A 110,240-nucleotide genomic window follows, 5' to 3' on the forward strand; every position below is an offset into this window, starting at 1 on the left:
CGACACAAATTTGAGCTTTTCATCCATCTTCGTACTTTCATTCCACGGCATAGAGTGGTCCCTCCTATGCCAAAAACTGTAAAGTATGTGTCCGGTATAAAACGTAAACTATGTCTCGGGTAGGACAGGCGATATTTATAGTGACTAGTCGCTAATCAGCCTGTAAGTTATTTTCTTTAATCACATTTGACCACTTGGTTAGCTCGCCTCTAACAAAAACATTTGCTTCAGCACGTGAATTAGCTATCGTTTGTATCCCATCACGCTCCATTAATTTCTCCATACTCTCAGTGCGCATTGCTTGAGCGCTAGATGCTTGTAATTTATCAAGTATTACGACTGGAGTATTAGAAGGTGCTGCCAATACAAACCAATTAGAAGCATTAAAGCCAGGGAGCGTTTCAGATACAGTCGGGGTGTCGGGCGAAATTGGAGAGCGCTTTAAGCCAGTGGTAGCGATTAGCCTTAATTTACCTCCTTTAACAAAAGTTAATGAGGATCCTGGGTTATCAAACATTACATCTACCTGGCCACTGATAAGATCGGGAAATGCTGCACCCGCACCTTTATATGCAATGTTATTGAACTTAACGCCAGCAGTCGATGCCATCATTACAGAGGCTAGGTAATGAATTCCTGCATTTCCAGGTTGCGCAAAATTAATTTGTGAATTTGCTTTTGCCATTCTCACCATATCTCCAACAGAATTTCCTTTGAAACTATTTGAGGCAACCAAGACTAGAGGGTTGGACGCCAAAATAGAAATTGGATCTAGGTCTTTTAAAGTATCGTATGGCAGTTTTGGGTTAAAAGCAGGAGCAATTGCATATGCTGCTGAGGTGAAAAGGAGTGTATAGCCATCAGGTTTAGCACGAGCAACCTCAGTATTTCCGATTTGACCGCTTGCACTCGGCTTGTTCTCAACTATGACATTTTGCTTAAGAATCTCAGACAATTCTTTTGCAAAAGGCCTAGCAAGGGCATCAACACCACCACCAGGCGCAAATGGCACGATGATTCTTATCGGGCGATCTGGATATTGAGCCTGAGCAAGGTTAAGCCCGAATAGATCAACAATGAAGAAGGATATTAATAAAACGGTACGATTTCGTAATTTCATTTCAGCCCTTTAATCGTTCTAATCTATCATATGAATGATGTATCAATATACTGATTTTTTTGATTAAGGAGCTAGGGTGAATACTGATTTATACGAAAAAGGGCTAAAAATACGTCGTGAAGTTGTTGGTGACGCCTACGTTGATGTTGCATTAAAAAATGCCGATGAATTCAGCATGCCTATGCAAAAATTGGTGACAGAATTTTGCTGGGGTGAGGTATGGAGTCGCCCTGGAATTGATCGTAAAACACGCAGTATGTTGAATCTTTCTATGATTGCTGCTCTAAATCGTAATGAAGAGCTTAAGGCTCATGTTCGTGGAGCCATTAATAATGGTGTGAGTAAGGATGAAATTTGTGAAATATTTTTGCAAGTCGCTGTCTATTGCGGAATGCCTGCAGGATTAGGTAGTTTCAAGGCAGCTAAAGAGGTGTTTAAGGAAATGGGCATCTAATAAATGTTAAAAAAAGATAAACCTAATATTTTATTTATTGGCTTGGGGATGATGGGCCAACCAATGGCCCATCGTTTGATTCAGGCGCACTACCCATTATTTGTCCATGATACTAATCGAGAGACAGTCAAGAATTACTGTAATCAAATAGATGCGAAAGCCCTATTGCCCTCAGATGATTTGAGCTTAATTGATGTTGTTATAACGATGTTGCCTGATTCTGGGATTGTTGAGAGCGTAATTTTAGGCGTAGATAATTCCCCTGGAGTTGCCTCTAAATTAAAGCCCGGCAGCATCATCATCGATATGAGTAGTTCTGAGCCCATGCGTTCCCGAGAGTTAGGGGCAAGCTTAACAAAAATGAATTTAATTTATTTAGATGCTCCCGTGTCAGGTGGGGTAAAGAGGGCGATTGATGGTTCTCTTGCAATCATGGTTGGAGGAACTCTCGAGGCTTTTGCAGATGTGCAGCCAATCTTAGAGAACTTAGGTAAAAATATTTTTCATGTTGGCGACCCCGGTTCTGGTCACGCAATAAAAGCTCTAAATAATTACTTATCTGCCATTACAACCCTTTCTGTAGCAGAAGCTTTAATCATTGGCAAACGGTTTGGTCTTGATCCAAATAAGATGGTTGATGTATTTAATTCCTCGTCCGGTAAAAGTAACGCTACAGAAAATAAGGCAAAGCAATTTATGTTGAACGGTGCATTTAGTGCTGGCTTTACAGCTAAGCTTATGCTCAAAGACATTACTATTGCTAACCAACTTGGTTCAGCGGTTAACTCCTCGATGGAATTGGGTGAAGCTTCTTTAAATGCCTGGAGAAATGCTCTTGAATTTTTGGGTGACGATGAAGACCATACTGCTATTTACCGTTATGTAGAGCAAAACCAATCAGCTTGATCTTACAGGTCTCGGTTTTCTAGATAAATCACCATTTTTGCTAACCACGTCGACTGGTAGAAACATCAGTGCCAGATACTCGGCATTGGAAATGCTTTTTTCAGCAATGTTTCATAGAATTTATCCTGGCTAAGGCATGGGCCATGCATTCGAATCGTGCTGGGAAGGGTAGATCCTCCATTACCCTTAGTTTTACCTATGTTAGTGCTGAATTTTTGAATAAAAAGCGCAAGATAAGGCCTTAATACCCATATAGCCATCATAAATTTGCTATAAATGCAGATGTGAGTATTTTTACCAAATATATAGAAGTAAACGACTGGAGAAAACGATGAAGAACAAGTCCTTAATTAAAGCTGGCCTGATTGCTGGGCTATTCATAAGCACCATGAGCGTTCACGCTGCAAGCGCGACGATGGACAAAATTAAATCTACTGGCGCTGTCACGATGGGTGTGCGCGAATCCTCTATCCCAATGTCCTATACGACTGGCGATAGCCGCTTTGATGGTTACCATGTGGAAGTGTGCCGCATGATTTTGGGTGATATCAAAGATAAGCTTGGCCTGAGCACTTTGCGTATTAATTATCAGCCAGTGACTTCCCAAAACCGTGTGCCTTTAGTGCAAAACGGCACTGTTGATATTGAGTGTGGCTCAACTACTAATAATTCTAATCGCGCTAAGGATGTGGGCTTTGCGAACACTTTATATATAGAAGAAGTCAGGATTGCTGTGAAAGCAAATTCCGGCATTACTTCTATTTCTCAATTAGCTAACAAGAAAGTAGCTACTACTACCGGTACAACCTCTGTTCAGTTGCTCCGTAAGCATGAAAAAGCCAATGGCGTGAACTTTGATGAGGTGTTTGGTAAAGACCATGCGGATAGCTTCTTATTGCTTGAGTCTGGCCGCGCTGATGCATTCGTGATGGATGGTTCAATTTTGGCCGGCAACATTGCTAACTCGAAGAATCCAAAAGATTACAAGATCGTTGGTGAAGTATTGAGTACAGAGCCTATCGCCATCATGGTTCGTAAAGACGATCCAGAATTTAAGGCCGCTGTAAACGCAGCAATTGCAAAGATTGTTGCAAACGGCAAAATGCCTGGCTTATGGAACAAGTGGTTCTTGTCACCAATTCCACCGAAAAATATCGTAGTAGGTCTTGAGCTGTCTCCAGCAACCAAGAATGCTTGGGCAAACTTGAACGACAAACCGGCAGAAGATTACAATAAATAATTGAGATCGCAAGTTAATTAATCTGAATGCTTTAATGTTTATGCGATCGGATTTATGGATTTAGGAATCTTTTGTAAAAGTACCTTAGACGGAGAAGTAGTTGATCACTGCTTCTCCGCTTTATTAGGTATTGGTCAAAACGCTGATCCCAGTTATTTAGACTGGCTCATGAAGGCTTGGGGCTGGACACTGGCTGTCGCCGCTCTTAGTCTAGTCATCGCTATGTCACTTGGTGCTGTCATGGGCACCTTACGTACCTTACCCACAGAAACGACATTGAACCGTTTCTTGATACGCTTTTCTACCGCATGGGTAGAACTCTTTAGAAACATTCCTATTTTGGTTCAAGTATTTCTTTGGTATCACGTGATACCAGCCTTCTTTCAGCCTTTAAAAGCATTTCCATCTTATCTATTAGTCAGTATTGCTTTAGGCTTCTTTACTTCTGCACGGATTGCAGAGCAGGTTAGGGCAGGCATTCAGTCACTTCCCTCCGGTCAGAAAGCAGCAGCAACTGCTTTGGGTTTAACTACCTTTCAAAGCTATCGCTATATTATTTTGCCAATGGCATTGCGCATAGTGATTCCACCTCTTACTTCTGAGAGCATGAATCTCATCAAAAACTCATCAGTAGCGTTTGCGGTTTCGGTACCAGAACTCACACTATTTGCCATGCAGGCTCAAGAAGAAACTTCGCATGGAGTTGAAATCTATTTAGCCGTAACCTTGCTCTATGCTTTATCGGCATTCGCAGTAAATCGTGTGATGACCTATATTGAAAAGCGCTCTCGCATTCCTGGCTTCATTGTTGCTAATACAGAAGTGGCAGCACATTAAATGAATGCTATGAATCATTTCATGGTGGTTTTATGCTCAGTCTAGACCTCAGTTTTTATAACTGGGAACTCTTCACGAATTACATCCTGAAAGGCATGCTGTTTAGTGTGCAACTGACAGTCATTGCGACCGTTGGCGGGATTGTCTTTGGTACCTTCTTAGCTTTGATGCGCTTATCTGGTAGACCTAGCTTAGTCTACCCAGCAACTATTTATGTGAATACCATGCGCTCCATTCCGTTGGTGATGGTGATCTTGTGGTTCTTTTTGTTGATACCCATGTTGATTGGCAGGCCCATCGGTGCTGACTTATCTGCCACCATCACTTTCATTGCTTTTGAAGGAGCATTTTTCTCTGAAATTGTGCGCGCTGGTATTCAGTCGGTTCCTAAAGGTCAAGGATATGCTGCGGAAGCCTTAGGCATGACCTATGGTCAAAATATGCGTTTTATCGTATTGCCCCAAGCCTTCAGAAACATGATTCCCGTCTTCATGACGCAGACCATCATTCTGTTTCAGGATACTTCCTTGGTTTATGCCATCGGTGCTTATGATTTATTAAAAGGCTTTGAGATTGCCGGTAAGAACTATGGTCGTCCTATGGAGACCTATCTCTTAGCTGCCTTTACCTATTTCATTATTTGTTTCTCGCTATCGAAGATAGTCAGAGCGGTGCACTCCAAAGTGGCGATTATTCGTTAATACATTTGTAATTTATCCCTTATTTATTTAATACTGACTATTTCTAAATCCTCATGATAGAACTGCAAAACGTTTCGAAGTGGTACGGAGACTTTCAAGTCCTCACCGACTGCACTACCAATATTCAAAAAGGGGAAGTAGTTGTGATTTGCGGACCCTCAGGCTCAGGTAAATCGACCTTGATTAAAACCATGAATGCTCTAGAGCCTTTTCAGGCTGGTGAGATTACTGTGGATGGGGTGCGCTTGCATGATCCTAAAACAAATCTACCAAAGTTACGGGCCAGAGTGGGAATGGTGTTTCAGCACTTTGAGCTGTTTCCGCACCTGAGCATTACCGAGAACTTAACGCTTGCGCAAATGAAAGTGCTTGGTCGTTCTGCTGACGAGGCTAATGCGCATGGCTTAAAGTATCTCGAGCGTGTTGGCTTAACTGCTCAGAAAGATAAGTTTCCTGGGCAACTTTCAGGTGGTCAACAACAGCGTGTTGCCATTGCACGTGCCTTGAGTATGGATCCGATTGTGATGCTTTTTGATGAACCAACCTCGGCCCTAGATCCTGAAATGGTTGGTGAGGTCTTAGATGTTATGGTGAAGCTTGCAAATGAAGGAATGACCATGTGCTGCGTTACCCATGAGATGGGTTTTGCTCGTAAAGTCAGTAATCGCGTGATCTTTATGGATCAAGGGCGTATTCTGGAGGATTGCAGCAAAGATGAATTTTTCGGCAACCCAGATGCGAGATCCCATCGTGCAAAAGACTTCCTCTCAAAAATATTAGATCACTAAAGAAAACACTATTATTAATGAATGATTCATTTACCAAGTTATGCATCGCCACAACGCTTGGTATGTTGATGCTCTCAGCTTGTACTGTAGCCAAATTAGAGTCTAGGCTTGAGGCGAATCCTCAGTGTAAAGATGTCATTAATCCAAAGACTGGTGCTGTCATGCCGTGCCCAGGTACGGATAAATCTTTCTATCGCTCTGTTGGTCTGGAGCCACCTAGAGCCACGACAACTAGTTCAACTACAGCCGTTGCTGCTCCACCAACCAGTTCTAATGCAGGTACAGCAGCAACACCAATCGCAACTACTACAACAAAGTCGACCCCTACAGTTCAGGTAACACCGCAAGTCGATTGCAAACCACAGCTTCATAAAAAAACTGGCGGTATGTTACCGTGTCCATCTCCGGACTAATCTGTATCTAAAAAGAAAGCATCATGCGTAAATTGAATGTCGTTATTGCCTCAGCACTTGTTGCTATTGGTTTGCTTGCTTGTAGCAATACTCCAAAACTGGCTTCTGAACCGATGCCTAGATCAGATTTTTTGCCCAATTACTCCTTGCTCGTGCCAATGGCTACCAGCCAATCGGATACTCGGATTTGGCGATACCGGATTGCAGGCGTTAATCCTGCCAGCTATACCGCGGTTATTTTGGATCCCATTTACTTAAATCAAAGCGCTACGAGAGAGGTTAGTGCTGAGGCCATTTCTCAGGCGCAGGTTACTCTGCAAGACTCGATGGTGGCTGCTATTAATTCTCGTGGGAATATTCGTATTGTCACTAGCCCTGGGCCGGGTGTTGCCCGTATTACCGTTGGTATTACAGGCGCAGAAAATTCAGCTGATAGCCTACAACCTTGGAATTTCACTCCCATTGGCTTGGCAGTGAATGCCGCTGCCTATGCTGGTGGTGTGAACTCCAAAACTCCTGCCTTACTGGTAGAAAGTAAGATTACCGATAGTCTGTCTAAGCAATTATTAGGCGAAGGCTTGGTTACCATCCAAGGCGAGTCATTTAGAACTGGTTCTGGTTCAGTAGACTCCTTTATTGAGATGGCTAAGAAGGTAGTGCGTGTTGCCATGGAAACCTCTGCCAATCCAACCCCAACTGGGAAGTAAGACTTTTCTATGAAACGTTCTTATGTCTCCATATTTTCTTGTGTTGCTGCCTTGGCTGTCATTCCTGCATTGAGTTATGCAGACGATGCATCCCGCAATCAAGAGATTGCGCAGCGGTTTGCTAAGTGTGACATCAATCATGATGGCAAATTGACTCAGGTTGAGGCAAAAAGTTGTATGCCGCGTATCTATGATCACTTTAACTATCTTGATTCTGGCAATAAAGGCTACTTAACTGTTGCTGAGATTCAGGCAGCAGCAGATCGATAAGTATCTACACTATGAGCGTCATATTCCCAGCATTCGACCAAAAGATTATGACTGTTCCATCAGATGATGGTCCGATTGAGATTGCTTACTTAGTTGGTGGCAGTGGTCCGGCGCTATTGTTATTGCATGGCTTTCCACAAACCAAGGCAATTTGGCAGCAAGTTGCTCCTGCACTTGCTAAACATTACACAGTCATTGCCTCAGATTTGCGAGGTTATGGTGGGTCATCTGCACCACGCGGCAAGTCAGACCACTCCACATATTCAAAACGCTCCATGGCAGCGGATCAGCATGCCTTGATGAAGGCTTTAGGTCGCGAGCAGTTTTATTTGTTGGGGCATGATCGTGGCGGAAGAGTATCGCATCGCATGGCTATCGACTATCCCAGCAGTATTCAGAAGCTAATGGTCTTGGATATTTCCCCAACACTAACCATGTATGAAAACACCACTATGGAATTTGCTAAAGGGTATTGGCATTGGTTTTTCCTCATTCAACCAGAACCCGTGCCAGAAACCCTGATTGGCGCAAACCCCGAGTATTGGTTAAAAAATCACATGGGTCGCCATGCAGGTACTGGAATTTTTAGTCCAGACCGTTGGGCGGAATATTTGGCAGGAGCCAGCAACCCCCAAAGTATGCATGCCATGTGTGAAGACTATCGGGCTGCTGCCACTATTGATCTCGTTCATGATCGAGCAGACCGCGAGTCGGGCAAGAAATTACAAATGCCGATCCATGTCTTATGGGGCGAGCATGGTCTCGTAAATAAATGCTTTAAGCCTCTAGAGGATTGGCAAGAGGTCGCAGATGAAGTATCAGGCAGAGCCGTAACTTCTGGACATTACATCCCAGAAGAATTGCCTGACGAATTAATAGTCGAAGCGAAAAAATTCTTCAAAGAGTAGGGTAACTCTAGCTGTAACTAAGCCTGTAGCTAAATAAGTTACTCAAACGAATTAATAGGCTAATTTTGGTGCCTTAGTACCTAATGGTGGGCAGGGCATCACTATTTCTGGATTCACTGATAATAATTTTGCGTCTTTGCCGTGGTAATGCATTCGAGATAGAAGATCGGCGATCAGATTCAGGTGAGTTTCTTTTTTGCTATTAGCATTCACCACAGTCCAAGGTGCATCTTTCGAGCTGGTTTGCTCTAACATGAGATCTCTGGCAATGCTATAAGCCTCCCATTTCTTTTGAGCTTGCTCATCAATTGGACTGACCTTCCATTGCTTCAGTGGATCAGTCTTACGACTTTCTAACCGATCGGCCTGTTCTTTTTTATCAATATCTAAATAGTACTTCATGATTTGAATGTTAGAGCCCGTCAATAAAGACTCAAAATCATTCACTGAGCCCATAAAGTGTTTGTACTGGGCTTCAGTACAGAATCCCATTACTTTTTCAACGCCGGCACGGTTGTACCAACTACGATTAAAGATTGCAAATTCACCAGCAGAAGGTAGCTCTGCTACATAACGTTGGAAATACCATTCGCCTTCCTCGCGAGAGGAGGGTTTTCCAAGAGCAACAACGTGGGTTTCGCGAGGACTCAGATTTTCTGTGAGCCGTTTGATCGTGCCATCTTTGCCAGCGGTATCGCGACCTTCAAGAATGACTAAAAGTTTCAAACCACCTGCAATGATCTCTCGCTGAAGTTTGACTAATTCAATCTGTAAAAGTCGATAGTAACCATGATGATCACTATTGTTATCGTCCTTGCTCACCCTTTAAGCTGCAGAACTCGGTGAGGCCGGCGGAGAAGCTGAACTCTTTTTAGCTGGCGCTTTTCGTGCAGGCGTTTTCTTAGCGGCGGCTTTTTTAACGGGCGCTTTCTTGACCGGGGTTTTCTTGACGGCAGTCTTTTTTACAGGGGGTTTTTTGGTGACCTCTTTCTTTTCCAATTTATCGAGTGCTTTAGCCAACTTATCAATCAATTTTTCACGATCAGATTCGAGCTTATCGAGCTTTTTCATCAGCTGTTTTACTAATTTCTTTTGACTCATGATGTTTCCTATTAGGTGTGATTTTCACAAATGCATCACTGATCCTACGTCTTATTAGGCTCAGTTTCAAGCAATTGTGACGCTATTGGAAATAATTTCTAAAGCTATTGAATAGTGCTACATTGGCTAGATATGTTCAAAACCCTGTCTACATTACCCAAGACTGTTTGGTTAATAGGCCTCATTAGTTTTGTGAATGACTCGGCCAGTGAAATGCTCTATCCCTTGATGCCTTTGTATTTAGCTTCGGTCCTAATGGCAGGGCCTAAAGCGATTGGCATTATTGAAGGTATTGCTGAGGCCACTTCAAGCTTATTCAAACTGGTATCTGGAGTCATCGTAGACAGAACCAAGAAAACAAAACCTTGGATTGTGTTTGGCTATCTTCTCGCTGGCATTGGAAGGCCGCTCATTGCTTTTGCTAATTCATGGCTAGTGGTCCTGATGATTCGATTTACTGACCGTCTGGGTAAGGGGCTCAGAAGCTCTCCCCGGGATGCGCTTCTAGCGGAAAGTGTTCCCGCTAATCAGAGAGGCATTACCTTTGGCTTGCATCGCTCTATGGATAATGCTGGTGCGGTCGTTGGCCCGATCTTGGCAGCCTTCTTGCTTGCGCAACATGTACCACTGCGTGAGATCTTTTTCTGGGCCATTATTCCCGGGGTCGTTACCATAATGCTTGCGTTGTGCTTAAAAGAGCCTCCGAGGGTTGCTGGCGATGCCCCCTTGAAATTTACCTGGTCTATGGCAGGTCTACCCCCTGAATTTAAGCGCTATATATTGGTAGTTGGCCTTTTTGCATTGAGCAATTCTTCAGACATGTTCTTACTATTAAGGGCTAGAGAGCTTGGAGTGCCTCAAGAGCAAATACCCTTGCTTTGGGCGACGATTTCCCTGATAACGACTGTTTTTGGAACTCCGCTTTCTGCTCTATCGGATCGATTTAGTCGTCGATATTTCATAGCCATCGCTTGGGCTGCATATGCCCTGATTTATGCTGGAATGAGCTACTCCAGCCTGACAGTTGGCTGGCTTTTTGGTTTATTCGCGCTTTATGGTCTATTTAAGGCAGCAACCGAAGGGGTAGAGAAGGCTCTTGTGGCAGATTTAGCACCTAGCGGATTAACTGGGACAGCCTTTGGTTGGTTCAATTTGAGTTCTGGAATCATGCTACTTCCAGCTTCTTTGATCTTTGGTTGGCTGTATGAGTCTAGTAGCCCAACTACCGCATTCCTTTTTTCAGGAGCCTGCTCAGCTTTCGCAGTGCTCCTATTAATCTTCTGGGTATATAGGCCTATAAAAGAAAAAACCTAAATACATCAAGTATTTAGGTTTATTTCTTAAGGTGTTACTTATTCTGGATGGAAGTTATTGCTAGCCATGAAGCTGATAGTACGTTCAAAGCCAAGAATGCGGATGTAACGCCATGCAATATCGCGATATTTGCTGTCTAAGTAGCCAATAGCCACTTCAGGCGATCTTTTGGTTACATCATTTTGCTGAATAGCGCGGGCCCAACGTTTGAGTCTTGTTGACATATTTGTCACCTCCATGGCCATACAACGCATCAGAAAGAAGTCTAGATGACAGAAAATACAAAAAATTCCTAAAAAATTAGAAATTTCTTAAATAGACACGACTTTATGTGGATTGAGGATGTTTTGAGGGTCCAGAGCCCGTTTTAAGGTCTTCATCAGGTCATGGGCAACTTCACCCTTATGAGCCCGCAAACCATCTAATTTAAGCTGGCCAACCCCATGTTCAGCAGAAATAGAGCCCTGGCAGCGCTCAACTTGAGCATAGATCAACTCATGAATCGGCTTTTCATTGACCAAATTGAATGCCTTTGGGTCTGCACCTAATGGGGGAGCAATGTTGTAGTGAAGGTTGCCATCGCCTAAGTGGCCAAAATTGATAATTCTGACCCCCGGGTATTTCAAGCGCATCAAAGTATCTGTTTCCTGAATAAAGCTTTCCAAGGCTGAAAGCGGAATGGTGATGTCATGTTTGAGGTTGGCGCCTTCTTGAGCCTGAGCGAGGGTGATGTGCTCTCGCATCTGCCAGAAGGTATTGGCCTGAGCTAGACTATTTGCAATCACGGCATCGGTAATCAATCCTGCCTCAAATGCCTCTTCCAGGATAGTTTCTAGCAGTTGCCTCACATGGGCTTCACTCTCATTATCTGATAATTCAATCAAGATGGTGTAGGGTGGATTTCCCTTTAGGGGATTTGCCATTTGCGGAAAATGCTTTTCATTGAGGGCCAAGGATTCTTGGGTCATCATCTCAAAACCAGTCAAAAGGGAAGTGGCACGCTTTTGAAATAAATTTAATAGAGCAATGGTGGAGGCAACGCTATTAGCTGCCACTAAGGTTGTCCATTGAGAGATTGGCAGCGGGTATAACTTCATGACAGCGGCGGTAATAATGCCTAAAGTACCCTCAGAGCCAATAAAGAGGTCTCGTAAATCGTATCCAGTATTGTCTTTGCGTAAACCTTTTAAGCCATTCCAAATTTCACCTTGCGCGGTTACTACCTCGAGACCAAGGCACAGATCGCGGGTATTGCCATAACGCAGCACGTTAGTGCCACCAGCATTGGTAGCTAAATTACCGCCAATCATGCAGCTACCTTCTGCCCCTAAGCTCAAAGGAAATAAGAAGTCTTGCTCGGCAGCTTTTTCCTGAACCGCTTGCAAAATACAACCTGCTTCAAGAGTAATCGTTTGGTTAGCAACATCAATTTCTCGAATGGTATTCATACGCTTTAAGTTGAGCACAATCTGTTTACCAGAGTCATCTGGCGTAGCGCCCCCACAAAATCCAGTATGACCACCTTGGGGAACCACAGCAATTTGGTTGGCTGCACACAGTTGCACAATCTTGGCTACTTCTTGGGCTGTTTTAGGTAAGACCACGGCCAAGGCTCTGCCCGTGTAACGCTTGCGCCAATCAGTGAGATAAGGTGCCTTATCTTGATCTGCGGTCAGAATAAATTTCTGCTCCAGAATTTGATGGAGCTCGCCAAGGATCTGATTCATTTTTGCGCTGCTTGTAACTTTTGTTTAGCTAAGCTCTTCGCTTCTTTTTTAATGGGCTTTAAATACATTAACAGGCAAATGAAACCAATCGTTGCTAATAGAGTTTCTAAGACAGCCATCCAAAAATTGGCACCAGTTTCGAGGATGCGAACTAAGCCTTCGGTGATGTAGAGCAAGATCAACATGGAAGCCCATTGCATGGTGTAAACCTGACCTTTCCAGAGGCCTGGAATGGCAAATAGCAATGGGATGCCTTTCAGAATCAGCCAAGAGCCACCAGGTCGCAGGGGCGAGATAAACCACTCCCAAGCAACACACAAAATGAACAAATCAATAAATGCAGCGGTAGCAATTAATTGATAGGGATTTTTATCCAGAATTTTCTTATTCATCATGAATTAAGTCTTGATCAGCTTTAGTGCGGTTTGTGCGAGACGTTTACCTTGCGCTTTTGCTAAGCGTTGTTCTTCAGGACTAATCGGAGCATTCCCATCAGCATGGGCAAGATGAGTCACGCCATAGGGGCTTCCACCTGTGGCAGAGGACATTAAATCGGATTCGCTATAAGGTAAACCAAGAATCATCATGCCGTGATGAAGCAGGGGAATCATCATCGTTAACAGAGTGCTTTCTTGTCCGCCATGCATGCTGCCGGTACTGGTAAAGACGCAAGCTGGTTTACCGATGAGTGCACCACTTAACCATTGGGAAGAGCTGCCATCCCAAAAGTATTTCATGGGAGCGGCCATATTGCCAAAACGGGTAGGCGAACCGAGTGCCAATCCAATGCATTCTTGTAAATCAGAATACTCAACATAGGGGGCGCCTTCGGTTGGGATCGAAGGTTCGCTAGACTCGCAAACGGTGGAAACTGGAGGAACCGTTCTGAGACGAGCATTGACCCCAGGAATGCTTTCAATACCCTCGGCAATGAGTCGCGCTAAATCTCTGGTTGCCCCATAGCGGGAGTAGTACAAAACTAAAATATCGTGTTGGTTCATATTCTCTTATGATACGGCGATGCGCCTTTTTCGTAACCCCCAATTATGGCTCTCTCTTGCTAAAGAGATCTGGGAGGGTAATCGAGACCAAAAACTGAACCAAATCGCAGCCAGCTTGGCCTACACAACGATTCTCTCCCTAGTTCCTATGGTCACGATTGCAACCATGCTGATTGGCTATTTACCCAAGGTGATTCAGATTAAAAATGCCTTTAAGACTTGGTTATTAGATACTTATATGCCGGGCGGGATTAATCAACAGTTCTTTATTTACTTGGATCAGTTTTCTGCGCAAGCCAGGGGCTTAACTCTTTTGGGTTTAGCTGGCTTATTTATTACTGCCATCATGACTTTGTCAGTCATTGAAGGGGCATTTAATCAAATCTTCAAGGTACAAAAAAATCGCCCACTTCATAAAAAGATTGTGATTTATGGGGCTGCGACCATTTTGGGCCCCATATTATTAGGACTAGGTATTTACTTAAGTGGCGTCTTATTCAGCGCTTCTCAGGGCTGGACGGAGGCAGTCTCCATTGGTTTTCGTCTCATCGCTACCGTGACACCACTATTGTTGGCTGTCTTGGTTTATACGGTTGTTTACAAGATCCTGCCGTATTCTCAAATTTTTTGGAAAGATGCCATCTTTGGTGCCTTCTTTGCCGCCCTCAGCTTTGAAATCATGAAGTTTGGATTTGCAGTCTTTTTAACCCATACCGCTTTTTATAAAACGGTCTATGGGGCCTTTGCTATCTTCCCGCTAGCCTTACTTTGGATCTACCTAACTTGGTGGATTACCTTGGCTGGAGCCGTCCTAGTAGCGAATCTGCCGAGTATTCGAAGTGGCGTCATTAGGGTTATTCGTTACTAAAATAAACAATAAATCTTGATTCGGTGCTTGCTTGGGTCTATATTGAACTGAGATATTCATTGTTTTGGAGACGACATGAAAGTTCATGACATTCTGCGTGTGAAGGGCGGCACTTTATTTACCGTTGCTCCCGAGACTGCATTGCAAACGGCAGTGCTGATCATGAGCGAGCATGACATTGGCTCTTTGGTTGTGATGGAGTATGACAAGCTAGTTGGGATCCTCACTTTTCGTGAAGTGATTGCAGCATTAGCAAGCCATCATGGCAAATTAGATGATTTGCAAGTCAATGCAGTAATGAATCAGAAGCCTTTGACCTGCAATATGGAAACTGAAATCGACGAAGTGCGTCGCATGATGTTAGTTGATCATGCTCGTTACCTGCCAGTAGTTGATCAAAAGATGTTGATGGGTGTGATCTCTTTTTATGATGTAGCAAAATCTGTTGTAGAAGCTCAAGACTTCGAGAACTCGATGCTCAAGGCCTATATTCGCGACTGGCCAGAAGATACTGAAAAGGCCGCTAATTAAGGATTTCTAGTCGAATATTCAGGACAAATGACATAATGTGGGTATGTCAGGAAATACTTTAGGCCTTCTTTTTACTGTTACCACTTTTGGTGAATCACACGGTCCCGCGATCGGTGCTGTGGTTGATGGTTGCCCTCCCGGCATGCTTTTGAGTGAGGCTGATCTACAAACTGACCTAGATCGTCGTAGGCCTGGCACCTCTCGTCACGTCACTCAACGCAAAGAAGAAGATAGGGTTGAGATTTTGTCGGGTGTTTTTGAAGGCAAAACGACCGGTGCGCCCATTGGTCTATTGATACGCAATACCGACCAACGGAGTCAAGACTACGGCGATATATTGCAAACATTCCGACCTGGTCATGCTGACTATGCCTATCACCATAAATATGGACTGCGTGATCCACGTGGTGGCGGTCGTTCTTCAGCTCGTCTCACAGCGCCTGTAGTGGCAGCTGCAGCTATTGCAAAAAAATGGTTGCAGCAGCAATATGGTACAGAGTTTTACGGCTATATGAGCCAACTCGGCGACATCGTAATTCCGTTTGAGGATATTGCACAGATTGAACAAAATCCTTTTTTTGCTGCGAATGCCAAGATCATTCCGCAATTAGAGACTTATATGGATGAACTGCGCAAAGCAGGAGATTCTTGTGGGGCTCGAATTGAGGTGCGTGCTCGTAATGTACCTATCGGTCTTGGAGAGCCCTTGTTTGATAAGCTTGATGCAGATATTGCCCATGCCATGATGGGGATCAATGCTGTTAAGGGAGTTGAAATTGGTTCTGGCTTTCAGTCAGTGGCGCAGCGCGGCAGTGAACATGGTGATGAATTATTTCCTGATGGCTTTGCTAGCAATCATGCCGGCGGTACATTGGGTGGCATCAGCACTGGTCAAGACCTGCGAGTATCGATTGCGATCAAACCAACTTCCAGCATCATGAGCCCTAAACAATCCATTGATCTCCATGGTAAGCCCATGACTGTTCAAACTAAGGGACGTCATGATCCTTGTGTTGGTATACGAGCAACCCCAATCGCTGAAGCGATGCTGGCTTTAGTCCTTATGGATCATGCATTGCGTCATCGGGCTCAGTGTGCTGATGTCAAGCTTGAGGTATCGCCTATTCCTGCGGCACGACCTGGCTCCAAAAGCGATTAGTAAATCCCACTAAGATGACGCCTTCGCTTCGCTGGGCCTTCGGGTCCTTTTTCTTTTTATATTTTGCTTATGTTGGCTTGGTTTCACCGTATGCCAGCCTTTTCTTCTTAGATCATGGTTTTAATGTCATCGAGATTGCTGTACTGATGTCGATGCTACAAATTACCCGTATCGTTGGTCCATTTAGTTGGGGCTGGCTTTCAGATTACCTCTCTAATCGCATCGGCATCATTCGTGTTTGTGCTTGTTTGGCCGCCTTAGTCTTCGTATGCATCTTTTTTTTACATAGCTACTTCAGCTTCTTTATTTGGATGTTTGTATTACATACGATCTTGAGTAGTCAAATGCCTTTGGGCGAGACGGCAACTATTCATGCTTTATACAAAGACAATTCGTTTGATCAGCGTTATGGACGCCTGCGCTTATGGGGTTCAATCGGGTTCATCACCATGGTTTTATTTGCAGGTGAATTATTTCAGCGTAAAGGTATTGAGTTATATCCAATAGTTGGCGTCATTGTGTTATTTGTTTTGGCACTCATTACTTTTTTCTTGCACGAGCCCAAGATGGAGCGTCGCAAAATGGTGAAAGGCGAGTTACTCATTGTGCTTTTTAATCCAGACGTAAGGTGGTTTTTGATCTCTGGCTTTTTCATGATCTTCGCCCATGCTGCTTTATACGTTTTCTATTCGTTGTATTTGGCAGACCTTGGTTACGACAAATTTCAAATCGGCTTGTTTTGGGCTTTAGGAGTTGCCGCAGAAGTAATCTTCTTTTACTTCCAAAATAAATTGCTGAGCCGATTGGATGCTGAGGTGATATTACAAGGCGCATTTGGAATTGGTGTGATCCGCTTCATTCTGATTGCCTTTTTACCAATCACTTCTGTATTGATTGTTGCGCAGTTGATGCACGCCGCTACTTTTGCAGCTCACCACAGTGCTGCCACAAAATTACTGCAGCGCTGGTTTACCGGTCCTTTACAAGCAAGGGGGCAAGCCATTATGGCTACCGTTTCTTACGGTTTAGGTGGCACTATTGGTGGACTATGTGCCGGTTGGATTTGGGATCTTTCTCAACCTCGAGATGTCTTTGTGATGTCCGCTTTTGCTTGTGGAATAGCGGGGATGGCAATTCAGAAAATGAGACCTCATCACCATCCAACTGAAAAGGTTGGCAGTTAAGAAGCCAAGAGCCCTTACTCAGCAATTCTTACTGAACTTTTGCCTTCGCACGAAGTTTTTGCATCATCTCGGTAAATTTAGCTTTCTGCCAATTTTGATCAGAAGCAATCATCTGTTTCAACTCTGCCTTGAGTTCGTCAAAGCTAGGCGCCTTCATATCTCGAGAGTCAACTGTCTTAATGATGTGCCAGCCAAACTGCGATTTCACTGGTTTATCAGTCATTTGACCGTTCTTTAGTTGCACCATTGCCTTAGAGAACTCTGGAACAAGTGCTTTGTCATTTACCCAGCCAAGGTCGCCGCCGTTCGTCGCTGAACCCGGATCCTTTGATTTGACTTTAGCAATCTCTCCAAAGTTGCCGCCGGCTTTGATTTGAGCAATGATGGCTTTTGCATCAGTTTCTTTCTCAACCAAAATATGCTCGACATGGTATTCCTTGCCGGTATATTGCGTCTTAACCGATTCATAAGCAGCCTTGAGTTCAGCCTCAGTGACACCTTCTTTTTCGATATAGTCTTCAAATACAGCAGCAACCAAGATGCCCACACGCGATTGCTCTAACTGTTCGCGCACAGATTCTTTTTGAATCACACCACGCTTATCAGCCTCTTGCAGAATTAATTCTTTAGTCACCAGCATTTCACGTGCTTGATCGCGTACCTGAGGGTTGTCTCCTTGCCCTGACTTTTGCACCAATTTATCTAGCTGAGCTTTAGGGATGGACTTGCCATTCACGATGGCTGCATTTTGCGCAAAAGCTGGCGCAGAAATCAGGAGTGCGGCTAGGCTAAAAGAGATCAGGTGAAGGGTATTTAACATGGCGACTATCAAGTAAAAGTAATGGATTGCAAGAGTGTAAAGCAGGCTAGATGTTGGCTTCCTGTGGAGTCTGGGCAGTAATCGTTAAGGCATGGATTTCGCTAGGAATGTGGCGATGCAAAGCGGCATAAATTGCCCGATGACGAGCAACCAGAGTTAATCCCTGAAATTCTGGGGCAACGATGGTGACCTTAAAGTGTCCACCGCCTGAGGCTGCGCCCGCATGCCCCGCATGCAGATGACTCTCGTCTTCGATCTGTAGCCGTTGAATATCAAAAGCCTTATTTAAATCTTCTTCAAATAGGGCAATGCGTTTTTGGTTAAGGGTCATTGTTCTGGATGCTCCATATGGCGTGATAGCCAAACACCTTGGATGATGACAAAGGCTACCAGCAGTCCAGTACTGCCAAAGAGTTTGAAATTGACCCAGGTTTCCTCAGAATATTCAAATGCAATATATAAGTTGAGGGCGCCCATGAAGAAAAAGAAGGCTGACCATGCCAGATTGAGTCGATGCCATACAGAGTGGGAACTCTCAGGTTTGAGGCTAACCTGCTTACCCATTAATACTTCAATCCAATTCTTATTAAAGAACTGTGCACTGATAAGCAAAGCGCCTGAAAAGAGCCAATAGAGGGCGGTTGGCTTCAATTGAATAAAGGTCTTATCGTGCAAGAAAATGGTTAGGCTTCCAAAGACAATAATCATCACCAGGCTGACCCATTGCATCGCATCGATTTTGCGATGGCGATAATAGACCCAGAGAATCTGTCCGATGGTGGCAACCATGGCTACGATAGTCGCCGTATAAATATCACCAAATTTAAAGGCGATAAAGAACAGAATAATGGGGAAGAGGTCAAATAAAAATTTCATAGGTAGGATTATCCCGCTATTTAGCTCATAAGCCTTTTTAAGGCCTTAGTCTTTTTTACTTGCTTGGGCATTCTCACTGGGATCAAAGCTCAAAGAGGCAGAGTTGATGCAGTAACGTAGACCAGTAGGCATGGGGCCATCATCAAATACATGCCCTAAATGGGCATCACAGTTGGCACAACGTACTTCGGTACGAATCATGCCGTGAGTCGTGTCACGCACTTCCTTGATGGATGATGCCTCTTGAGGGGCGTTATAACTTGGCCATCCGCAACCAGCATCAAATTTGGTATCAGACAAGAAGAGTGGGGTGCCACAGCACACACAAGTGTATTTTCCTTGAGCCCAATGATCCCAATACTTGCCGCTAAAAGGCCTCTCAGTTGCCGCTTCACGAGTAACTCGATACTCAATATCGCTGAGGATTTTTTTATATTCTTGATCCGTTTTTTTCATCTATGCTCCGATAAGTATTATCTATTCCAAACTCTTAAGAAGAGCAACTCACAGCAACTCTTTCTAAATCTGCAGGTGGTGGCGCTGCATACTCTTCATACTCAGGCTGCTCATCATAGGGCTTGCTGAGGATATTCATTAATAGCGTGATTTCTGAAAAGTCATGTTGTTGTGCTTTATCAATAGCCGCTTGTGCTAAATGATTACGCAAAATATATTTAGGATTCACTAAGTTCATCGCCTGCATTCTTGCATCATCTTGACTAGATTCTGATGTGAGGCGCTGAAGATAATCTGTAAACCACTGGTCTATCATCACACGATCCACAAATTGATCTCTTAGCGTGATTTTCTCAATGGCTTGCTCTAATTTAACTTGGCTAAGTTGTCTAAAGAAGCTGGTGAAATCCACGCCTGAATCATGCATTGCCTGCAATAAGCGCTCTATCAATTGGATGTCGCTATCTTGAGAGGTTTGTAACCCTAATTTTTGTCTGAATATAGATTGCCATGCTTGAGCATAGGCCACAGGAAATTCTTCTAAAGCTTCACGTAATATTGATTGGGCTTGGCTTTCATCATGAGTAAGCTCAAGGAGTGGTAGGAAGGCGCTGGCTAAGCAGGCCATATTCCAATGCATGATTTGAGGTTGGCGATGGTATGCGTATCTACCTCCGTGATCACTATGGTTGCAAATATGATCTATTTCAAAATGATCTAAGAACCCAAATGGTCCGTAGTCCATCGTCAGGCCAAGTGCGCTGATATTGTCACTATTTAAGACTCCATGGCAGAAACCAACAGACTGCCATTGCGCCACTAACTTGGCATTACGCACGCTGATGTGTTTGAATAGCTCGAGATAAGGTTCAACATTGTTTTTGCATTCAGGGTAATGATCTTGAATTAATAAATCGGCTAGCTCTTTGAGTCGCACGATGCTTTGTGTAGAAGCGAAGTGCTCAAAATGACCGACTCGAATAAAGCTAGGCGATAAGCGCGCACAAACAGCAGCAGTCTCCATCGTTTCGCGGACAACTGGCAATGCTGAACCAACAACTGAAAGCGCTCTAGTTGTTGGGATGCCGAGTGCATTCATGGCCTCGCTACATAAAAATTCTCGAATAGAAGATCTGAGGACGGCTCGTCCATCACCCATACGGGAATACAGAGTTTTGCCGGCACCTTTGAGTTGAATTTCTTGGCCATTAGCCTCGCCAAGCAAAATTGCTCTGCCATCACCCAATTGACCAGCCCAGACCCCAAACTGATGGCCACTATAGACTGTTGAAATTGGCTTAGCAAAATCATGCATGCCGGTACTTAAGGAGTTTCCCGCTAGAAGCTCTAGCCATGCAGGATCAGAAGGCAGGCCATCCTGGGAAACCGCCAGCTGAATGAGATTGGCCGCAGAAGGTGAAAATGCTACCCAATAAGGATCTGGAATTGGGCTCGGAAAGGTGATCTGGCAGACGTCATCGCCGCTTAAAGTAAAGGCCATCAAGCTATTCTAGGTGTATTCCCAAAATGGTGCTCAAGCCTCTAAAATTGCCAGTATGACTAAACAAGTGCAAATTAATCCCCAAACTCAACTCGCCAATTTAGGTGAGGAGTTAAATGTTCCTTTTTTAAAACTATTGGGCGTTCGCTTTCTTAGCGCTGAGATGGGAAAAGGGGAAATCCTTTTGGCCCTAAAGCCAGAGCATACCAATACCTGGGCAGTGGCTCATGGCGGGGTGTTATTAACCTTGATGGATGTCGCGATGGCTGTTGCTGCTAGATCTGGCGATCCGAGTGATCGTAGTGTAGTCACCATTGAGCTCAAGAATAATTTTATGCAAGCTGCTAATGGAGTCTTGCGAGTGAAAGCAGATACGGTTCGTAGAACAGCGACTATGGCATTTTGTGAAGCAAAGCTCTACAACGATCAAGGGGAAGTCTGTTGCATGGCAACGGGAACATTCCAATACATTAAGCGTCTGCCAACACGCGATAGCAGCGGTGAGCGGGTAGTGAACGAAGACCTTCGTTCAAAATAAAATGAACGCGTTTTTAAACTGATAGATTTGAGCCAGGCGCGGTACTTAATGCGCCGGTGACGACATCATGGCCAACAGTACCGCTAGCATCAAAGCGACGTTCCACCATCTCAAATTGCCCATCTTTACGGACTCTTAAAACAGTGCTGGAACGTGTTCCATACGAGGGTGTTTTGATGAACGCAGGGGATAGCGCTTTTTCCCACTCTCTGCTAACACCGGTGCTGGGTAATTCATGATCACTAGCATGGTGGGTATCGGCTAATAGCTTAAGATATTGATCGGCACTTTTGAGCTGACCATGATCCATTGCCAATACTTGGGCAAAAGCGGCTACCCGATGATTGACTTTAGGCCAAGGAGTATCCAGCATCGCATTAGATAAACCATACACGCCAGGGTTAAGCGGTTGATGCGGAAAGACTTTACGAGGGCGAATATTTTGACCTACTAACATGCGATTACTGACCCAATGCATTTCTGCATTTTGTGGATCGCTTAAATCTGCCATCAATAAATTAAAGCCGTTGTATTGATTAAAGCGTTTCGAGTTTTCTCCCATGAACTCTGCCGGCTTATCTTTACTGGTGAGATACATCAAGGAAAGCTCACCACGTGTTCTAGCATCAGGATTCTTTTCGCTAGGCGCGCGCACATTCGTTAAGGCGGCAAACTTTCCCGTTTTCGTAAAGCCCAGCCAAGTACCAGGACTACCCAAGACATCGGCACGATCTCTGCCCGCTAAAACATGGGGGTGTTCTTGCCAATAGGCGATGCCTTCAGTGTCGCGCTCATAAAACTCATCACGATTCGCCGCAACTACTAAAGAGTAGTCAGGATGTGAGTTCCAGGCAAAAAGAATCAGGCACATGAAATGGGTTAGGAAGAATTAGATTTCGATTAAGGGATAAGGTAATGAGCCTATTTTTAACACAGGTCCCTGGGGGCTTCCTAGATGAATTTCCCCATGTTCGAGCGCTTCTAATTTGCACTCCACCTGAAGATCGGTTCTGCCAGGGTCTAAGGGGCTAGGGGCTGATAGAACAACCATCCCCGCTGGCTGACTAGGGTCCTGACTATGAAATAACTCAGTACCAGGCTGAGTTGAGTCTATTGGTAGGTCTTTTTCTGAAATATGTGCCAAAAATAGACGTCTTTTGATGGCGCCACGATATTGGCTACGGGCCACGATTTCTTGTCCTGGATAGCAACCTTTTTTGAAGTCGACCCCGGCAACCGATTCAAAATTAATCATTTGCGGGACAAACTGTTCTTGCGTCGCCAATACGATACGGGGAATAGCACTTAAAACTTCTAAATCATTCCATACATCAAGTGCAGCCTGATCGCATGATTCATTGACCTTCTCTTGAGCAATCAATACACGACCATAGGATTGATTGCTAGCGAGCACATCAGGCAAGCGCAATCCAATTTGAAAGTCATTAATTGCGAAAGATGAGATCGCATCACTCAAGTCAAAGTATCCAGAAATATTCCAGAGCGCCGAAACATCAGTTACCTTGACCTTAGAGCGCAATACAAACATTGCCAACCTTTTGGCAGTACTGGCAGCGATATCCTTAGAAATAAATAGCGCGAATCGGTCATCAGTGCTTGCATCTCTGGGCATTAACGCGCCCCATGCGCTGGCAAGTAATCTGCCTTTAGGGCTGCAGTATCCCAACAGTCTTGCTGATGGATAGGAATAAGCAATTTGAGGCGATATAGTGCGGTTTAGACCTAAAACAGAATTCGTGAGCTGATTTTGCAGAAAACTGGCAGCATCTGGACCCTCAACAAAGATGAGGCCCCATTTCGAGAGTGGAGTGAGCCCAAAAGAGGGGACTTGTGCTTGAATTTGCGTGTTTTGATTAGTCTGTATCATCTCCTTTTATCATAGCCTGATGCGCAGAAAAATTCAGGGAAGATCCTTTTTTAGCCAGAAAAAGACTTGGGGTCGTCGCTTACGATCCTACCTGCTCGTATTGATAGGCGCTCTGGGATTTTTTTATGGTGGGATTTTTTTATGGCCTGTTGTGCCAAGCCAGACCAATACTCAAGAGGCATTGCTTTATAAAGTCAAAATTTCTCCGCAATCTAGCTTGGGTAGTATTGCTCAACAATTGCAAGAGCAGGGTCTATCAACCCCTATGCTGCCGTTTCAAGTCAGTGCCCGCGCATTATTTGTTGGTTCAAAATTAAAGCCAGGTACTTATTTATTACCGACAGAAGCGAGCCTCGGAAAAATATTGTTACAGATTGCGCGCGGTGATCGAGTGCGGGAAAGTATCGCCATTATTCCTGGCATGACTATATGGCAACTTCGTGCTCTAGTTGATTCCCACCCAGCATTGATACATCAAACCAAAGGCATTAGCTCAAAAGCTTTATTGCAAAGCCTGAATCTAACTTATCCTGGCGATGAGGGCATCTTCTTTCCAGATACGTATGTATTTGATCCCGATGAACCCGATATCAATATCTACCGGCGCGCCTCTGTGGCAATGCAAAAACAACTTTTACAAGCTTGGGATCAAAAAGATCCCGGCTCCCCTCTCAAAACGCCTTATGAACTCTTGATTTTGTCCTCGATTATTGAGAAAGAAACAGGCCGATCTAGCGACCGAGGCTTAGTAGCAGCAGTGTTTCTGAATCGACTCAATCAAGGCATGAAGCTGCAGACTGACCCTACAGTGATTTATGGCATTGGCAAAGGTTTCGATGGCAACTTGCGTAAGGCAGACCTGCGCAAAGATAGTCCCTACAATACCTATATGAACAAAGGATTGCCACCTACGCCTATCGCTATGCCTAGTAAAGAATCGTTGATGGCAGCTGTTCGACCTGCTCAAAGCAAGGCCCTGTATTTTGTGGCCAAGGGGGATGGAACGAGTCATTTTTCACAAACCTTAGGCGAACATGAATCTGCCGTTGATCGCTATCAGCGCAAACTCGCCCCCAAATCGAAATAATATGACTGCAAATTTTCCTGGATATTTCATTAGCTTTGAAGGTATTGATGGTGCTGGTAAGAGTACGCATATCGATGCATTCTGCAAGCTGAAGCAAGAGTGCTACCCAAATCATGAAGTGGTGGTGACTCGTGAGCCAGGTGGAACCCCCTTAGGCGAGCAATTGCGTGGACTCCTATTGGATGCACCGATGAATCTAGAAACTGAGGCATTGTTAATGTTTGCAGCCCGCCGCGAGCATTTAGCTCAAGTGATTGAGCCTGCACTAGCGGCCGGAAAGATTGTGATTTCAGATCGCTTCACCGATGCAAGCTTTGCTTATCAAGGCGGCGGCCGAGGTCTTAGTATTGCGAAATTAAATGATCTGGAACGATGGGTACAAGGTCGTGAGAACGGCACATTACTTCAACCCAATTTAACCATCTTGTTTGATTTGCCCGGTGAAGTAGCAGAAGCGCGCCGCTCTAAAGTAAGGGCGCCGGATAAGTTTGAAAAAATGGATCTGAATTTCTTTGAAAAAGTACGCCAAGAATATCTGCGACGGGCTAAAGAGGATCCACAGCGCTTTCACTTAGTTGATGCGACCCAAACGCCAGAGGCTATTTGGAATGGCTTACAAGCTCTCAAGATCAACTTCTAAATGAATGACTTGATGTTTCCGGCGAAGCAACATAGTAAGGTTGCACCATGGCTGCAGCCCTTATGGGAAGGATTAGACTTTCAGCAATTTCCCAATGCGATTTTGTTACATGGTCAATCAGGTATTGGTAAATTTGCTTTTGCAGTTGAATTAGCAAAAGCTTTGCTGTGCGAATCCAGTCCAGGATCGAGCAAGCCCTGTAATCAATGTGAAGCATGCCATTGGTTTAATACTGGCAACCACCCTGACTTTATTGCTTTGGTACCGGAAACCCACCGCAAACTTTTGCCCCAAGCTGATTATGAGGCAGATGAAGTAACAAAAAAAGGCAAAGTTGCTCGCGACGATTCTGATAGTGAACCAGCCGAGAAAAAAGAAAAGAAAAATATCTCGATTGAAGAAACCCGTGGTGCGATCGAAAGTCTTTCAATAGGCTCGCATCGGGGTGGCAATCGCATCATCTTAATTTACCCACTTGAAATGCTGCGCTCTGATTCAGCTAACACTCTACTGAAATCACTGGAAGAGCCTCCAGCCAATACTATTTTTATCTTATTAGCGGATCGCGTTGATCGAGTCTTGCCAACCATACGATCACGCTGTCGATTGTTGACAGCACCTCGCCCAAATCGCAGCGAGGGCTTGGCATGGCTAAAAGATCAGCTACCTCAGATCGCAGGATTTAAAGTCATTGATGGGGATATCGAAACGATCTATGACGAGCAGGGCGGGGCACCCTATTCTGTGTTGGATTCCTTAATCGCTCGTCATCATCAAGACGATAAAGATGAGCTAACTATCGCCATTGCCGCTTCTCGTCTTTTATTGCAATCGATGACACAGGGCGGTCGGATTGCCTGGCTAGAAACAGCTGAAAAGATTCATAAAGCGCAATATTCATTTTTACTAGCTACTATGCAACGTTGGGTTTCAGATCTCCAGTTGGTTTCACAGGGTGGAAGTCCTCGTTATTACCCTAAACATCTCGCAACTTTGAAAGGCCTGGCGCAAAGCGCCAGAAGCCTCAAACTTCACCAGTTTTGGAAATCACTTGTGCAAGCTCGTCGTTCAGAAAATCATCCTCTCGCCAGCCGTATTCAACTAGAAGCATTACTTTCTCAATATCAGCAAGTCTTTGAAGGTTAGGGTTCTCAGGCAGACTAAAATGTAGGTATGTTTATCGACTCACACTGCCATCTGGATTTCCCGGAGTTTCAAGCCCGCTTGCCGGAAGTCTTAGCAAATATGAAGGCAGCTAAAGTCAGTCATGCGCTCTGTGTTTCAGTTGATTTGCCAGATTTTCCGAATGTTTTGAAGCTTGCTCAGGATCACCCGCATTTATATGCTTCCGTCGGTGTTCATCCCGACTATGAGGATACCCCCGAGCCAAGCGTCGAATTTTTGGTTGAAACAGCTAAACAGCAAGCCAAAATAATTGCCATTGGTGAAACTGGCTTGGATTACTACCGCATGGGCGAGCGTAGCTATGAATCGATGGAGTGGCAAAGAGAGCGCTTTAGAACCCACATTAGGGCCGCACTTTCAGCCAAGAAACCGTTAATTATTCATACACGTTCTGCCTCCGAAGACACCATCAATATTCTGAAGGAAGAGGGTGCTGATGGTATTGGTGGAGTGATGCATTGTTTCACCGAAAGCTTAGAGGTGGCTCGTAAAGCGATGGATATGGGCTTTTATATCTCCTTCTCGGGCATTGTCACCTTTAAGAGTGCTAAAGACCTGCAAGAGACTTGTAAACAGGTTCCATTAGAGCGCATGCTCATAGAAACAGACTCGCCTTATTTAGCTCCAATTCCTTATCGTGGCAAGACTAATGAACCTGCTTGGGTATCTAAGGTTGGTGAATTTATTGCCAACCTCAAGGGCGTCCCCATAGAGAAGCTTGCTAGCATTACGAGCAATAATTTTTATCAATGTTTTCAGATAGATAGAGTGGCTAATTAATGTCGAAGTTTACTTTTAAATCATTAGCTTTATTAGCTATTTTGAGTGCATCAATCAACTCTTATGGGCAAAGTGAAGCGCAAATTGCTAATTTCACTAAAGCAGCCAAATTTGATGACATCTCAGAGGTGAAAGCACTCATTGCAGCTGGTGTGAGTCCAAATGCAGTGGACTCTAAAGGCGATCCGATGCTCGTCATCGCCATTCGAGATAAATCCGCAAAAGTGATTGAGTTTTTACTGAAAGATAAGAAAACAGATGTAGATCTATCCAATTCTTTTGGTGAAACGCCCCTAATGCTGGCCTCTATAGAGGGTGATTTACCAGTAGTTAAGACTTTGGTGCTGCAAAACAAGGCCAAAATTGATCATATTGGCTGGACACCGTTGCACTATGCTTGTGCAAAGGGTCAATTGAATGTGGCTCAATTTTTAATCGCCAATGGAGCAATGATTGATTCTAGAGCTCCGAATGGCACCACACCATTGATGATGGCTACTCAAGCAGGCAATGAGGAGCTAATAAAATTGCTACTTGATAAAGGCGCTGACCTACGCATGCGTAATTTGAATGGTTTTTCAGCCATAGATATTGCGGAGATATACCAGAAGCCTTGGATAGCAGATGGGCTCAAATCACGCTGGCAGCGCCTCTATAAGGAGCCATATCCAGGGCCCGCTAAAGTTCGGTCAGCCGCTTTTTGATATAACATATTTGCGTATAATCATTATTATGTCAAATAAGATATTTCTGTAGGAAATTCAAACTAAACCAACATGATCAATCTATTTAACAATACCGACCTACCCAGCTTTACAACTCTTTTTGGCGAGATCAATGCTGATATGGGCAATGGTCAAATTTGGGTTATGGTTGTATCTGCCTGTTTGATGCTGGCTGTACATGCAGTAGCTGTTCTCGGCATTGCTGGAGCTTTTCACTGGATTGATGATGTCATGACAAAACGCAGAATCTTTGGCGCCAGCTTTTTGTCTTACTTCATAGCCATATTATTGGTCATCGCCATTCATCTAAGCGAAATCGTAGTTTGGGCTTATATCTGTGTAGCCTTAAAGGTATTCCCGACCAATCCCCAGACCTTTTACTTTGCAGGTGAAATGTATACAACCGTCGGTTATGGAGATTACAAATTATCTGAGCAATGGCGCATATTGCCTATCATCATCTCTTTCTCAGGGATCTTTGCCGTATCCATGTCAGGGGCAGCTTTGTACACGATGATGGGTGCCTTATTGGGACACAACGGCCAAAATCAGAGTGCAAAGCCAGGATCTAGCGATTAGAGTATTTTACCTTCTGAAATCGGGTTCTTTTGCTTAAATACCAGCTCTAATACTCGTCCATTGGCTTCCAGTGAACGAATTCTGCCGGGGAGCCACTCCAAGTCCTTTGCCAGCCATATATCTACCTGACGCTTGTAAGGGTCTTTTTCTCGTTGCATCAAGCCGTAACGCCGATTGACTGTATTTCCAAGGCTAGGGATATCAGCATTTAGAGCCTCTCCATAACTCTTAAACTGCCAATTCTCTAGGGTGTTGTAATCAATCACAGGTATGGAGCGAATGCTACCAGCTTCATCTATTTTGCTATCGCCATTTAAAAGTGAAGCCAATTGAAACATCAGGCTAAAACGATCTTGGGTGCCAGGAACAATAGTAGGGGTAAATTCAGGCTTTTCTGAGAAGTACATTTGCCCCCCTCCCTTTTCATCACGATCAAAGCGTGAATAACGCGGTGCCTTGCTTCCCCGCTGCGTCCAATAAATCGCGGGCGCAATCCCATACGCATCGACCGAACCTCTAGATTCAAAAACAAAGGGGCCAACAAAGGCATAAGGAATATTGATATAGAGTCGATAGGAGTTACCTTCCACAATCCAATCAATTTCTGCTGTTTGATATTGCTGACCATCCACATAAGCGTCGTAGTAGAGAATGCCTGATCCTGGCAATTTGAAAGCAACGCCCTGTTGGTTAGAGCCTCCACCCTGCTCTCCTGCATCTGCACTGTTGCTATCGAGCGGGCTCATTGAAGAGTTATCTTTAGCAACCTTCTTCTTCGGCGCCTTAACCATTTGAATTTTTTTGGGAGGCTCAAGCTTAAGCTCGGTATTAATGATGAGATCTTCAGCAATCTCTGGGGGGCTTCCGAATGAAATAAACGGCATACCGAAAAAAAGCAATAGATGCCCTATTAAGGAAAGCAGAATCGCAAAGAAAATAATCCGCAACGAGTGTGTGCGGATTTTTGGGCTAAAACTTTGTGACACTAAACCATGTCTCAGGAGAAGCCCTCAAGCAAGCGGCTATTTTTAGGGAGATTGGCTGCCAGAAAGTCCATTTGATCAGCCAAAATATTACGGCCTTTAAGGATCATGTCCTCATAGAGACTAGGCATATAGGGGGTATAAAGCAGACCCATGCCCGCTTGTTCTGGTGTGCGGTTACCTTTGCGTTGATTACAAGGGCGACAGGATATGACTAAATTCATCCAAGAATATTTACCACCCCGGCTATTGGGAATGATGTGCTCTGCCTCAGCGTGATTCTCATGAATTGCATCACCACAATAGGCGCATAAGCCTCGATCACGCTTAAATAATTTGTGCTTAGTAATCACTGGAACAACATCAAATAAATTAATCTTTGATGTTCCTTTGATCGCGATGATGGAGTGAAGTTCTATCACTGACTGCAAGCCGCTTGCGCGAGAAATGCCACCGCGCATTCTCATAATGGGATCACCGAGGGTCCATAAGACACTACTGTCGGCGTAATGCTTCGTTGCCTCCTCAGCGTTAACCCAACCCTGGGGAATTCCACCTGCGTCCAATTTCAAGATGCTCAGCACAAACTCTCCTTTCTAGGTCGCAGCAAGTAGCTACGACCGTTTAGATCATCTTACAGAAGAAGCTGCAAGCAATCAATAAAAGGGCTTATTTGGTGGAAATGAACTGAAGAACTTTGGGCAGGTGATCGGCATAGCCTGCAATTCCATGATCGCTACCCTCCAAAACAAGTTGCTGGGCACCTGGATAGAAGTCTACCATTTCATGCCAGTCTAAAAGCTCGTCACCCTTAGCCGCAATTAAAAAATAACGGGATGGATCAGAAATTTTCTCAACCTGTAGCGCCTTGAGTTCGTCGATATATTCTGGACGAAAATCAAAAGGTTCATCGCTATCATATGCAGTCATCATCCCTACATGTGGTGCAAGCTCACGTGCTGCATGTACCGCAGGATTCAAGGCGATCGCTTTGCAGCCATACTTCTCTGCAAGATAGTTGGCGTAAAAACCGCCCAGAGATGAACCAATCACAACAACACGATCAGCCATAGATTGATCAATGTGGGAAAGCACCATCTCCATGCTTTCCTTCGGAGAGGCTAGCAACTGGGGGCAATACCATTCATAGGGATTTGCTTTAGTGGCTAAAGCCCTCACAGCTTCGCCCGTCATCACCGCCTTACTAGATCGAGGAGAAGAGCGAAATCCGTGAAGGTAAACCAGCAGGGTTGAAGACATGCAAATTAAGACTTTTGCCCTACTTCAAAGTTTGCTAATTTCTCTAAGGCTTTGACCATCGCTGAATGATCCCAGGCTTTGCCACCATGAGCTGAACAAGCATTGAACAATTCTTGTGCAGTTGCGGTATTGGGTAAAGAAACTCCAAGGGCGCGAGCACTATTGAGCGCTAGGTTTAAATCTTTTTGATGTAACTCGATTCTGAATCCAGGGTCAAAAGTACGCTTGACCATGCGTTCGCCGTGCACTTCAAGAATCTTTGAACTCGCAAAGCCGCCCATCAATGCTTGGCGAACTTTAGCGGGATCAGCACCTGCTTTAGATGCAAACAATAGTGCCTCAGCAACAGCTTCAATATTGAGGGCAACAATGATTTGATTAGCCACCTTAGCAGTTTGACCGTCACCATTAGCGCCAACTAAGTTAATGTTTTTGCCCATTAAATCCATAATCGGCTTTACCTTATTAAATACAGACTCATCACCACCAACCATGATGGATAAAGTGGCATTCTTAGCGCCAACCTCGCCACCAGATACCGGGGCATCTAGGTAGTCACAACCCAAGGCATTAATCTTTTTAGCAAACTCTTTCGTTGCGATTGGCGAAATAGAGCTCATATCGACAACAACTTTGCCTTTGGATAATCCAGAGGCGATTCCGTTCTCACCAAATAAGACTTTCTCAACATCTGGAGTGTCGGGAACCATCGTAAAGATGATATCTGCACTCTCAGCAACCTCTTTCGGGCTTTTGCACTGAATGGCTTTAGAGCTAGCAAGATCGGCAGGAACCTTGGTGCGAGTATTAATAAATACCTGATGTCCTGCATTCACAAGATGCCCAGCCATAGGGGCACCCATAATACCTAAACCAACAAATCCTAATTTCATTTGATTGCTCATAGAGTCTCCGTTATAAATCGTTTTTTATGAATTGAGATGCTTCATCCAGCCAAGACCCGCTTCAGTATTGGTGGCAGGTTTGTATTCACAACCTATCCAACCATGATAGCCAATTCGGTCAAGGAACTTGAACAAGTATGGGTAATTGATTTCTCCAGTGCCAGGCTCATTGCGACCAGGATTGTCAGCTAATTGAATATGGCCAATTTTGGAAAGATTCTTTTCAATGGTATTTGCTAGCTCACCTTCCATGCGCTGTGCATGATAGATATCGTATTGAATGAAGAGATTATCGGCAGCAACTTCAGCCAAAATATCTGCAGCCTGTTTGGTAGTATTTAAAAAGAATCCAGGAATATCAAAGGTATTAATTGGTTCAATTAATAAACGAAGATTTGCTTTTTTGAGCTCCGCTGCAGCATAGCGAAGATTTTCTACTAAGGTTGTCTGCAGAAGTTTTGGATCGACTCCCAAAGGAGTCTTCCCAGCTAAACAATTCAGTTGTTGAACTCCTAATACTCTGGCGTATTCAATGGCTTTAGCAACACCCTGGCGGAATTCTTCTACGCGATCAGGATGACATGCAATGCCTCGCTCTCCTGCATCCCAATCTCCAGCTGGCAGGTTATGCAGCACTAATGTCAGTTGGTGTTGATCTAGTTGTTGTTTGATCTCTGCAGCAGAATAGGCGTAAGGGAAAAGGAACTCAACCGCATTAAATCCGGCTTTACTGGCTCTTTCGAAGCGCTCTAAAAATGGTGCCTCATTAAATAGCATGGTTAAGTTAGCAGCAAATTGTGGCATCGCGAACCTTTAGAAGAATGAAGAACTGATAACGAATCTTAACAAAGAAGCCAATTTTCTTCCCGAAATGCAATAGGGCTTGATTAGAGCTTAATAGGCAATGAAAGTAGGCTAATATTGAAATTAAACGCTTTTATCTCATAAGGAAAACAATGAATACTCAATTTATCCAAATCTCCCTGGCTCTTGCAGTCAGCCTTGCAGGCTTAGGCACTGCTTTTGCTCAAGCCGGTAGTTCTCCTTCATCTGCTAATCAGCCCATGGTAATCGATGCCGCAGTAGTGGATAACAGCTACCTACTCTATGAAGGTAATGTTTTAAAAGTAGACAAAAAGACGCGCACTATCACCTTCAAAAATAAAGAAGGAGAATCAAAATTTGTTGCCGGCCCTGAAATCACCAATTTTGATCAAATCAAAAAAGGGGATCGTCTCAGCGTTACATATCAATTAGCAGTAGCTATCGAATTGATTAAAACCAAGAGTGATGGCGTTCGTAGCAAAGTTGAAACTAATACAGTAACAACTTCTAAAGGCAATGAAAAGCCAACCGAAACCATTTCCAACAAAACAACCATCATTGCCGATATAGTCGAAGTCAATCGTGATAAGAAATTGGTTTCTGTTAAGGGCCCTAGCGGCAAGATCACTACCGTGATGGTCAAGAACCCCGCTCTTTTAGCTGATGTGAATGTTGGCGAGCAAGTTAAAGTCATTTATTACGATGCCATGGCTGCCTCAATTACCGCTCCAAAAAAATAAGACCTGTAGATGCAACTAACGGCAGTTTGTTTCAAGGTACTTACTACTCTTGCGCTTACCTCACTCCTCTTGGCCTGCGCTAATACCACCAGGTCAGGAGCGGTAGGTGTAAACCGATCTCAGTTCTTAGTAGTATCCGCTTCTGAAGTGGATCGTTTGTCTGCTGTTAGTTACAACGAGCAGAATCAAAAAGCCAAAGAAAAAAATATTCTGCTTACATCCGGTCCTGAATACGATAGGCTCAAGGCAATCTCCAACCGATTGATTTCTCAAACGGGAGTCTTTCGTGACGATACCCGCCAGTGGAATTGGCAATTGGTTTTAATCAATGCGCCGATTCTGAATGCTACTTGCGCACCGGGCGGAAAGATCACCTTTTATTCGGGCTTAATTGAACAACTGAATCTGACTGATGATGAGATTGCGGCCATCATGGGTCATGAAATTGCCCATGCCTTGCGTGAACATGGTCGAGAACGTTTATCACAGGCCATGGCTCAGAGCGCTGTTACTAATATTGCTATGGCTGCGGCAGGAGCTTATGGTTCAGCGATTAGCGCAGCCAATCAAGCGGCTCAATATATTTTGGTATTACCTAACTCTAGACAAAACGAATCAGAGGCGGATGCGATTGGACTGGAACTGGCTGCTAGAGCTGGCTTTAAACCACAATCTGCCATTAGTGTTTGGCAAAAGATGAATAAGGCAACTCAAGGTAAAGGTACGCCAGAGTTTTTGTCGACCCACCCTTCTGGTGAAACCAGAATTGAGCAACTCTCAGAACTCATGCCTGCAGTAGAGCCGCTTTACATAACAGCAGTAAAACCATCTACCAATTTAAATGCCGACAAATCTAAAAAATAAATGTTATTTTTTAGATTGTTGTGGCACGGTGTTATTTACTGGAGGAGTTACCGGCTTTGGCTGTGGCACAACTAATGGTGAAGGAGGTTTTGGAGCCGGTGCAGCAGATGGGTTGGCTGGACGGCCACTTTGAGCGCCACCTGGAGATGTAGGTGAAGCTTTTTCAAAAGGATTAAAACCCAAGCCGGCAGCGCCTGCAGGCAGTGTCGCAAAACTAAGAAATATGGCCAAGATCTTGTACATCCTTCGATTGTGACACATTGCAGCATAAAAGTCACCTATTTATGGCCTAGTGAGTGCCAAGAGTGATCTTCAAAGCTTATTTTGAGTTTCTTTATCTTTTGAAATGAGGTTCATTGCATTTTTCAAGCTTCTACTGGCATCGCTTAAAAGCTGAAAATTACTGTCACTTACGCGGGTTAATAATATCGCCTTATATCGCTCTCTTTGTAACCACTCAACAATTCCAACGGCAATAAAAGCTATCAAGATGTAAGAGATAAATACAAAAGAATCCTGGGGTGTTGGCATATCAAATGAGTCAAAAGGTGGAACGAAGAAAAAAAAGGCTAAGGGAATAGAAAGAATAATTGTTACGACACTTGGCAGAAAACCAAAAAAAAGTGCTATCAAGATCGTATTCAGAATAAAAAAGGTCATCGGGAGATTGGCCTGTAAAAATGTATGCAAGCTATAGCGTATGGAAAAAGCCACAAACACTCCAAATACAGCCAAAAAATAGGCTTGAGGCCCATTTCTTGCCCAACGCTTCGAATTTTGTATTTTCATGAGTAATAATGACGTTATATATATAGGTACCCGAAACACCCAATGACAGTCCCAATAGATCAGCAAGATCGTTACGAAACATTCTATCAAGGTAATTCAGGTCACGTAGTGATTCTTTTACCTGGTCTTTGTGGTTCTGAATTGGAGATGGGTGTTATTCCTAGACTCTTACGTCAATCTGACCACTCCTACGTAATCCCAAGAATACCCGGCTACTCTGCACACACTGGTTTAAAAGACTATCAAGAATGGATTGAAACGGTAGATCAGCTTGTTTATGATTTAAATTCTAGCTACAAATCAGTATCACTTGTTGGGTTAAGCATGGGGGCTACCCTTGCCCTAGCGGTTTCTGAAAGAAATGCAAATATAAAATGCCTTTCGCTGCTTTCCCCAGTCATTTTTTTTGATGGCTGGTCTGTGCCCTGGTACTACCCGTTTTTATCCTTTATATATAAATTAGGAGTTCGAAATTGGCATTACAAGGAATCTGAACCATTTGGCGTTAAAAATAAAGATTTACGCCGACACATTCGAAAAGCCGTTATGGCTAATTCTGTAAGCGAGCTAGGAGCAGCTCATCTTCCGGCAAAACACCTCTATCAGTCCTTGCAATTAGTTGCAGCTACGAAAAAAAATCTCGAAGACATTACATCAGACGTGTTAATCATCCATGCTATTGATGATGAAACTGCTTCACCTAAAAATCCTGACTTCTTAATAAGCAAAATTGCCTCTGAAACCTGTCGAGTAATCTGGTTGGGTAACTCATACCATATGATTACTGTGGATAATGAACGGGAAGTCGTAGCCAACGAAGTCATTAAATTTATTGGGCTATCTATCCAAAAGGAAGAAGCGCTTAATCATTACGATCTTGAATCCCCCAATCTCATCATTAAAAATCGACATGAAGGCTAAGCTTATTAAGATAAAATTGGTATTTGGTGGGATTTTTGTTTCAACCTGCCTTCTGTCCCATTTCTCTTATGGACAAACACTCCCTCCTTTCAAGTCATCCGATACGAACTATCAAGCTATTCCATTAAGTGCTTACCTTAGTGAACTTAATGAAAAAAATGCTTCCTTAAAAGTAAAGAAATTAAATACAGATTCTGCGTTATCCACTGCCAAACAAGCTGGAATGCCGAATTTAAGTCCTATCCTAACTTATGCACGCGGTAGTATTTATACTCAGGCGCCCTATACTGGCTATACCAATCCGTCATCGAATACTTTTGGGGCTACAGTTACTGTAGAGGGTTGGGGTAAGCGTTCTGCCCGTGAGGCTTATGCTCAAGCCGAAGCAAACCGACTGTTAGCAGAGACGGTTGTTGAAACTAGGACTCTTGAAACTCAAGCAATTTTTAACTATATCGATGCGCTAAGAACAAAATTACTATGGCAGTCCTATCAATTTGCCCTTGATAAGCTAGGCACCATAAAGTCTTCAGATATAACAGCTCAAAAAGCGGAGTTCCAAGCAGCTCAAAAAGTTCTTGCTAATGATTTGAAATACTACTCATATGGTTTATTAGGGTTACTTGGAGCGCAAGATCAGCAGTTGCCTCTTCCCTTAGGCACGCTCAACATAGCACCACAAAAATTTAAAGTTGAGGAACTCGTTGAGCAGGCACAAAACAACAGAGTAGAGATCATTTCTAATAAAGCCTTTGTTGAATCTGCTAACGCTAATTTAGAAGTTGTGAGGGCTAGCAAAAATACAGATTTCTTGCCGGGGATTTATTACACCGAAACACCCCCATACACTTCAAGTGGAGTTGGCTATGGAGCTCAAAAATCATTAAGCTTTTTACTCTCTATTCCTCTGGGTAATGGCATGTTAAATAATTCTGACGTAATCTCGGCCTCAAATAGCGTGACAGAGCAAGAAGTAAATTTAAGAGCTGCAAAATCAAAAATTGTTACTGAAATTAATCAAACTTACTTACAATATCAGTCTGCTCGGGAACGTCTTGAAACTGCGACAAGCGCCTACAATCAAGCAAAATTATTACAAAACTCAGGCCTTCAGGGATTATTAAAATTTCGCGATGTGGAATACGAATTGATAGATGCCCGCACTGTTCACGCAAAAACTCTGATACTGTTGCAAAGATTAAGTGGGAACTTTGAAAACCCCAATTTATATTAAGTCCGACTAGAGGTCACTATGAAGATCATCAAGAAATCTTTACCAGCTTTTGTATTAATCTCAACCTTACTTACGTTATCAATACCTGTTTACGCAGCGCAAACTCAAGCGCAGCAGCAAGCAACTGCAGCGGCTTCTAAAGCTGCAGCAACTGCAGCGGCTTCTAAAGCTGCAGCAACTGCAGCGGCCTCTAAAGCTGCAGCGATTACTGCATCAACTAAAGCTAATCCAACAACATCAACATTGTCTGCTTCGAAGAGCAGCAATGGTGTTACAGGTACCACACCTACTTCGAGTAAGACCTCAGCTAGCACAAGTAGTGGCGCTAGTACATCAGTCGCGAGGAGTAACGTCCTATCTTCGAATAATCAGCAAGTCATTAGTCATGCCGAAGGCAGCAAATCTTCCATTCAACCTGGTAATGCTGGAGGACCTACTGATGGTGGCAATTATCTCGGCACTTCTCCTACTAGCCAGTAATGCCCTAAACAATTATGGAAAAATAAAAAAGCCCTTTCAACAAGGGCTTTTTTAATGAATTTGGCGGAACGGACGGGACTCGAACCCGCGACCCTCTGCGTGACAGGCAGATATTCTAACCAACTGAACTACCGCTCCAAATTGCTACAAGTGAATCAAAAAAAACTACTACCAAAAAGATCTGGCGTCCCCAGGGGGATTCGAACCCCCGTACTCACCGTGAAAGGGTGATGTCCTAGGCCTCTAGACGATGGGGACCTGGACTACTACAAACTACAAATGTCTTGAATTTTTGGTGGAGATAAGCGGGATCGAACCGCTGACCTCTTGCATGCCATGCAAGCGCTCTCCCAGCTGAGCTATACCCCCGAAATCTCGCAATAAAACCACAAGACAATCAAAACAATCCAAGATTTTAGCCTATTTTTGCGTAAGCACGCAAATTGCCTACAGGACGACCTTCGAGAGCCTATTTACCGCCTCCTCTTTACCCAATACGACTAATACAGAATCAATGGCTGGAGTCTGAGTAGTTGCAAATAATGCATAACGAACAGGCATTGCTAAGGCTGGCATTTTGAGTTGGTGCTTTGCTAGGACTTGTTTGAATGCAGCGCTATAAGCTTCTTTACTTGGCTCTGCATTTTGAATAGCTTCAATCAAATCTTTTAATGCAGGAACTACAGCTTGAGGAATATTCTCTGCAATTTGTTGCGCATTGAGTTGCGGCGCTGGTAGATAAAATAACTTTGATCCTTTCGCAATCTCAATCAAGGTATTGGCGCGATCCTTTAATAAAGCAACCACTTGAATGAAGTTCGGACCACTTTCAGTATCGATACCTAATTCATGAGCAAAAGGCTTCGTTGCTAGTGCCAAGCTAGCTGGGTCTGTATTTTGAATATATTGATGGTTAAGCCAAAGGAGCTTTTCAGGGTTATGTTGAGCCGGTGAGCGACCCAAACTATCGAGATCAAACCAATTGACAAATTGCTCCTTAGTAAATACCTCTGCATCACCATGTGACCAGCCCAAACGCGCCAAGTAGTTCAAGATAGCGTCCGGCAGATACCCTGCTTTTTGATAATCCCGCACACTCATGGCGCCATTGCGTTTGCTCATCTTTTCACCAGAGTCGTTTAAGACGGTGGGTAAATGGGCATAGACGGGCGGAGTCCCACCGAGAGCTTTCATGATATTGATTTGGCGTGGCGTATTGTTCACATGATCATCACCGCGTATGACGTGAGTAATCTTCATATCCAAGTCATCCACCACTACGCAGAAGTTATAGGTGGGAGTACCATCCGATCTCGCAATGACTAGGTCATCCAACTCGTCGTTCGAAATTTCAATTTGACCTTTGACGGCATCATCCCAAATTACAGATCCACCAAGCGGGTTTTTAAAACGAATCACCGGTAGAACACCTTCCGGAATGGCCGGCAAAGTTTTGCCTGGCTCAGGCCGCCACAATCCGTTATAACGCGGCTTTTCTTTATTAGCCATCTGCTGGTCACGGAGTTTGTTGAGTTCATCCTCACTCATATAGCAGGGATATGCCAATCCAGATACCACCATTTGCTTGATCACTTCACGATAGCGATCAATACGCTGCATTTGATAGATGGGACCTTCGTCGATATCCATGCCTAACCACGCCATACCTTCAATGATGACGTCTACGGCCTCTTGCGTGGAACGCTCAACATCCGTATCTTCAATGCGAAGAATGAAATCGCCTTGATTATGGCGTGCAAAAGCCCAGGGATAGAGTGCGCTGCGAAGATTTCCCAAATGAATGAAGCCCGTGGGACTGGGGGCGAATCGTGTACGAATATGCATAGTGAGTATTATCTCAGGTCGGCCAAATGGGCACCCAAATCAAAAAACATGGATACTTTGAGCTATGAATGAATTGCTTGTATTTATGTGTGACGGTGCCCCAGTTCGCGGGGAAATTGTCTCTATCGGGACTGCCTGGCAGGCAGTTTTGGAGCGTCGTAACGACCCTCCAGCGGTACGTCGCATCCTAGGAGACTTCGTTGGTGCTGCAACACTCCTGAGTGCCAGTTTAAAGTTTGATGGCACCCTCATCATCCAGGCTCAAAGTAAGGGCCCTATTCAGTTGCTCGTGGTCGAATGTAAATCCGACCTCTCAATGCGTGCCACTGTCAAACTATCAGTTGATCCCTCCGAAATATCGGAAGGCGCAAGCTTAGGAGAGCTACTAGATGCCGGTAATTCAGGCAGGCTTGTGATCACTCTAGATCCTGCAGACCGTGAGCCTGGCCAAGCGCCTTATCAAGGCATAGTCTCACTTCAAGAGCATCAGGGTGAGGTGCTTAAGCCTGTTGCTAGCGCAGCTGAAGCAATAGCGCTATACATGCAAAATTCTGAACAGTTAGATACCCGTATTTGGTTGGCCTCGAATGAAAGTCATATTGGCGGACTTTTATTACAACGTCTTCCAAACTCTGGGGGCCATATTCACTTAGATCCTCAGGTCGCTGCAGAAGGCTGGTCACGCATCCAAACTTTAGGCGAAACAATTACTGATGAAGAACTATTAACTCTACCCCCAGAAACCATCTTGAGACGCTTATTTCTTGAAGAGTCTGCAGAGAATGGTGTCAGGAGCTTTCCTGCACGCCCTATTCGCTTTGCGTGCCGTTGTTCTCGTACAAAAGTGGCTGATATCTTGAGAATGTTGGGTGAAGAGGAAGTGCAAAGCATCTTGGCAGAACAAGGCTCTGTAGAAACCATCTGTGACTTCTGTGCAAAACCTTACCGTTTTGATGCGGTAGATTGTCTGCAAGTATTTAAAACAGATTTGTTGAGTGACGCCACCAGACCGCCCTCAAGCGGCCATTGAAATCTTATTGCTTGGTAACTTGAGTACCTGAAGACTTATCAGCAGGCAGAATTTGCACAAAAAACTCACCATCTTTAATAAGACCATGCTCAACCCGAGCGCGCTCCTCAATGGCACGGGTTCCATCTTTTAAATCTTTGACATCGCCTGCAAGCTTTGCATTACGCAAAGCCAAGAGGCTATTTTTAGCCTCTTGAAGCTCTACTTGCTTTTCCATCTCGTAAACCTTTAACCATCCACCCTTTCCCAACCAAAGTGGGTACTGAATTGCAATCAGCAATAACAGCATCGAGTAGATAACAATGCGCATAAAAACTGAATGCTTAGCGTTTCAAGTTGTAGAACACAGACTTCCCAGGGTAGCTTGCTACATCACCCAAATCTTCTTCAATGCGTAAAAGTTGGTTGTACTTAGCAATCCGGTCAGAGCGTGACAAAGAGCCCGTCTTAATCTGACCAGCATTAGTACCAACGGCGATATCGGAGATCGTGCTGTCTTCGGTCTCACCTGAACGATGAGAAATCACAGCGGTGTAATTAGCGCGCTTAGCCATCTCAATAGCAGCGAAGGTCTCAGTCAAGGTGCCAATTTGATTAATTTTGATCAAGATCGAATTAGCGATTCCCTTTTCAATACCTTCTTTGAGGATGCGGGTGTTGGTTACGAAGAGATCATCGCCTACTAACTGAATTTTTTTGCCAAACTTCTGAGTAATATCAGCCCATCCATCCCAATCACTCTCATGCATGCCATCTTCAATGGAGACAATTGGGAACTGGTCCGCTAAATTGCCTAGGTAGTCTGAGAACTCGCTTGAGCTTAGTTGCAGGCCCTCACCAGATAAATGGTATTTACCGTCTTTATAAAACTCACTAGCGGCGCAATCCAAAGCCAAGAGAACATCTTCACCAGCTTGGTAGCCGGCGCCCTCAATAGCCTTCATGATGGTTTGCAAGCACTCTTGATTGCTCTTAAAATTCGGTGCAAAGCCCCCTTCATCGCCAACTGTTGTCGGCATGCCTTGAGCGCCAATAATCTTTTTAAGCTCATGAAAAATTTCAGCGCCGCAGCGTAAGGCATCACGGAAGTTTTCTGCGCCTACCGGCATCACCATAAATTCTTGGATGTCTAAGCTGTTATTGGCGTGTGCACCACCATTCACAATGTTCATCATCGGCACGGGTAATTGCATGCCGCCAGAGCCACCAAAGTAACGATATAAAGGTAAACCTGCTTCTTCAGCAGCAGCTCTAGCTACTGCCATAGAGACAGCCAGCGTTGCATTAGCGCCAAGCCTTGCTTTGTTATGGGTACCATCCAAATCGATAAGGGTGTGATCTAAAAAGGCTTGTTCGCTAGCATCTAAACCAAGAATAGTTTCAGCAATTTCAACATTGATATTTTGAACGGCTTTAAGAACGCCTTTGCCCAAGTAACGTGACATATCGCCATCACGTAGTTCAATAGCTTCACGTGAACCCGTGGATGCTCCAGATGGAACTGCTGCACGACCCATTACTCCAGACTCGAGTAATACATCGCACTCTACTGTTGGGTTACCGCGTGAATCCAGAACTTCTCTACCTATGATGTCAACAATGGCGCTCATGCACCTTCTCCTTAAAACAATTTGAAATGGGGTGTATTAAAAATTACTTAATTACTGAAAACTGTTCTCTAAAAAAGAACCGCTAGATTTAACCACTGTATCGATTGCCACTAGTGACTCTAATAATTCTTTCATACGATTCAGTGGCACAGCGTTAGGCCCATCAGATAATGCCTTTGCAGGATCTGGATGGGTTTCCATGAAGAGACCGCTAATGCCAACGGCTATGGCGGCACGTGCCAACACGGGAACAAATTCACGCTGACCACCACTAGAATTTCCTTGGCCACCTGGTAACTGCACCGAATGAGTCGCATCAAATACCACCGGCGCATGGGACTCGCGCAGGATGGCAAGGCTACGCATATCGGAAACTAGATTGTTATAACCAAAAGAAGCGCCGCGTTCACAGACCATGAATTGGTCCGGCAGATTACTCTCTGCTGCTGCTGCTCTGGCTTTTTCAATGACATTGAGCATCTCATGGGGAGAAAGAAATTGCCCTTTTTTGAAATTCACTGGCTTACCACTTTGGGCGCAAGCGCGAATAAAGTCAGTCTGTCTACACAGGAATGCTGGTGTTTGCAAAACATCGACCACTTGAGCTACCGCTGCAATCTCAGTAGTATCGTGCACATCCGTTAGTACCGGAACGCCAACTTCCTTTTTTACCTTCGCCAATATCTCAAGACCCTTTTCCATACCTAGGCCACGGAATGAAGTTCCTGACGAGCGATTGGCTTTATCGAAGGAAGACTTGTAAATAAATGGGATCTTTAAAGTAGCAGTAATTTCTTTTAATTGACCAGCAATATCGATAGCCGATTGTTCAGACTCAATGACACACGGGCCTGCGATCAGAAAGAATCGATGCTCTAGACCAACGTCGAAACCACAAAGCTTGAATTTGCTCATCGTTTCCTCTTAGGCAACTTGTTTTAATGCAGCATCTTGATGCGCAAGCGCGGCATTGATAAACGCTGAGAACAATGGGTGACCATCTCGTGGCGTCGAGGTGAATTCTGGGTGAAATTGCACGCCAAAGAACCAGGGATGCATGGATTCTGGAAGCTCCATCATTTCTGGCAGAGACTCGTTTGGAGTACGCGCAGAAATAATCAAACCCGACTGCTCAAGTTTTGGTACATAGAGATTGTTTACTTCATAGCGGTGGCGATGACGTTCATTGACCTCCGCACCATAGATGCGATGCGCTAAGGTATCCGCCTTTACTGGACATCGTTGTGAACCAAGACGCATGGAACCACCAAGATCAGAATCGTTGGTGCGCTTCTCAACACGCCCTTCTCTATCTAGCCACTCAGTAATGAGAGCAACAACAGGGCTATCCGTATCAGGATCAAATTCAGTACTATTGGCTTTCGTAATGTTTGCCACGTGACGCGCAAACTCAATCACGGCCAATTGCATACCTAAGCAAATACCTAAATAAGGGACATGGTTTTCTCGGGCATAACGGATTGCAGCGATTTTTCCTTCTGTACCACGCTTACCAAAGCCACCTGGAACCAAAATTGCATCAAGCTTTTTAAGGCAGTCAACCCCATCTTTTTCAATTACTTCGGAGTCGATGTAATTGATGTTCACGCGAGTATGCGTATGAATACCTGCATGGCGTAAAGCCTCGATGAGAGATTTATAGGATTCAGTTAGCTCTACATATTTACCAACCATGCCGATAGTCACTTCATGCTTGGGATTGGCCAACTCATAAACCAATTTAGCCCACACAGCCAGATTGGCTGGTTTTGCATCAATTTGTAATTCACGACAAATCAAATCATCCATACCTTGGGCATGAAGCATTTCTGGAATCTTATAGATCGTGTCGACATCCCATACCGAGATCACTGCTTCTTCGCGCACATTCGAAAATAAAGAAATCTTGGCACGCTCATCATCTGGAATGGGTCGATCAGCACGGCAAAGTAATACCGTTGGCATGATGCCTATCTCACGTAATTTTTGAACCGAGTGTTGAGTGGGCTTGGTTTTTAACTCACCCGCACTGCTAATGTAGGGCACCAAAGTTAAATGCACAAATGCGCAACTATGAGTGGGCATACGCAGGCTCATCTGCCGCGCAGCCTCTAAAAAAGGAAGTGATTCAATATCACCCACAGTACCGCCAATTTCACAAATTGCAATATCCGCTTTGCCATCATGACTTGCTTTAGCGCCACGCTCTACAAAAGCTTGGATTTCATTTGTAATGTGCGGAATAACCTGAACTGTTTTGCCAAGGTATTCGCCGCGACGCTCTTTACTGATCACTGACTCATAAATCTGACCAGTAGTGAAGTTATTGCTTTTACGCATCTTTGCCGACACGAAACGCTCATAGTGACCCAAATCCAAATCAGTCTCTGCGCCATCTTCAGTCACGAAAACCTCGCCGTGCTGGAGAGGACTCATCGTGCCAGGATCAACGTTGATATAAGGGTCTAATTTTAGGAGGGTGACTTTCAGGCCGCGGGATTCAAGAATCGCGGCAAGCGAGGCAGCTGCGATTCCTTTCCCTAGAGAAGAAACCACACCACCAGTGACAAAAACGTATTTAGTCATCGCTTAAGCTCTGTTGGAAAAAGTAATTATAACGATAGCAACCCTCTTTTACAGAAATCTAAAGAAGGTTATATTGAAAAAATCTATGAAAAAACCTCTATTTTTCCTCTTTGCCGCGAGTATTTTGACCCTGGGTGTCAATGTCATCTCATCTCAGACAACAGACTCGATTTCGGGGTATTGGAAGACTTTTGACGATGACACCAATCAGCCGGCAGCTATTGTCCTCATCACCGAGAGGAATGGCCTATTTTCAGGGGTGGTTACCAAATTACTAGATCCAAGTGCGCTCCCTACCTGCGAAAAATGCACTGATTACCGTAAAGGCAAGGCAGTCATTGGGATGGAAATTCTATCTGGCCTAAAAAAGACGGGGGATTCCTATTCTGGCGGTCATATATTGGACCCAGACGATGGTGAAATTTACCGCGCTGAGATGAAGCTTAAGGAGCAAGGGGATAAATTAGATCTGCGCGCATACATTGGAATTCCCTTGCTGGGCAGAACCCAGACTTGGATTCGTGAAAGATAAGCGCCATGCGTCTTCTATTTTCGGTCCTAATGACCCTGCTATCCCTTTTTTACTTTTTGCCTTTTGCCATCGCTTTTAATAAGAAACGGGCCAACACAGGGGCCATATTTGCCTTAAACCTCTTTTTAGGATGGTCACTCATTGGTTGGGTGTTTGCTCTAGTTTGGGCTCTGAAAGAAGAGCAAGTGATCTAGTTTTGGTCAAAACGGTCGGTTTTGATGATCAATAGGGTTTAAACTCTTATATAAGACTTGAATTAGTCACTATAATTGAAAGATTCGGGTGAAAATGCCCATTTGGCCTTTCTATTGATTACTTTTACCTCATAGGAAACACAATGTTAGAAGCCTATAACGCACAAGTTGCTGAAAGAGCAGCTCTTGGGATTCCAGCTCTTCCCCTGACCAAGGATCAAACTGCTGAATTAGTAAAGTTACTCAAAAGTCCTCCTGCGGGTAAGGAAGCTGAACTATTAGAGCTTATTACCAATCGCGTTCCAGCAGGGGTTGATGATGCCGCCAAGGTCAAAGCAGAATTTTTAGATACCGTTGCTAAAGGAACAGAAAAATCTCCTTTGATTTCGCGTGTCAAAGCAACTGAATTATTGGGTACCATGCTTGGTGGCTACAACATCAAACCATTGGTTGAGCTGTTGACGGATGCCGAATGCGGTACAGCTGCCGCCCAAGCCCTCAAGAAAACACTTTTGATGTTTGATTATTTCAATGACGTGCATGAGCTAGCTGAAAAAGGTAACGCTAACGCTAAAGCAGTAATGAAAAGCTGGGCTGATGCAGAGTGGTTTACGAGTCGCCCTGCTGTTCCAGAAAGCCTGAAGCTCACAGTATTCAAAGTCACTGGTGAGACCAATACTGACGATCTCTCTCCTGCGCCTGATGCATGGAGTCGTCCAGATATCCCCTTGCATGCAACGATCATGCTAAAGAACCCACGTCCAGGTATCGAGCCTGATGAATCTGGTGTTCGCGGCCCGATGAAGCAAATCGCCACCCTCCAGAAAAAAGGCAATCAAATTGCTTATGTTGGTGATGTGGTGGGCACTGGCTCATCACGTAAGTCTGCAACTAACTCTGTTCTTTGGTGGACTGGTCAGGATATTCCATTCGTACCAAACAAGCGCTTTGGTGGCGTTTGTTTGGGTGGCAACATTGCTCCAATCTTCTTTAATACCATGGAAGATTCTGGCGCACTCCCAATCGAATTGGATGTATCGCAAATGAATATGGGTGATCAGATTGAACTCCGCCCTTACGAAGGCAAAGTATTTAAGAACGGTCAAGAGATTACTACTTTCGCCCTCAAATCCCCAGTGATTTTGGATGAAGTCCGTGCGGGTGGACGTATTCCTTTGATCGTAGGTAGAGGCTTGACGGCTAAAGCTCGCGCGGCATTGGGTTTACCAGCTTCCACTGAATTCCGCCTCCCAGTGAGTCCGCCTGATAACAACAAAGGTTTCAGCTTGGCCCAGAAGATGGTGGGTCGTGCCTGTGGCTTGCCAGAAGGTCAAGGCGTCCGTCCCGGCACCTACTGCGAACCACGCATGACCACTGTTGGCTCACAAGACACCACCGGTCCGATGACACGTGATGAATTAAAAGACTTGGCTTGCTTGGGCTTCTCTTCTGACTTGGTCATGCAGTCTTTTTGTCACACCTCCGCTTATCCAAAGCCAGTGGATATTCGTACTCAGCATGAATTACCACCATTCATGACCAATCGTGGTGGTGTTGCATTACGCCCAGGTGACGGTGTGATTCACAGTTGGTTAAACCGTTTGCTTCTTCCCGATACCTGCGGTACCGGTGGCGATAGCCACACCCGTTTCCCAATTGGCATTTCCTTTCCTGCTGGATCAGGTTTAGTTGCCTTTGCAGCTGCTACTGGCGTCATGCCATTAGATATGCCTGAGTCTGTATTGGTGCGTTTCAAAGGTAAGATGCAACCTGGTATCACCTTGCGTGACTTAGTAAATGCAATCCCTTTGTACGCAATCAAAAAGGGTTTGCTGACAGTTGAGAAGCAAGGTAAGAAGAATATTTTCTCTGGTCGCATCTTAGAAATCGAAGGCTTACCTGATCTGAAAGTTGAGCAAGCCTTTGAATTGTCTGATGCTTCTGCTGAACGCTCTGCTGGTGGCTGTACTGTTCATCTAAATAAAGAACCTATCATTGAGTATATGCAGTCCAACATCACTTTGATGAAGTGGATGATTGCCAATGGTTATGAAGACAAGCGTACTCTTGGACGTCGTATTAAAGCCATGGAAGCTTGGATTGCAAATCCACAATTACTCAAAGCTGATGCGAATGCAGACTATGCCGAGATCATCGAAATCAATATCGATGAAATCAAAGAGCCTATCCTTGCCTGCCCTAACGACCCAGATGATGTGAAAATATTGTCTGAAGTTGCTGGCGATAAGATTGATGAAGTCTTCATTGGCTCATGCATGACTAACATTGGCCACTTCCGCGCTGCTGGACAGGTATTACAAGGCAAGAAAGATATGCCAACCCGTTTATGGGTAGCACCTCCTACCAAGATGGATGCGATGATCTTGATGGAAGAAGGCTACTACGGCATGTTAGGTGCAGCGGGTGCACGTATGGAGAGCCCAGGTTGTTCATTATGTATGGGTAACCAAGCTCAGATTCGTAAGGGTTCTACAGCGGTATCGACTTCTACCCGCAACTTCCCTAATCGCTTAGGTATTGATACCCGTGTGTATTTGGCTTCTGCCGAATTAGCATCTGTAGCAGCCCTCTTGGGTCGCTTACCCACTCCTGCTGAATACTTGGAACAAGTAAAAGCGCTTGATGCTAAGGCTGGCGATGTTTATAAATATATGAGCTTTGATAAGATTAAGTCATTTAGCGACGTTGCTGATACTGTAGCGGTGTAATACTCAACATCCCAAGCTAGCAAGAAGTTGGGAAATAGAAAAGGCGATCAAGTGATCGCCTTTTTCTTTTAGATCCCGAACGACTAAATCGAGAGTTTATTTTCTTGGCGTGCATTTTCGCGACTGATACCAGTTACCCACTTATTGGTGGGTAAGCCCGTCTTTTCCATAATGAGCTTTGCACGTTTTGAAACATCCTGCCATTCGGCTTCTAACTGAGGACCTTTGAATGCGATTGCGACAACATTGCAATCATGCGATTCTGGAAACAATAAAACACGGTTATCAAAAGCCTCACAGATATTCTGAAGATTGATATCAAAACTTTGATGACGTGAGAATAGGTTCACCGTCATTACGCCAGGACTATTCAGAATGTCAAAGCAACCTTGATAAAACTCCAATGAGCTTGCGGCAGGCCCATCACATATAGCGTCATACAGATCAACCTGAACTGCGTCAAATTGATTCTTATATTGGCTCAATTGAACAAACGTCTTAGCATCAGCCTGCAAAGTCTCCAGCCTACGATCATCATTCGCCATAAAAAACATAGATCGAGCAGCTACTATGACTGCAGGATTGAGCTCAACTACCGTTGTTTTTACTGCCGGACAGTGACGATGTTGAAACTTTGCCAATGCACCCGTACCCAAACCTAATTGCGCCACCTTCATACCAGGTGTGGTCTCTAAAAATAGTAACCATGCCATCATTTGCTGGTTATATTCAAGATAGATTTCATCAGGATCTCGAATACGCATTGCCCCTTGAATGAGTTCAGTTCCAAAATGCAGATAGCGTACTCCCCCACTTTCTGAAAAGGTCACTGGCTCCATCAACATCATCTAGTGGGGTTTAATTAGCCCAGCGACGTGCATTGCGGAACAAACGCAACCAAGGGCTAGCGCCATCTGGCGTATCCAACCACTCTGGTGGGCACCAACTCATTTGTACTGCTCTGAATACCCGCTCGGGATGAGGCATCATCACTGTAAAGCGACCATCAGCAGTAGTGACTCCAGTTAAGCCCCCAGGTGATCCATTGGGATTCATTGGATAGATCTCGGTTGGATTGCCTTGGTGATCAACAAAGCGTAATGCTGCTAAGCCCTGCTGGGTAATCTGATCTAAGCTTCCCTGTTGACTGAAATTGGCAAATCCTTCGCCGTGTGCAATTGCAATTGGGAGTTGGCTACCTTCCATGCCTTGAGTAAAGATGGAAGGCGATGCGAGCACTTCTGCCATGACTAAACGGGCTTCATATTGCTCAGACTGGTTACGGGTGAACTTCGGCCAAGCCTCAGCACCAGGAATAATCCCTGCCAGATTGCTCATCATTTGGCAGCCATTGCAAACGCCTAAGGCAAAACTATCTTGGCGATTAAAGAAGCTGGAGAATTGATCTCGTAGTTTTTGATTAAATAAAATGGTTTTTGCCCAACCTTCACCGGCACCTAAAACATCACCGTAACTAAATCCCCCGCACGCGATAAGACCACGGAAATCATCCAGCTTCGCCTTACCACTGAGTAGGTCTGACATATGAACGTCGTAACTATCAAATCCAGCCCAATTGACGGCATAAGCCATTTCTACATGGGAGTTAACGCCTTGCTCACGCAAAATCGCCACTTTTGGTCTCGCATTTTTTGCGATGAATGGCGCGGCAATATCCTCTGCAGCATCAAACGTAAGCTTTGGCGACATGCCAGGATCAGATAAGTTATCTAAGAGCGCAAATTCAGAGTCCGCACAGGCTGGGTTATCGCGTAAACGGGCTATTTGATGGCTCGTATTGCTCCACATCTTTTGCAATACTTCACGCGGTTCTGCAAAGATATTCTTAGCATCGCGCCAAATCTCAATCCGCCCATTGGTATTAGGTTTGCCAATCACATGGCTATAAGCACTCAGACCTAATTGACGCAAAATTGCAAAGACTTCATCGCGATTTTCCCTACGAATTTGAATAACAGCGCCGAGCTCTTCATTAAATAGAGCGCGAATGGTTTGTTCATGTCGACGACCAGATACTTGCTGCGACCAGTTTTTTGCATCACCGTAATCTGGCTCTTGGCCTACATCGACTGCAATCATATCGACATTGATAGAAACACCCGTATGCGATGCAAATGCCATCTCGGCTACACAAGCCAGCAAGCCACCATCAGAACGATCGTGATAGGCAAGCAATTTATTTTCTTTGCGCAACTCAATTATTGCTTTAGCCAATGACTTAAGATCTTCTGGATAGTCTAGATCGGGCGCTGACTTACCAGATTGATTGAGTACTTGTGCCAAGATACTGCCAGCCATACGATTCTGACCGCGACCCAGGTCAATCAGAATTAACTCAGTTTCTAATACTGATCCATCTTGATTTTTTAATTGCAATAATGGTGTTGCTGTTTTGCGAACGTCTTGAACAGCAGCAAACGCAGAAATAATGAGAGAAACAGGGGCGACCACTTTCTTGGCCTCGCTACCATCACGCCATTCGGTTGCCATAGATAATGAATCTTTTCCTACCGGAATAGAGATACCCAAGGCGGGACACAATTCCATACCAACGGCTTTAACAGAGTCATATAACTTCGCGTCTTCGCCTGGAGCACCGCAAGCAGCCATCCAGTTAGCAGATAGTTTGACATCTTCAAGACGACGAATATCTGCTGCCAATAAATTAGTCAACGCCTCACCAACTGCCATACGGGCTGCCGCTGAGGCATCAATAACTGCCAATGGGGTTCTTTCACCCATAGACATCACTTCGCCACGGAAGCCTTTGTAGTCCATCAAAGTGACAGCACAGTCTGCAACAGGTACTTGCCATGGACCTACAAATTGATCGCGAGCATTTAAACCACCAACAGTTCTATCGCCAATAGTGATTAAGAACGATTTACTTGCAACTGTAGGTTGCTGTAGCACCCAAGCAATGCATTGCGCTAGATCTTTATCAGTAACATCAAGTTCTGTAAATTCTTGGTGAATACGTTTCACATCACGATGCATACGGGGAGGCTTACCCAGTAAAACTTCCATCGGCATGTCGATCGGTAGTGCAGCATCTGTACCTGACGGATGTTTCGAATCGACTAATTGCAATTGACGCTCGGTAGTTGCTTCGCCAACTACGGCAAATGGGCAGCGTTCACGCTCGCAAAAAGATTTAAATAAATCGAGGTCTTTGGCCTCAATCGCCAGTACATAACGCTCTTGAGACTCATTACACCAAATCTCAGCAGGGCTCATACCGCTCTCTTCAAGCGGAACGCTGCGCAGCTTAAAGGTGGCGCCTAAACCCGCACCATCAGCCAACTCAGGAAAGGCATTAGATAGGCCGCCTGCGCCAACGTCATGAATAGACACAATCGGGTTCTTCTCACCCAATGCTCGGCAGGCGTTAATCACTTCTTGTGCACGTCGCTCCATTTCTGGATTACCGCGCTGTACTGAATCAAAATCTAAATCTGCTGTATTGGTGCCAGTAGCTACTGAGCTACCAGTTGCGCCACCCATCCCAATCCGCATGCCAGGACCACCCAATTGAATTAACAAATGTCCAGATTGAATTGCTTTTTTTGCAGTATGTATGACTTCAATACTGCCAATACCACCTGCAATCATGATGGGCTTATGATAGCCGCGACGCGTACCGTCTAAGGTTTGCTCAAATACCCGGAAGTAGCCACCCAAAATTGGACGACCAAATTCATTATTGAATGCAGCACCGCCCAGTGGGCCATCAATCATAATTTGCAAAGGTGTGGCAATCCGTTCAGGCTTGCCGTATTGTTCGCTCTCCCAAGGAAGATCAGTTCCAGGAATATTGAGGTTTGACACTGAGAAGCCAGTTAATCCTGCCTTAGGACGCCCGCCTACACCTGTGGCACCCTCATCCCGAATCTCCCCGCCAGCACCAGTAGAGGCGCCAGGGAAAGGCGCTATTGCTGTTGGATGATTGTGAGTTTCTACCTTCATCAAGGTATGAACTAAGCGCGTATCTTTTTCGTAGCGATGATCAGCACCTTGAGGACTCCAAGTTTCAGATTCACAACCTGCCATGACTGCTGAATTATCAGAATAGGCAACAATCGTCCCTTCTGGTTGGAGTTGATGTGTATTGCGGATCATGGCAAACAAAGACCGCTCTTGATCATCACCATCAATTGTCCAAGTGGAATTGAAGATCTTATGACGGCAATGCTCACTATTGGCTTGCGCAAACATGATGAGCTCTACATCGCTAGGATTACGCTCAAGGCGTACAAAGTTCTCTGTTAAATAGGCAACTTCATCATCAGATAAGGCTAAGCCCAATTCTTGATTGGCTTTATCTAGAGCCGAACGACCCTCGGTCAGAACTGAAATGCGGCTTAATGGACGATCATCCAAAGTTTGATAAAGATCATTTGCAACCTCAACCGCGTCAATCACTGCTTCTGTCATGCGATCGTGCACTGCAGTCAAAACAGATTGCAACTGTTTTGGATTTAATCCTTTTTTACTCTTCCAGGAAAATTGAACTCCACGTTCGATTCGTAATATAGGCAAGCCGCATTGCTGTGCAATATCCGTTGCCTTACTTGCCCAAGGAGAAACCGTGCCTAAACGGGGAATCACAATTGCGCTGTGCTCACCTCTGGGCCCGCTATTGGCTAAACCAAACCAAGATTTGCCTTCACCGATTTTCGAAATAAAGGGTTGGCCATAGGTCAATAAACTTGCAAGGGCTCCTTGATTTTGACTGTTCAGTTGTGCTTCAGACCAAATGAAGTGAAGAAACTGGGCTTCAATAGACTCCAGCTCAATTCCTTGGGCTGCTAATGAGGCTAAAAGTCGTTGTTGACGAAACGGGGAAAGCGCATCAGCGCCAGGCAAAAAATGGAAACAAGACATCCCTAGATTATAAGGTTTTGCCTACACTAGGCGACCACCTTGAAGGTGTAGCTGGCGCTGGCACCGATTGGCCAAGGCGGGATCATGGGTGACCAATATGAGGGTAGATTGACTGGCTTGATTGAGCTCAAAGAGTAACTGAATCACCCTCTCTCCGCTGGCCTCATCTAGGCTGCCAGTCGGCTCATCAGCGAAAAGAATGTCAGGCTGGACAATAAAGGCTCTAGCAAGGGCTACCCGTTGCTGCTCACCGCCAGATAAGGTTTTAGGGAAATGATTGAGACGTTCTTGTAAACCCACCTTTTCAAGCCAAGCCACCGCTTCAGCCTTAGCATCCTTGAGACCGCTCATCTGTGCTGGTAATAAGACATTTTCTAAGGCAGTTAAATGAGATAACAACTGAAAGGACTGAAATACAAAGCTCACATGGGAAGCGCGTAGCTTTGCCCGTCCATCTTCGTCTAGAGTATTGAGGTCTTGACCCATCAGGTAAACGTTTCCAGAGCTTGGCAGATCCAGTCCAGCCAGCAAGCCTAACAAGGTACTTTTACCGGATCCTGAGGCTCCAGTAATGGCGACACTTTCTCCCTGTGTAATATCAAAACAAATGTCGTGCAAAATGGTCAATGAGCCATCGCTAGATGACACTTGTTTTCCGAGATGATTTGCGCTCAATACTTTTGTTGGAATGCTCATAAATGATTCAAAGTTGGTGGACCTGCAAAAAACAGCAATTGCTATCAATAGGCTTATTTTGCCTGTTAATCCCCATTGCCACAGCGATTCACGCCAATCCTGTGATCTTGGTCATGGGTGATAGCCTTTCAGCTGAATATGGCTTACCCAAAGGGTCAGGCTGGGTCAAGCTTCTTGAAGGGCAATTACAAAAACAATCTAGTCCTTGGACAATTTTTAATGCCAGCATTAGCGGAGAAACTACTTCGGGGGGTCTCGCTCGCCTACCAGCACTCCTAGAGTCTAAAAAACCAGGAATGGTTTTGTTAGAGCTCGGCGCAAACGACGCATTACGCGGACTATCAATTGAGCAAACACAAAATAACCTTCGAAGAATGATTGTATTGAGCAAAAAAACTGGGGCAAAGGTTTTACTATTAGGGATGCAAATACCGCCCAATTATGGGCAACAGTACACCAAACAATTCAAAGAACTCTATTCAACACTCGCAGCCCAAGAAGGGGTTGAATTATTACCCTTCTTTTTAAATGGCGTTGCAGCCAATAAAGAACTATTTCAAGCGGATAACATTCACCCCAATGTTGCGGCACAAGCCATCCTCTTTAAAAACGTATGGGGCGCTATGGCCCCATATCAAAAACTTCTCCAACCATCACAGTAAAGACCAGTCCAACGTTCTGGATCTACTTTCGGAACTAGTGATCAGAACTAACTACCAGCGCCAGTTGATGGCGGCTTCAATGGGTTGATCACTTTTACAACAGCCGCATTACGCCAGTAAGCCATAAAACCAGCAAACTCAGATTGAGATGCTAAAGCCTGGATTTGCTGTGCTTGAGCTTTGTGAATCTTGGCATCTACGCCTGTAGGCTGTCGCGCCTGATCTACCCGATATAAGGTTGCGCCAACACCCGGAACGCTGACAGAAACCACTTTGGGAAATTGATCAGGATGAATAGACATGACCTCATCTAATGCCGGTCCAACTAGATTAGCGGGGTTATTACGTGAAACCCAAAATGGGCTGGCAAAGCCACTGGAATTCTTTGGGTCTTTTTGTAAAGTGCCGAATTTTTCTGCGGCAGCAGCCACCGCTAATTTTTCTGCAGCACGCTGACTAACCTGACGCTTCACTTCAGCGGCAACATCTTGATAAGGCAAAATTTGTGCAGGATGAAATGTGACTACCCGAGCAGAAACAAAAACACCAGGGGTAGTTTGTACCGCTTCAGTATTGCGTTTGTTCTTCAATGCCTCATCACCAAACAATGACTGGACCACTTTTGCATTTGCTAGTGGATGTTCTCTAGAAACACCAGTGAGGCCAGAGCGGGTCAATCCCTTTTGCGTCTGAATCGATAATTTCAATTTATCAGCAGCAGGTTTCAGGCTATCAGATTGGTCATAAGTCATATTAGCAAATTGGTCAGCCTTTTCACTAAATGCTTTGGCATCTTCTTTGGGATCAGCCTTCAGAACGATATATTCCACGTCAATAAACTCAGGGCTTTCAAATAACTTGGCATTCGCGTTATAGAAAGCCTGTAGTTCATCTTGACTGGGATTCACTTTACTCAAATAGTCTTTAGCAGTGAACGACAAGGTTTGAACTTGACGCTCTGTTTCGTAGAGCGTAGAAACAATTTCAGATAGTTTCGGTGTGCCGATCTCAGTCCGAGCAACAGAGTTAACTAATTGCCCAATCTTCAAATCAAAAGCCTGACTTGCGTAAAACTGCTCTTCATTTAAACCATTGCTAGCCAGTAGTTGCATGAAGCGAACGTCATCAAAACTGCCATCTTGACGATAGAGGGCACGAATTTGAGGAATACCTTGCAGACTCTTAATCAAAGCCTCTTTACCAACTTGCAGACGAAGATCAACTACAGCAAAACCGAGGATGCGTTGTTGCAGCAATTCATTCAAGATGGCCTGTTTAAATGGCAAGCTTTGGGCAATTTGCAAATTACCGCCAACACGTTCAGCCTGTCGCTTAGCAGCGTTATCGACTTCTTGCGCAGTAATCGGTTTGCCGTTGACTTTGACCAAATCCGTCTCTTTGTCCATGAAGCTGGAATAGCTCGAAATACCAAAAAAGACGAATGACGGAACAATGAACAACATCAGCACTAGCTGAAGTAATTTTTGATGCTTACGGACGGTATCAAACATGAATTAGATCGCTAGTAAAGATTAGAAATAAGCAGGGATAGTAAGATTTTACTAGGCACAGGAGATATAAATCAGAAAGCCGAGAAAAGGCTATAGATGGTGAATATTTGGTGGGCGCTGAGAGGCTCGAACTCCCGACATTCTGCGTGTAAGGCAGACGCTCTACCAACTGAGCTAAGCGCCCCAAAATATTACTGGTGAGATTGTAACCTAAGCGTGGGTTTTCGCATGAAACACATCAAAACCGCCCTCAAGTGCTGGGTGGCTTTGATGATACCTGGGCTTCTGCCTAACTTAGTTTAGTGCTTGAGAATATCTCCGGAAGAGACACTTTCACTGGCTTTACTTGCCTCAGTAACTTTCTTAGCCAGCTCTTCAGGAGTAGGATCAGGCAGTGCTTCTGGCATGCGCTCTAAAGCGAGCTCAAGAACCTTATCAATCCAGCGAACCGGCACAATCTCGATCGCATTCTTAACGTTGTCTGGAATATCAATCAGATCTTTGACGTTTTCTTCAGGGATCAAGGCCAACTTAATACCACCACGATGAGCAGCCAATAGTTTCTCTTTCAAACCGCCAATCGGAAGCACTTCACCACGCAAAGTAATTTCACCAGTCATGGCCACATCAGATCGAATGGGAATTCCTGTAAATACGGATACCAACGCTGTAGTGATTGCGATACCAGCTGAAGGGCCATCTTTAGGAGTTGCGCCATCGGGGAAGTGAATATGGATATCTTTCTTCTCAAATGCCTCATCTGTGATACCCAGACGTTTTGCTCTAGAGCGAACCACAGTACGTGCAGCCTCGACTGACTCCTTCATGACATCGCCAATCGAGCCAGTACGAGTAATAACACCTTTACCGGGCATTGTCGCAGCCTCAATTGTCAGAAGATCGCCGCCCACTTCTGTCCATGCCAAACCAGTCACTTGACCAACTTGATTCTCTTTACCAGCCAAACCGAAGTCATACATGCGGACAGATAAGAACTTCTCTAAATTATCTGCATTGACAACAATTGGCGCAGCTTCTTTTTTCAAGAGCAAAAGCTTAACTACTTTACGGCAGATCTTGCTAATTTCTCTTTCAAGGGAACGCACACCAGCTTCACGGGTGTAGTAGCGAATCATATTGCGTACAGCACTCTCTTCAATCTTTAATTCATCCTTTTTTAAACCATTGTTCTTGATTTGCTTTGGAATTAAATAATTGACAGCAATGCTCGTCTTTTCATCCTCGGTATAGCCAGCCAAACGAATGATTTCTAAACGATCAAGCAATGGGCCGGGAATATTTAATGAATTAGAGGTGGCAACGAACATCACATCTGAGAGATCAAAATCAACCTCGACATAATGATCTTGGAACGTATGATTCTGTTCGGGATCCAAAACTTCCAATAAGGCGCTAGCAGGATCACCACGGAAATCCATGCCCATCTTGTCTACTTCATCCAAGAGGAATAACGGATTGCGCACGCCTACCTTGGTTAAGCTAGTCAAGATCTTGCCCGGCATAGAACCAATATAGGTACGACGGTGACCACGAATCTCAGACTCATCACGCACACCACCCAATGCCATACGCACGAACTTTCGATTGGTTGCACGAGCAATCGATTGACCTAGAGATGTTTTACCAACACCAGGAGGGCCAACTAAACAAAGAATCGGCGCTTTGACACGATCAACGCGTTGTTGGACTGCGAGATATTCCAGAATGCGTTCTTTGACTTTGTCTAAACCATAGTGGTCTTCATCCAATACTTTTTCAGCATTAGTCAGATCATTATTGATCTTGGTTTTTTTCTTCCAAGGAAGATTGACCAGGGTATCAATGAAGTTACGAATCACGGTAGCTTCAGCAGACATAGGCGACATCAACTTGAGCTTCTTCAATTCTGATTCTGCTTTTTTCAAAGCCTCTTTAGGCATACGAGCCGCTTTAATGCGCTTCTCGAGCTCTTCGAGATCAGCACCCTCTTCACCCTCGCCTAATTCTTTCTGAATCGCTTTGACTTGCTCATTCAAGTAGTACTCGCGCTGACTCTTTTCCATTTGGCGCTTCACGCGTCCACGAATGCGCTTTTCCACTTGCAGAATATCGATCTCACTTTCAAGATCAGCCAAGAGGCTTTCGAGACGCTGAACAACATCAGTCATCTCCAGTAAGCGTTGCTTCTGCTCCAGTTTGACTGGTAAATGTGCGCAAATCGTGTCGGCAAGACGGCTTGGGTCATCAATGCCACCAAGCGATGACAAAATTTCTTGCGGAACTTTTTTATTCAGTTTTACGTATTGATCAAACTGAGCCATGATGGCGCGGCGCAAGGCTTCAGTTTCATGGGCATCAATGGCATTTAAAGCCGTTGGCGTAGCTTCGCAATTGAAGTAACCAAGGCTATCTTCAATTTGGCTCACTTCAGCACGTTGCACTCCCTCAACGAGCACCTTCACGGTGCCATCAGGTAATTTAAGCATTTGCAGAATATTGGCAATGCAACCGACCTCATAGAGATCCTCAATAACAGGCTCATCCTTAGCAGCAGTCTTTTGCGCTACTAAAAGGACGTTTTTACCCGTTTCCATCGCGGCCTCTAGTGCTTTAATGGACTTTGGGCGACCCACAAACAGGGGGATCACCATATGGGGGAAGACAACTACGTCCCGCAAAGGCAGTAACGGTAGTTGAATCGGTTCAGAGGGTAGTAATAAGTGGCCAGGCATTAGGCAATTCCTCCAAAGTAATCAATTCTCAAGGGTCTACTTCTAGTGTTATAAGATTTAATAGCCACTAAATACAGACGATATTTTGAATAGCATACTACCTATATGGGTAGCACTTACTGAAATTCAAGGGGAAAAGGCGCAGAAAAGAGGCAAATAGGCCAAATAAATGGCAAAAACACTGAAAATTTAGGCTTTTTTGCTTAAATCGGATTGTTCGAGATCTTGTTTATAGACTAATAAGGGTTTCCCGCCCTCAGCAATGCTCGATTCGTCAATCACGACCTTTTGAACATTCTTTAAGGATGGCAAGTCGTACATCACATCCATCAAAGAGCCTTCCAGGATAGATCTCAGGCCACGTGCACCGGTTTTGCGGGCGATAGCCTTCTTAGCAATAGCCGAAAGCGCTTCAAGGCGGACTTCAAGCTCGGAGCCCTCCATGGTCAGTAAGGCTTGATATTGCTTTACCAGAGCATTTTTGGGTTCAGTAAGAATTTGAATTAAAGCCTCTTCATCAAGCTGAGCCAATGTAGCCACGACAGGCAAGCGACCAATCAATTCGGGAATCAAACCAAATTTAATCAGATCTTCTGGTTCAACTTCAACCAGCAAATCACTGACACCGCGATCGTCTTTGCCAGGAACGACAGCATTAAAGCCAATACCCGTTTTAGCGGTACGTTGCTGAATCACTTTTTCTAAACCGTCAAAGGCACCACCGCAGATAAACAAAATATTAGTGGTATCGACTTGTAGAAAATCTTGGTTTGGATGCTTCCGTCCACCTTGTGGTGGCACGGAGGCCATCGTACCTTCAACCAGCTTTAACAAAGCTTGTTGAACGCCCTCACCAGATACATCCCGCGTAATCGATGGGTTATCTGACTTACGAGAAATCTTATCGATCTCATCAATGTACACAATACCGCGCTGCGCTTTTTCAACGTTGTAATCGCAGGCTTGTAAAAGTTTTTGAATAATATTTTCTACGTCTTCACCAACGTAGCCAGCTTCAGTTAATGTGGTTGCATCAGCCATCACAAAAGGTACATCGAGCATACGAGCCAATGTTTGGGCTAACAATGTTTTGCCGGAGCCAGTTGGCCCGATCAGCAAAATATTGCTCTTTGCCAACTCAACTCCATCCACAATTGCTTTAGCAGCAAGCTTGGGTTCTTTTTTGTCAAGCGCCTCAACCGGTTTGCCGTCCTTATCTAACTTCACTTTTTTAGGCTTAGGGAGATATTGCAAACGCTTGTAATGGTTGTAAACAGCTACAGCCAAAGTCTTCTTAGCGTGTTCTTGACCAATCACATACTGATCAAGGTTTTCACGAATCTGGTGTGGGGTTGGCAGAGAACCATCACCTTCATCTTTAGGAAGTTTGGCAATCTCTTCTTGAATAATATCAGTGCAAAGATCGATGCACTCATCACAGATGAATACAGAAGGGCCGGCGATCAGTTTTTTGACTTCGTGCTGGCTCTTGCCACAAAAGGAGCAATACAAAACTTTATCAGTTGAATTGGTGCTCGTTGTATCGCTCAAAGTATTCGCTCAATCAGTGTAGTTAGGTCTAGCGCTTAAGGGCGCTTTTCAATCACTTTATCGATCAGACCGTAATCACGCGCCTGTTCAGCAGACATGAAGTTGTCACGATCGGTATCTTTTGCAATCGTTTCGATTGATTGGCCAGTGCGATCAGCCAAGATCTTATTAAGACGCTCACGTAAATACAGAATCTCACGTGCTTGAATTTCAATATCTGAAGCCTGTCCGCGTGCGCCACCCAAAGGCTGATGGATCATGACGCGAGAGTTTGGCAATGCGTAGCGTTTCTCTTTCTCGCCGGCACATAATAAGAATGCACCCATACTGGCTGCCATGCCCATGCACAAGGTGCTGACATTTGGTTTGATAAATTGCATCGTATCGTATATCGCCAAACCAGCAGATACCGATCCACCTGGTGAGTTGATATATAAAGAAATGTCTTTATCTGGATTTTCGCTTTCCAAGAATAGTAACTGCGCTATTACCAAATTGGCCGTTTGATCATTCACTTCGCCGACTAAGAACACGACGCGCTCTTTTAGGAGGCGTGAATAAATGTCGTATGCACGCTCACCCCGACCCGAGGTCTCGATAACCATCGGAACCAAACCCAATCCTTTCGGTTCTAAATCTTCAGATTGAAATTGATTCTGGATCATATTGAGGCCTTTTTATTATATAAATGACTACTTAGTTTAGCTTGCTTAACTCTTCAAAGCTAATCGCCTTATCGTTCACTTTAGCTAAAGATGTGAAATATTTAATCACATTGTCTTCTAACACCAGATTTTCAATGTCTTTTAGGCGGCTTGGGTTGCTGTAGAACCAACGAACTACTTCTTTAGGATCTTCGTAAGTTGCTGCCTGTTCGTCAATTTCAGTCTTGATTTGGTCGGCCGTAGCAGCCAGGTTATTTTGCTTTACCAAGTCGCCTAAGATCAAACCAAGGCGCACCCGCTTGAGTGCCTGCTCAGCAAAAATCTCTGGCGGGATTGGGGCATCCTTAGCGTTTGGCACGCCGCGTTGAATGAGGTCTTCACGCGCACCTTGAACTAAGCGTTCCTGTTCAGACGCAACTAATGATTTAGGAACATCGAGTTCACATAATTCATTCACTTTCTCCATGACTTCACTTTTTAATAAGGAAGTAATGCGACGCTTTACTTCGCGATCTAAATTTTGTTTTACTTCTTCGCGCATTTTCGCAACGCCACCTTCGGTTACACCTAAGGAAAGTGCAAACGCATCATCTACTACAGGCAAGTGTGCCCAGTTAACAGACTTCACAGTAATGGTGAACTCTGCAGTTTTACCGGCTACCTCTTTGCCATGGTAATCCGCTGGGAAGCTTAATGGAAATGACTTACTCTCGCCAACCTGTAATCCTAAGGTTGCCGCTTCAAACTCAGGAAGCATGCGCCCTTCACCTAAGACATATTCGAAGTCTTCTGCTTTTCCGCCAGTAAACTCAACGCCATCAATCTTGCCAACAAAGTCGATGATCACTTGGTCACCGTTTTGCGCGGCAGTATTAGCACCACCATCACCATGGGGGCCAGCTTCGCCTCGGGAGTGGTAATGCACTTGTTGTTTACGCAGTACGTCAAGTGCACGATCTATTTCTGCGTCACCAATCTCAGTGGTGTACTTAGTTACTTCCGCTTTACTGAAATCACCGACCTTGACTTCAGGCAGTACTTCAAAGAAAGCATCAAACACAATCGTGTCAGCATCGAGTTCGCTCTTTGGTTCTAGACGAGGTTGTCCGGCCAGCTTAACGCCCTCTTTTTGACTTTGCTCATAAAAGAGTTCAGAAGCTTTATCAAACTGGAGTTCGAAATCCACTTGCATGCCATATTGCTTTTCAACAATATTCTTAGGCACCTTACCTGGACGGAAGCCGGCCATTTTCATGGTCTTACCAACTTTAGCCAAACGAGCTTCGCGTGCTTTTGTCAAATCAGCACGAGCGAATTCCAAAGTCATTTTGCGGTCTAACGAACCTAAATTTTCTATCTGCACAGCCATTCTCGTCTCTTAATTGAAGATCTGGAAATGTGAAGTCCAAGCCAAGTAGCAATCTTGTGGTGCGAGGAGGGGGACTCGAACCCCCACACCATTTCTGGCGTCAGGACCTAAACCTGGTGCGTCTACCAATTTCGCCATCCTCGCGATATCCGCAAACACTGCCGAGCTTAAACTTCACTCTAAAGACCGTAATTCTACAATGCTTGAGGGTCTATAGGATCCTGCAGGCCTCATCAAAGGATGGGCGGGGATGACGTGGCATCAAGCTAGAGGCATCTCCATAGCCAATATTGAGCAAAAAGTTCGCTTTTAACCTGCCGCCAGGGAAAAACTCCGCGTTTACCTTATCAGCATCAAAGCCACTCATAGCGCCACAATCTAGGCCTAGGGCTCTAACAGCCAAGATCAAATAAGCGCCTTGCAAGCTAGAGTTTCTGAAAGCCGTTGACTGAATATAGTCATCTTTCCCGATAAACCAACTTTTCGCATCTACATGGGGGAAAAGCTTGGGTAGCTGTTCATAAAAATCCAGATCCATACCAATGATGGCAGTTACTGGTGCACTTTTGGTTTTATCTACATTACTTGGATTAACGCAGGCTACTAAGCGCTCTTTTTCTGCTGGGCTTTTTACAAAAAGAACGTGGGCTGGATTGCTGTTTACGGATGTGGGTGCAAATTTATAGATCTCGTAAATTTGCTTTAGTTGCTCATCGCTGACGGATTTTGGTTGCCATGCATTATGCGTGCGTGCATCTATAAATAATTGCTTTAGTGCTACTTGATCAATGGAATGACCCATGAACTGCTCCAATGAGATTGAGAAAATATTATGACTTGTAGAGTAATGCCACGGCGTGCACTGCAATACCCTCGCCTCTACCAAGATGTCCAAGAGATTCATTTGTCTTGGCTTTGAGATTGACATGACTTGGTGTAACGGCAAGATCATGGGCAATATTACGAACCATTTCTGGTAAGAATTCAGCTAACTTGGGTTTTTGGCAGATGATGGTGGCATCCACATTGCCCACATGATATCCAGCAGCTTGAATCTTTTGTAATGCTGCTCTAATTAATATGCGGCTATCCATATCTTTGAATTGTGGGTCAGTATCAGGAAACAGCTGACCAATATCATTCAAGCCTGCAGCACCTAGCAATGCATCTGTCAGCGCATGTAATAACGCATCAGCATCTGAATGCCCTAACAAGCCCTTCTCGTAAGGGACATGCACTCCGCCAAGAATAAGCTTGCGATCTGCCACCAAGGCATGAACGTCATAGCCTTGACCAATACGGAACTGAGGAATGTGAGGCGTAGTTTGTGTCATAGCTAGATTTTTATGAATGACTAGAGTTCAAAAGCAATTGCATTAATTCCCAATCGGCTGGATGAGTCACTTTGAAATTGCGAGTGGCACCCTCGATGAGTAGTGGTTTAACGCCTGATAACTCCATTGCACTGGCTTCATCAGTGACATCTGCTTCTTGTCTAATGGCATCTTGCAGCGCATCGTGTAATTTTTTTATACCAAACATTTGTGGCGTTTGAGCTTGCCAAAGATGTTTGCGAGGAATCGTTTTCTCTGTATGTGGCATATTGCCAGCAACCACAGAATCAAGATCGGCTTGCTTCAAAGTATCTGCTAATGGGATGGCCAATAAGCCTCCTGATGATGATTTCACAACAGAGGCGATGAGCTTATCGATTAAGGCTGGAGTAATGCCAGGACGGGCAGCGTCATGAACTAATACCCAATCGTCAGCAGAGATGCCTGATTTCAACAATGCGCTCAAGGTATTGCGAACGGTTTCTTGGCGAGTGGGTCCACCGGTTGGTAAAAAATGAATGGGCTTACCGTTCTCGCCGCTATTCATGCCATCGGCAAGAGTCTTGAGAATGGGGTTATCAATAAAACCAGGGGCAACACCGATCCATATAGACTCGATTTGGGGGGAATGCATGAAAGCTTCGAGGGCATAAGCCAACATCGGCTTTCCTGCCAACTGCTGAAACTGCTTAGGAAGCTCACCGCCTAGTCGAGAACCAGACCCTGCGGTTGGCAAGAGTGCGTGGCATTTCACTGTAGATTGATTTCCTAAGACCATGCCTGATTCTATAATGAGCACAGATGTCTGATGCATTAAATCTAGTGCCCCCCATACCTGCGCCGCGGGCTGGGCAGCGCTTTACCTTCTCGGGGCTAGTAGGATCAGCTGATGCGGCTTTGCTTGCCCAATCCGCCCTGCGCTACCGCAACGATTTCTCCGTCATGGTGATTTTCTGTGCCCAGGCTCAAGAAGCCCAAAGACTGGTTGAAGAGATTCCTGCTTTTGCCCCGCAACTCAAGGTCCGCTTATTGCCTGATTGGGAAATCCTCCCCTACGATCATTTCTCGCCACACCAAGATTTAGTTTCGGAGCGACTCGCCACCCTCTATGAGTTACTCAATGGAAGTTGTGACATTGTTTTAGTTCCAGTGACTACTGCGCTCCAGCGTCTGGGCCCCCCGCAATTTTTATCAGGTCACACGTTTTTCTTCAGACAAGGCGATAAGCTCAATGAATCAGCCTTAAGACTGCAATTGCAACAAGCAGGCTACGACCCTGTCAGCGCTGTTATGCGACCAGGTGAATATAGTATTCGTGGTGGCCTCATCGACTTATTTCCCATGGGCTCCAGCTTGCCCTATCGTCTCGATTTGTTTGGTGATGAGATTGAGCAGATCCGCTCTTTTGATCCTGATACACAACGCAGCTTGTATCCTGTAAAAGAGGTTCGATTACTACCGGGTCACGAGTTTCCCTTTAATGATGAAGCACGCACTGCCTTTAGAGGCCGTTGGCGCGAGGTATTTGAAGGTGACCCAACCCGTTGCACCATCTACAAGGATGCCAACCTAGGTATACCCAGTGCTGGCATCGAATCCTACTTACCTTTATTTTTTGAAGAGCAGTCCAGTCTATTTGATTACTTCCCCAGATCGGGTGATCCGGTTTGGCTAGTCAACATTGGCAATGCAGAAGAATCTATTCGCAGTTTTTGGAAAGACACCATCTCTCGCTATGAATTTCTCAAACATGACTTAGATCGCCCAATCCTTCCGCCAAAAGAATTATTTCTCGATGTGGATGAATTCTTCACTACCACTAAGCCCTATGCCCGCTTAGTTTTAGACAATGAGGAGAATGAGTCCAAGCAATTTTTACCTGTTCCTGATATTGCTGTTCATCGCCGCGATACTGATCCGATCGCGCGCTTGCGCCAGCTTGTTGCCCAAGAGAAGCTCCGCATCCTGATTTGTAGTGATAGTGCGGGACGTAAAGAATCTATTCGGCAATTGCTTGAGGAAAGTAATTCTGTAACTGGTCAACATGGTAAGCCGCTTTTCCAGATCAAGCCTGAAGGCTTTGAAAACATCGCTGATTTCATGAAAAGTGACGCTTTGTTTGGCTTAGTGACTGCCCCGCTTTTTAATGGCTTTCTTTGGCAAGCAGAAAATGTACTGGTTATTACAGAGGCAGAATTATTTACCTCAACAGCAAGACAAAGACGTAAGAGTAAAGGTTCAGAAAATGCTGATCCCGATATGCTCTTTAAGGATTTGTCTGAGCTCAAGATTGGCGAACCGGTAGTACATGCAGAACATGGGATCGGTAGATACCAAGGCTTAGTTCTACTTAATCTTGCCCCACCTAAAGAAGCGCCCATCTTTGAAGAGTTCTTGCACTTGCAATACGCGGGGCAAGCAACACTGTATGTACCCGTTCAGCAATTACAGATGGTGACCCGTTACGCGGGCTCTGACCCCGATTCGGCACCCTTGCATCAACTGGGCTCTGGTCAGTGGGATAAAGCCAAAAGGAAAGCTGCTCAACAAATTCGCGATACGGCTGCAGAACTCTTGGGACTTTATGCAGCTAGAGCCATCCGTAAAGGACATGCGTTTGAATTCTCAGCCCATGACTATGCAGCATTTGCTGAAAGTTTTGGCTTTGAAGAAACACCCGATCAGGCCAACGCCATTGCAGCAGTGATAGGTGATATGACTAGCGGTACTCCAATGGATCGCTTAGTGTGCGGTGACGTTGGCTTTGGTAAAACAGAAGTTGCTCTACGCGCAAGCTTTGTCGCCGTAATGGGTGGCAAACAGGTTGCCATTTTGGCTCCAACCACCTTACTGGCCGAACAACATGTCGCCACTTGGAAAGATCGCTTTGCTGATTGGCCGGTGAAAATTGTTGAGCTATCTCGCTTTAAGACCACGAAAGAAATTAATGCAGCACTCGAAGCGATCGCTAAAGGAGAAGCCAACATCATTATTGGCACCCATAAATTGCTTTCTAAAGAAACGCAATTTGCTAATCTGGGTTTAGTCATCGTGGATGAGGAGCATCGCTTTGGAGTGCGTCAAAAAGATGCACTCAAAGCCTTACGTGCAGAAGTTGATATTCTGACTTTGACGGCTACACCCATCCCAAGAACACTGGGGATGGCAATGGAAGGACTGCGCGAGTTCTCTATTATCGCAACGGCACCACAAAAACGCTTAGCAATAAAGACCTTTGTTCGTCGTGAAGGAGATGGCGTCATTCGTGAAGCTGTCCTGCGTGAAATTAAGCGTGGTGGTCAGGTCTACTTCTTGCACAATGAAGTAGAAACGATTGAAAATCGTAAACACGCTTTGCAGGAGCTGATTCCTGAGGCGAGCATCAGCGTGGCTCACGGGCAAATGCATGAAAGAGAGCTTGAATCTGTCATGCGTGAGTTTGTCACTCAACGCACCAATATTCTGCTGTGTACCACCATTATTGAGACCGGTATCGATGTACCTACAGCCAACACCATCATCATGCATCGTGCGGACAAGTTTGGCTTAGCGCAGTTACATCAACTACGTGGTCGTGTTGGTCGCTCTCATCATCAAGCATATGCCTACCTATTGGTACCTGATCCTGAGGCTCTCAGTAAACAAGCTCAATTGCGTTTGAATGCTATTCAAGCCATGGAAGAGCTTGGCTCTGGCTTCTACTTAGCGATGCACGATTTAGAGATACGCGGTGCTGGGGAAGTCTTAGGAGATAAACAGTCGGGCGAAATTCATGAAATTGGCTTTCAGCTGTATACCGAGATGCTCAACCGCGCGGTGAAGTCTCTGCGAAGTGGTAAAGAGCCAGATCTGCTCTCTCCTTTGCAAGCCACTACCGATGTCAATTTAGGTGTGCCCGCCCTGTTTCCTGAAGACTATTGCCCTGACGTGCATGAGCGCCTCTCTTTATATAAGCGCTTTGCTGGTTGTAATGATTTTTCCGAATTGATGGGTCTACGTGAAGAGTTGGTAGATCGCTTTGGCGATTTGCCAGACCAAGCCAAATCTTTTTATGAAACCCACCGCCTGCGTTTAGAAATGGTTGGTTTTGGTATTAAGAAAATAGATGCCAGCACAGCTTCTATCCAAATTCAATTCATTCCAAATCCACCGATTGATCCAATGAAGATTATTCAGTTGATTCAGTCATCAAAACACATTCAGCTAAATGGCCAAGATAAGTTAAAAGTGCTGCCCCAAAAAGATCGAGAGTTTGAGAAGCTTGAGCAGCGCCTCGATGTCATTCGACAAGTTTTGCGCCGCTTAAACGAGTCAGCCGTTCTAAGTACTATCATTTAGCTATGCCTAAGCACCAACCACACCAAACTCTTGTCGCCCTTTCTCGGGAACCCATTTCTGAAAAGCTCGTTTGTGAACTGAAGGATCGGGCTTTGCAGTTTGGCGCCACTTTGCACAGTCTTGGCGTACAAATGTCGAATGGTGCATATCATTCAGAGCGTTGGGATTGCAATCAGCACCTAGACATCACTCAGAGAGAATCTTTACGGTCTATTGCAAATATCCATCGGACAGACCTATGCTTTCTGCAATCAAATTTAATGGTACAAGATATTCGTGTTCTTGCCATGGATATGGACTCTACCCTCATCAATATTGAATGCATCGATGAGATTGCAGACTTTACGGGCAAAAAATCAGCCGTTGCCCAAATTACTGAAGCCACAATGCGCGGTGAGATTAAAGATTTTAAAGAAAGTTTGCGCAGACGCGTAGCGCTTTTAGAGGGTGTACACGCTGATGCTTTGGAATCAGTCTATCTTGAACGCTTACGCCCAAATCCTGGTGCCATTGAGCTTCTTGCAGGCGCCCATCAACGTGGACTCTATACCCTGCTCGTCTCTGGAGGCTTTACCTTCTTCACAGAAAAATTAAGGCAACAATTAGGATTCAAGCAATCCCAAGCTAATACGCTCGAGATCATTGATGGCAGGCTCACTGGCAAGGTGCTCGGCGATATTGTTGATGGCGCCGCGAAAGCGGCTCATTTAGATGACGCCTGCCGCAACTTAGGCTGCAGCAAAGCCAACGCAATCACGATGGGTGATGGTGCAAACGATCTGATCATGATGAATGGCTCAGGTATTAGCGTTGCCTATCAAGCTAAACCGATCGTTAAAGAAAAAGCCGACGCGGCTTTTGACCACGTCGGCTTGGATGCTGCTTTGCTGCTGATTACTTAAGATTACTTAGGCGATTTACATACGCTCAAAAATAGTCGCAATACCTTGACCGCCACCGATACACATGGTGACCAAAGCATATTTGCCTTGTACACGCTGTAATTCATGAAGCGCTTTAGTTGCAATCGCTGCACCAGAGCAACCAATAGGGTGACCTAAAGCAATCGCTCCACCATTCACGTTCGTCTTAGCAGGATCTAAACCGAGGCCTTTCGTAACTGCCAAAGCTTGCGCTGCAAACGCTTCGTTAGACTCGATCACATCGATTTGATCTAATTTCAGGCCAGCGCGCTCCAGAGCAAGTTTGGTCGCAGGGATTGGGCCTTCGCCCATAATGTGGTTTGGAACGCCAGCTACTGCGTATGACACTAAACGTGCGATCGGTTTATGTCCAGCCTTCTTGGCAGTTTCAGCATCAGCCAATACAAAAAACGCTGCGCCGTCATTAATACCAGATGCATTGCCAGCAGTCACTGAGCCGCCTTCTTTTTTAAACACGGCCTTCATCTTGGCAAGTGTTTCCATAGTGGTATCAGGCTTGCAATGCTCATCGGTATCAAACACGATGTCGCCCTTGCGAGTTTTGATCGTGATTGGAACGATTTGTGATTTAAAGCGGCCTTCTTTAATGGCATTTGCTGCACGACGGTGTGACTCCACTGCCAATGCATCTTGCTCTTCACGGGTCAGCTTCCATTTTTCAACCAGGTTTTCTGCTGTAACGCCCATATGGCCAACACCAAATGGATCAGTTAGAACAGCCACCATTAAATCGAGCATTTTGGTATCACCCATACGAGCGCCACTGCGCATCGCTGGTGAACCATACATACCGCGCGACATTACTTCAACACCACCACCAATACCGTAATCACAATCACCCAACATAATTTGCTGAGCAGTGGTCACAATCGCTTGCAAACCAGAACTGCACAAACGGTTCAGCGCCATTGCGACAGAATCCATAGGCAAACCTGCCTGAATCGAAGCAACCCGTGCAACGTAAGCGTAACGACTATCGGTTGGAATCGTATTGCCAACAGTCACGTAATTAATCAGAGCAGGATCTACACCAGAGCGAGTTACTGCTTCTTTCATGACGATTCCACCAAGCTCTGAAGGCTCAAAGCTGCTCAAAGAACCATTGAAGGTACCGATTGCTGAACGAACAGCACTTAAGACAACGACATCACGACTCATATCAATCCCCTTAGCTATGCCCAAAAATGGGCTGAATTTCCACTTACTTCATTAAACAAATAATATATTTAAAAAATCTTCAAGTTTCGGCTATTAGATCATGCCCTTGGGAGCTAATGACAGTAGCGCGGATGATTTCTCCGGCTCGGTACCGCTTAGAAGGCTTACTGGGAGGCAAAACCCTGACTAAACCATCGATTTCAGGGGCATCACCAATGCTGCGGCCAATTCCACCAGATTCGTCTACCCGATCAATCATGACTTGGATTCGCTTGCCGACTTTCTTGGTAAGCCGCTGAATAGAAATTTCTTCAGCTTTAGCCATAAATCTGGCTTTGCGTTCATCACGAATAGCCTCGGGCACTGGGTTATCTAACTGATTGGCAGTTGCGCCATCCACAGGGGAATAAGCAAAACATCCAGCACGGTCAATTTGGGCTTCATCCAAGAAGTTGAGCAAGTGCTCAAATTCCTCTTCAGTCTCGCCCGGGAAGCCTGCAATAAAAGTACTGCGAATCACTAACTCAGGACAAGCTTGGCGCCAAGACTGAATGCGCTCTATATTTTTTTCACCACTAGCAGGACGCTTCATACGCTTAAGGACATCCGGGTGGGCATGCTGTAAAGGAATATCGAGATAGGGCAAAACACCATAACCGTGCTCTGAGAACTCCGCCATTAAAGGCAAGATGTCATCCACATGAGGATATGGGTAAACGTAATGGAGCCTTACCCAGGCTTGATGTTCGCGTGCGATTTGATTTAGGGCATTCACCAGATCAAACATTCTGGTTTTGACTGGCTTGCCATCCCAAAAGCCAGTGCGATATTGAATGTCAACACCGTAAGCACTAGTGTCTTGTGATACGACCAACAGTTCTTTAACGCCCGACTCAAAGAGACGCTTAGCCTCTTGCAACACTTCGCCAATGGGGCGAGAAACTAAGTCTCCGCGCATGCTAGGAATAATGCAGAACGTGCAGCGATGATTGCAGCCTTCAGAAATCTTGAGGTACGCATAATGCTTTGGAGTAAGCTTCACACCAATCGGCGGAACTAAATCAGTGAAGGGATCATGTGGTTTAGGCAGATGCAAGTGGATTGCCTGCATCACCTCAGCAGTCGCATGTGGGCCGGTAACGGCGAGGACTTTCGGGTGAATGCTTTGGATCAGATCGCTACCATCTGCATTTTTTCTGGCACCTAAGCAACCAGTAACAATCACTTTGCCATTTTCTGCGAGCGCCTCACCGATGGCAGACAAGCTCTCCTCCACAGCGGAATCAATAAAGCCACAGGTGTTCACAACGACGAGATCAGCGCCAGAATAATCTTTAGCAGTCTCATAACCCTCTGCACTTAGTTGCGTGAGGATCAGCTCAGAATCTACTAATGCCTTGGGGCAACCCAAGGATACAAAACCAATTTTTCCAGCCACAACTATTCTTTTTCGGTTTTATTAGGCTGTGGTGTAAATGGAAAGCCACTGAACATATTGTGAGAGCCTTGCATCTGCTCCTGCATCTTGACGAACAAGTCTTTACTCTGTTCCATGTAGCTCCCCATCAAACCCTGCATGAGGGGGTTTTGGAGGTTCAGCATTTGTGACCAGGCCTCAGGAGTACTGCTAGCACCCAAGCCTTTAGTTTGATCACCTAACTTGTTGTGAATATCTACAAAAGATTGCATGGTCTTTTCGAGATAATTGCCCATCAAACCTTGCATCGAGTTTCCATAGAAACGAATGATTTGGGAAAGCATTTGGGATGAGAACACGGGTGCACCACCAGCCTCTTCTTCCAAAATAATTTGCAACAGAATATTGCGCGTCAGATCTTCATCTGTTTTGGCATCAACGACCTTAAAACTTTCACTAGTCATGACCAGGCCTTTGATGTCAGCTAAGGTGACATAAGTACTGGTCTGGGTGTCATAGAGACGACGATTGGGATACTTCTTAATCAGCCGATCTTCACCAACTCTTTTGGTACGGGTAGCCATTTTTTTCCTTACGGTTTACTGCAACGCAACATCGGCATAGTTTATCCCTAGTTTAAGCAAAAGGAAAATAAGCCATGTTGCGCTACAACAAAATACTTTTTACCTACATTAACCAGTGTGAATACCGCCATTGAGGGAGAAGTCTGCCCCAGTCGCATAGCCACCATCTTCAGATGCAATCCAGCAGCATATAGAAGCAATCTCATCCGGGGTTCCTAAGCGCTTTACAGGAATCCCAGCAACAATCTTCTCCAAGACATCCTCGCGAATAGCCTTAACCATATCGGTGCCGATATAACCGGGCGAAACCGTATTCACAGTAACGCCTTTGGTAGCTACTTCTTGTGCCAAAGCCATAGTGAAGCCATGCAGACCTGCTTTTGCAGTGGAATAGTTGCATTGACCAAACTGACCTTTTTGGCCATTCACAGAGGAAATATTAATAATTCTTCCCCAGTTGTTATCCACCATACCGTCAATCACTTGCTTGGTGACATTAAACAAGGAATTCAGATTGGTATCAATCACCGCTTTCCAAGCATCAGGAGTCATCTTGCGGAAAACGCTATCGCGTGTGATACCTGCGTTATTAACTAAAACATCAACCCGACCAACCTCTGCTTTGACCTTTTCAAAGGCGGCAACCGTGCTATCCCAGTCTGAAACGTTACCTTCTGAGGCAATAAAGTCATAGCCTAAGGCTTTTTGTTCACCAATCCAACGGTCCTTACGCGGTGAATTTGGGCCACAGCCTGCAATCACCTTAAATCCATCTTTTGCCAAACGTTGGCAAATAGCGGTACCAATGCCACCCATACCACCAGTTACGTATGCGACTTTTTGAGACATCACTTTCCCCTTAAAAAAACCTTCGTTAATGATTTATCTTGCAATCGGACTAAGCTGCTTTTTCTTTCACATAAATGCCTGGAGCAGCTTCCATCTTTTGATATTTCGTATTGCCAAATGTTTTGCTAGCCGGCTTTTGTTCACCACCAAATGGTTCAAGCCATTTGGTATAGTTGGGCCACCAACTTCCAGGCATCTGCTTAGCGCCTTCAAGCCACTTTTCTGCCGTAGATGCAATCTTGTTATTTTCAAAGTAGTAGCGCTTATTTTTAGCGGGCGGATTAATGACGCCAGCAATATGACCAGAGGCACCCAACACAAAGCGATTTTTTCCCTTCAAAATATGGGTAGACTGATAAGCAGATTGCCAAGGAACTATATGATCTTCTTGTGAGGCATAGACATATGCAGGACATTTGATCTTGCCCAAATCAACTTTCTCACCACAAATCTTCACCTTGCCAGGTTTAATCAAATCATTTTGCAAGTAGGTATGACGCAAATACCAGCAATACATGTTGCCCGGTAAGTTCGTGGAATCACCGTTCCAGTACAACAAATCAAATGGTGGCGGAGAATTTCCCTTCAGGTAATTCTCGACAACATAATTCCAGACTAAATCGTTTGGCCGCAAGAATGAGAAGGTATTGCCTAAATCAAGACCGGACATCATGCCGTATTTACCACCCTTACCGCCAATGGTGTTCTCGCGCATCTCGACCATGCCTTCATCAATGAAGACATCCAAGATGCCAGTGTTCGTAAAGTCAAGCAAAGTCGTAAATAGCGTCAAGCTAGCCGCTGGATGTTCATCACGCGCAGCTAAGACGGCAAGCGCTGAAGTTGTTAAGGTTCCACCAACGCAAAAGCCTAGGATATTGATCTGCTTTGATTCACTAATATTTTGAGCGACTTCAATCGCCTTAATAACGCCTTTACCCACATAGTCATTCCAACTCACCTCTGCCATCGAGGCATCTGGATTCTTCCAAGAAACTAGAAAGACAGTATGCCCTTGCGAAACCATATGACGGACTACCGAGTTATCAGGTTGCAAATCCAGAATGTAGTACTTATTAATACAAGGCGGTACCATTAAGTATGGGCGCTCAAAAACCGTTTCCGTTAATGGCGTGTATTGAATCAGTTCAAATAACTCATTACGAAACACCACATGACCTTCTGTAGTAGCAATATTTTTTCCAACCTCAAAAGCACTTTCATCAGTGATCGAGACTTTGCCCTTTTTCATATCCCCAAGGAGATTCACAATTCCTTTTTGAATGGATTGACCTTGGGTGCTAATAATATTTTCCAAAACCTCTGGATTAGTGGCAATGAAATTCGATGGTGAGAGTGCGTCAATCATTTGTTCGGTCGTGAACAAAATTTTCTGACGAGTCTTTTCATCCGTCTCCACTGCTTGCGCTAAAGACATTAAATGTTTGGAGTTTAATAAATAAGTGGCAGCAATCACTTTGCTCCATGAGGAATGCCAAGCCTTGCCAGCAAAGCGACGGTCTTTGACTTCTATTGCCTCAGGATTGGTGGCAATATGTGCAAGCTCTGCAAAATATTCTTTTTGAATTTCAGTTAAACGCTCTTGTGGAATCAGCGCCATATGGTGCGGTGCCAAAGAAGGCGTTGCACCCGGATTCATACCTGCAAACATAGTGATCTCTTTAAATTAGTAAAGCCATTCTCCATCCATAAGGCATATAGAGTTATACGCAATAACCCTAGCTAAATTCTGAATCTAGTAGTAACCCTCACATGGGGGAAAACATAGAGGGGTTACTTAGCGTCAGATATCCAGATGAGACTTGCAAACCTACCAGTTTCTCCATCACGGCGATAGGAGAAAAATTGAGCTGCCTGCGTGACTGTGCAATATTGACCGCCAAAAATCTGATCAACACCTACGGACTCAAGCCTGCTACGTGCTAATGAGTAAATATCAGCTAAATACTTTCCTGGTTTTTCAGAAATTGGTGAAAAAGCGGATTGGGGATACGAAATCCCAAAATCCTGAAATGCATTAAGCACGTCTTGCCCTACTTCAAAAGCCTGAGGCCCAATCGCGGGTCCAAGCCAAGCGATGATGTGTTTATCTGCATCCTGACGGATAAGCTTTGTCATTTCAGTAACGGTATTTTCCAAAACCCCGGCACATAAGCCTCTCCAGCCAGCATGGGCTGCACCAATCACCGTACCGCTCTGATTTGTGAATAACACAGGCAAACAATCGGCGGTCATGATGGCCAAGACTTCATTGGGGATGTTAGTCACGACTGCATCAGCCTCTAGTAATCGTGTGCTAGGTGTGCTTACTTTGACACCATGTATTTGCTTTAACCAAATAGGGTCAGCTGGCAGATAAGTTCTCAAAAGCGCCCGATTGGCTAATACGTTCTCAGGCAAATCACCCACATGATCCCCAAGATTGAACGAATCAAAAGGCGCTAGACTAACTCCACCAGTTCTTTTAGTGACTAGAGTCTGGATTGATAAGGGCGCATCCCACTCTGGTTTTAAGAATCCATTAGTCAGGCTAGTCATGAGTGCGTTCGTTATGAATAGAAGCTAATACAGTTGCCTCTTGAGGAAGATCCGCTTCCGACATGCCCACCTGACGCAACAACTGCATTAAATCCAGTGGTGGCAAACGAAACCAGCTAACCAGCTCTTGCGTTAAAGGGTGCTGCAGACTCAGCGCATAAGCATGTAATGCTTGGCGCTCAAATAGTAGGCTTTTTGCTACGCCCGGAGTTTTCTTGCGATAGACCGGGTCCCCAAGCAATGGAAATCCGAGTGATTCGAGATGCACCCGAATCTGATGAGTACGCCCCGTCTCTAAACGACATTCCAATAAAGCCAGGGGTGATTCTAAAAATGTTGATTTCGCTAAGCGTCTAAATAATGTCGCTGCTGGTTTACCTTGTGGACTGCCTGCCGCCATCTTTAAACGATCACGTTGATCTCGACCAACCGATGCCAATACCTTGCCTTGACTAGGAGCCCCTCCCCAAACCCAGGCTAAATATCTTCGGCCTACGGTTCTATCTTGCAGTTGTCTGACCAGAGAGGTTTGAGCTTGAGCGGTTCTCGCAACCACCATCAAGCCAGAGGTATCTTTATCCAGTCGATGCACAATACCTGCCCGCGGTAAAGATTTGAGTTCTGGATATTTAAATAGCAGCCCATTTAACAAAGTTCCCGACCAATTACCCGCTGCGGGATGCACTACTAGACCTGGGGGTTTATTGATCACAATGATGGCATCGTCCTCGTAAACCACTTCCAAAGGGATGTTTTCTGAACTAAAGGCAAATTGCTCCGGCATTTCTTGCGGAAATACCTTAATGCTCTCGCCACCTCTCAGTAAATAACGGGCTTTAGTGACCTTGCCGTCAACCATCACAGCACCCGCTTCTACCCAGGTCTTTAGCCGATTCCGTGAATAATCTGGCAAAGAGCCCGCTAGTACCTTGTCGAGGCGTTCACCAGCCATCTCCGGGGGAATTTCCAGGGAGATGAAATCCTCTTCATCGATATAATCAACAGGATTCGAATCAGGAGTTTGCGGCAATGCCACGCTTAAAGAGCCTTTCAGTTATGTCCGACGTAATATCAGACCCCAGTTTAAGGCTTGCTGGGTCATCTGCCCCTCAAAAAATCATTCCCCGTTCAAGCATGGGTTTACTCACCCTGCTTTTGACTTGCATGTGTGCTTTATTGGTTTTAAGTGGCTGTGCTGGTAGTGATGGGCAAAAGGATGACACTGATATTTGGTCAGAATCTAAACTCTACTCAGAAGCAACCGATAAATTAAATGATGGTGACTTTGCGAAGTGCGGCAAATATTTTGACAAATTAGAGGCCCGTTTTCCATTTGGCCCCTATTCACAGCAAGCCCAAATTAATGCTGCCTATTGTTATTGGAAAGCGCAAGAGCAAACCCAAGCACTGGTAGCGATCGATCGTTTCATCAAATTGCATCAAGGTAGCCCTACCTTGGACTACGCTTACTATCTCAAAGGTCTCATTACCTTTAACGATGATTTAGGTTGGCTTGGTAAATTTACGGGGCAAGATTTAAGTGAACGCGATCCGAAGGCTGCTAAAGAAGCATTTGAATCCTTCAAAACAGTTGTTGAGCGCTTCCCCAATAGCAAATATGCACCAGACTCATTGGATCGCATGCGCTATATCGTGAACTCACTGGCTGAGGCAGACGTGATCGTTGCCCGTTTCTACTATCAACGGGGCGCCTACCTGGCTTCTGCAAACCGCGCGCAACTGGTGATCCGTGATTACGACCGTGCTCCAGCCGTAGAAGAGGCTCTGTATCTCTTGACAAAGTCCTACGAAAAATTGGGTATGACTCAATTAAGTAATGACACTGCGCGTGTTTTTAAATTGAACTTCCCAGACAGTCAAATGCTAGAAACTGGACAACGTATTCAAAAAGAACGCAAATGGTGGCAGATCTGGAATAAGTAATCTAGCGTTTGCAATAACGTTATAAAGGATCCTCTTCAATAGAGGATTTTTTATTGAAAGTCTATTTAATCGCGACCGGCACTCTTGGCGCTACCGCACAAAGTAGCTCGTAGCCAATAGTGTCACTCATGCGTGCCACCTCATCTACTGGCACCTGGTCACCCCAGAGCTCTACGACACTGCCGATCTTGGCGTTTGGTGCATTTCGTAAATCTACACTCAACATATCCATAGATACCCGCCCAACGATCGGACAAATAATGCCGCCACCTGCTTTACTATCATCACCGACCCAAACCGGTGTGCCATCCTTTGCCTGACGTGGATAACCATCCGCATAACCGCAAGCCACTATGCCAATCCGCATGTTCTCAGAAGCTTCATAACGACCGCCATATCCTATGCGATCACCTGCTTGAAGATCTTGAATATCAATAATCTCACTCTGCAGCTGCATCACCGCTTTGAGATGAGCATGCTCAATGTCCGAATATAGGCCTGTAGGAGATGCACCATAGAGCATGATGCCAGGACGCACCCAGTCGCCGAGAGCATTGCGATGCCATAGAATTGCTGCGGAGTTTGCTAATGAGGTAGGTGCCTCAAGGCCTTCAATAGTTTGATTGAATAGCTCTAACTGACTATCCACTGTAGGCTGACGATCAATTTGATCTGCATTAGCAAAATGCGTCATGTGATGCATGCGGTAAGCTGCGGCATGCAGACGATGAAAGGCCGTTCTATAGGCGGCTGGTTTTAAACCCAGACGATTCATGCCCGTGTTCATTTTCAGAAAAACACTAATGGGCTTATGGACTTTATCTGCATAACGTTCGAGCCACTCGATTTGCGCTTCACAGTGGACCACCAAATCACAATGCAATTCCTGGCTTAGGCCCATTTCACTCTCATGAAATAAGCCTTCTAACAGCAAAATTCGCCCTTGCCAGCCATTTTCTCTTAACCAAACCGCATCCTGTATATCTAATAATGCAAACCCGTCAGTTGATTCAAGGCCCTTGAGCGCCGCCTCAAAACAATGCCCATATGCCCTAGCCTTGATAACAGACCAAATTTTTGACTCCGGGGCAAGCTCCCGAACACGGTTTAAGTTATGCTGAAAGGCATGTGAATGAATAGATGCCAAAATTGGTCTATTGATTAAGCTATTAACCGAAGCGCTCATATCCACCCCTCCTTTCATGTTTTAATTGGATTAATGACTAGATTGTACGAATGAACCGTAGTTTTTACATCATTATGGCGGCGCAATTTTTTTCGTCGCTTGCTGATAACGCATTGCTGATTGCAGCAATTGCCCTCTTGGCCCAGCTCAGCGCTCCGGCCTGGATGACTCCTTTGCTTAAATTGTTCTTCGTTTTATCGTATGTCGTGCTGGCTGCCTTTGTTGGTGCGTTTGCTGATTCTCGCCCCAAAGGTAATGTCATGTTCATTACTAACACGATTAAATTCGTTGGTTGTGTGGCAATGCTCTTTGGTGGGCACCCTTTATTGTCTTACGCTATTGTTGGTCTCGGTGCTGCAGCCTACTCACCTGCAAAGTATGGCATCTTGACGGAATTGCTTCCCCCTGAAAAGTTGGTTGCCGCCAATGGTTGGATTGAGGGATTGACAGTAGGCTCTATCATTTTGGGTACGGTATTAGGGGGTGTTTTAATTAGTAGCACCGTCTCACAAAGCCTGCTTTCCTTGGATATGCCTAGCATTGATACCGGTATAGATACACCCGCAGAATCAGCAATCCTCATCATCATGATGATTTATGTCATCGCCGCATTAATCAATCTGAAGATTCCAGATACCGGCGCACGCTATGTGGCCCAGAAAACCAATCCCATAGAATTAATTAAAGATTTCTCCGTCTGCTTTAAGACGCTTTGGGATGATCGCCTGGGTCAAATCTCTTTGGCGGTGACTACCTTGTTCTGGGGTGCTGGCGCCACCTTGCAGTTCATTGTGATTAAGTGGGCACAGGTAGCGCTGCATATGAATCTCTCACAAGGCGCTATTTTGCAAGCCATTTCTGCGGTTGGCGTTGCTGGCGGAGCGGTCTGGGCGGCTTGGCGCGTACCTTTGCGCAATTCACTCAATGTACTTCCCTATGGAATCGCCATGGGGCTGGTTGTTTGCGTATTAGCGATTTACAACTCCGATATGTTGCCGAATACGCCATTGCTGACGATAGGCAAAATGCAAGTCACCTTAAATCTATTGCCGGCTTATTTCTTACTCATTTTGGTGGGCTGGTTAGCGGGATATTTTGTGGTGCCCATGAATGCGCTATTGCAACATCGTGGTCACGTACTGATGTCAGCTGGACATTCCATCGCAGTGCAAAACTTCAATGAAAATATTTCGGTATTGGGAATGCTGGCGATGTACTCATTATTAATCTGGCTTGATCTACCGGTTCAATATGTCATCATTGGATTTGGCTTAGTGGTGAGCCTCATCATGTGGCTAGTAATTCGGCGTCATGCCCGCAACCAAGCTGAATATGACTCTATGCACCTCATCGGTGAACACAAGCACTAAGACAGCACTAGATTAAATATTTTGTAGGATAGATTTAGCCAGCAAGAGGTCTTGCCAAAGCAGGGTCTTATCTTTTGACTTTGTTGCTAATTGAGCCAAATCGAAAGTAGCAACCACTGGAATCTCATCATCATTACCGGTGTTCAGAGCCAAGATCGTCTCGCGCAACTGCGGCAATGGATCACGCTCACCCGTAATTTTTTGTGCTGTCGGGCCGCCAAAGGCGATAGCAACTAGCGGGACAGCATTTTCTGGCGCATGCATTTTAGAAAGATTGTCATTTGGGCTTTTCCACGACCATTCATTACTCGCTAAGCCTAAAACACGAATGACATTCTGAAATAATACCTGGGCATCACCCTGGGGTTGACTCCCAAAAAACCACCAATGTGCCTTGGGAGTACTTTCAGCTGATACCGCTACATTTACTGCAAGCTGTGATTGCGTGACAGTGGCAACTTCAGCAGAACCATCCCGCGCAGTCCACTCTGTAATGCCCATTTCTTTTAAGAAGCTTGAATGTGTGTTGGTCATGACTCTAGCTTAATCGATTTAGCCATGACGATGGCATCTTCACGATTACCAGACCCTTCGCTGGCAGGATAATAATTTTTGCGTAACCCGATTTGTTCATACCCAAGCTTTTGATACAGGGCGACAGCAGACTCATTGGAAGGCCTTACCTCAAGAATAATACGTGGCATGTTCTGCTGCGAAGCGACGCCTTCAATGGTTGCCATCATGCGCGATCCTAGCCCTAGTTGGCGTAACTTAGGGGCAACAGTGATATTTAAAAGATGTAACTCATCTACCGCTGGATACAGAATGCAATAAGCCCACAGGACTTGCGGATCAAGATAGCTCCCTGGCATTGCATTCGCCTGATCAAGCTGTGGTCTGATGCAATAAGCCCAATGACCTGCAGACAAGGAATCGGAAAAATTACCTCTAGTCCATGGATGAATATGAGAAATCGATTCGATTGCCAGGACATCATCTAGATCAGCCACCTGCATCGGCATAAAGGTTAGCTCAGCGCCATCATCCTGCATAGTCATTACCGCGTACCTTTTTTGAAGGCAATTTCACGTTCATTCGTCGTGAAGGCAACTTTATTGCGCACATAGAGTGGCTCTAGCTGATTGACCGAGATTTGCTGTCCAGCCTTAAACATCTGTTGAGCTAGCTCTAAGATGCCCAATGCGGAAATGGAGATTTCTGGATCAAGCGCTTCACTGGGAAAAGAATGATTTACAAATAAACGTTCGCCAAATTCTTTAATCGCGCTACCAGCAAGGTATTGGATATTCCTTAAATCAATCTCTTCAGGCTTTGAAAGTTGGATATTGCCAATACGCAAAGGAAGAAATGTGGAGTCATTGAATTCATACTTCGCCCAATAGATCTCACCCATACGAGCATCAACAGCAATCACAAATTGAGTTGGCTTGATCTTGGCAAAATGAGGTGTTTTGGTCAGCTGCGCCGCAATGGCATCCAAGCTAGCAACTGGCAGGACGGGTAGATTTGCCGCTATCGCAAGTCCTTGAACTGCTGCAAGGCCTAAACGCACCCCGGTAAATGCGCCCGGGCCAATACCTATCGCAATCGCATCAAGTTGAGAAAGTTGCTGATTTGCTTGGGCCAGTAAATTTTCAATCCAAGGCAATAAGCATTGGCTAGCGCCCGCCGACACCAATTCGTGTCGGAGCTGAGGTGCTGAATCACCTAAAGATAAAGCCACCGAACACCAAGCTGAGGAAGTGTCGATGGCCAATAATCGCGTCAATTCAAGTTCGCTTTATGGTTGTGATTATCTAAAGACTAAATTATGAACGCAATCCCGCGATGACTTCAGGAGGAGCTTGAACCAACTCAATGAGGACGCCCTCTCCACTGATCGGAAATTCATCGTTACCCTTGGGATGGACAAAGGTGATGTCATAACCCGCAGCGCCCTTACGAATACCTCCAGGAGCAAAACGTAAGCCATTAGCGGAGAGCCATTCAACCGCCTTAGGAAGGTCATCCACCCACAATCCGATGTGATTAAGGGGTGTTTGATGTACGGCGGGCTTTTTCTCAATATCCAATGGTTGCATCAGATCTACTTCTATCTCATGGGCACCGTTTCCAATCGCACAAATATCTTCATCCACGTTTTCACGCTCCGAGACAAAGGTACTTTTGTACTCAAAGCCGAGCATCTCTACCCAAAGTTTTTTGAGGCGATCTTTGCTTGCGCCGCCAATAGCGATTTGTTGAATACCGAGAATTTTGAACGGTTTAGCTGTCATGGATGATGGTCCTGCTTATTCAAAACGAATGATGAGTTGATCTACCGCCAAGCTTTCACCTTCTTTGGCGCAGATTTCTGAAACAATCCCATCCTGTGCTGCAGAGATTGTGTTCTCCATCTTCATCGCTTCAATTGAAGCTAATTTTTGGCCCGCTGTGACTGCTTCACCCACCTTAACAGCAAGTTTTGTGAGCAAACCTGGCATGGGAGACATCACCAACTTCGAGGTATCTGGTGGAAGCTTCACTGGCATACGACGTTGAAGTTCAGCCCCTAATGGACTCAACACCATACATTCGTAATGCGCGCCATCAAGTACTAAGTAGAGCCGAACACCCTTGCGCTCTACTTGTGCCGTAATCTTGCTGGTACGGTTAATCGTGGCATGTAAAGCCAGCTGACCTGGACGCCAATCACTCTCAATGTCATAACGGCTAACACCATCTGCATCATCAATATATACAGAATAGATGCCATCTTTTAATTCAATGCGCACTGCCTCTTCATACGGATCAATCATTGATCCTGTTTTCTTACCAGTGACCACGACAAACTTCTTGGCAATCACCATTTCGTGACCAGCCAATTGACCATCAATCATCTTGATATGCTCAAGATAGCGATAGCGCATAAAGGCAGCTAGGGCTGCAAGGCGTTTTGGGTCTGCAGGCTGCACAGAATCCTTCTTAAAGCCTTCTGGATATTCTTCAGCGATAAAGCCCGTTGTGAAATCGCCATTCACGAAACGGGGATGTTGCAGTAAAGCAGCCTGAAACGGTATATTCGAATGAATACCGCGAATGACAAAATCATTCAAGGCAGCACGCATCTTTTCAATTGCCTCAGCACGATCTTTGCCGTGCACGATTAACTTCGCAATCATAGAGTCGTAGTACATCGGAATTTCACCGCCTTCGTATACACCGGTATCTACTCGTACTCCATTAATGGACTCCGGTGGACGATATTTCACAAGACGGCCTGTGGATGGTAGGAAGTTGCGAAATGGATCATCTGCATTAATGCGACACTCCATTGACCAACCATCCAACTTCACATCCGCTTGTTTAAATGCTAACTTTTCCCCAGCCGCTACCCGAATCATCTGCTCAACCAAGTCAAGACCAGTAATGCTTTCCGTTACGGGATGTTCCACCTGCAAGCGCGTATTCATCTCTAAGAAGTAGAAAGACTTATCTTTGCCTACCACGAACTCCACAGTGCCAGCAGACTGGTAGTTCACAGCTTTAGCAAGGGCAACGGCTTGCTCACCCATCGCTTTACGGGTAACAGGATCAATAAATGGAGATGGCGCCTCTTCGATCACCTTTTGGTGACGACGCTGAATTGAGCAATCGCGTTCATTCAGATAGACCACGTTGCCATGAGAGTCTCCTAAGACCTGAATCTCAATATGACGCGGACCTTCCACAAACTTCTCAATAAAGATCCGATCATCACCAAAACTATTCATCGCCTCGGTTTTGCAGGCAGTAAAACCTTCGGATGCTTCTTGATCATTCAAGGCAACACGTAAACCTTTACCACCGCCGCCAGCAGAAGCCTTAATCATGACTGGGTAGCCAATACCTTGCGCAATTTTTACCGCCTCATCTGTTGTGGCAATTGCCTCGTTGTGGCCAGGGATCGTGTTGACCTTGGCTTCTAATGCCAGCTTTTTGGAGGCAATTTTGTCGCCCATTGCTGCAATCGATTCATGCTTCGGACCAATAAAGACAATACCCTCTTCTTCACATCGTTTAGCAAATTGCTCATTCTCGGATAAGAAACCATATCCTGGATGCACTGCTTCAGCACCAGTATCTTTGCAGGCTTGAATAATGCGGTCCATCACAAGATAGGATTCACGGGAAGGTGCCGGTCCAATACAGATAGCTTCATCCGCCATCTGAACATGACGCGCCTCTTTATCTGCCTCAGAATAAACAGCCACTGTCTTGATGCCCATTTTTTTGGCGGTTTTCATGACACGGCAAGCAATCTCTCCGCGATTAGCAATCAAAATTTTCTTAAACATTTTCGTAGTCATCATCTATCAGCGCCTTTACAGAGGGATATTGCCGTGTTTACGCGCAGGATTTTTTAAATCTTTATCTTTGAGCATTGCGAGCGAACGGGCAATCCGTTTGCGAGTCTCATGCGGGAGGATGACATCGTCAATATAGCCACGACGCCCTGCCACAAAGGGGTTTGCAAACTTGGCTTTGTACTCTGCTTCACGGGCAGCGATCTTTACTGGCTCAGATTTTTCTTCACGAAAGATAATCTCGACTGCACCCTTAGGGCCCATCACCGCAATCTCTGCTGAAGGCCAAGCAAAATTCACGTCGCCACGCAAGTGCTTGGAAGCCATCACGTCATAAGCGCCACCATAGGCTTTACGAGTAATCAAGGTCACTTTAGGCACGGTGCAATCCGCATAGGCATACAGTAACTTCGCACCGTGTTTAATAATCCCGCCATATTCTTGGGCGGTACCTGGCATAAAGCCTGGCACATCAACTAAAGTCACTACCGGAATATTGAAGGCATCACAGAAGCGGACAAAACGCGCTGCCTTAATAGATGCCTTGATATCTAAGCAACCAGCCAAGACTAATGGTTGGTTCGCAACGATACCGATAGAGCGACCCTCCATGCGAGCAAAGCCAATCACGATGTTCTTAGCATAGTCGGGTTGAAGTTCAAAGAACACACCATCATCGACAATCTTTTCAATCAACTCTTTCATGTCATAAGGTTGATTGGGATTAGATGGCACTAAGGTATCGAGAGAAAAATCAGGCTCTTCTGTGCGGTTTGCCCCTTTAATCAAGGGCGGTTTTTCACGGTTAGAAAGCGGCAAGTAGTTAAAGAAGCGACGCAACATCATGATGGCATCCACATCATTGTCAAAGGCCAAGTCGCAAACACCAGAAACGGTTGAGTGCGTTACTGCCCCACCCAACTCCTCAGAAGTCACGTCCTCATGAGTCACGGTCTTAACCACTTCCGGACCAGTAACAAACATATAAGAGCTGTCTTTCACCATGAAGATGAAATCCGTCAACGCCGGCGAATACACGGCTCCACCAGCAGACGGGCCCATGATTAAGGAGATTTGTGGAATCACTCCTGAGGCTGTGACGTTACGCTGGAAAATCTCTGCATAGCCACCTAATGAAGCTACGCCCTCTTGGATACGCGCACCACCTGAGTCATTCAAACCAATCACGGGAGCACCGACTTTGAGCGCTTGGTCCATGATCTTGCAAATCTTCTCAGCATGGGCTTCTGATAATGAGCCGCCAAGAACCGTAAAGTCTTGTGAGAACACAAATACCAAACGACCATTGATCATTCCATAACCAGTCACAACGCCATCACCTGGCACTGTTTGATCGGCCATGCCAAAGTCGTGGCAACGGTGCTCTACGAACATATCCCACTCTTCAAAAGTGCCAGCATCGAGTAAGAGCTCGATACGCTCACGAGCAGTTAACTTGCCTTTAGCGTGCTGAGCCTGAATACGCTTTTGGCCACCGCCTAAGCGTGCTAGCTCGCGCTTTGCTTCCAGTTGTTGAATGATGTCTTGCATTGCCCGACTCCTTAGAAAAATTCGTGTCCCATGGACTCCAATAGGCGTCTTGCTGCTACTGAAGGCGCCATGGTTCCCTGGTTTACTTGTGCCACTAAGCTTGGTAGAAGCGCTTGAACCGCTTCATTACTACGAAATGCATTCTTTAAGCCAGCATCAATGCGATCCCACATCCAGGCACCAGCCTGTTGCTGACGACGTGAATCAAACTTACCATTGGCTCGCTGCAGTTTTTGAAAATGCGTGACCTTATCCCATAGCTCAGGAACACCTTTGCCCTCTAAGGCGCTTAATGTCATAACAGTGGGATGCCAAAAATCTTCATCGTGCGAAGCATGGTCAGGATTTCCCTGAAAGCCCAAGAGACGTAATGAGCTGGTAATAAAAAGTTGCGCGCGCATTGCCGCAGCTGGATCTAGATCAACCTTATTGATCACAATCAGATCTGCGATCTCCATGACGCCTTTTTTAATCGCTTGCAAATCATCGCCAGCATTGGGTAATTGAAGTAGCAAGAACATATCCGTCATGCCTGCGACTGCAATCTCACTTTGACCAACACCGACTGTTTCAACGATGATGATGTCAAAGCCAGCAGACTCTGCCACCAGCATGGCCTCACGGGTTTTTTCAGCAACACCTCCGAGCGTCAATGACGATGGGCTGGGGCGAATGAAGGCATTCTCTAGAACGGATAAACGCTCCATGCGCGTTTTATCCCCCAGAATGGAGCCGCCTGACAAACTCGAGGACGGATCGATTGCAAGTACAGAAACACGATGTCCCTTTTCAATTAAATACAAACCAAGCGTTTCAATGAGCGTTGATTTACCAACCCCTGGAACTCCCGAAATACCTAAGCGAAAGGACTTGCCTGTTTTAGGTAAAAGCGCATTAAGGACATCATCAGCGCGCTTGCGATGATCTAAGCGAGTGGATTCCAGCAAGGTAATGACCTTTGCCAATGCACGTCGCTGTTTAAGCGAGGGTGCGCCAGTAAGATCGGCTATTAGCGCTAGGTCGGCAACTTCAAGCATGCTCGTAAATATGTTAGTTTTGTATCAAACAGGTTTTACAGATTGACGAATTTGCTCAAGCACATCCTTTGCCGAAGCTGGAATTGGGGTGCCTGGACCATAAATCCCTTTGACACCTGCTTCGTAAAGAAACTCATAGTCTTGTCTTGGAATTACACCGCCGACAAAAACGATGATGTCATCAGAACCTTGTTTCTTCAATTCAGCAATGATGGCTGGCACTAGAGTTTTATGACCTGCCGCCAAAGTCGATACACCTAGAGCATGAACGTCATTCTCAATCGCCTGACGGGCGCATTCTTCTGGTGTTTGAAATAAGGGTCCGATATCCACATCGAAGCCCAAATCCGCATAGGCAGTCGCTACGACTTTAGCCCCACGGTCATGTCCATCTTGGCCTAGTTTGGCAATCATCACGCGAGGGCGACGACCAAACTCTTTGGCAAAGTCAGCAATTTCAGTTTGTAATTTTGCCCAGCCCTCGGCTGAGTCATAAGCAGCTGCATACACTCCGGTCACCTTTTGAGTATCGGCGCGATGGCGCCCGTAAACTTTCTCTAACGCATCAGACACTTCACCAACAGTCGCACGCAAACGAATTGCATTAACAGATAACTCCAACAAATTACCGGAGTGATCTTCTGCAGCCTTAGTTAAAGCCTCTAATGCAGCCTCTACTTTTTTACTGTCGCGCTTGGCTTTGATTTGGTTCAAACGCGCGACTTGACCTTCACGAACCTTGTCGTTATCGATCATTAATACATCCACAAGATCTTCCTTGCCCAGCTTATATTTATTGACGCCAACAATCACGTCAGTGCCTGAATCGATCTTGGCTTGTTTTTCAGCTGCTGCTGCCTCAATCTTGAGCTTAGCCCAACCACTTTCAACTGCCTTTGTCATGCCGCCCATCGCATCAACCTCTTGAATGATGTCCCAAGCTTTATCGGCCATCTCTTGAGTCAGGCTCTCCATCATGTAAGAGCCAGCCCAGGGATCGATCACGCTAGTAATGTGGGTTTCTTCCTGAAGTATCAACTGCGTATTGCGAGCAATGCGGCTTGAAAACTCAGAAGGCAAAGCGATTGCCTCGTCTAGGGAATTGGTATGCAAGGATTGAGTGCCGCCAAAGACGGCAGCCATCGCTTCAACCGTAGTTCTCACGACATTGTTATAGGGGTCTTGTTCTGTCAATGACCAGCCCGAAGTTTGACAGTGCGTCCGCAACATCAAAGACTTTGGATTCTGTGGTTCAAATGATTTCATAATGCGCCACCACAGCAAGCGTGCCGCACGTAATTTAGCAACTTCTAGGTAGAAGTTCATGCCGATTGCAAAGAAGAATGAAAGACGTCCAGCAAAGCCATCAACATCCAAACCTTTAGCAAGCGCTGTTTTGACATATTCCTTACCGTCAGCCAAGGTGAATGCCAATTCCAATACTTGGTTTGCTCCAGCTTCTTGCATGTGATAACCCGATATCGAGATCGAGTTAAATTTCGGCATGTGTTGCGCGGTGTACTCAATGATGTCGCCAATAATGCGCATCGATGGTTCTGGCGGGTAAATATAGGTATTACGCACCATGAACTCTTTCAGAATGTCGTTCTGAATGGTGCCTGATAGCAGTTCTTGCTTAACACCTTGCTCTTCGCCAGCAACAATATAGCCCGCTAACACTGGCAATACAGCACCATTCATCGTCATCGATACAGATACTTTGTCTAGTGGAATACCATCAAACAAAATCTTCATATCTTCTACAGAGTCAATGGCTACGCCCGCCTTACCAACGTCACCCGTAACGCGTGGATGATCAGAGTCGTAACCGCGATGTGTTGCCAAGTCAAATGCAACCGAAACACCTTGTCCACCCGCATCTAATGCTTTGCGATAAAAGGCATTCGATTCTTCTGCAGTGGAGAATCCTGCGTACTGACGAATCGTCCATGGCCTCACGGAATACATCGTTGCTTGTGGTCCGCGCACATAAGGCTCGAAACCAGGCAAAGTATCGGTGTAATTTAAGTTCTCTGTGTCTAATGAGGTGTAAAGCGCTTTTAACTGAATACCATCAGGAGTATTCCAGCCCAGCTTATCCACATCGCCATTTGGTGCTGATTTTTGGGCAGACTTTTTCCAAGCCTCTAAATTGACTTCTGGAAACGATGGCCATGTACTAGCTGGACTTTTCTTTTCTGAACTCACAAAGCACTCCCGTTTGATATGTTGCATTGCATCTAAGATTTCGTAATTCTGCTTGACTATTTGGAATTTGTCTAGATATCATGTATTCATAATTATGAATACAAAATTGAATAATCGACCTTTATACGAAGACGTTGCTGATCGTCTCCGAGAGCAAATATTTGCTAAGGAACTAGCTCCTGGGAGCTGGCTAGATGAACAACGCTTGGCAGAACAATTTGGAATTAGTCGAACCCCGATGCGCGAAGCTATTAAAGTACTAGCCTCTGAGGGGCTAGTGACTATCAAAATGCGCCGTGGAGCCTATGTCACTGAGGTCGCCAGAAAGGATTTAGAGCAAATTTTTACCATCCTCTCACTGCTGGAAGGTGAAGCAGCCAGGGAAACCGCTGCTAAAGCAAGCGAAGATGAGTTAAATCAATTGGACTATTGGCATCACCGTCTTGAAAAGGCAGCCGCAGATCGAGATATTGAGCAATTTTTCGAGATTAATGGCAAATTTCATGAATTAATCCAAGAAATCGCCGGAAATCGCTGGATGAATGGGGTCATTGCGGATCTTCGTAAGGTGCTTAAATTACATCGGAAGGATTCTCTAACCAGCACAGGAAGACTACAAAACTCTCTAGTGGAGCATCGTGACATCCTCAACGCCCTATTGAAAAGAGACCAAACTGGGGCTGAAACTGCTATGCGCAAACACTTTGCGAGAGGCTTAGAAGCTTTGAGATAAAAGTTTTTACTATAAATAACAAAGGCTTAGAAGATTATTCTAAGCCTTTGTATTGAATGCCCAATGAAGAACTACAGAAACGGATTTACTTCTTAATGACAAAGTTTCCAGGCAAAGAGGCAACATAAGCAGCAATGTCCTGCATGTCAGCATCAGAGAATGCCTGAACTTGCGAGCCCATCACGGCATTATTACGTCCATATTGAGCATTTCCATTGCCTACTTTGTAAGCTTTCAAGGCGTAATAAATGTAATCAGGATATTGACCAGCCAATTTTGGGTAGGCAGGCAGGATCGGTGCATTTAAACCAGCACCATGGCAAGAAGCGCAATTGGCTTTCTCAACTAAAGCTTGACCTTTTTCAACGCTGGCAGCGTTAGCAACATGAACCAAGCCAATACTGGAAAGCAAAACTGCTGTAACTAGTGCAAATTTCATAAACATGTCTCTATCACTTCAATGGGTTGTTAGGTGAGCTGGCAGTTTGCGCAGCATAGTATTCGCCAATATCAGCCATATCTTGGTCAGACAAGCTAGCGGCGATAGCTCGCATAGATGGATGCTTTCTGTTGCCCTTCTTGTATTCAGCTAAGGAGGAAGCAATGTAAGCGGCATTTTGGCCGCCCAACATAGGCACTCTGTAAACCAACGGATAGTCAGCACGGTAATCAGGGATGGAATGGCAGCCAACACAAAGCCAAACCTTGCCGTTGCCCGCAGCCGCATTGCCTTTAACTTCATCAGCCTGAGCGGCAAATCCAGTTAATGCTATACCAGCACAAACAAGCAATCGAGTAAGAATGGAGAGTTTTTTCATAGAAATCTGTAGTTATCAGTTTGATTTAAATCAACCACCGAGAGTATAGCGGAGAGACGTCCTCCTAACCATGATTTCCCCATTTCTGATCTCTAAATCAAGAGAAATACTGAAGATTGGGCACTATTTCCCTATACTTAATCATCCGATAAAAGACCTCTAGATTGCCTCTCATGACCCACCCACTCAACACATCCTCTGCCCAAAATTCAAAGCGCTTTGATGGTAGTCAAAGCTATGTTGCGACCGATGACCTCAAACTGGCAGTGAATGCAGCGATAGCGCTTCAGCGCCCCCTGTTGATCAAAGGTGAGCCAGGTACAGGCAAAACCATGCTGGCTGAAGAAGTCGCAGCCGCTCTCAAAATGCCACTCCTGCAGTGGCACATCAAGTCCACCACCAAAGCACAGCAAGGTTTATATGAATACGACGCTGTCAGTCGTTTGCGCGATTCTCAACTGGGCGATGAAAAGGTTAAAGATATTCGCAACTACATAGTCAAAGGTGTTTTATGGCAAGCCTTTGAAGCAAACGAACCCACTGTTTTGCTCATCGATGAAATTGATAAGGCAGACATTGAATTTCCGAATGACCTTTTGCGTGAAATTGATCGCATGGAATTCTATGTCTATGAAACCCGCGAGCTGATTAAGGCAAAGCATCGCCCTCTCGTCATCATTACCTCCAATAATGAAAAAGAATTACCAGATGCCTTTTTGCGCCGCTGCTTCTTTCATTACATCACCTTCCCTGATGCTAAAACTATGCAAAGTATCGTGGATGTGCATCACCCCAGTATCAAACAAGATCTCCTAGAGGCGGCCCTCAAAGCCTTTTACCAAATACGCTCGCTGCCAGGCCTGAAGAAGAAGCCCTCTACCTCTGAACTCATTGACTGGCTCAAGCTTTTATTGGCAGAAGACATTCCTCCAGATGCACTCTATAGTCAAGATGACAAGATCGTTGTTCCTCCACTGCACGGCGCTTTATTAAAGAATGAACAAGATGTTCATTTATTTGAGCGCTTAGTGATGATGAATCGTAACCATCGCTAATTGCTCTTAGGCTCATGCGATGTTAATTCAATTCTTTCTCAATCTGAAAGAGGCTAAGGTACCGGTTTCAGTAAGAGAGTTTTTGACTCTCTTAGAGGCATTAAAGTCAGGCGTCATCAACCCGTCGATCGATGAGTTTTACCAACTCTCGCGAATGACGCTCGTGAAAGACGAGCAACACTTTGATCGCTTTGACCAGGTATTTGGCTCGTACTTTAAAGGTGTTGAGCAAATCATCGCCCTCGCTCCCGATATTCCAATTGAGTGGCTAGAAAAGAAACTACAACGCGTTTTAACCGATGAAGAAAAAGTGGCACTCCAAAAACTGGGCGGTCCAGAAGCGCTTAAGAAACGTCTTGAAGAATTACTGAAAGAGCAAAAAGATTGGCATGGTGGTGGCAATAAATGGATTGGGGCTGGCGGCTCCTCGCCTTTTGGGCATAGTGGCTATCACCCAGAGGGCATTCGAATTGGCGGGGAAAGCGCAGGCAATCGCACTGCCATCAAAGTATGGGAGGCTCGAGAATTTAAGGATTACGACAGTGATCTTGCCTTGGGCACCCGCAATATCAAAGTTGCATTACGGCGTCTTCGTCGCTTTGCTCGAGAGGGTTCAGTTTTAGAGCTCGATTTAGATAAGACCATACATTCGACTGCTGCGAATGCTGGCATGCTCGATATTCAGATGCGACCTGAGCGACATAATCAAGTCAAAGTATTGCTTCTCATGGATGTCGGCGGCTCGATGGATGACCACATCAAGCAGATAGGAGAATTATTCTCCGCTGCCAAAGCAGAGTTTAAGCATCTGGAGTATTACTATTTTCATAATTGCGTTTATGAAAATCTCTGGCAAAGTAATCGTCGTCGCAGAGATCAAGTCACTTCTACGCAAGACATCATCAATAAATATGGTCCTGACTACAAGCTGATTTTTGTAGGTGATGCCACCATGTCACCTTATGAAATCCTGAGCCCAAATGGCTCTGTTGAATATAACAATCAAGAGGCTGGCGCCGTTTGGATTAACCGCCTCTTAGATCACTTCCCTCACTTTGCCTGGCTTAATCCAGAGCCAGAATCCATTTGGGAGTATCGACAATCCATCGATATCATGAAAAACCTTATGAAGGATCATATGTATCCAGTGACCTTAAATGGTCTCGAGAGCGCAATGCGTCAGCTCTCGAAATAATTAAGCAGTAAGATTCTTTCATTAAATATCTTTTAAAGATTGAAATAACACTATGAGCATGATTAGCGATCGCCTGAAAACCCTTGGCATTGATTTGCCTCCACCTGGACCACCAGCAGCGGCTTATGTGATGGCAGCAACAACTGGTAATACGGTATTTTTATCTGGTCATATTGCCAAGCACGATGGCAAACCTTGGGTTGGCAAGTTAGGTCAGGATATGAATACCGAGACTGGCAAAGCGGCCGCTCGCTCAATCGCAATTGATTTGATTTCTACATTACAGAATCATCTTGGCTCACTCGATAAAGTTAAACGGATTGTCAAGGTAATGGGCTTAGTGAACTCTACAAACGAATACACAGAACAGCACCTTGTTGTTAACGGCTGCTCAGAACTCTTATTTGAAGTCTTTGGCGATGCTGGCAAACATGCTCGTAGCGCTTTTGGCGTAGCGCAAATCCCATTAGGTGCTTGCGTTGAGATTGAACTGATCGCAGAGATCTAAATAATCTCTAAGAACGTGTGATCCCTAGTTTCTGGATATCAGCTTCGGTGTCAACATCGAGGATGAAAGCTGCATGATCTGTTTCGTAAATTTTGACTAAGTCTGGGTGTTGATCCATATAAGGTCGACACACCATGTTCGGCATTGACAAAATTGCCTCTACTGCCTTTCTAGAGAGCAATACTGGGTTACCACGTTGTCCATTGACTTGTGGCATCACTATTTCTTCTGGATCTTTTCGGTCTGCAAACTGCTCCAATAAATCCATCAACTCTTGATCGGTAATGTGAGGCTGGTCGCTCAGACACACCGCAAGTACATCAAATTGACTTTGTAGACTCTCTAGTGCCAGTCGCACCGATGAGCCCTGACCCTGATCAGACTTTGAGTTATGAATGACGGTAATTGCTGCATTGGTCGTTTTACCTACGCGTTTTAGTTCGGCTTCAATAGCTTGCGCATGAAATCCAGTCACCACCAAAAACTCCACCGGATTAAGCATATCAACAGAGGTACAGAAGGATTCTAATAAGCTTTTTCCATCTTGACGAAGCAAGGCTTTTGGAATCGAGCCCATGCGACTTCCTTCACCAGCAGCCAATAGGACAATGGCCAGCTTCAGATTGGTAGATTTACCCGATAGACTCATTAGAGTGATAATAAATAAGAATCTAAAACAATATAAAAAGACATTACATGAACAGTACTGATTTAAGCGTCCTCAAATCTGCAGTGAGCTGGCTAAAAGCGAGTCACCCTGTGGCTATTGCTACCGTAGTCCAAACTTGGGGCTCAGCACCCCGCCCTGTGGGCTCTTGGCTAGCGATTCGACAAGATGGTCAAGTAGCAGGCTCCGTATCGGGTGGATGCGTCGAAGATGACTTGATTAGCCGTGTCCAAACTGAAATTCTGACGCGCGATACCCCTGAAATGGTGATCTATGGTGTGAGTCAAGAAGAAGCGGCGCGCTTTGGGCTTCCCTGTGGCGGCACTTTACGTCTCTTGGTAGAGCCTAGACCCGAATTAGCAGTGCTAGAGAAATTACTTGAGTCCATCACTTCACACCAAGTCACAAGACGCAGTGTCAATATCGCTAGCGGTCAATCGACTTTGCATGCCGGCAATCGGAATGATGAATTTACTTGCACCGCTACTGAGATGTGCACCACTTATGGACCCCGTTGGCGCATGGTAATCATTGGTGCTGGTCAGTTATCTTTGTACACCGCAGACTTTGCCTTAGCCTCTGACTTTGAAGTGATTGTGATTGATCCACGAGAAGAATATGCCGAAGGTCTTAATCGTGATGACGTGACTTTTATCAAAGGTATGCCAGATGATGTTTTACTCGAGATTGGTGTCGACCCCCATACTGCTGTTGTGGCCCTAACACACGATCCTAAGCTTGATGACATGGCGCTGATGGAAGCCTTAAGGTCCCCCGCCTTTTATGTGGGTGCTTTAGGTAGTCGTAATAACACTCAAAAACGCAAAGAGCGTTTACTCGATTTTGATGTCAGCAAAGAGGAGGTGGAGCGCTTGCATGGGCCAGTGGGCCTCTACATCGGAGCACTAACCCCACCAGAAATCGCAGTATCGATTCTGGCAGAAGTGATCGCCGTTAAATACGGTGTTGCGATTCCGAAGAAAGTTTAATTTTTCGGCTTAGTTAGCCTTCAGCTTGCCCTCTTTGAGGCGTGGCTCCACGAAATGACCTTTGCGTGCGCGGTTGCCAGCAAACGACTTTAGGGTTTTTGCATCCAAACTCAGTTCAGTAGGCTTACCGGCTCGTCCTGCCCCTGAATAGGTAGCGCCATTTGGTCCCACCGCAATGGCAGAAGCCATAAACTCTTTGTCATCCAAGCCCATCAAGATCACGCCTTTGCCACCAGTTGGCAGACGCTTGAGCTCATCTAACGGGAATACAAGCAACTTAGAAGCTTCTGATAAGCAGGCAACTTGCTTCATGCCAACTTGTACCTGAGTGGCCCCTAAAGGCGCATCACCCGGCACTTTAGCATCAACAGTAATAAAAGATTTGCCAGCCTTATTGCGTGTAGTCATATCCGACACATTAGCCAAGAAACCATAACCTGCTTTAGTAGAAAGTAATACCAAATCATCGGACTGACCAGCGTAATAAGCGACCATTTGCGAGCCTGCCGCTAAGTTTACAAAGCTGGTCAATGGAGAGCCATCACCGCGTGCACCAGGTAGCTCGCTCACAGGCACTGTATAGACACGGCCATCACTACCGAAGCCCTGAATAACATCTACCGTTCGCACCTCGAAGGTTGCATAGAGCGCATCACCAGCCTTAAAGCTAAATTGTGTAGCGTCATGCTCATGGCCTTGTCGCACCCTGATCCAGCCTTTTTGAGAAACGATCACTGTGACTGGCTCATCAATCACCTTCGTTTCTGCAACAGCACGCTTATCTTCCTGAATCAAAGTGCGACGATCGTCACCAAAGTCTTTGATATCAGATTCGATTTCTTTAATGATGCGTTTACGTAAAACAGTATCACTTTGTAACAAACCCTCTAAATCATCACGCTCGGATTTAAGCTCTTTAAGCTCTTGCTCAATCTTGATGCCCTCTAAGCGCGCCAATTGCCGCAAGCGAATATCAAGAATGTCTTCAGCTTGACGATCCGTAAGTTTGAACTCTTTCATCAGATCAGCTTTGGGCTCATCGCTATTGCGAATGATCTTGATAACCTTATCAATATTGAGAAGAACCGTTAAGCGCCCTTCCAAAATATGCATGCGGTCTTTAACTTTGCCTAAGCGGAACTGAGTACGACGTGTGACTGTTGCCACTCTGAACGCTATCCACTCAGAAATAATCTCTTTTAAGCCTTTTTGACGTGGTCGACCATCATTACCAATCATCACCAAATTCATCGGTGCATTAGATTCCAACGAGGTATGCGCCAATAGGAGATTTACGAACTCATTGACATCAATATTCTTGCTCTTTGGCTCAAACACCAGGCGCACTGCAGCATCTTTACTAGACTCATCGCGCACTCCATCGAGCACGTTCAAGATCGTAGATTTAAGATTATTTTGTTCAGGTGTTAGGGTCTTCTTGCCAACCTTCACTTTAGGATTGGTGATCTCTTCGATTTCTTGCAAGACACGTTGCGATGAGGCAGATGGTGGTAATTCATTAACAACGACCTGCCATTGACCACGGGCCAACTCTTCTACAGACCAACGGGCACGCACTTTAACGCTGCCACGGCCAGTTTCATAGATCTGCGCAATTTCAGCTGTAGAAGAAATAATCTGACCACCACCTGGATAGTCTGGGCCAGGCATGATCTCTAATAAATCAGCTGTTGAGAGCTTGGGTGACTTCATTAAAGCGATTGCTGCAGAAGCAACCTCTCGCAAGTTATGCGAAGGAATTTCAGTAGCCATACCTACTGCAATCCCAGAGGCACCGTTTAATAAAGCAAATGGTAAGCGTGCTGGTAATAGCTTCGGTTCTTGAAATGAGCCGTCATAGTTTGGTGCAAAGTCGACAGTACCCTCATCGATTTCACTGAGTAATAAGCCAGCAATTTTGGTTAAGCGGGCTTCGGTATAACGCATCGCTGCTGCACCGTCGCCATCGCGCGAACCGAAATTACCTTGCCCATCGATTAATGGATAGCGCAATGAAAAGCTCTGGGCTAGGCGAACTAAAGCGTCATAAGCTGATTGGTCGCCATGCGGATGAAATTTACCTAATACATCACCCACAACACGAGCACTCTTCACGGGCTTAGCATCGGCGCGCAAACCCATTTCGCTCATCGAGAACAAGATACGGCGCTGGACAGGCTTTTGACCATCAGATACATCTGGTAATGCACGACCTTTGACAACGCTAATGGCGTAATCCAAATAGGCACGCTCAGCATAGACGGCTAGCGTCAAACTGTCTTTATTGTCTTCATTGAGATTCATGGTTTTAGGATCGTGTGGATCCTTGGGGCCATTCGGAGTTGAGGATTGTCCTTTTGATGCAGTAGCCTGATCAAGCTCAACAATTTCCATCTCTTCGATAGAGGATGAAAATAGATCTGCCTGCTCAACTTCTGGCTTCTTGCCTGAAGTCTTTTTCGTAGCCATTAAATATCTGCCTCCACTTCATTGCCACGCTCTTCTAACCAATCACGACGTGCACCAGACTCTGATTTACCCATCAACATATCCATAGTTTTAAAGGTCTCATCTTCAGTCCAGGTGCCTAAAGTAACCGGCAACAAACGCCGCGTATCTGGGTTGAGGGTGGTATCCCACAATTGCTCAGCACTCATCTCACCCAAGCCTTTAAAGCGAGAGATCTGCCAGGCAGACTCTTTGACGCCATCCTTGCGTAACTTATCTTCAATGGCTTGCAATTCGCTCGCATCGAGCGCATAAATTTTTTGTGCTGGTTTTTTACCACGCGCAGGTGCATCTACTCTAAAGAGCGGCGGTCTAGAAATATGGACATGGCCTAACTCAATGAGTTTTGGAAAATGTTTGTAAAACAAGGTGAGCAGCAATACTTGAATATGCGCGCCATCAACATCCGCATCAGACAAGATACAAACCTTGCCGTAACGCAAGTTAGAGAGATCCGGATTGTCATTCGGACCGTGTGGGTCGACACCAATCGCTACCGCAATATCGTGGACTTCATTATTTGCAAATAGGCGATCACGCTCTGCTTCCCAAGTATTCAAAACCTTACCGCGCAAGGGCAAGATGGCCTGATATTCCTTATTACGACCCATTTTGGCTGAGCCACCTGCTGAATCACCCTCCACCAAGAAGATCTCGTTTTGGGCAATATCCTCACTCTCGCAATCCGTCAATTTTCCAGGAAGTACCGCGACGCCAGAAGACTTTTTCTTTTCGACTTTTTGACCAGCTCGTGTTCTAGCCTGTGCCTGTTTAATGACCAAGTCTGCGAGCTTGCGGCCATAGTCAACATGTTGATTGAGCCAAAGCTCTAGAGCTGATTTTGCGTATCCAGAAACCAAACGCACTGCATCTCGCGAATTTAAGCGCTCTTTAATCTGACCTTGAAATTGCGGATCTAATACTTTGGCAGACAAAATAAAGGAAGTGCGTGCGAACACGTCTTCAGGCATGAGCTTCACACCCTTTGGTTGCAAAGCATGCATCTCAATAAAACCTTTGACAGCATTAAAGAGCCCTTCGCGTAAACCACTTTCATGTGTTCCACCGGCAGGTGTTGGAATCAAGTTCACATAACTTTCACGGACCGGTGCGCCATCTTCGGTCCAGCTCACTACCCATGCTGCGCCCTCGCCTTCGGCAAAGGAATCATCTTCACCAGTGCCAGTAGCGTATTGCTCACCTTCAAAAGCTGGGATCACTTCTGGACCATGCCCAGCTTGGGCAATCGCCTCATTGAGGTAGCCGCGTAAGCCTTGGGCATATTGCCATGTTTGACTGTCGCCAGACTTCTCTTGAATCAATGTGACTTTGACGCCTGGCAAAAGAACTGCTTTGGATCTGAGCAAGCGAATCAGATCTGCCATCGGAATCGCGGAGCTATCAAAATATTTACCGTCGGGCCATGCACGCACGCGCGTGCCATGTGACTTATCGTCTTTAGTAGAGGATTTGGATTTGAGTTTCTCAATCACTTTGCCATCAGCAAAGGTCAAGGTAGAAACTTGACCATCACGCCAAACAGTGACCTCTAATCGTTTAGACAGTGCATTGGTTACAGAGACACCGACACCATGCAAGCCGCCAGAGAAAGCATAAGCACCACCAGTACCTTTTTCAAATTTACCGCCAGCATGAAGCTGTGTGAAGACGATTTCGACGACGGGCAACTTTTCTGTAGGGTGCATACCAACTGGAATACCGCGACCATCATCTTCCACGCTTACGCTGCCGTCAGTATGCAAAGTAACCATGATTTGCTTACCAAATCCGCCCAGAGCTTCATCGGAAGCGTTATCTAAGACCTCTTGAATGATATGCAAAGGATTATCAGTTCGGGTGTACATCCCAGGACGCTGACGGACTGGTTCTAGTCCTTTGAGGACCTGAATCGACGATTCGCTGTATTCGGAAGTTTTACGGGTAGCCATGCGCGCAAATTGTAGTCATGTCTGAGCCTAAGTCGGAACTTTTCCCGAATTCCCCTGTCATCCATGCCAAAATTGGGGCATGGGAGCCTTAAGTCATATTCGTGTTTTAGACCTCAGCCGGGTGCTTGCGGGTCCCTGGTGCGCTCAAAATCTCGCAGATTTAGGTGCGGACGTTATTAAAGTTGAGCGCCCAGGCGCTGGAGACGATACCCGCCACTGGGGCCCTCCCTTTGCCAAAGACGCTCATGGTCAAGAAACTGACGAGTCTGCCTACTTTATTTGCATCAATCGCAATAAACGCTCGATTACGGTTGATATCAGCAAATCGGAAGGCCAAGCGATTATTCGTGAGTTGACTGCCGAATCCGATGTGCTAATCGAAAACTACAAAGTGGGCGACCTCGCCAAATATGGCTTGGACTATGAGAGCCTAAAAAAGATTAAGCCAGATTTAATCTATTGCTCTATTACGGGTTTTGGTCAGACCGGCCCTTATGCACATCGACCTGGTTATGACTTCATTATTCAAGGCATTGGCGGCTTCATGAGTGTGACTGGTGAAGCAGATGACTTTGAAGGGGCCAGCCCACAAAAATCGGGAGTTGCGATTGCCGACATCTTTACGGGCATGTATGCCTCAACGGCAATCCTGGCTGCAGTAGTACATCGTGATCACACTGGTGAAGGTCAATACATTGACATGTCTTTACTCGATACACAAATTGCTGTGATGGCCAATGTCTCCAGCGCCTATTTAACCTCAGGTGAGGTTCCTCGTCGCTGGGGCAATGCTTCTCCGATCATTGTTCCCTACCAAACCTTCCCCACCTCAGATGGTTGGATGATCGTAGCAGCAGGTAATGATGGCCAGTATCGGCATTTTGTTAACGCAGGTGGCGAAGCTCATCTAGCAGACAATCCACTTTTTTTAACCAACCCCCTACGTGTGCAACATCGCAAACAACTGATTCCATTATTAGAGGCAATGACACGCAAAAAGACTAAGGGCGAATGGATCACTCTGCTGGAACAAGCCAATGTGCCTTGCGGTCCGATTAATAATTTCAAAGAAGTATTTGAAAATGAACAAGTGATTGCGCGCAATGTGCAAATCAATGTGCCGCATCCAACGGTAGGCAATATGAAATTAGTAGCTAGCCCTATGAAACTGTCCAAAACACCTACTGAAGTTCGTATGGCTCCGCCCACTCTCGGGCAACATACTCAAGAAGTACTTCAAGAGCGACTCCATATGGATGACAAATCAATCGCCGCACTGCGCAATAAGGGAATCATTTAATGACCGCTATTTCCAAACCCTCTCTCACCATGAAACAAGTCCTTATTTTTGGTGGGCTCATGGTCACACTCTCCATGGGTATTCGTCATGGTTTTGGCTTATTCAATTTACCCATCACCACGGCCAATGGTTGGGATCGTGAAACTTTTGCCTTAACGATTGCCCTACAAAATCTCATTTGGGGCGCTGTACAACCAATCACAGGGGCACTAGCAGATCGCTACGGATCATTCAAAATCATGATTGCTGGTGGCGTACTTTATGCGCTCGGTTTAGCAGGCATGGCTGTTTCCACTGATGCACTTAATTTCACGATTGCAGGCGGTTTACTCATTGGTTTAGCACAAACTGCAACCACCTACAGCGTAGTCTATGGCATCTTAGGTCGTAACGTGCCTGCCGATAAACGAGTTTGGGCAATGGGCATTGCAGCAGCAGCAGGTTCGTTTGGTCAATTCCTGATGATCCCCGCAGAACAAGGATTGTTAAGTGCATTCGGTGCGCAAGACGCGCTCTTAATGTTGGGCTTAATGGCCAGCCTGATGATTCCGACGGCGTTTATGTTGCGTGAGAAGAATTTTGTTCACAGCCATAACTTAGGTGATCAAACCATTAAAGAAGCTTTAAAAGAGGCCATCAATAATCCGAGCTTTCAATTATTGACCCTAGGTTATTTTGTTTGTGGATTTCAAGTGGTCTTTATTGCAGTTCATTTAGCACCCTACCTTAAAGATTTATCTTCTATTTATCCTGCCGTAGGCGCACCTGTAGTTGCCACTACTGCACTTGCCTTAATTGGACTATTTAATATCTTTGGTACCTATGGCTCTGGATATTTTGGGCAACGCTTTCCAAAGCGTTATCTGCTCTCAGGAATCTATTTAGGTCGTGCGTTTGCAATCACTGCATTTTTATTGATCCCACCAAGTCCTATGAGCACTTATGTGTTTGCTGCCATCATGGGCTTCTTGTGGCTTTCGACAATTCCATTAACCAACGGCATTGTGGCGCAAATCTTTGGTGTTAAATACCTGACAATGCTTTCAGGTTTGGTATTTTTCTCTCATCAATTAGGTAGTTTTTGTGGTGCTTTCTTAGGGGGATATTTGTTTGATCGCACAGGTTCTTACTTGATTGTTTGGCAGATTGCGATTGCATTAGGAGTATTTGCGTTCTTAGTCAATTTACCAGTGAAAGAGCGTGCCATTGCCAGAGTCGCCAATGCTTAAGCAGCCTAAGCTAGCTTTAAGGAAGTGGATTTTTTATGGCTTCGCATTGCTTGTATTACTCATCATTTTTTCTGCATACTATGCACCCGATATGATGATCGCCATTAGCAATCAAGTTTGGGCTTTATGCGGTTGGTAGTGAAGTTCGCAGTTAAGCAATCATTGGCAAATATGAATGTAGTCAAATTTTCCTCAGCATCATTCTTTAATCCTTAGGAAAAAAGTTTTACTACTCGCCGTAGCACAATGGATAGTGCACATGCCTCCTAAGCGTGGGATACAGGTTCGATTCCTGTCGGCGGGACCAACAATGTATTCAGAGTTATCCACAGGCAATGTGGATAAATCGGTAAAAGTTTTCGTAAGTCGCAGATTTATATAGACCGACCTAGCTTGCTTAAATTATCAGCATGTCTTCTTCTGCAAATTTTTGCGATGCGTATTCCTATTGCTTTTCAGTTTTGTGTTATGAAGTCTTGACAAATTGCGGCAGAGCAAGTCAAGTTCCCTTACACTTCAACGAATGACTTCCTTATCTAATAGCACCATCGCCGCCCTTGAGGAAATGCTCCAGAATACGGCGCGCTCTGCTCCCGCTGATTACTTACCAATTTATTTTGCTCGTGGCGCTAGTGAGGAGCAGGCTATTGGCTACCTTAATCCTGAATTTATTCCTTACCTGCAAGAGTTTCTCAAGAAACAAGCTGTTCCACTGATTTCGATGGGCAATGATCGCTTAAGTATTCACTTAGGCAAGCCTAAAGATGTATCAATGAGCTTAAATCAGCTAGCAAACTACCTGCGCTTGGGTGGCTTTATCCCTGGATGGCGAAACGAAGAGTTTGCTTGGGTCGATCAAAACGGTCATCAATACTTTAGTCTGGAGCGAGCTGCTTTTCGTACTTTTGGATTTCGTAGTATGGCAACCCATATCAATGGTTACACCAAGAACCAGACAATTTGGTTGGGCAGGCGCAGTGAAAATAAGGCTACCGATCCAGGCAGGTTAGACAACATGGCTGCCGGCGGAATCTCTGCTGATGAAACCCCTTGGGTCTGTGCGCGACGTGAACTCTGGGAAGAAGCCGGAGTGCCCGCGCAAATTGCCAATGAGATTGAGCCCATAACTCGTATTCATATGCGTCGACCGCTTACAGCATGCGGTTTTCATGATGAGCAACTCTATGTGTATGACCTGGTGCTAGCCGATAATTTCATTCCTACTAATCATGACGGTGAAGTAAGTGGCTTTATTAACGTTTCTTTTGCGGAAGCCGCTGCCCGCATTCTTGCCGATGAATTCACGAGCGATGCTGCTTTTGTGACTGCCGATTTCCTTTTGCGGCGCAATAAATAGCCTTTTAAACACTTCATTGCCCTTCTTGGACGGCATCCTGCAGCAAAGCGGCTTTTCGTGGTTAAATCTTCCTTAAGGATGAAACAGGGGTGCCCTTAGAGCAGATTTTGCTCACAGGCGCTGAGAAAGACCCTAGAACCCGATCCAGGTAATGCTGGCGTGGGGAGTTACATCAGACCGACACCCGGTTTCGTCCATCTAAAACAGTTAGGAGATGGACATGAGTACAGCTAGCCCCAAAACCACTAAACATGAAATTCCGAGCCTCAAGAGCTTAGAACGCGACTTCGGTCAAAAATTTGCATATCCTGCATCTACCAAAACCTATTTACAAGGTTCACGTGCAGATATCAAAGCACCGATACGCATGATTGAGCAATTACCAACTCGGGTTGGTGAAGAACTCGTTGCCAATCCACCCGTTCCTGTTTACGACACTTCAGGACCATACAGCGATCCAGAAATCGTTATCAATCTGGAAAAAGGTCTGCCAAGATTGCGTGAGACTTGGATTAAAGAACGTAATGACACTGAACAACTCGCTGGACCCAGCTCTGAGTATGGTGTGGCGCGCTCCCAAGATGAGGCCACTCAAAACTTACGCTTTGCGCATATAAGTGCGCCACGGGTTGCTAAGACAGGCAATAACGTCAGTCAAATGTATTACGCCCGCAAAGGCATTATTACTCCAGAAATGGAATACGTTGCCTTACGTGAATCCATGGGCCTAGAGCAACTGCGTAAAGATCCTGCATACAAGCAATTACTCAAACAACATCCCGGTAAGGGCTATGGCGCCAATCTGCCTGACATCGTCACCGGTGAATTTGTGCGCTCTGAGATTGCTGCTGGTCGCGCCATTATTCCAGCCAACATTAATCACCCAGAATTAGAGCCAATGATTATTGGTCGTAACTTCCGTGTGAAAATCAATGGCAACTTAGGTAACTCTGCTGTGACTTCTTCGATCAATGAAGAAGTAGAGAAAATGGTTTGGTCGATTCGTTGGGGTGCTGACACCATCATGGATCTATCTACTGGTAAACATATTCATGAAACCCGTGAGTGGATTATTCGTAACTCACCAGTTCCAATTGGTACAGTACCGATTTACCAAGCTTTAGATAAAACTGGTGGTATCGCAGAAGATCTCACTTGGGAAATGTTCCGCGATACCTTAATTGAGCAAGCTGAACAAGGTGTGGACTACTTCACAATTCACGCTGGTGTATTACTGCGTTACGTACCGCTGACAGCTGACCGAATCACTGGCATCGTTTCCCGTGGCGGATCCATCATGGCTAAATGGTGCTTGGCTCATCACAAAGAGAACTTCCTCTACACCAAGTTTGATGAGATTTGCGAAATTATGAAGGCCTATGACGTCTCCTTTAGCTTAGGTGATGGCTTACGCCCCGGTTGCATCGCTGACTCAAACGACGCAGCCCAGTTTGGTGAGCTCCATACCCTCGGCGAACTGACTGCCAAGGCATGGAAACATGATGTGCAGGTGATGATTGAAGGTCCTGGTCACGTTCCGATGCAGCGCATTGAAGAGAATATGACTGAAGAGCTCAAGCATTGCTTAGAAGCCCCCTTCTATACCCTCGGACCATTGATTACCGATATCGCCCCTGGTTACGACCATATCACCAGTGGTATCGGTGCAGCACAAATTGGTTGGTATGGCACAGCGATGCTTTGCTATGTCACACCGAAAGAGCATTTAGGTTTGCCAGACAAAGAAGATGTGCGCGAAGGTATCATCACCTATAAGATTGCAGCGCATGGTGCTGACCTTGCAAAAGGTTTACCTGGCGCTCAAGTACGTGATAACGCCTTATCGAAAGCCCGTTTTGAGTTCCGCTGGGAAGACCAATTTAATCTCGGCTTAGATCCTGAACGTGCCCGTGAATATCACGATGCTACTTTGCCTGCTGAAGGCGCCAAGATTGCGCATTTCTGCTCAATGTGTGGTCCGAAGTTCTGCTCGATGAAGATCACACAAGAAGTGCGTGACTATGCTGCTACATTAGACGCTGATGGCAACCCCAAGCAAGGCTCTAAAGTCATTCCGATTGCAGAAGTGACCGACGCCGCTAAGGGTATGGAAGAAATGTCTGCAGAGTTCCGCAAGCGCGGTAGCGAGATTTATCAGTAATCACGATGAATCAAGCTTTATCCATGCCCAGCAAATACGCTATCGTCGGCGCCGGCCTCATGGGTCGGCTCCTGGCGGTAGCGCTTGCTCAGCGTGGAGCGCAAGTCGATTTATTTGATCAAGGCGGTTCTGATGCAAGCGGTGCAGCTGCTCGGATTGCTGCTGCCATGCTGGCACCATTGGCTGAGTCTGCCATTACCGAGGATTCGGTGGTGCGCATGGGTATTCATAGTTTGCCACGTTGGAAAGAGCTCATAAGCGAACTCTCTAATCCAGTCTATTTTCAGCAAGATGGCACTTTGATTTTGTGGCACCGACAAGATTCCAATGAAGCTGAGCGCTTTACCAATCATCTTGAAAAGAATTGTCGTCACAATCCTCAATTAATGCTGCCACAAAAACTCAATAGTGCAGAGTTACGCAAACTTGAACCTGGTGTCGCAGATCGATTTATACAAGGCTTATATTTACCTGGCGAAGGTCAACTCGATAATCGTCAATTACTGAATGCTCTATTACAAGAATTAATCATTCTGAAAGTCAATTGTCTTTGGAATACTGCGGTAGATCCGGAGCAATTGCGTAATGACAGTCAATACCAATGTGTAATTGATTGCCGTGGTAATGGCGCCAAAGATGCTTGGACCTCACCTGGCAAGAGCTTGCGAGGAGTACGCGGTGAAGTGGTGCGTCTCTTTGCCCCAGAGGTCAAATTACGCAGACCTACTCGCTTGATTCATCCTCGTTACCCCATTTATATCGCCCCTAAAGAGAATGACGTCTACGTTGTAGGTGCAACGGAGATTGAGTCTGATGATCTTTCGGAGATGAGTGTGCGCTCTGCGATGGAGTTACTCAGTGCGGTGTATACCGTGCATAGCGGCTTTGCTGAAGCCCGCATCTTAGAGATGGCAACCCAATGTCGCCCTACTTTGAAAAATAACTTGCCAGAAATTTGGGTGCAGAAAGATAAAGGCTTATCAGATTTGATCATGATCAATGGTCTCTACCGCCATGGATTTATGATATCTCCAGCTGTGCTAGATTCCACATTAGAGCTCTTAGAAGTTGGTCAAAGCAATACTGCATTCGAATTGGGTTTGAGCATTACCAGTAACACTAGCAATCATGAGGCAAGTGTATGCGTGTAATCGTCAACCAAATCGAATATGAGCTTCCGAGTCAGAGCATGATCTCAGATGCGCTGTCCTTGATTAATGCAAAACCGCCTTATGCAGTTGCGGTGAATTTGAACTTTGTACCCAAAACGAAATACGATCAATTTCCCCTCAATGAAAATGATCAGATTGAAGTCATTGCCCCAGTCACTGGCGGCTAATCCCCCTATCCATTACTTATGACTGCCCCATTACCCAATAATCTGAATAGCGCTGATGCCCTCGTTTTATATGGCGAGAGCTTTGCCAGCCGTTTACTATTAGGCACCTCACGCTATCCTTCTCCACAGGTGCTCGAGAATGCAGTAGAGACGGCCAATCCAGCGATGATTACCGTAAGCTTGCGTCGCCAAGGTACTAGCACTACTGAAGCCCATAGCGGCTTTTGGGATCTGCTCAAGAAAATGTCAGTCCCCGTTCTACCTAATACGGCAGGCTGCCATAGTCCGCAAGAGGTCATTACTACTGCCCAGATGGCGCGCGAAGTGTTTGAGAATGATTGGATTAAGTTAGAGCTCATCGGCGATGACTATACTTTGCAACCCGATACATTGCGCCTTGTGCAAACAGCAGAAACCTTAATTAAAGATGGTTTTAAGGTGTTACCGTACTGCACCGAAGATTTGATTTTGTGCCAACGTTTGGTGGATGTAGGTTGCCAAGCAGTGATGCCTTGGGCTGCGCCTATTGGTACTGGTCAAGGCCCACTGAATCCTTATGCCATGAAATTATTGCGTGACCGTATCAAGGTACCATTGATTGTGGATGCGGGATTAGGGCTTCCTTCCCATGCTTGCACGGTAATGGAATGGGGTTTTGATGGCGTGCTGCTAAATACCGCTGTAGCCCTTGCGAATGATCCTGTGGCTATGGCCAAATCCTTTGCGATGGCTGTAGATGCAGGTCGTACCGCTTACCTGTCAGGCGCCATGAAACCACAAGAGTCTGCCCAGGCAAGTACTCCTTTAGTTGGCACACCTTTTTGGCATCAAGCCTAGAAACTAATCCATGAGTCTAGTACGTGACCTTGCCGATCAGATTATTCAAGCGCATAAGGGCGATGAATTGTGTATTCCATTGCCACAATTTTCCATGAGTTCACCTCCTCCACGCATTGATAATGAAGCTGCAACTGATCATTACGAACTTGCTGGCGCACTTGCTGCTATTGAAATGGGCTTTATTGAATCAGATGCCAAAGTCTTAGGTAAAGCATGGTCTCGCATGACCTTGCATGATGGTGGTTTTAATCCATTTAAGTGGCCCAGCAGACCAGAGCAGTTCGACTTATTGCCTTGGACGCGCAATATGAATCCGAATGCTTTTAAAGAATGTCCGAAGCGTTTGGGACTTTATGGTGTCATGCCCGATGCTGATTGGGTAAAGCGTATGGTTGAAGCTGAACTACCGACTGTGCAATTGCGCTTTAAATCTGAAGATCGCTACAAAATCAGAAAACAGATTAAAGAATCTGTCAAAGCGGTCGAAGGCAGTAAGACCTTACTCTTTATCAATGACTTCTGGGAAGAGGCTATAGATGCACAGGCTTATGGAGTGCATCTCGGACAAGAGGATTTAGACACTGCTGATTTGGAAAAAATTCGGGCGGCAGGTTTAAGGCTGGGCTTAAGCACTCATGGTTATGCTGAGTTAGCTCATGCAGACCGTTTTTGTCCTAGCTATATTGCGATGGGCGCAGTCTTCGCGACTAACCTCAAGAAAATGCCTACGGCTCCACAAGGACTAGGCAGACTGTATCAATACGCGAAATTGATGAGTCACTATCCATTAGTTGCCATTGGTGGCATCGATCAAGAAAGCATTCATGTGGTTGCTAAGAGTGGCGTAGGTTCTGTTGCGGTGGTGAGAGCTATCACACAAGCCAAAGATCCTAAGGCTGCCGTCAAACACCTGCAAGCATTAATGCAAACCTAGTTTTTAGAAATTGATAATGCTTTATTGCCAATCACTAATTTACCAACAGCAGGGCAGATCAAAACATCTTTATAACGCAACGGAACATACTCATATTGTCCGCCGGACGCCACTTTCCAAGTGGAGTTTTCATAAAGGGTAAATGCATCCCCTGGATTGCCGTAGAAAGTAAAAGGCTCTTTGATGGCATCCTTGTAGCAATCGACAACTTCACCCTTATATGTTTGCGAGAGCGCCATTTGTGATTGAGCTGTAAACCCAAGAGATAAAACCAATGAAGCTACAGACTTTCGAACGAGTAATCTGTAGAATTTTTTTCCGCTCATCGATTCTGAGAACTAGCTAATAATTCGTCTTTATCTTTGAGCCAGGATAAGCCCTGTTTAGTGGGCAATACGTACTTACGTCTTGCATCACGCTTACAAGTCTCGGTCTTTATCATCTTCTTTAAGATCAAAGTCTTCATAATGGAATGAAGGGTGGCTTGTGAAGCGATATCACCAAGCAAGATTAGATCTAAAACCGAAAATTCCACACCATCAGAATAAGCCCCTAATACAGCCTCTAGGACCAGAAGCTCTTTACAATCATTGATTTTGTAGCGCTTATTGATCTTGCGGGTAGACTTCGAAAATTCCAAAAAGGGAGACGAGGAAAATAACATGCTCGCTATCGTATTACCTCTATGGCTAATAGCCTAGAAGTATCGAAAATAACTTTTATATTTAATTTTTATAAAAGGTCTAGGCTAAGCAATGCGAATCAGTCAGCAAAAATCTCAATTGCAGCTATTGGGCTTAGCTACTTTCTTCATTTGGCAAAGCAGTTGGATAAAAGTCGTGCATATGCCAAAGCGGGCCAGGACCCTCCCCAATACTTAAGAAGCAGCCCGCTTCTAGTCCTGCCTCAACATAAGCAATCGCTTTGGCAACCGCATGACTTAAATCATGACCATCCGCTAAATAAGTCGCAATCGCCGCAGCAAGAGAACAGCCGGTACCGTGAGTATTTGCAGTGTTCACACGATAGTGTTTGAACTCTTTTGACTGAACCACTTCAAGACTATCTTCAATCGTGCGCCACATTAAATAGTCAGTAATTTGAGTATGGCTTGCATCAAGATGACCGCCCTTAATCAGAACTGCTTGCGGACCCATCTCAAGTAATTTTTGTGCTGCGAATTGAAATTCATTTGGGCCATCAATATCGTGACCCAATAACAAAGATGCTTCATCTAAATTTGGAGTGATCAGTGTTGCCATTGGAAACAACTCTTGCATTATTGCCTGAGCAGTATCGTCACCACCCAAACTTGCGCCTGAGGTTGCGCGCAATACAGGATCTAAGATAATTCTGCTGACACCATGCTTGCGAAGTGTTTTGGCCACAGTGCGAACAATTTCTGGGCTAGCTAACATACCAATCTTGACAATGTCAGCGCCAATATCTAATAAAACGGCATCGATTTGAGCCTCCACGACATCTAAGTCGACATCCTGAATACGCGTAACCCCTAAAGTGTTTTGAGCTGTAATAGCTGTGATCGCAGACATCCCATAGCCACCAAGGGCAGTGATTACTTTGAGGTCGGCCTGAAGTCCTGCTCCACCGCCGCTATCCGAGCCAGCAATGGTCAGTACCTTGGGGATACGGATGGAAGTGGGAAGAAGTGATTTCATCTTGCTATAATATCGGCTTATTCCTCGATAGCTCAGTCGGTAGAGCGCCGGACTGTTAATCCGTAGGTCCCTGGTTCGAGCCCAGGTCGAGGAGCCAAATAAATGAAGGTACGTACCGGACACATGCTTTACGTCCGGTACCGACCACATGGTTTACACCTTTACCAATCACATCCCCAATACTTTGGGACCAAATGGGTTTTCTAGGGCTTGTACCCTTGAAGACTCCATA

At 45.3% G+C, this 110,240-nt stretch carries 110 protein-coding genes, 7 tRNA genes and 1 riboswitch; of the genes, 51 read left to right on the top strand and 66 right to left on the bottom strand.

What is annotated here, in order from left to right; translation table 11 throughout:
- Window positions 1–151 precede the first annotated feature (151 nt).
- The gene (locus VC178_RS10335; RefSeq protein WP_323482469.1) at window positions 152–1,120 is read right to left on the bottom strand and encodes a tripartite tricarboxylate transporter substrate binding protein; all 969 of its coding nucleotides are present in this window, start codon (window positions 1,118–1,120) and stop codon (window positions 152–154) included.
- 76 nt (window positions 1,121–1,196) lie between these two features.
- Here VC178_RS10335 and VC178_RS10340 point away from each other — a divergent pair, with 76 nt between their 5' ends.
- The 10 genes from VC178_RS10340 to VC178_RS10385 all read left to right on the top strand — a co-directional run bounded on the left by VC178_RS10340 (window position 1,197) and on the right by VC178_RS10385 (window position 8,344).
- Window positions 1,197–1,574 carry a carboxymuconolactone decarboxylase family protein gene (locus VC178_RS10340; RefSeq protein ID WP_323482470.1) on the top strand — a complete coding sequence of 126 codons (378 nt, stop codon included), beginning with the start codon at window positions 1,197–1,199 and terminating at the stop codon, window positions 1,572–1,574.
- Window positions 1,575–1,577: 3 nt separating this feature from the next.
- On the top strand, window positions 1,578–2,480 hold the full coding sequence (locus tag VC178_RS10345; protein ID WP_323482471.1) for an NAD(P)-dependent oxidoreductase: 903 nt from the start codon (window positions 1,578–1,580) through the stop codon (window positions 2,478–2,480).
- A gap of 331 nt (window positions 2,481–2,811) precedes the next feature.
- Complete coding sequence (locus tag VC178_RS10350) at window positions 2,812–3,720, top strand: amino acid ABC transporter substrate-binding protein (RefSeq protein ID WP_323482472.1); 909 nt, start codon at window positions 2,812–2,814, stop codon at window positions 3,718–3,720.
- 54 nt (window positions 3,721–3,774) lie between these two features.
- On the top strand, window positions 3,775–4,557 hold the full coding sequence (locus VC178_RS10355) for an amino acid ABC transporter permease (protein ID WP_323482473.1): 783 nt from the start codon (window positions 3,775–3,777) through the stop codon (window positions 4,555–4,557).
- Between the two features lie 32 nt (window positions 4,558–4,589).
- Window positions 4,590–5,258: an amino acid ABC transporter permease gene (locus VC178_RS10360; RefSeq protein ID WP_215297089.1), complete on the top strand. Its 669-nt coding sequence runs from the start codon at window positions 4,590–4,592 to the stop codon at window positions 5,256–5,258.
- A gap of 53 nt (window positions 5,259–5,311) precedes the next feature.
- Window positions 5,312–6,046 (top strand): amino acid ABC transporter ATP-binding protein, encoded by a 735-nt coding sequence (locus VC178_RS10365; RefSeq protein WP_323482474.1) that lies wholly within the window; start codon window positions 5,312–5,314, stop codon window positions 6,044–6,046.
- Window positions 6,047–6,063: 17 nt separating this feature from the next.
- Entirely contained in the window at window positions 6,064–6,459 is a 396-nt protein-coding gene (locus tag VC178_RS10370; protein WP_323482475.1) for a hypothetical protein, read from the top strand.
- 23 nt (window positions 6,460–6,482) lie between these two features.
- Complete coding sequence (locus VC178_RS10375) at window positions 6,483–7,166, top strand: DUF3313 domain-containing protein (protein WP_323482476.1); 684 nt, start codon at window positions 6,483–6,485, stop codon at window positions 7,164–7,166.
- Window positions 7,167–7,175: 9 nt separating this feature from the next.
- A complete protein-coding gene (locus VC178_RS10380) occupies window positions 7,176–7,436 on the top strand; it encodes a hypothetical protein (RefSeq protein ID WP_323482477.1) in 261 nt (86 codons plus the stop codon).
- Between the two features lie 11 nt (window positions 7,437–7,447).
- The gene (locus tag VC178_RS10385) at window positions 7,448–8,344 is read left to right on the top strand and encodes an alpha/beta hydrolase (protein WP_323482478.1); all 897 of its coding nucleotides are present in this window, start codon (window positions 7,448–7,450) and stop codon (window positions 8,342–8,344) included.
- A 51-nt stretch (window positions 8,345–8,395) separates the two neighbouring features.
- Here VC178_RS10385 and ppk2 read toward each other — a convergent pair whose 3' ends face one another.
- Both ppk2 and VC178_RS10395 read right to left on the bottom strand, forming a co-directional pair.
- Complete coding sequence (gene ppk2, locus VC178_RS10390; RefSeq protein ID WP_215297098.1) at window positions 8,396–9,166, bottom strand: polyphosphate kinase 2; 771 nt, start codon at window positions 9,164–9,166, stop codon at window positions 8,396–8,398.
- A gap of 3 nt (window positions 9,167–9,169) precedes the next feature.
- Window positions 9,170–9,445: a serine/threonine protein kinase gene (locus VC178_RS10395; RefSeq protein WP_215320604.1), complete on the bottom strand. Its 276-nt coding sequence runs from the start codon at window positions 9,443–9,445 to the stop codon at window positions 9,170–9,172.
- A 132-nt stretch (window positions 9,446–9,577) separates the two neighbouring features.
- On the opposite strand from VC178_RS10395, the gene VC178_RS10400 reads away from it, so the two are divergent.
- Window positions 9,578–10,759: an MFS transporter gene (locus tag VC178_RS10400; protein ID WP_323482479.1), complete on the top strand. Its 1,182-nt coding sequence runs from the start codon at window positions 9,578–9,580 to the stop codon at window positions 10,757–10,759.
- Window positions 10,760–10,797: 38 nt separating this feature from the next.
- Here the strand turns inward: VC178_RS10400 and VC178_RS10405 are convergent, their stop codons facing one another.
- From VC178_RS10405 to wrbA, 4 genes are all read right to left on the bottom strand, one after another.
- Window positions 10,798–10,983 (bottom strand): hypothetical protein, encoded by a 186-nt coding sequence (locus VC178_RS10405; protein ID WP_323482480.1) that lies wholly within the window; start codon window positions 10,981–10,983, stop codon window positions 10,798–10,800.
- Between the two features lie 87 nt (window positions 10,984–11,070).
- Complete coding sequence (locus VC178_RS10410; protein WP_323482481.1) at window positions 11,071–12,486, bottom strand: FAD-binding oxidoreductase; 1,416 nt, start codon at window positions 12,484–12,486, stop codon at window positions 11,071–11,073.
- Window positions 12,483–12,881, bottom strand: a complete 399-nt coding sequence (locus VC178_RS10415) for a DUF2069 domain-containing protein (RefSeq protein WP_416350554.1) — start codon at window positions 12,879–12,881, stop codon at window positions 12,483–12,485. The genes VC178_RS10410 and VC178_RS10415 overlap by 4 nt, the downstream gene beginning before the upstream one ends.
- A 3-nt stretch (window positions 12,882–12,884) precedes the next feature.
- The gene (wrbA, locus tag VC178_RS10420) at window positions 12,885–13,487 is read right to left on the bottom strand and encodes an NAD(P)H:quinone oxidoreductase (RefSeq protein ID WP_323482482.1); all 603 of its coding nucleotides are present in this window, start codon (window positions 13,485–13,487) and stop codon (window positions 12,885–12,887) included.
- A 19-nt stretch (window positions 13,488–13,506) separates the two neighbouring features.
- On the opposite strand from wrbA, the gene VC178_RS10425 reads away from it, so the two are divergent.
- From VC178_RS10425 to VC178_RS10440, 4 genes are all read left to right on the top strand, one after another.
- A complete protein-coding gene (locus tag VC178_RS10425; RefSeq protein ID WP_323482483.1) occupies window positions 13,507–14,355 on the top strand; it encodes a YhjD/YihY/BrkB family envelope integrity protein in 849 nt (282 codons plus the stop codon).
- A gap of 75 nt (window positions 14,356–14,430) precedes the next feature.
- Window positions 14,431–14,886 carry a CBS domain-containing protein gene (locus VC178_RS10430; protein ID WP_215297111.1) on the top strand — a complete coding sequence of 152 codons (456 nt, stop codon included), beginning with the start codon at window positions 14,431–14,433 and terminating at the stop codon, window positions 14,884–14,886.
- Window positions 14,887–14,929: 43 nt separating this feature from the next.
- On the top strand, window positions 14,930–16,045 hold the full coding sequence (gene aroC, locus VC178_RS10435) for a chorismate synthase (RefSeq protein ID WP_323482484.1): 1,116 nt from the start codon (window positions 14,930–14,932) through the stop codon (window positions 16,043–16,045).
- A 14-nt stretch (window positions 16,046–16,059) separates the two neighbouring features.
- Window positions 16,060–17,229: an MFS transporter gene (locus VC178_RS10440; protein WP_323482485.1), complete on the top strand. Its 1,170-nt coding sequence runs from the start codon at window positions 16,060–16,062 to the stop codon at window positions 17,227–17,229.
- 28 nt (window positions 17,230–17,257) lie between these two features.
- Here the strand turns inward: VC178_RS10440 and VC178_RS10445 are convergent, their stop codons facing one another.
- The 5 genes from VC178_RS10445 to VC178_RS10465 are packed head-to-tail and all read right to left on the bottom strand — an operon-like array spanning window position 17,258 to window position 20,882.
- Complete coding sequence (locus tag VC178_RS10445; protein ID WP_323482486.1) at window positions 17,258–18,049, bottom strand: peptidylprolyl isomerase; 792 nt, start codon at window positions 18,047–18,049, stop codon at window positions 17,258–17,260.
- Between the two features lie 46 nt (window positions 18,050–18,095).
- The gene (locus tag VC178_RS10450; RefSeq protein WP_215320620.1) at window positions 18,096–18,380 is read right to left on the bottom strand and encodes a BolA family protein; all 285 of its coding nucleotides are present in this window, start codon (window positions 18,378–18,380) and stop codon (window positions 18,096–18,098) included.
- Window positions 18,377–18,925: a septation protein A gene (locus VC178_RS10455; RefSeq protein WP_215320622.1), complete on the bottom strand. Its 549-nt coding sequence runs from the start codon at window positions 18,923–18,925 to the stop codon at window positions 18,377–18,379. Before VC178_RS10455 ends, VC178_RS10450 begins: the two co-directional genes overlap by 4 nt.
- 45 nt (window positions 18,926–18,970) lie before the next feature.
- Complete coding sequence (msrB, locus tag VC178_RS10460; RefSeq protein WP_323482487.1) at window positions 18,971–19,381, bottom strand: peptide-methionine (R)-S-oxide reductase MsrB; 411 nt, start codon at window positions 19,379–19,381, stop codon at window positions 18,971–18,973.
- Window positions 19,382–19,415: 34 nt separating this feature from the next.
- Window positions 19,416–20,882: a protein adenylyltransferase SelO gene (locus tag VC178_RS10465; RefSeq protein WP_323482488.1), complete on the bottom strand. Its 1,467-nt coding sequence runs from the start codon at window positions 20,880–20,882 to the stop codon at window positions 19,416–19,418.
- A gap of 55 nt (window positions 20,883–20,937) precedes the next feature.
- On the opposite strand from VC178_RS10465, the gene VC178_RS10470 reads away from it, so the two are divergent.
- Window positions 20,938–21,420: a PaaI family thioesterase gene (locus VC178_RS10470; protein ID WP_215320628.1), complete on the top strand. Its 483-nt coding sequence runs from the start codon at window positions 20,938–20,940 to the stop codon at window positions 21,418–21,420.
- 13 nt (window positions 21,421–21,433) lie between these two features.
- Here VC178_RS10470 and VC178_RS10475 read toward each other — a convergent pair whose 3' ends face one another.
- Both VC178_RS10475 and VC178_RS10480 read right to left on the bottom strand, forming a co-directional pair.
- Window positions 21,434–22,291, bottom strand: coding sequence for an NRDE family protein (locus VC178_RS10475; RefSeq protein ID WP_216123697.1), 858 nt, complete (start codon window positions 22,289–22,291; stop codon window positions 21,434–21,436).
- Between the two features lie 18 nt (window positions 22,292–22,309).
- Window positions 22,310–23,308, bottom strand: coding sequence for a folate-binding protein (locus VC178_RS10480; protein WP_323482489.1), 999 nt, complete (start codon window positions 23,306–23,308; stop codon window positions 22,310–22,312).
- Between the two features lie 19 nt (window positions 23,309–23,327).
- On the opposite strand from VC178_RS10480, the gene mltG reads away from it, so the two are divergent.
- The 6 genes from mltG to VC178_RS10510 all read left to right on the top strand — a co-directional run bounded on the left by mltG (window position 23,328) and on the right by VC178_RS10510 (window position 28,304).
- Window positions 23,328–24,395, top strand: a complete 1,068-nt coding sequence (mltG, locus tag VC178_RS10485; RefSeq protein ID WP_323482490.1) for an endolytic transglycosylase MltG — start codon at window positions 23,328–23,330, stop codon at window positions 24,393–24,395.
- Between the two features lies 1 nt (window position 24,396).
- Window positions 24,397–25,035: a dTMP kinase gene (tmk, locus tag VC178_RS10490; protein WP_216123702.1), complete on the top strand. Its 639-nt coding sequence runs from the start codon at window positions 24,397–24,399 to the stop codon at window positions 25,033–25,035.
- Entirely contained in the window at window positions 25,036–26,181 is a 1,146-nt protein-coding gene (locus tag VC178_RS10495) for a DNA polymerase III subunit delta' (protein ID WP_323482491.1), read from the top strand.
- 27 nt (window positions 26,182–26,208) lie between these two features.
- Window positions 26,209–27,000 (top strand): TatD family hydrolase, encoded by a 792-nt coding sequence (locus VC178_RS10500; RefSeq protein WP_323482492.1) that lies wholly within the window; start codon window positions 26,209–26,211, stop codon window positions 26,998–27,000.
- Window positions 27,000–27,704, top strand: a complete 705-nt coding sequence (locus tag VC178_RS10505; RefSeq protein WP_323482493.1) for an ankyrin repeat domain-containing protein — start codon at window positions 27,000–27,002, stop codon at window positions 27,702–27,704. The genes VC178_RS10500 and VC178_RS10505 overlap by 1 nt, the downstream gene beginning before the upstream one ends.
- A 72-nt stretch (window positions 27,705–27,776) precedes the next feature.
- Complete coding sequence (locus tag VC178_RS10510; RefSeq protein WP_323482494.1) at window positions 27,777–28,304, top strand: ion channel; 528 nt, start codon at window positions 27,777–27,779, stop codon at window positions 28,302–28,304.
- Here VC178_RS10510 and VC178_RS10515 read toward each other — a convergent pair.
- From VC178_RS10515 to hyi, 5 genes are all read right to left on the bottom strand, one after another.
- Window positions 28,301–29,188 carry a DUF3108 domain-containing protein gene (locus VC178_RS10515; RefSeq protein WP_323482495.1) on the bottom strand — a complete coding sequence of 296 codons (888 nt, stop codon included), beginning with the start codon at window positions 29,186–29,188 and terminating at the stop codon, window positions 28,301–28,303. The genes VC178_RS10510 and VC178_RS10515 overlap by 4 nt on opposite strands.
- A 113-nt stretch (window positions 29,189–29,301) precedes the next feature.
- Window positions 29,302–29,871, bottom strand: a complete 570-nt coding sequence (locus VC178_RS10520) for an HNH endonuclease (protein ID WP_371817092.1) — start codon at window positions 29,869–29,871, stop codon at window positions 29,302–29,304.
- An 85-nt stretch (window positions 29,872–29,956) separates the two neighbouring features.
- Window positions 29,957–30,547, bottom strand: coding sequence for a YqiA/YcfP family alpha/beta fold hydrolase (locus VC178_RS10525; protein WP_323482496.1), 591 nt, complete (start codon window positions 30,545–30,547; stop codon window positions 29,957–29,959).
- A 5-nt stretch (window positions 30,548–30,552) separates the two neighbouring features.
- Window positions 30,553–31,452, bottom strand: a complete 900-nt coding sequence (glxR, locus tag VC178_RS10530; RefSeq protein WP_323482497.1) for a 2-hydroxy-3-oxopropionate reductase — start codon at window positions 31,450–31,452, stop codon at window positions 30,553–30,555.
- A 24-nt stretch (window positions 31,453–31,476) separates the two neighbouring features.
- Window positions 31,477–32,256 (bottom strand): hydroxypyruvate isomerase, encoded by a 780-nt coding sequence (gene hyi / locus VC178_RS10535; protein ID WP_323482498.1) that lies wholly within the window; start codon window positions 32,254–32,256, stop codon window positions 31,477–31,479.
- Between the two features lie 152 nt (window positions 32,257–32,408).
- On the opposite strand from hyi, the gene VC178_RS10540 reads away from it, so the two are divergent.
- Together VC178_RS10540 and VC178_RS10545 are read left to right on the top strand one after the other, a co-directional pair.
- Window positions 32,409–33,017, top strand: a complete 609-nt coding sequence (locus VC178_RS10540; RefSeq protein WP_323482499.1) for a hypothetical protein — start codon at window positions 32,409–32,411, stop codon at window positions 33,015–33,017.
- Window positions 33,018–33,026: 9 nt separating this feature from the next.
- A complete protein-coding gene (locus tag VC178_RS10545) occupies window positions 33,027–33,881 on the top strand; it encodes a M48 family metallopeptidase (protein WP_323482500.1) in 855 nt (284 codons plus the stop codon).
- A gap of 3 nt (window positions 33,882–33,884) precedes the next feature.
- On the opposite strand, the gene VC178_RS10550 is transcribed toward VC178_RS10545, so the two are convergent.
- Entirely contained in the window at window positions 33,885–34,112 is a 228-nt protein-coding gene (locus VC178_RS10550; RefSeq protein ID WP_323482501.1) for a hypothetical protein, read from the bottom strand.
- 81 nt (window positions 34,113–34,193) lie between these two features.
- A complete protein-coding gene (locus VC178_RS10555; RefSeq protein WP_323482502.1) occupies window positions 34,194–34,670 on the bottom strand; it encodes a DUF4118 domain-containing protein in 477 nt (158 codons plus the stop codon).
- 42 nt (window positions 34,671–34,712) lie between these two features.
- Between VC178_RS10555 and VC178_RS10560 the strand changes: the two genes are divergently transcribed.
- From VC178_RS10560 to VC178_RS10570, 3 genes are read left to right on the top strand one after another with little or no spacing between them, the layout of a single operon-like run.
- Entirely contained in the window at window positions 34,713–35,591 is an 879-nt protein-coding gene (locus tag VC178_RS10560) for an alpha/beta hydrolase (RefSeq protein WP_215320657.1), read from the top strand.
- On the top strand, window positions 35,581–36,825 hold the full coding sequence (locus tag VC178_RS10565) for a TolC family protein (protein WP_216176365.1): 1,245 nt from the start codon (window positions 35,581–35,583) through the stop codon (window positions 36,823–36,825). Before VC178_RS10560 ends, VC178_RS10565 begins: the two co-directional genes overlap by 11 nt.
- A gap of 18 nt (window positions 36,826–36,843) precedes the next feature.
- Window positions 36,844–37,305 carry a hypothetical protein gene (locus tag VC178_RS10570; protein ID WP_216176368.1) on the top strand — a complete coding sequence of 154 codons (462 nt, stop codon included), beginning with the start codon at window positions 36,844–36,846 and terminating at the stop codon, window positions 37,303–37,305.
- 61 nt (window positions 37,306–37,366) lie between these two features.
- On the opposite strand, the gene VC178_RS10575 is transcribed toward VC178_RS10570, so the two are convergent.
- The 4 genes from VC178_RS10575 to gltX form a co-directional block, all read right to left on the bottom strand.
- Window positions 37,367–37,443, bottom strand: a tRNA-Asp gene (locus VC178_RS10575).
- 44 nt (window positions 37,444–37,487) lie between these two features.
- A tRNA-Glu gene (locus tag VC178_RS10580) sits at window positions 37,488–37,563 on the bottom strand.
- A gap of 35 nt (window positions 37,564–37,598) precedes the next feature.
- Window positions 37,599–37,674, bottom strand: a tRNA-Ala gene (locus VC178_RS10585).
- Window positions 37,675–37,752: 78 nt separating this feature from the next.
- On the bottom strand, window positions 37,753–39,150 hold the full coding sequence (gltX, locus tag VC178_RS10590) for a glutamate--tRNA ligase (RefSeq protein WP_323482503.1): 1,398 nt from the start codon (window positions 39,148–39,150) through the stop codon (window positions 37,753–37,755).
- Between the two features lie 64 nt (window positions 39,151–39,214).
- On the opposite strand from gltX, the gene VC178_RS10595 reads away from it, so the two are divergent.
- Window positions 39,215–40,180, top strand: a complete 966-nt coding sequence (locus VC178_RS10595) for an Hsp33 family molecular chaperone HslO (RefSeq protein ID WP_323482504.1) — start codon at window positions 39,215–39,217, stop codon at window positions 40,178–40,180.
- A 4-nt stretch (window positions 40,181–40,184) separates the two neighbouring features.
- Here VC178_RS10595 and ftsB read toward each other — a convergent pair whose 3' ends face one another.
- The 4 genes from ftsB to VC178_RS10615 are packed head-to-tail and all read right to left on the bottom strand — an operon-like array spanning window position 40,185 to window position 44,376.
- Complete coding sequence (gene ftsB, locus VC178_RS10600; RefSeq protein WP_323482505.1) at window positions 40,185–40,490, bottom strand: cell division protein FtsB; 306 nt, start codon at window positions 40,488–40,490, stop codon at window positions 40,185–40,187.
- 13 nt (window positions 40,491–40,503) lie between these two features.
- Window positions 40,504–41,790, bottom strand: a complete 1,287-nt coding sequence (gene eno, locus VC178_RS10605; protein ID WP_323482506.1) for a phosphopyruvate hydratase — start codon at window positions 41,788–41,790, stop codon at window positions 40,504–40,506.
- Window positions 41,791–41,841: 51 nt separating this feature from the next.
- On the bottom strand, window positions 41,842–42,705 hold the full coding sequence (gene kdsA / locus VC178_RS10610; RefSeq protein ID WP_323482507.1) for a 3-deoxy-8-phosphooctulonate synthase: 864 nt from the start codon (window positions 42,703–42,705) through the stop codon (window positions 41,842–41,844).
- A gap of 9 nt (window positions 42,706–42,714) precedes the next feature.
- Window positions 42,715–44,376, bottom strand: coding sequence for a CTP synthase (locus VC178_RS10615; RefSeq protein ID WP_323482508.1), 1,662 nt, complete (start codon window positions 44,374–44,376; stop codon window positions 42,715–42,717).
- Window positions 44,377–44,461: 85 nt separating this feature from the next.
- Here VC178_RS10615 and VC178_RS10620 point away from each other — a divergent pair, with 85 nt between their 5' ends.
- The 3 genes from VC178_RS10620 (at window position 44,462) to VC178_RS10630 (ending at window position 47,831) form a co-directional block, all read left to right on the top strand.
- Window positions 44,462–44,908, top strand: a complete 447-nt coding sequence (locus tag VC178_RS10620; RefSeq protein WP_323482509.1) for a DUF2147 domain-containing protein — start codon at window positions 44,462–44,464, stop codon at window positions 44,906–44,908.
- A 29-nt stretch (window positions 44,909–44,937) separates the two neighbouring features.
- The gene (locus tag VC178_RS10625; RefSeq protein ID WP_323482548.1) at window positions 44,938–45,102 is read left to right on the top strand and encodes a superinfection immunity protein; all 165 of its coding nucleotides are present in this window, start codon (window positions 44,938–44,940) and stop codon (window positions 45,100–45,102) included.
- Window positions 45,103–45,245: 143 nt separating this feature from the next.
- Window positions 45,246–47,831, top strand: a complete 2,586-nt coding sequence (locus tag VC178_RS10630; protein ID WP_323482510.1) for a bifunctional aconitate hydratase 2/2-methylisocitrate dehydratase — start codon at window positions 45,246–45,248, stop codon at window positions 47,829–47,831.
- A gap of 83 nt (window positions 47,832–47,914) precedes the next feature.
- On the opposite strand, the gene VC178_RS10635 is transcribed toward VC178_RS10630, so the two are convergent.
- The 3 genes from VC178_RS10635 to VC178_RS10645 are packed head-to-tail and all read right to left on the bottom strand — an operon-like array spanning window position 47,915 to window position 53,432.
- Entirely contained in the window at window positions 47,915–48,679 is a 765-nt protein-coding gene (locus VC178_RS10635; protein WP_323482511.1) for a spermidine synthase, read from the bottom strand.
- Window positions 48,680–48,689: 10 nt separating this feature from the next.
- A complete protein-coding gene (purL, locus tag VC178_RS10640; protein WP_323482512.1) occupies window positions 48,690–52,736 on the bottom strand; it encodes a phosphoribosylformylglycinamidine synthase in 4,047 nt (1,348 codons plus the stop codon).
- A gap of 21 nt (window positions 52,737–52,757) precedes the next feature.
- Complete coding sequence (locus tag VC178_RS10645; RefSeq protein ID WP_323482513.1) at window positions 52,758–53,432, bottom strand: ABC transporter ATP-binding protein; 675 nt, start codon at window positions 53,430–53,432, stop codon at window positions 52,758–52,760.
- A gap of 2 nt (window positions 53,433–53,434) precedes the next feature.
- Between VC178_RS10645 and VC178_RS10650 the strand changes: the two genes are divergently transcribed.
- Window positions 53,435–54,094 (top strand): arylesterase, encoded by a 660-nt coding sequence (locus VC178_RS10650; protein ID WP_323482514.1) that lies wholly within the window; start codon window positions 53,435–53,437, stop codon window positions 54,092–54,094.
- Between the two features lie 47 nt (window positions 54,095–54,141).
- Here VC178_RS10650 and VC178_RS10655 read toward each other — a convergent pair whose 3' ends face one another.
- From VC178_RS10655 to ispD, 10 genes are all read right to left on the bottom strand, one after another.
- Window positions 54,142–55,605, bottom strand: coding sequence for a peptidylprolyl isomerase (locus tag VC178_RS10655; RefSeq protein ID WP_323482515.1), 1,464 nt, complete (start codon window positions 55,603–55,605; stop codon window positions 54,142–54,144).
- 108 nt (window positions 55,606–55,713) lie between these two features.
- Window positions 55,714–55,789 (bottom strand) — tRNA-Val (locus VC178_RS10660).
- Window positions 55,790–55,904: 115 nt separating this feature from the next.
- A complete protein-coding gene (gene lon / locus VC178_RS10665) occupies window positions 55,905–58,337 on the bottom strand; it encodes an endopeptidase La (RefSeq protein WP_216123753.1) in 2,433 nt (810 codons plus the stop codon).
- A 189-nt stretch (window positions 58,338–58,526) separates the two neighbouring features.
- Window positions 58,527–59,888, bottom strand: coding sequence for an ATP-dependent Clp protease ATP-binding subunit ClpX (gene clpX, locus VC178_RS10670; RefSeq protein WP_216176389.1), 1,362 nt, complete (start codon window positions 59,886–59,888; stop codon window positions 58,527–58,529).
- A 35-nt stretch (window positions 59,889–59,923) separates the two neighbouring features.
- A complete protein-coding gene (clpP, locus tag VC178_RS10675; RefSeq protein ID WP_215297184.1) occupies window positions 59,924–60,553 on the bottom strand; it encodes an ATP-dependent Clp endopeptidase proteolytic subunit ClpP in 630 nt (209 codons plus the stop codon).
- 31 nt (window positions 60,554–60,584) lie between these two features.
- Window positions 60,585–61,922 (bottom strand): trigger factor, encoded by a 1,338-nt coding sequence (gene tig / locus VC178_RS10680; RefSeq protein WP_323482516.1) that lies wholly within the window; start codon window positions 61,920–61,922, stop codon window positions 60,585–60,587.
- A 57-nt stretch (window positions 61,923–61,979) separates the two neighbouring features.
- Window positions 61,980–62,066: transfer RNA gene (locus VC178_RS10685), tRNA-Leu, on the bottom strand.
- Window positions 62,067–62,133: 67 nt separating this feature from the next.
- Window positions 62,134–62,724 (bottom strand): malonic semialdehyde reductase, encoded by a 591-nt coding sequence (locus tag VC178_RS10690; RefSeq protein WP_323482517.1) that lies wholly within the window; start codon window positions 62,722–62,724, stop codon window positions 62,134–62,136.
- Between the two features lie 28 nt (window positions 62,725–62,752).
- On the bottom strand, window positions 62,753–63,256 hold the full coding sequence (gene ispF / locus VC178_RS10695) for a 2-C-methyl-D-erythritol 2,4-cyclodiphosphate synthase (protein ID WP_215317918.1): 504 nt from the start codon (window positions 63,254–63,256) through the stop codon (window positions 62,753–62,755).
- A 10-nt stretch (window positions 63,257–63,266) separates the two neighbouring features.
- On the bottom strand, window positions 63,267–64,034 hold the full coding sequence (ispD, locus tag VC178_RS10700; RefSeq protein WP_323482518.1) for a 2-C-methyl-D-erythritol 4-phosphate cytidylyltransferase: 768 nt from the start codon (window positions 64,032–64,034) through the stop codon (window positions 63,267–63,269).
- Between the two features lie 23 nt (window positions 64,035–64,057).
- On the opposite strand from ispD, the gene mfd reads away from it, so the two are divergent.
- Window positions 64,058–67,594, top strand: a complete 3,537-nt coding sequence (gene mfd, locus VC178_RS10705; protein ID WP_323482519.1) for a transcription-repair coupling factor — start codon at window positions 64,058–64,060, stop codon at window positions 67,592–67,594.
- A 2-nt stretch (window positions 67,595–67,596) separates the two neighbouring features.
- Window positions 67,597–68,496: a phosphoserine phosphatase SerB gene (serB, locus tag VC178_RS10710; protein WP_323482520.1), complete on the top strand. Its 900-nt coding sequence runs from the start codon at window positions 67,597–67,599 to the stop codon at window positions 68,494–68,496.
- A gap of 15 nt (window positions 68,497–68,511) precedes the next feature.
- Here the strand turns inward: serB and VC178_RS10715 are convergent, their stop codons facing one another.
- The 7 genes from VC178_RS10715 to VC178_RS10745 all read right to left on the bottom strand — a co-directional run bounded on the left by VC178_RS10715 (window position 68,512) and on the right by VC178_RS10745 (window position 76,141).
- Window positions 68,512–69,696, bottom strand: a complete 1,185-nt coding sequence (locus tag VC178_RS10715) for an acetyl-CoA C-acyltransferase family protein (protein WP_215297196.1) — start codon at window positions 69,694–69,696, stop codon at window positions 68,512–68,514.
- A gap of 79 nt (window positions 69,697–69,775) precedes the next feature.
- Complete coding sequence (gene rimO, locus VC178_RS10720; protein ID WP_323482521.1) at window positions 69,776–71,134, bottom strand: 30S ribosomal protein S12 methylthiotransferase RimO; 1,359 nt, start codon at window positions 71,132–71,134, stop codon at window positions 69,776–69,778.
- 2 nt (window positions 71,135–71,136) lie between these two features.
- The gene (gene phaR / locus VC178_RS10725) at window positions 71,137–71,697 is read right to left on the bottom strand and encodes a polyhydroxyalkanoate synthesis repressor PhaR (protein WP_323482522.1); all 561 of its coding nucleotides are present in this window, start codon (window positions 71,695–71,697) and stop codon (window positions 71,137–71,139) included.
- Between the two features lie 108 nt (window positions 71,698–71,805).
- Entirely contained in the window at window positions 71,806–72,546 is a 741-nt protein-coding gene (locus tag VC178_RS10730; protein ID WP_215297202.1) for a 3-ketoacyl-ACP reductase, read from the bottom strand.
- A 49-nt stretch (window positions 72,547–72,595) separates the two neighbouring features.
- The gene (gene phaC / locus VC178_RS10735) at window positions 72,596–74,218 is read right to left on the bottom strand and encodes a class I poly(R)-hydroxyalkanoic acid synthase (RefSeq protein WP_323482523.1); all 1,623 of its coding nucleotides are present in this window, start codon (window positions 74,216–74,218) and stop codon (window positions 72,596–72,598) included.
- A 122-nt stretch (window positions 74,219–74,340) separates the two neighbouring features.
- Window positions 74,341–75,105, bottom strand: a complete 765-nt coding sequence (gene pgeF, locus VC178_RS10740; RefSeq protein ID WP_323482524.1) for a peptidoglycan editing factor PgeF — start codon at window positions 75,103–75,105, stop codon at window positions 74,341–74,343.
- Window positions 75,098–76,141 carry an RluA family pseudouridine synthase gene (locus VC178_RS10745; RefSeq protein ID WP_323482525.1) on the bottom strand — a complete coding sequence of 348 codons (1,044 nt, stop codon included), beginning with the start codon at window positions 76,139–76,141 and terminating at the stop codon, window positions 75,098–75,100. Before VC178_RS10745 ends, pgeF begins: the two co-directional genes overlap by 8 nt.
- A gap of 20 nt (window positions 76,142–76,161) precedes the next feature.
- Between VC178_RS10745 and VC178_RS10750 the strand changes: the two genes are divergently transcribed.
- On the top strand, window positions 76,162–77,049 hold the full coding sequence (locus tag VC178_RS10750) for an outer membrane protein assembly factor BamD (RefSeq protein ID WP_323482526.1): 888 nt from the start codon (window positions 76,162–76,164) through the stop codon (window positions 77,047–77,049).
- A gap of 61 nt (window positions 77,050–77,110) precedes the next feature.
- Here the strand turns inward: VC178_RS10750 and alr are convergent, their stop codons facing one another.
- Window positions 77,111–78,211, bottom strand: coding sequence for an alanine racemase (gene alr / locus VC178_RS10755; protein WP_215297380.1), 1,101 nt, complete (start codon window positions 78,209–78,211; stop codon window positions 77,111–77,113).
- A gap of 74 nt (window positions 78,212–78,285) precedes the next feature.
- Here alr and lplT point away from each other — a divergent pair, with 74 nt between their 5' ends.
- On the top strand, window positions 78,286–79,605 hold the full coding sequence (lplT, locus tag VC178_RS10760) for a lysophospholipid transporter LplT (RefSeq protein ID WP_215297209.1): 1,320 nt from the start codon (window positions 78,286–78,288) through the stop codon (window positions 79,603–79,605).
- 12 nt (window positions 79,606–79,617) lie between these two features.
- On the opposite strand, the gene VC178_RS10765 is transcribed toward lplT, so the two are convergent.
- Genes VC178_RS10765 through scpA form a run of 8 tightly spaced genes read right to left on the bottom strand, consistent with a single transcriptional unit; the run spans window position 79,618 to window position 88,747 of the window.
- Window positions 79,618–80,139 carry a hypothetical protein gene (locus VC178_RS10765; protein ID WP_323482527.1) on the bottom strand — a complete coding sequence of 174 codons (522 nt, stop codon included), beginning with the start codon at window positions 80,137–80,139 and terminating at the stop codon, window positions 79,618–79,620.
- A complete protein-coding gene (gene rimI, locus VC178_RS10770) occupies window positions 80,136–80,663 on the bottom strand; it encodes a ribosomal protein S18-alanine N-acetyltransferase (protein ID WP_323482528.1) in 528 nt (175 codons plus the stop codon). The genes VC178_RS10765 and rimI overlap by 4 nt, the downstream gene beginning before the upstream one ends.
- Window positions 80,663–81,394, bottom strand: coding sequence for a tRNA (adenosine(37)-N6)-threonylcarbamoyltransferase complex dimerization subunit type 1 TsaB (gene tsaB / locus VC178_RS10775; protein ID WP_323482529.1), 732 nt, complete (start codon window positions 81,392–81,394; stop codon window positions 80,663–80,665). The genes rimI and tsaB overlap by 1 nt, the downstream gene beginning before the upstream one ends.
- 40 nt (window positions 81,395–81,434) lie before the next feature.
- Window positions 81,435–81,902 carry a VOC family protein gene (locus VC178_RS10780; RefSeq protein ID WP_323482530.1) on the bottom strand — a complete coding sequence of 156 codons (468 nt, stop codon included), beginning with the start codon at window positions 81,900–81,902 and terminating at the stop codon, window positions 81,435–81,437.
- A 15-nt stretch (window positions 81,903–81,917) separates the two neighbouring features.
- Window positions 81,918–83,942 (bottom strand): acetyl-CoA carboxylase biotin carboxylase subunit, encoded by a 2,025-nt coding sequence (gene accC / locus VC178_RS10785; protein ID WP_323482549.1) that lies wholly within the window; start codon window positions 83,940–83,942, stop codon window positions 81,918–81,920.
- A gap of 27 nt (window positions 83,943–83,969) precedes the next feature.
- A complete protein-coding gene (locus tag VC178_RS10790) occupies window positions 83,970–85,502 on the bottom strand; it encodes an acyl-CoA carboxylase subunit beta (RefSeq protein ID WP_216123788.1) in 1,533 nt (510 codons plus the stop codon).
- Window positions 85,503–85,513: 11 nt separating this feature from the next.
- Window positions 85,514–86,539 carry a methylmalonyl Co-A mutase-associated GTPase MeaB gene (gene meaB, locus VC178_RS10795; protein WP_323482531.1) on the bottom strand — a complete coding sequence of 342 codons (1,026 nt, stop codon included), beginning with the start codon at window positions 86,537–86,539 and terminating at the stop codon, window positions 85,514–85,516.
- Between the two features lie 24 nt (window positions 86,540–86,563).
- A complete protein-coding gene (gene scpA / locus VC178_RS10800; RefSeq protein ID WP_416350555.1) occupies window positions 86,564–88,747 on the bottom strand; it encodes a methylmalonyl-CoA mutase in 2,184 nt (727 codons plus the stop codon).
- A 94-nt stretch (window positions 88,748–88,841) separates the two neighbouring features.
- On the opposite strand from scpA, the gene VC178_RS10805 reads away from it, so the two are divergent.
- On the top strand, window positions 88,842–89,480 hold the full coding sequence (locus VC178_RS10805; RefSeq protein WP_323482533.1) for a GntR family transcriptional regulator: 639 nt from the start codon (window positions 88,842–88,844) through the stop codon (window positions 89,478–89,480).
- Window positions 89,481–89,565: 85 nt separating this feature from the next.
- Here the strand turns inward: VC178_RS10805 and VC178_RS10810 are convergent, their stop codons facing one another.
- A complete protein-coding gene (locus VC178_RS10810; protein WP_215317945.1) occupies window positions 89,566–89,919 on the bottom strand; it encodes a c-type cytochrome in 354 nt (117 codons plus the stop codon).
- A 13-nt stretch (window positions 89,920–89,932) separates the two neighbouring features.
- Window positions 89,933–90,298 (bottom strand): c-type cytochrome, encoded by a 366-nt coding sequence (locus tag VC178_RS10815; RefSeq protein ID WP_251371992.1) that lies wholly within the window; start codon window positions 90,296–90,298, stop codon window positions 89,933–89,935.
- A gap of 173 nt (window positions 90,299–90,471) precedes the next feature.
- On the opposite strand from VC178_RS10815, the gene VC178_RS10820 reads away from it, so the two are divergent.
- From VC178_RS10820 to VC178_RS10830, 3 genes are read left to right on the top strand one after another with little or no spacing between them, the layout of a single operon-like run.
- Window positions 90,472–91,353, top strand: coding sequence for an AAA family ATPase (locus VC178_RS10820; RefSeq protein ID WP_215294621.1), 882 nt, complete (start codon window positions 90,472–90,474; stop codon window positions 91,351–91,353).
- Window positions 91,354–91,372: 19 nt separating this feature from the next.
- Window positions 91,373–92,548, top strand: a complete 1,176-nt coding sequence (locus tag VC178_RS10825) for a vWA domain-containing protein (protein ID WP_323482534.1) — start codon at window positions 91,373–91,375, stop codon at window positions 92,546–92,548.
- A 52-nt stretch (window positions 92,549–92,600) separates the two neighbouring features.
- Entirely contained in the window at window positions 92,601–93,056 is a 456-nt protein-coding gene (locus VC178_RS10830) for a RidA family protein (protein WP_216123796.1), read from the top strand.
- 7 nt (window positions 93,057–93,063) lie between these two features.
- Here VC178_RS10830 and VC178_RS10835 read toward each other — a convergent pair whose 3' ends face one another.
- Window positions 93,064–93,705 carry a nucleotidyltransferase family protein gene (locus tag VC178_RS10835; RefSeq protein ID WP_323482535.1) on the bottom strand — a complete coding sequence of 214 codons (642 nt, stop codon included), beginning with the start codon at window positions 93,703–93,705 and terminating at the stop codon, window positions 93,064–93,066.
- Window positions 93,706–93,752: 47 nt separating this feature from the next.
- Between VC178_RS10835 and VC178_RS10840 the strand changes: the two genes are divergently transcribed.
- The gene (locus VC178_RS10840; RefSeq protein ID WP_323482536.1) at window positions 93,753–94,712 is read left to right on the top strand and encodes an XdhC family protein; all 960 of its coding nucleotides are present in this window, start codon (window positions 93,753–93,755) and stop codon (window positions 94,710–94,712) included.
- Between the two features lie 9 nt (window positions 94,713–94,721).
- On the opposite strand, the gene parC is transcribed toward VC178_RS10840, so the two are convergent.
- Window positions 94,722–97,016, bottom strand: coding sequence for a DNA topoisomerase IV subunit A (parC, locus tag VC178_RS10845; protein ID WP_323482550.1), 2,295 nt, complete (start codon window positions 97,014–97,016; stop codon window positions 94,722–94,724).
- Between the two features lie 164 nt (window positions 97,017–97,180).
- Entirely contained in the window at window positions 97,181–99,169 is a 1,989-nt protein-coding gene (locus VC178_RS10850; protein WP_323482537.1) for a DNA topoisomerase IV subunit B, read from the bottom strand.
- Between the two features lie 79 nt (window positions 99,170–99,248).
- On the opposite strand from VC178_RS10850, the gene VC178_RS10855 reads away from it, so the two are divergent.
- The 9 genes from VC178_RS10855 to VC178_RS10895 all read left to right on the top strand — a co-directional run bounded on the left by VC178_RS10855 (window position 99,249) and on the right by VC178_RS10895 (window position 108,329).
- Entirely contained in the window at window positions 99,249–100,469 is a 1,221-nt protein-coding gene (locus VC178_RS10855; protein ID WP_323482538.1) for a CaiB/BaiF CoA-transferase family protein, read from the top strand.
- Window positions 100,470–100,477: 8 nt separating this feature from the next.
- Entirely contained in the window at window positions 100,478–101,698 is a 1,221-nt protein-coding gene (locus VC178_RS10860) for an MFS transporter (RefSeq protein ID WP_416350556.1), read from the top strand.
- Window positions 101,699–101,930: 232 nt separating this feature from the next.
- Window positions 101,931–102,005, top strand: a tRNA-Arg gene (locus tag VC178_RS10865).
- Between the two features lie 216 nt (window positions 102,006–102,221).
- Window positions 102,222–103,055 (top strand): NUDIX hydrolase, encoded by an 834-nt coding sequence (locus tag VC178_RS10870; protein WP_323482540.1) that lies wholly within the window; start codon window positions 102,222–102,224, stop codon window positions 103,053–103,055.
- 75 nt (window positions 103,056–103,130) lie between these two features.
- Window positions 103,131–103,238: riboswitch (TPP riboswitch) on the top strand.
- A gap of 37 nt (window positions 103,239–103,275) precedes the next feature.
- Window positions 103,276–105,216: a phosphomethylpyrimidine synthase ThiC gene (gene thiC / locus VC178_RS10875; RefSeq protein WP_323482541.1), complete on the top strand. Its 1,941-nt coding sequence runs from the start codon at window positions 103,276–103,278 to the stop codon at window positions 105,214–105,216.
- A 5-nt stretch (window positions 105,217–105,221) separates the two neighbouring features.
- On the top strand, window positions 105,222–106,367 hold the full coding sequence (locus VC178_RS10880; RefSeq protein WP_323482542.1) for an FAD-dependent oxidoreductase: 1,146 nt from the start codon (window positions 105,222–105,224) through the stop codon (window positions 106,365–106,367).
- Window positions 106,358–106,555, top strand: a complete 198-nt coding sequence (gene thiS / locus VC178_RS10885; RefSeq protein ID WP_215294637.1) for a sulfur carrier protein ThiS — start codon at window positions 106,358–106,360, stop codon at window positions 106,553–106,555. The genes VC178_RS10880 and thiS overlap by 10 nt, the downstream gene beginning before the upstream one ends.
- 18 nt (window positions 106,556–106,573) lie before the next feature.
- A complete protein-coding gene (locus VC178_RS10890; protein WP_323482543.1) occupies window positions 106,574–107,392 on the top strand; it encodes a thiazole synthase in 819 nt (272 codons plus the stop codon).
- A gap of 10 nt (window positions 107,393–107,402) precedes the next feature.
- Window positions 107,403–108,329, top strand: a complete 927-nt coding sequence (locus VC178_RS10895; protein WP_323482544.1) for a thiamine phosphate synthase — start codon at window positions 107,403–107,405, stop codon at window positions 108,327–108,329.
- Here VC178_RS10895 and VC178_RS10900 read toward each other — a convergent pair.
- The 3 genes from VC178_RS10900 to thiD all read right to left on the bottom strand — a co-directional run bounded on the left by VC178_RS10900 (window position 108,326) and on the right by thiD (window position 110,008).
- Window positions 108,326–108,655, bottom strand: a complete 330-nt coding sequence (locus VC178_RS10900; RefSeq protein ID WP_323482545.1) for a hypothetical protein — start codon at window positions 108,653–108,655, stop codon at window positions 108,326–108,328. The two genes, VC178_RS10895 and VC178_RS10900, sit on opposite strands and share 4 nt — an antisense overlap.
- Window positions 108,652–108,969, bottom strand: a complete 318-nt coding sequence (locus VC178_RS10905) for a hypothetical protein (protein ID WP_216176440.1) — start codon at window positions 108,967–108,969, stop codon at window positions 108,652–108,654. Before VC178_RS10905 ends, VC178_RS10900 begins: the two co-directional genes overlap by 4 nt.
- Window positions 108,970–109,126: 157 nt before the next feature.
- Complete coding sequence (gene thiD / locus VC178_RS10910) at window positions 109,127–110,008, bottom strand: bifunctional hydroxymethylpyrimidine kinase/phosphomethylpyrimidine kinase (RefSeq protein WP_323482546.1); 882 nt, start codon at window positions 110,006–110,008, stop codon at window positions 109,127–109,129.
- 21 nt (window positions 110,009–110,029) lie between these two features.
- On the opposite strand from thiD, the gene VC178_RS10915 reads away from it, so the two are divergent.
- Window positions 110,030–110,105, top strand: a tRNA-Asn gene (locus tag VC178_RS10915).
- Window positions 110,106–110,240: the final 135 nt, after the last annotated feature.

Origin of the sequence: Polynucleobacter sp. AP-Sanab-80-C2 (assembly GCF_035012965.1) — a bacterium.
Taxonomy (GTDB): Bacteria; Pseudomonadota; Gammaproteobacteria; order Burkholderiales; family Burkholderiaceae; genus Polynucleobacter.

Coding starts and splice junctions, on each gene's coding strand:
- VC178_RS10335 (WP_323482469.1), bottom strand. CDS start 1,120: ATGAAATTACGAAATCGTACCGTTTTATTAATATCCTTCTTCATTGTT.
- VC178_RS10345 (WP_323482471.1), top strand. CDS start 1,578: ATGTTAAAAAAAGATAAACCTAATATTTTATTTATTGGCTTGGGGATG.
- VC178_RS10350 (WP_323482472.1), top strand. CDS start 2,812: ATGAAGAACAAGTCCTTAATTAAAGCTGGCCTGATTGCTGGGCTATTC.
- VC178_RS10355 (WP_323482473.1), top strand. CDS start 3,775: ATGGATTTAGGAATCTTTTGTAAAAGTACCTTAGACGGAGAAGTAGTT.
- VC178_RS10360 (WP_215297089.1), top strand. CDS start 4,590: ATGCTCAGTCTAGACCTCAGTTTTTATAACTGGGAACTCTTCACGAAT.
- VC178_RS10365 (WP_323482474.1), top strand. CDS start 5,312: ATGATAGAACTGCAAAACGTTTCGAAGTGGTACGGAGACTTTCAAGTC.
- VC178_RS10370 (WP_323482475.1), top strand. CDS start 6,064: ATGAATGATTCATTTACCAAGTTATGCATCGCCACAACGCTTGGTATG.
- VC178_RS10375 (WP_323482476.1), top strand. CDS start 6,483: ATGCGTAAATTGAATGTCGTTATTGCCTCAGCACTTGTTGCTATTGGT.
- VC178_RS10380 (WP_323482477.1), top strand. CDS start 7,176: ATGAAACGTTCTTATGTCTCCATATTTTCTTGTGTTGCTGCCTTGGCT.
- VC178_RS10385 (WP_323482478.1), top strand. CDS start 7,448: ATGAGCGTCATATTCCCAGCATTCGACCAAAAGATTATGACTGTTCCA.
- VC178_RS10395 (WP_215320604.1), bottom strand. CDS start 9,445: ATGAGTCAAAAGAAATTAGTAAAACAGCTGATGAAAAAGCTCGATAAG.
- VC178_RS10400 (WP_323482479.1), top strand. CDS start 9,578: ATGTTCAAAACCCTGTCTACATTACCCAAGACTGTTTGGTTAATAGGC.
- VC178_RS10405 (WP_323482480.1), bottom strand. CDS start 10,983: ATGTCAACAAGACTCAAACGTTGGGCCCGCGCTATTCAGCAAAATGAT.
- VC178_RS10410 (WP_323482481.1), bottom strand. CDS start 12,486: ATGAATCAGATCCTTGGCGAGCTCCATCAAATTCTGGAGCAGAAATTT.
- VC178_RS10415 (WP_416350554.1), bottom strand. CDS start 12,881: ATGATGAATAAGAAAATTCTGGATAAAAATCCCTATCAATTAATTGCT.
- wrbA (WP_323482482.1), bottom strand. CDS start 13,487: ATGAACCAACACGATATTTTAGTTTTGTACTACTCCCGCTATGGGGCA.
- VC178_RS10425 (WP_323482483.1), top strand. CDS start 13,507: ATGCGCCTTTTTCGTAACCCCCAATTATGGCTCTCTCTTGCTAAAGAG.
- VC178_RS10430 (WP_215297111.1), top strand. CDS start 14,431: ATGAAAGTTCATGACATTCTGCGTGTGAAGGGCGGCACTTTATTTACC.
- aroC (WP_323482484.1), top strand. CDS start 14,930: ATGTCAGGAAATACTTTAGGCCTTCTTTTTACTGTTACCACTTTTGGT.
- VC178_RS10440 (WP_323482485.1), top strand. CDS start 16,060: ATGACGCCTTCGCTTCGCTGGGCCTTCGGGTCCTTTTTCTTTTTATAT.
- VC178_RS10445 (WP_323482486.1), bottom strand. CDS start 18,049: ATGTTAAATACCCTTCACCTGATCTCTTTTAGCCTAGCCGCACTCCTG.
- VC178_RS10450 (WP_215320620.1), bottom strand. CDS start 18,380: ATGACCCTTAACCAAAAACGCATTGCCCTATTTGAAGAAGATTTAAAT.
- VC178_RS10455 (WP_215320622.1), bottom strand. CDS start 18,925: ATGAAATTTTTATTTGACCTCTTCCCCATTATTCTGTTCTTTATCGCC.
- msrB (WP_323482487.1), bottom strand. CDS start 19,381: ATGAAAAAAACGGATCAAGAATATAAAAAAATCCTCAGCGATATTGAG.
- VC178_RS10465 (WP_323482488.1), bottom strand. CDS start 20,882: ATGGCCTTTACTTTAAGCGGCGATGACGTCTGCCAGATCACCTTTCCG.
- VC178_RS10470 (WP_215320628.1), top strand. CDS start 20,938: ATGACTAAACAAGTGCAAATTAATCCCCAAACTCAACTCGCCAATTTA.
- VC178_RS10475 (WP_216123697.1), bottom strand. CDS start 22,291: ATGTGCCTGATTCTTTTTGCCTGGAACTCACATCCTGACTACTCTTTA.
- VC178_RS10480 (WP_323482489.1), bottom strand. CDS start 23,308: ATGATACAGACTAATCAAAACACGCAAATTCAAGCACAAGTCCCCTCT.
- mltG (WP_323482490.1), top strand. CDS start 23,328: ATGCGCAGAAAAATTCAGGGAAGATCCTTTTTTAGCCAGAAAAAGACT.
- tmk (WP_216123702.1), top strand. CDS start 24,397: ATGACTGCAAATTTTCCTGGATATTTCATTAGCTTTGAAGGTATTGAT.
- VC178_RS10495 (WP_323482491.1), top strand. CDS start 25,036: ATGAATGACTTGATGTTTCCGGCGAAGCAACATAGTAAGGTTGCACCA.
- VC178_RS10500 (WP_323482492.1), top strand. CDS start 26,209: ATGTTTATCGACTCACACTGCCATCTGGATTTCCCGGAGTTTCAAGCC.
- VC178_RS10505 (WP_323482493.1), top strand. CDS start 27,000: ATGTCGAAGTTTACTTTTAAATCATTAGCTTTATTAGCTATTTTGAGT.
- VC178_RS10510 (WP_323482494.1), top strand. CDS start 27,777: ATGATCAATCTATTTAACAATACCGACCTACCCAGCTTTACAACTCTT.
- VC178_RS10515 (WP_323482495.1), bottom strand. CDS start 29,188: ATGCCGTTTATTTCATTCGGAAGCCCCCCAGAGATTGCTGAAGATCTC.
- VC178_RS10525 (WP_323482496.1), bottom strand. CDS start 30,547: ATGTCTTCAACCCTGCTGGTTTACCTTCACGGATTTCGCTCTTCTCCT.
- glxR (WP_323482497.1), bottom strand. CDS start 31,452: ATGAGCAATCAAATGAAATTAGGATTTGTTGGTTTAGGTATTATGGGT.
- hyi (WP_323482498.1), bottom strand. CDS start 32,256: ATGCCACAATTTGCTGCTAACTTAACCATGCTATTTAATGAGGCACCA.
- VC178_RS10540 (WP_323482499.1), top strand. CDS start 32,409: ATGAATACTCAATTTATCCAAATCTCCCTGGCTCTTGCAGTCAGCCTT.
- VC178_RS10545 (WP_323482500.1), top strand. CDS start 33,027: ATGCAACTAACGGCAGTTTGTTTCAAGGTACTTACTACTCTTGCGCTT.
- VC178_RS10555 (WP_323482502.1), bottom strand. CDS start 34,670: ATGAAAATACAAAATTCGAAGCGTTGGGCAAGAAATGGGCCTCAAGCC.
- VC178_RS10560 (WP_215320657.1), top strand. CDS start 34,713: ATGACAGTCCCAATAGATCAGCAAGATCGTTACGAAACATTCTATCAA.
- VC178_RS10565 (WP_216176365.1), top strand. CDS start 35,581: ATGAAGGCTAAGCTTATTAAGATAAAATTGGTATTTGGTGGGATTTTT.
- VC178_RS10570 (WP_216176368.1), top strand. CDS start 36,844: ATGAAGATCATCAAGAAATCTTTACCAGCTTTTGTATTAATCTCAACC.
- gltX (WP_323482503.1), bottom strand. CDS start 39,150: ATGCATATTCGTACACGATTCGCCCCCAGTCCCACGGGCTTCATTCAT.
- VC178_RS10595 (WP_323482504.1), top strand. CDS start 39,215: ATGAATGAATTGCTTGTATTTATGTGTGACGGTGCCCCAGTTCGCGGG.
- ftsB (WP_323482505.1), bottom strand. CDS start 40,490: ATGCGCATTGTTATCTACTCGATGCTGTTATTGCTGATTGCAATTCAG.
- eno (WP_323482506.1), bottom strand. CDS start 41,790: ATGAGCGCCATTGTTGACATCATAGGTAGAGAAGTTCTGGATTCACGC.
- kdsA (WP_323482507.1), bottom strand. CDS start 42,705: ATGAGCAAATTCAAGCTTTGTGGTTTCGACGTTGGTCTAGAGCATCGA.
- VC178_RS10615 (WP_323482508.1), bottom strand. CDS start 44,376: ATGACTAAATACGTTTTTGTCACTGGTGGTGTGGTTTCTTCTCTAGGG.
- VC178_RS10620 (WP_323482509.1), top strand. CDS start 44,462: ATGAAAAAACCTCTATTTTTCCTCTTTGCCGCGAGTATTTTGACCCTG.
- VC178_RS10625 (WP_323482548.1), top strand. CDS start 44,938: ATGACCCTGCTATCCCTTTTTTACTTTTTGCCTTTTGCCATCGCTTTT.
- VC178_RS10630 (WP_323482510.1), top strand. CDS start 45,246: ATGTTAGAAGCCTATAACGCACAAGTTGCTGAAAGAGCAGCTCTTGGG.
- VC178_RS10635 (WP_323482511.1), bottom strand. CDS start 48,679: ATGATGTTGATGGAGCCAGTGACCTTTTCAGAAAGTGGGGGAGTACGC.
- purL (WP_323482512.1), bottom strand. CDS start 52,736: ATGTCTTGTTTCCATTTTTTGCCTGGCGCTGATGCGCTTTCCCCGTTT.
- VC178_RS10645 (WP_323482513.1), bottom strand. CDS start 53,432: ATGAGCATTCCAACAAAAGTATTGAGCGCAAATCATCTCGGAAAACAA.
- VC178_RS10650 (WP_323482514.1), top strand. CDS start 53,435: ATGATTCAAAGTTGGTGGACCTGCAAAAAACAGCAATTGCTATCAATA.
- VC178_RS10655 (WP_323482515.1), bottom strand. CDS start 55,605: ATGTTTGATACCGTCCGTAAGCATCAAAAATTACTTCAGCTAGTGCTG.
- lon (WP_216123753.1), bottom strand. CDS start 58,337: ATGCCTGGCCACTTATTACTACCCTCTGAACCGATTCAACTACCGTTA.
- clpP (WP_215297184.1), bottom strand. CDS start 60,553: ATGATCCAGAATCAATTTCAATCTGAAGATTTAGAACCGAAAGGATTG.
- tig (WP_323482516.1), bottom strand. CDS start 61,922: ATGGCTGTGCAGATAGAAAATTTAGGTTCGTTAGACCGCAAAATGACT.
- VC178_RS10690 (WP_323482517.1), bottom strand. CDS start 62,724: ATGGGTCATTCCATTGATCAAGTAGCACTAAAGCAATTATTTATAGAT.
- ispF (WP_215317918.1), bottom strand. CDS start 63,256: ATGACACAAACTACGCCTCACATTCCTCAGTTCCGTATTGGTCAAGGC.
- ispD (WP_323482518.1), bottom strand. CDS start 64,034: ATGGTCTTAGGAAATCAATCTACAGTGAAATGCCACGCACTCTTGCCA.
- mfd (WP_323482519.1), top strand. CDS start 64,058: ATGTCTGATGCATTAAATCTAGTGCCCCCCATACCTGCGCCGCGGGCT.
- serB (WP_323482520.1), top strand. CDS start 67,597: ATGCCTAAGCACCAACCACACCAAACTCTTGTCGCCCTTTCTCGGGAA.
- VC178_RS10715 (WP_215297196.1), bottom strand. CDS start 69,696: ATGAGTCGTGATGTCGTTGTCTTAAGTGCTGTTCGTTCAGCAATCGGT.
- phaR (WP_323482522.1), bottom strand. CDS start 71,697: ATGGCTACCCGTACCAAAAGAGTTGGTGAAGATCGGCTGATTAAGAAG.
- VC178_RS10730 (WP_215297202.1), bottom strand. CDS start 72,546: ATGTCTCAAAAAGTCGCATACGTAACTGGTGGTATGGGTGGCATTGGT.
- phaC (WP_323482523.1), bottom strand. CDS start 74,218: ATGTTTGCAGGTATGAATCCGGGTGCAACGCCTTCTTTGGCACCGCAC.
- pgeF (WP_323482524.1), bottom strand. CDS start 75,105: ATGACTAGCCTGACTAATGGATTCTTAAAACCAGAGTGGGATGCGCCC.
- VC178_RS10750 (WP_323482526.1), top strand. CDS start 76,162: ATGTCCGACGTAATATCAGACCCCAGTTTAAGGCTTGCTGGGTCATCT.
- lplT (WP_215297209.1), top strand. CDS start 78,286: ATGAACCGTAGTTTTTACATCATTATGGCGGCGCAATTTTTTTCGTCG.
- VC178_RS10765 (WP_323482527.1), bottom strand. CDS start 80,139: ATGACCAACACACATTCAAGCTTCTTAAAAGAAATGGGCATTACAGAG.
- rimI (WP_323482528.1), bottom strand. CDS start 80,663: ATGACTATGCAGGATGATGGCGCTGAGCTAACCTTTATGCCGATGCAG.
- VC178_RS10780 (WP_323482530.1), bottom strand. CDS start 81,902: ATGACAGCTAAACCGTTCAAAATTCTCGGTATTCAACAAATCGCTATT.
- accC (WP_323482549.1), bottom strand. CDS start 83,942: ATGTTTAAGAAAATTTTGATTGCTAATCGCGGAGAGATTGCTTGCCGT.
- VC178_RS10790 (WP_216123788.1), bottom strand. CDS start 85,502: ATGCAAGACATCATTCAACAACTGGAAGCAAAGCGCGAGCTAGCACGC.
- meaB (WP_323482531.1), bottom strand. CDS start 86,539: ATGCTTGAAGTTGCCGACCTAGCGCTAATAGCCGATCTTACTGGCGCA.
- VC178_RS10805 (WP_323482533.1), top strand. CDS start 88,842: ATGAATACAAAATTGAATAATCGACCTTTATACGAAGACGTTGCTGAT.
- VC178_RS10810 (WP_215317945.1), bottom strand. CDS start 89,919: ATGAAATTTGCACTAGTTACAGCAGTTTTGCTTTCCAGTATTGGCTTG.
- VC178_RS10815 (WP_251371992.1), bottom strand. CDS start 90,298: ATGAAAAAACTCTCCATTCTTACTCGATTGCTTGTTTGTGCTGGTATA.
- VC178_RS10820 (WP_215294621.1), top strand. CDS start 90,472: ATGACCCACCCACTCAACACATCCTCTGCCCAAAATTCAAAGCGCTTT.
- VC178_RS10825 (WP_323482534.1), top strand. CDS start 91,373: ATGTTAATTCAATTCTTTCTCAATCTGAAAGAGGCTAAGGTACCGGTT.
- VC178_RS10830 (WP_216123796.1), top strand. CDS start 92,601: ATGAGCATGATTAGCGATCGCCTGAAAACCCTTGGCATTGATTTGCCT.
- VC178_RS10835 (WP_323482535.1), bottom strand. CDS start 93,705: ATGAGTCTATCGGGTAAATCTACCAATCTGAAGCTGGCCATTGTCCTA.
- VC178_RS10840 (WP_323482536.1), top strand. CDS start 93,753: ATGAACAGTACTGATTTAAGCGTCCTCAAATCTGCAGTGAGCTGGCTA.
- parC (WP_323482550.1), bottom strand. CDS start 97,016: ATGAATCTCAATGAAGACAATAAAGACAGTTTGACGCTAGCCGTCTAT.
- VC178_RS10850 (WP_323482537.1), bottom strand. CDS start 99,169: ATGGCTACCCGTAAAACTTCCGAATACAGCGAATCGTCGATTCAGGTC.
- VC178_RS10855 (WP_323482538.1), top strand. CDS start 99,249: ATGGGAGCCTTAAGTCATATTCGTGTTTTAGACCTCAGCCGGGTGCTT.
- VC178_RS10870 (WP_323482540.1), top strand. CDS start 102,222: ATGACTTCCTTATCTAATAGCACCATCGCCGCCCTTGAGGAAATGCTC.
- thiC (WP_323482541.1), top strand. CDS start 103,276: ATGAGTACAGCTAGCCCCAAAACCACTAAACATGAAATTCCGAGCCTC.
- VC178_RS10880 (WP_323482542.1), top strand. CDS start 105,222: ATGAATCAAGCTTTATCCATGCCCAGCAAATACGCTATCGTCGGCGCC.
- thiS (WP_215294637.1), top strand. CDS start 106,358: ATGCGTGTAATCGTCAACCAAATCGAATATGAGCTTCCGAGTCAGAGC.
- VC178_RS10890 (WP_323482543.1), top strand. CDS start 106,574: ATGACTGCCCCATTACCCAATAATCTGAATAGCGCTGATGCCCTCGTT.
- VC178_RS10895 (WP_323482544.1), top strand. CDS start 107,403: ATGAGTCTAGTACGTGACCTTGCCGATCAGATTATTCAAGCGCATAAG.
- VC178_RS10900 (WP_323482545.1), bottom strand. CDS start 108,655: ATGAGCGGAAAAAAATTCTACAGATTACTCGTTCGAAAGTCTGTAGCT.
- thiD (WP_323482546.1), bottom strand. CDS start 110,008: ATGAAATCACTTCTTCCCACTTCCATCCGTATCCCCAAGGTACTGACC.